Annotated in this window: 93 protein-coding genes and 3 pseudogenes (2 of these 96 running past the window's edge); 61 read left to right on the top strand and 35 right to left on the bottom strand. The window is 61.2% G+C overall.

Annotation, left to right across the window (positions count from 1 at the left end; translation table 11 throughout):
• From JNB71_RS14630 to JNB71_RS14590, 9 genes are all read left to right on the top strand, one after another.
• Window positions 1-1,507, top strand: partial view of a DUF3141 domain-containing protein gene (locus JNB71_RS14630; RefSeq protein WP_220372539.1) — the 3' portion only. The gene continues 725 nt to the left of window position 1, outside the view; only the last 1,507 of its 2,232 coding nucleotides appear in the window; its start codon lies off the left edge, out of view; the stop codon is at window positions 1,505-1,507.
• A 20-nt stretch (window positions 1,508-1,527) separates the two neighbouring features.
• Complete coding sequence (locus JNB71_RS14625) at window positions 1,528-2,484, top strand: phosphate acetyltransferase (protein WP_220372538.1); 957 nt, start codon at window positions 1,528-1,530, stop codon at window positions 2,482-2,484.
• 2 nt (window positions 2,485-2,486) lie between these two features.
• A complete protein-coding gene (locus JNB71_RS14620) occupies window positions 2,487-3,665 on the top strand; it encodes an acetate/propionate family kinase (RefSeq protein ID WP_220372537.1) in 1,179 nt (392 codons plus the stop codon).
• A 25-nt stretch (window positions 3,666-3,690) separates the two neighbouring features.
• Window positions 3,691-4,476: an enoyl-ACP reductase FabI gene (fabI, locus tag JNB71_RS14615; RefSeq protein WP_220372536.1), complete on the top strand. Its 786-nt coding sequence runs from the start codon at window positions 3,691-3,693 to the stop codon at window positions 4,474-4,476.
• 611 nt (window positions 4,477-5,087) lie between these two features.
• Window positions 5,088-5,732 (top strand): peroxiredoxin-like family protein, encoded by a 645-nt coding sequence (locus JNB71_RS14610; protein WP_220372535.1) that lies wholly within the window; start codon window positions 5,088-5,090, stop codon window positions 5,730-5,732.
• A 171-nt stretch (window positions 5,733-5,903) separates the two neighbouring features.
• On the top strand, window positions 5,904-6,212 hold the full coding sequence (locus tag JNB71_RS14605) for a hypothetical protein (protein ID WP_220372534.1): 309 nt from the start codon (window positions 5,904-5,906) through the stop codon (window positions 6,210-6,212).
• A 49-nt stretch (window positions 6,213-6,261) separates the two neighbouring features.
• Window positions 6,262-8,898, top strand: a complete 2,637-nt coding sequence (gene ligD / locus JNB71_RS14600; protein ID WP_220372533.1) for a DNA ligase D — start codon at window positions 6,262-6,264, stop codon at window positions 8,896-8,898.
• A gap of 31 nt (window positions 8,899-8,929) precedes the next feature.
• Window positions 8,930-9,826 (top strand): hypothetical protein, encoded by an 897-nt coding sequence (locus JNB71_RS14595; protein ID WP_220372532.1) that lies wholly within the window; start codon window positions 8,930-8,932, stop codon window positions 9,824-9,826.
• Window positions 9,816-10,325 carry a DUF4334 domain-containing protein gene (locus tag JNB71_RS14590; protein WP_220372932.1) on the top strand — a complete coding sequence of 170 codons (510 nt, stop codon included), beginning with the start codon at window positions 9,816-9,818 and terminating at the stop codon, window positions 10,323-10,325. Before JNB71_RS14595 ends, JNB71_RS14590 begins: the two co-directional genes overlap by 11 nt.
• Before the next feature lie 136 nt (window positions 10,326-10,461).
• Here JNB71_RS14590 and ligD (JNB71_RS14585) read toward each other — a convergent pair whose 3' ends face one another.
• The 5 genes from ligD (JNB71_RS14585) to JNB71_RS14565 form a co-directional block, all read right to left on the bottom strand.
• Entirely contained in the window at window positions 10,462-11,505 is a 1,044-nt protein-coding gene (gene ligD, locus JNB71_RS14585) for a non-homologous end-joining DNA ligase (protein ID WP_220372531.1), read from the bottom strand.
• Complete coding sequence (locus JNB71_RS14580; protein WP_220372530.1) at window positions 11,502-12,311, bottom strand: Ku protein; 810 nt, start codon at window positions 12,309-12,311, stop codon at window positions 11,502-11,504. The genes ligD (JNB71_RS14585) and JNB71_RS14580 overlap by 4 nt, the downstream gene beginning before the upstream one ends.
• Window positions 12,312-12,326: 15 nt before the next feature.
• A complete protein-coding gene (locus tag JNB71_RS14575) occupies window positions 12,327-13,223 on the bottom strand; it encodes a Ku protein (protein WP_220372529.1) in 897 nt (298 codons plus the stop codon).
• Window positions 13,224-13,728: 505 nt separating this feature from the next.
• Window positions 13,729-14,238 (bottom strand): Hsp20/alpha crystallin family protein, encoded by a 510-nt coding sequence (locus JNB71_RS14570; protein ID WP_220372528.1) that lies wholly within the window; start codon window positions 14,236-14,238, stop codon window positions 13,729-13,731.
• A 100-nt stretch (window positions 14,239-14,338) separates the two neighbouring features.
• Window positions 14,339-14,806, bottom strand: a complete 468-nt coding sequence (locus tag JNB71_RS14565; protein ID WP_220372527.1) for an Hsp20 family protein — start codon at window positions 14,804-14,806, stop codon at window positions 14,339-14,341.
• A 357-nt stretch (window positions 14,807-15,163) separates the two neighbouring features.
• Here JNB71_RS14565 and groES point away from each other — a divergent pair, with 357 nt between their 5' ends.
• The 5 genes from groES to JNB71_RS14540 all read left to right on the top strand — a co-directional run bounded on the left by groES (window position 15,164) and on the right by JNB71_RS14540 (window position 20,388).
• Window positions 15,164-15,478, top strand: coding sequence for a co-chaperone GroES (gene groES, locus JNB71_RS14560; protein WP_220372526.1), 315 nt, complete (start codon window positions 15,164-15,166; stop codon window positions 15,476-15,478).
• Between the two features lie 34 nt (window positions 15,479-15,512).
• Window positions 15,513-17,141: a chaperonin GroEL gene (gene groL / locus JNB71_RS14555; RefSeq protein WP_220372525.1), complete on the top strand. Its 1,629-nt coding sequence runs from the start codon at window positions 15,513-15,515 to the stop codon at window positions 17,139-17,141.
• Window positions 17,142-17,336: 195 nt separating this feature from the next.
• A complete protein-coding gene (locus JNB71_RS14550) occupies window positions 17,337-18,674 on the top strand; it encodes a DegQ family serine endoprotease (protein WP_220372524.1) in 1,338 nt (445 codons plus the stop codon).
• 683 nt (window positions 18,675-19,357) lie between these two features.
• Complete coding sequence (locus JNB71_RS14545; protein ID WP_220372523.1) at window positions 19,358-19,585, top strand: hypothetical protein; 228 nt, start codon at window positions 19,358-19,360, stop codon at window positions 19,583-19,585.
• Between the two features lie 515 nt (window positions 19,586-20,100).
• Window positions 20,101-20,388, top strand: coding sequence for a DUF1236 domain-containing protein (locus tag JNB71_RS14540; protein ID WP_220372522.1), 288 nt, complete (start codon window positions 20,101-20,103; stop codon window positions 20,386-20,388).
• Window positions 20,389-20,434: 46 nt separating this feature from the next.
• On the opposite strand, the gene JNB71_RS14535 is transcribed toward JNB71_RS14540, so the two are convergent.
• The 6 genes from JNB71_RS14535 to JNB71_RS14510 all read right to left on the bottom strand — a co-directional run bounded on the left by JNB71_RS14535 (window position 20,435) and on the right by JNB71_RS14510 (window position 26,887).
• The gene (locus JNB71_RS14535) at window positions 20,435-20,668 is read right to left on the bottom strand and encodes a hypothetical protein (RefSeq protein ID WP_220372521.1); all 234 of its coding nucleotides are present in this window, start codon (window positions 20,666-20,668) and stop codon (window positions 20,435-20,437) included.
• Window positions 20,665-20,949 carry a hypothetical protein gene (locus JNB71_RS14530; protein WP_220372520.1) on the bottom strand — a complete coding sequence of 95 codons (285 nt, stop codon included), beginning with the start codon at window positions 20,947-20,949 and terminating at the stop codon, window positions 20,665-20,667. The genes JNB71_RS14535 and JNB71_RS14530 overlap by 4 nt, the downstream gene beginning before the upstream one ends.
• A gap of 120 nt (window positions 20,950-21,069) precedes the next feature.
• Window positions 21,070-21,705: a Hint domain-containing protein gene (locus JNB71_RS14525; protein ID WP_220372931.1), complete on the bottom strand. Its 636-nt coding sequence runs from the start codon at window positions 21,703-21,705 to the stop codon at window positions 21,070-21,072.
• A gap of 389 nt (window positions 21,706-22,094) precedes the next feature.
• Entirely contained in the window at window positions 22,095-22,841 is a 747-nt protein-coding gene (locus JNB71_RS14520) for a Crp/Fnr family transcriptional regulator (RefSeq protein ID WP_220372519.1), read from the bottom strand.
• Between the two features lie 246 nt (window positions 22,842-23,087).
• Window positions 23,088-24,218 carry a glycoside hydrolase family 130 protein gene (locus tag JNB71_RS14515; protein ID WP_223215856.1) on the bottom strand — a complete coding sequence of 377 codons (1,131 nt, stop codon included), beginning with the start codon at window positions 24,216-24,218 and terminating at the stop codon, window positions 23,088-23,090.
• A gap of 137 nt (window positions 24,219-24,355) precedes the next feature.
• A complete protein-coding gene (locus JNB71_RS14510) occupies window positions 24,356-26,887 on the bottom strand; it encodes a glycosyltransferase family 4 protein (RefSeq protein ID WP_220372517.1) in 2,532 nt (843 codons plus the stop codon).
• Between the two features lie 202 nt (window positions 26,888-27,089).
• Here JNB71_RS14510 and JNB71_RS14505 point away from each other — a divergent pair, with 202 nt between their 5' ends.
• From JNB71_RS14505 to JNB71_RS14490, 4 genes are all read left to right on the top strand, one after another.
• Window positions 27,090-27,320, top strand: coding sequence for a hypothetical protein (locus JNB71_RS14505; protein ID WP_220372516.1), 231 nt, complete (start codon window positions 27,090-27,092; stop codon window positions 27,318-27,320).
• Between the two features lie 147 nt (window positions 27,321-27,467).
• Entirely contained in the window at window positions 27,468-28,070 is a 603-nt protein-coding gene (locus JNB71_RS14500) for a TetR family transcriptional regulator (RefSeq protein WP_220372515.1), read from the top strand.
• 49 nt (window positions 28,071-28,119) lie between these two features.
• Complete coding sequence (locus JNB71_RS14495) at window positions 28,120-29,259, top strand: efflux RND transporter periplasmic adaptor subunit (RefSeq protein WP_220372514.1); 1,140 nt, start codon at window positions 28,120-28,122, stop codon at window positions 29,257-29,259.
• Between the two features lie 32 nt (window positions 29,260-29,291).
• Window positions 29,292-32,438: an efflux RND transporter permease subunit gene (locus tag JNB71_RS14490; RefSeq protein WP_220372513.1), complete on the top strand. Its 3,147-nt coding sequence runs from the start codon at window positions 29,292-29,294 to the stop codon at window positions 32,436-32,438.
• 455 nt (window positions 32,439-32,893) lie between these two features.
• On the opposite strand, the gene JNB71_RS14485 is transcribed toward JNB71_RS14490, so the two are convergent.
• The gene (locus tag JNB71_RS14485; protein ID WP_220372512.1) at window positions 32,894-35,947 is read right to left on the bottom strand and encodes an aminotransferase class III-fold pyridoxal phosphate-dependent enzyme; all 3,054 of its coding nucleotides are present in this window, start codon (window positions 35,945-35,947) and stop codon (window positions 32,894-32,896) included.
• A 79-nt stretch (window positions 35,948-36,026) separates the two neighbouring features.
• Here JNB71_RS14485 and JNB71_RS14480 point away from each other — a divergent pair, with 79 nt between their 5' ends.
• The 3 genes from JNB71_RS14480 (at window position 36,027) to JNB71_RS14470 (ending at window position 39,024) form a co-directional block, all read left to right on the top strand.
• Window positions 36,027-36,509 carry an Lrp/AsnC family transcriptional regulator gene (locus JNB71_RS14480; RefSeq protein WP_220372511.1) on the top strand — a complete coding sequence of 161 codons (483 nt, stop codon included), beginning with the start codon at window positions 36,027-36,029 and terminating at the stop codon, window positions 36,507-36,509.
• 395 nt (window positions 36,510-36,904) lie between these two features.
• A complete protein-coding gene (locus JNB71_RS14475) occupies window positions 36,905-38,197 on the top strand; it encodes an NCS2 family permease (protein WP_220372510.1) in 1,293 nt (430 codons plus the stop codon).
• Between the two features lie 248 nt (window positions 38,198-38,445).
• Window positions 38,446-39,024: a carboxymuconolactone decarboxylase family protein gene (locus JNB71_RS14470; protein WP_220372509.1), complete on the top strand. Its 579-nt coding sequence runs from the start codon at window positions 38,446-38,448 to the stop codon at window positions 39,022-39,024.
• 148 nt (window positions 39,025-39,172) lie between these two features.
• Here the strand turns inward: JNB71_RS14470 and JNB71_RS14465 are convergent, their stop codons facing one another.
• On the bottom strand, window positions 39,173-39,658 hold the full coding sequence (locus JNB71_RS14465) for an ureidoglycolate lyase (protein ID WP_220372508.1): 486 nt from the start codon (window positions 39,656-39,658) through the stop codon (window positions 39,173-39,175).
• Window positions 39,659-39,705: 47 nt separating this feature from the next.
• Complete coding sequence (puuE, locus tag JNB71_RS14460; RefSeq protein WP_220372507.1) at window positions 39,706-41,124, bottom strand: allantoinase PuuE; 1,419 nt, start codon at window positions 41,122-41,124, stop codon at window positions 39,706-39,708.
• A gap of 163 nt (window positions 41,125-41,287) precedes the next feature.
• On the opposite strand from puuE, the gene uraH reads away from it, so the two are divergent.
• From uraH to xdhC, 4 genes are read left to right on the top strand one after another with little or no spacing between them, the layout of a single operon-like run.
• On the top strand, window positions 41,288-41,644 hold the full coding sequence (gene uraH, locus JNB71_RS14455) for a hydroxyisourate hydrolase (protein WP_220372506.1): 357 nt from the start codon (window positions 41,288-41,290) through the stop codon (window positions 41,642-41,644).
• A 3-nt stretch (window positions 41,645-41,647) separates the two neighbouring features.
• A complete protein-coding gene (gene xdhA / locus JNB71_RS14450) occupies window positions 41,648-43,129 on the top strand; it encodes a xanthine dehydrogenase small subunit (protein WP_220372505.1) in 1,482 nt (493 codons plus the stop codon).
• 12 nt (window positions 43,130-43,141) lie between these two features.
• Window positions 43,142-45,478 (top strand): xanthine dehydrogenase molybdopterin binding subunit, encoded by a 2,337-nt coding sequence (gene xdhB / locus JNB71_RS14445; RefSeq protein ID WP_220372504.1) that lies wholly within the window; start codon window positions 43,142-43,144, stop codon window positions 45,476-45,478.
• 6 nt (window positions 45,479-45,484) lie between these two features.
• Entirely contained in the window at window positions 45,485-46,327 is an 843-nt protein-coding gene (xdhC, locus tag JNB71_RS14440; RefSeq protein ID WP_220372503.1) for a xanthine dehydrogenase accessory protein XdhC, read from the top strand.
• Between the two features lie 51 nt (window positions 46,328-46,378).
• Here xdhC and JNB71_RS14435 read toward each other — a convergent pair whose 3' ends face one another.
• Entirely contained in the window at window positions 46,379-47,323 is a 945-nt protein-coding gene (locus JNB71_RS14435) for a LysR family transcriptional regulator (RefSeq protein ID WP_220372502.1), read from the bottom strand.
• A 138-nt stretch (window positions 47,324-47,461) separates the two neighbouring features.
• Between JNB71_RS14435 and JNB71_RS14430 the strand changes: the two genes are divergently transcribed.
• The 3 genes from JNB71_RS14430 (at window position 47,462) to JNB71_RS14420 (ending at window position 51,050) form a co-directional block, all read left to right on the top strand.
• A complete protein-coding gene (locus JNB71_RS14430; RefSeq protein ID WP_220372501.1) occupies window positions 47,462-48,697 on the top strand; it encodes a urate hydroxylase PuuD in 1,236 nt (411 codons plus the stop codon).
• On the top strand, window positions 48,694-50,025 hold the full coding sequence (guaD, locus tag JNB71_RS14425; protein ID WP_220372500.1) for a guanine deaminase: 1,332 nt from the start codon (window positions 48,694-48,696) through the stop codon (window positions 50,023-50,025). Before JNB71_RS14430 ends, guaD begins: the two co-directional genes overlap by 4 nt.
• Window positions 50,026-50,333: 308 nt before the next feature.
• The gene (locus tag JNB71_RS14420; protein WP_220372499.1) at window positions 50,334-51,050 is read left to right on the top strand and encodes a FadR/GntR family transcriptional regulator; all 717 of its coding nucleotides are present in this window, start codon (window positions 50,334-50,336) and stop codon (window positions 51,048-51,050) included.
• Here the strand turns inward: JNB71_RS14420 and JNB71_RS14415 are convergent.
• On the bottom strand, window positions 51,013-52,440 hold the full coding sequence (locus JNB71_RS14415) for an aspartate ammonia-lyase (RefSeq protein WP_220372498.1): 1,428 nt from the start codon (window positions 52,438-52,440) through the stop codon (window positions 51,013-51,015). The genes JNB71_RS14420 and JNB71_RS14415 overlap by 38 nt on opposite strands.
• Window positions 52,441-52,703: 263 nt before the next feature.
• On the opposite strand from JNB71_RS14415, the gene JNB71_RS14410 reads away from it, so the two are divergent.
• Window positions 52,704-54,179 (top strand): amino acid permease, encoded by a 1,476-nt coding sequence (locus JNB71_RS14410; protein WP_220372497.1) that lies wholly within the window; start codon window positions 52,704-52,706, stop codon window positions 54,177-54,179.
• Complete coding sequence (locus tag JNB71_RS14405; protein WP_220372496.1) at window positions 54,176-55,144, top strand: asparaginase; 969 nt, start codon at window positions 54,176-54,178, stop codon at window positions 55,142-55,144. The genes JNB71_RS14410 and JNB71_RS14405 overlap by 4 nt, the downstream gene beginning before the upstream one ends.
• 90 nt (window positions 55,145-55,234) lie before the next feature.
• Here the strand turns inward: JNB71_RS14405 and JNB71_RS14400 are convergent, their stop codons facing one another.
• The gene (locus JNB71_RS14400; RefSeq protein WP_220372495.1) at window positions 55,235-55,975 is read right to left on the bottom strand and encodes an SDR family oxidoreductase; all 741 of its coding nucleotides are present in this window, start codon (window positions 55,973-55,975) and stop codon (window positions 55,235-55,237) included.
• Window positions 55,976-56,097: 122 nt separating this feature from the next.
• On the opposite strand from JNB71_RS14400, the gene JNB71_RS14395 reads away from it, so the two are divergent.
• The 7 genes from JNB71_RS14395 (at window position 56,098) to JNB71_RS14365 (ending at window position 64,006) form a co-directional block, all read left to right on the top strand.
• Window positions 56,098-56,997, top strand: a complete 900-nt coding sequence (locus tag JNB71_RS14395) for a LysR family transcriptional regulator (protein ID WP_220372494.1) — start codon at window positions 56,098-56,100, stop codon at window positions 56,995-56,997.
• 187 nt (window positions 56,998-57,184) lie between these two features.
• Entirely contained in the window at window positions 57,185-58,405 is a 1,221-nt protein-coding gene (locus JNB71_RS14390) for an adenylate/guanylate cyclase domain-containing protein (RefSeq protein ID WP_220372493.1), read from the top strand.
• A 236-nt stretch (window positions 58,406-58,641) separates the two neighbouring features.
• Window positions 58,642-60,429, top strand: a complete 1,788-nt coding sequence (gene gcl, locus JNB71_RS14385; protein ID WP_220372492.1) for a glyoxylate carboligase — start codon at window positions 58,642-58,644, stop codon at window positions 60,427-60,429.
• Window positions 60,430-60,456: 27 nt separating this feature from the next.
• Window positions 60,457-61,272 carry a hydroxypyruvate isomerase gene (hyi, locus tag JNB71_RS14380; RefSeq protein ID WP_220372491.1) on the top strand — a complete coding sequence of 272 codons (816 nt, stop codon included), beginning with the start codon at window positions 60,457-60,459 and terminating at the stop codon, window positions 61,270-61,272.
• A 5-nt stretch (window positions 61,273-61,277) separates the two neighbouring features.
• A complete protein-coding gene (locus tag JNB71_RS14375; protein ID WP_220372490.1) occupies window positions 61,278-62,162 on the top strand; it encodes a 2-hydroxy-3-oxopropionate reductase in 885 nt (294 codons plus the stop codon).
• 63 nt (window positions 62,163-62,225) lie between these two features.
• A complete protein-coding gene (locus tag JNB71_RS14370) occupies window positions 62,226-63,506 on the top strand; it encodes a glycerate kinase type-2 family protein (RefSeq protein ID WP_220372489.1) in 1,281 nt (426 codons plus the stop codon).
• Window positions 63,507-63,592: 86 nt separating this feature from the next.
• Window positions 63,593-64,006 carry a DUF4174 domain-containing protein gene (locus tag JNB71_RS14365; protein ID WP_220372488.1) on the top strand — a complete coding sequence of 138 codons (414 nt, stop codon included), beginning with the start codon at window positions 63,593-63,595 and terminating at the stop codon, window positions 64,004-64,006.
• 6 nt (window positions 64,007-64,012) lie between these two features.
• On the opposite strand, the gene JNB71_RS14360 is transcribed toward JNB71_RS14365, so the two are convergent.
• Window positions 64,013-65,218 (bottom strand): TIGR03862 family flavoprotein, encoded by a 1,206-nt coding sequence (locus tag JNB71_RS14360; RefSeq protein WP_220372487.1) that lies wholly within the window; start codon window positions 65,216-65,218, stop codon window positions 64,013-64,015.
• Between the two features lie 362 nt (window positions 65,219-65,580).
• Here JNB71_RS14360 and JNB71_RS14355 point away from each other — a divergent pair, with 362 nt between their 5' ends.
• The 6 genes from JNB71_RS14355 (at window position 65,581) to JNB71_RS14330 (ending at window position 72,489) form a co-directional block, all read left to right on the top strand.
• A complete protein-coding gene (locus JNB71_RS14355; protein ID WP_220372486.1) occupies window positions 65,581-66,744 on the top strand; it encodes an isovaleryl-CoA dehydrogenase in 1,164 nt (387 codons plus the stop codon).
• 76 nt (window positions 66,745-66,820) lie between these two features.
• Complete coding sequence (locus JNB71_RS14350; RefSeq protein WP_220372485.1) at window positions 66,821-68,428, top strand: carboxyl transferase domain-containing protein; 1,608 nt, start codon at window positions 66,821-66,823, stop codon at window positions 68,426-68,428.
• A 10-nt stretch (window positions 68,429-68,438) separates the two neighbouring features.
• Window positions 68,439-68,822: a RidA family protein gene (locus JNB71_RS14345; protein ID WP_220372484.1), complete on the top strand. Its 384-nt coding sequence runs from the start codon at window positions 68,439-68,441 to the stop codon at window positions 68,820-68,822.
• Window positions 68,823-68,834: 12 nt separating this feature from the next.
• Window positions 68,835-70,820: an acetyl/propionyl/methylcrotonyl-CoA carboxylase subunit alpha gene (locus JNB71_RS14340; protein WP_220372483.1), complete on the top strand. Its 1,986-nt coding sequence runs from the start codon at window positions 68,835-68,837 to the stop codon at window positions 70,818-70,820.
• On the top strand, window positions 70,820-71,701 hold the full coding sequence (locus tag JNB71_RS14335) for a hydroxymethylglutaryl-CoA lyase (RefSeq protein ID WP_220372482.1): 882 nt from the start codon (window positions 70,820-70,822) through the stop codon (window positions 71,699-71,701). Before JNB71_RS14340 ends, JNB71_RS14335 begins: the two co-directional genes overlap by 1 nt.
• On the top strand, window positions 71,698-72,489 hold the full coding sequence (locus JNB71_RS14330) for a crotonase/enoyl-CoA hydratase family protein (protein WP_220372481.1): 792 nt from the start codon (window positions 71,698-71,700) through the stop codon (window positions 72,487-72,489). Before JNB71_RS14335 ends, JNB71_RS14330 begins: the two co-directional genes overlap by 4 nt.
• A 97-nt stretch (window positions 72,490-72,586) precedes the next feature.
• Here the strand turns inward: JNB71_RS14330 and JNB71_RS14325 are convergent.
• Window positions 72,587-72,753 (bottom strand): annotated as a pseudogene (locus tag JNB71_RS14325) (FCD domain-containing protein); the annotation flags it as partial.
• 172 nt (window positions 72,754-72,925) lie between these two features.
• Between JNB71_RS14325 and JNB71_RS14320 the strand changes: the two are divergent.
• The 10 genes and pseudogenes from JNB71_RS14320 (at window position 72,926) to JNB71_RS14280 (ending at window position 86,250) form a co-directional block, all read left to right on the top strand.
• Window positions 72,926-74,440: a malonate--CoA ligase gene (locus JNB71_RS14320; protein ID WP_220372480.1), complete on the top strand. Its 1,515-nt coding sequence runs from the start codon at window positions 72,926-72,928 to the stop codon at window positions 74,438-74,440.
• A 92-nt stretch (window positions 74,441-74,532) separates the two neighbouring features.
• Window positions 74,533-75,877: pseudogene (locus tag JNB71_RS14315) on the top strand (SLC13 family permease).
• Between the two features lie 185 nt (window positions 75,878-76,062).
• A complete protein-coding gene (locus JNB71_RS24455) occupies window positions 76,063-76,209 on the top strand; it encodes a hypothetical protein (RefSeq protein WP_223215855.1) in 147 nt (48 codons plus the stop codon).
• Window positions 76,210-76,319: 110 nt separating this feature from the next.
• A pseudogene (locus JNB71_RS24450) lies at window positions 76,320-76,450 on the top strand (IS5/IS1182 family transposase); the annotation flags it as partial.
• Window positions 76,451-76,783: 333 nt separating this feature from the next.
• Window positions 76,784-77,479, top strand: coding sequence for a glycosyltransferase (locus tag JNB71_RS14305; protein ID WP_220372479.1), 696 nt, complete (start codon window positions 76,784-76,786; stop codon window positions 77,477-77,479).
• A gap of 19 nt (window positions 77,480-77,498) precedes the next feature.
• The gene (locus JNB71_RS14300) at window positions 77,499-78,644 is read left to right on the top strand and encodes an NAD-dependent epimerase/dehydratase family protein (protein WP_220372478.1); all 1,146 of its coding nucleotides are present in this window, start codon (window positions 77,499-77,501) and stop codon (window positions 78,642-78,644) included.
• 249 nt (window positions 78,645-78,893) lie between these two features.
• A complete protein-coding gene (locus tag JNB71_RS14295; RefSeq protein ID WP_220372477.1) occupies window positions 78,894-81,353 on the top strand; it encodes a tetratricopeptide repeat protein in 2,460 nt (819 codons plus the stop codon).
• Window positions 81,350-82,864 (top strand): hypothetical protein, encoded by a 1,515-nt coding sequence (locus tag JNB71_RS14290; protein ID WP_220372476.1) that lies wholly within the window; start codon window positions 81,350-81,352, stop codon window positions 82,862-82,864. Before JNB71_RS14295 ends, JNB71_RS14290 begins: the two co-directional genes overlap by 4 nt.
• A complete protein-coding gene (locus JNB71_RS14285; protein ID WP_220372475.1) occupies window positions 82,864-85,080 on the top strand; it encodes a glycosyltransferase family protein in 2,217 nt (738 codons plus the stop codon). The genes JNB71_RS14290 and JNB71_RS14285 overlap by 1 nt, the downstream gene beginning before the upstream one ends.
• Window positions 85,081-85,224: 144 nt before the next feature.
• Window positions 85,225-86,250: a hypothetical protein gene (locus JNB71_RS14280; protein ID WP_220372474.1), complete on the top strand. Its 1,026-nt coding sequence runs from the start codon at window positions 85,225-85,227 to the stop codon at window positions 86,248-86,250.
• Here the strand turns inward: JNB71_RS14280 and JNB71_RS14275 are convergent.
• Entirely contained in the window at window positions 86,245-87,021 is a 777-nt protein-coding gene (locus JNB71_RS14275) for a polysaccharide pyruvyl transferase family protein (protein ID WP_220372473.1), read from the bottom strand. The genes JNB71_RS14280 and JNB71_RS14275 overlap by 6 nt on opposite strands.
• Window positions 87,018-88,553 carry a putative nucleotide-diphospho-sugar transferase gene (locus JNB71_RS14270; protein ID WP_220372472.1) on the bottom strand — a complete coding sequence of 512 codons (1,536 nt, stop codon included), beginning with the start codon at window positions 88,551-88,553 and terminating at the stop codon, window positions 87,018-87,020. Before JNB71_RS14270 ends, JNB71_RS14275 begins: the two co-directional genes overlap by 4 nt.
• Before the next feature lie 78 nt (window positions 88,554-88,631).
• Between JNB71_RS14270 and JNB71_RS14265 the strand changes: the two genes are divergently transcribed.
• Window positions 88,632-88,964 (top strand): hypothetical protein, encoded by a 333-nt coding sequence (locus JNB71_RS14265; RefSeq protein ID WP_220372471.1) that lies wholly within the window; start codon window positions 88,632-88,634, stop codon window positions 88,962-88,964.
• A 207-nt stretch (window positions 88,965-89,171) separates the two neighbouring features.
• Here JNB71_RS14265 and JNB71_RS14260 read toward each other — a convergent pair whose 3' ends face one another.
• The 3 genes from JNB71_RS14260 to JNB71_RS14250 form a co-directional block, all read right to left on the bottom strand.
• Window positions 89,172-89,882 (bottom strand): hypothetical protein, encoded by a 711-nt coding sequence (locus JNB71_RS14260; protein ID WP_220372470.1) that lies wholly within the window; start codon window positions 89,880-89,882, stop codon window positions 89,172-89,174.
• 117 nt (window positions 89,883-89,999) lie between these two features.
• Complete coding sequence (locus JNB71_RS14255; RefSeq protein ID WP_223215854.1) at window positions 90,000-91,082, bottom strand: GSCFA domain-containing protein; 1,083 nt, start codon at window positions 91,080-91,082, stop codon at window positions 90,000-90,002.
• Window positions 91,083-91,106: 24 nt separating this feature from the next.
• The gene (locus tag JNB71_RS14250) at window positions 91,107-91,844 is read right to left on the bottom strand and encodes a hypothetical protein (protein WP_220372469.1); all 738 of its coding nucleotides are present in this window, start codon (window positions 91,842-91,844) and stop codon (window positions 91,107-91,109) included.
• Between the two features lie 220 nt (window positions 91,845-92,064).
• Here JNB71_RS14250 and rfbC point away from each other — a divergent pair, with 220 nt between their 5' ends.
• The 5 genes from rfbC (at window position 92,065) to JNB71_RS14225 (ending at window position 101,070) form a co-directional block, all read left to right on the top strand.
• A complete protein-coding gene (gene rfbC / locus JNB71_RS14245; RefSeq protein WP_220372468.1) occupies window positions 92,065-92,634 on the top strand; it encodes a dTDP-4-dehydrorhamnose 3,5-epimerase in 570 nt (189 codons plus the stop codon).
• 54 nt (window positions 92,635-92,688) lie between these two features.
• Window positions 92,689-93,756, top strand: coding sequence for a dTDP-glucose 4,6-dehydratase (gene rfbB, locus JNB71_RS14240; RefSeq protein WP_220372467.1), 1,068 nt, complete (start codon window positions 92,689-92,691; stop codon window positions 93,754-93,756).
• Window positions 93,753-94,664, top strand: coding sequence for a dTDP-4-dehydrorhamnose reductase (gene rfbD / locus JNB71_RS14235; RefSeq protein WP_220372466.1), 912 nt, complete (start codon window positions 93,753-93,755; stop codon window positions 94,662-94,664). The genes rfbB and rfbD overlap by 4 nt, the downstream gene beginning before the upstream one ends.
• 16 nt (window positions 94,665-94,680) lie before the next feature.
• A complete protein-coding gene (rfbA, locus tag JNB71_RS14230) occupies window positions 94,681-95,565 on the top strand; it encodes a glucose-1-phosphate thymidylyltransferase RfbA (RefSeq protein WP_220372465.1) in 885 nt (294 codons plus the stop codon).
• Between the two features lie 450 nt (window positions 95,566-96,015).
• Entirely contained in the window at window positions 96,016-101,070 is a 5,055-nt protein-coding gene (locus tag JNB71_RS14225; protein ID WP_220372464.1) for a beta strand repeat-containing protein, read from the top strand.
• Window positions 101,071-101,261: 191 nt separating this feature from the next.
• Here the strand turns inward: JNB71_RS14225 and mctP are convergent, their stop codons facing one another.
• The 7 genes from mctP to JNB71_RS14190 form a co-directional block, all read right to left on the bottom strand.
• On the bottom strand, window positions 101,262-102,737 hold the full coding sequence (gene mctP, locus JNB71_RS14220; RefSeq protein WP_220372463.1) for a sodium:solute symporter family monocarboxylate transporter: 1,476 nt from the start codon (window positions 102,735-102,737) through the stop codon (window positions 101,262-101,264).
• Window positions 102,727-102,924, bottom strand: a complete 198-nt coding sequence (locus JNB71_RS14215; protein WP_220372462.1) for a DUF3311 domain-containing protein — start codon at window positions 102,922-102,924, stop codon at window positions 102,727-102,729. The genes mctP and JNB71_RS14215 overlap by 11 nt, the downstream gene beginning before the upstream one ends.
• A gap of 271 nt (window positions 102,925-103,195) precedes the next feature.
• Window positions 103,196-103,840 carry a response regulator transcription factor gene (locus JNB71_RS14210; RefSeq protein ID WP_220372461.1) on the bottom strand — a complete coding sequence of 215 codons (645 nt, stop codon included), beginning with the start codon at window positions 103,838-103,840 and terminating at the stop codon, window positions 103,196-103,198.
• Window positions 103,837-105,222: a cache domain-containing protein gene (locus tag JNB71_RS14205; RefSeq protein WP_220372460.1), complete on the bottom strand. Its 1,386-nt coding sequence runs from the start codon at window positions 105,220-105,222 to the stop codon at window positions 103,837-103,839. Before JNB71_RS14205 ends, JNB71_RS14210 begins: the two co-directional genes overlap by 4 nt.
• Window positions 105,223-105,458: 236 nt before the next feature.
• Window positions 105,459-105,695 (bottom strand): hypothetical protein, encoded by a 237-nt coding sequence (locus JNB71_RS14200; RefSeq protein WP_220372459.1) that lies wholly within the window; start codon window positions 105,693-105,695, stop codon window positions 105,459-105,461.
• Window positions 105,696-106,120: 425 nt separating this feature from the next.
• Window positions 106,121-106,795, bottom strand: coding sequence for a hypothetical protein (locus JNB71_RS14195; RefSeq protein WP_220372458.1), 675 nt, complete (start codon window positions 106,793-106,795; stop codon window positions 106,121-106,123).
• Window positions 106,796-107,635: 840 nt separating this feature from the next.
• On the bottom strand, window positions 107,636-109,015 hold the full coding sequence (locus JNB71_RS14190) for an FAD-binding oxidoreductase (RefSeq protein WP_220372457.1): 1,380 nt from the start codon (window positions 109,013-109,015) through the stop codon (window positions 107,636-107,638).
• 185 nt (window positions 109,016-109,200) lie between these two features.
• Here JNB71_RS14190 and JNB71_RS14185 point away from each other — a divergent pair, with 185 nt between their 5' ends.
• The gene (locus tag JNB71_RS14185) at window positions 109,201-109,434 is read left to right on the top strand and encodes an AbrB/MazE/SpoVT family DNA-binding domain-containing protein (RefSeq protein ID WP_220372456.1); all 234 of its coding nucleotides are present in this window, start codon (window positions 109,201-109,203) and stop codon (window positions 109,432-109,434) included.
• Window positions 109,431-109,835, top strand: a complete 405-nt coding sequence (locus JNB71_RS14180; protein ID WP_220372455.1) for a type II toxin-antitoxin system VapC family toxin — start codon at window positions 109,431-109,433, stop codon at window positions 109,833-109,835. The genes JNB71_RS14185 and JNB71_RS14180 overlap by 4 nt, the downstream gene beginning before the upstream one ends.
• Before the next feature lie 46 nt (window positions 109,836-109,881).
• Here the strand turns inward: JNB71_RS14180 and JNB71_RS14175 are convergent, their stop codons facing one another.
• From JNB71_RS14175 to JNB71_RS14160, 4 genes are all read right to left on the bottom strand, one after another.
• Window positions 109,882-113,055, bottom strand: a complete 3,174-nt coding sequence (locus JNB71_RS14175; RefSeq protein WP_220372454.1) for an efflux RND transporter permease subunit — start codon at window positions 113,053-113,055, stop codon at window positions 109,882-109,884.
• Window positions 113,052-114,203 (bottom strand): efflux RND transporter periplasmic adaptor subunit, encoded by a 1,152-nt coding sequence (locus JNB71_RS14170; RefSeq protein WP_220372453.1) that lies wholly within the window; start codon window positions 114,201-114,203, stop codon window positions 113,052-113,054. Before JNB71_RS14170 ends, JNB71_RS14175 begins: the two co-directional genes overlap by 4 nt.
• 468 nt (window positions 114,204-114,671) lie before the next feature.
• Window positions 114,672-114,881 (bottom strand): dodecin, encoded by a 210-nt coding sequence (locus JNB71_RS14165; protein WP_018329745.1) that lies wholly within the window; start codon window positions 114,879-114,881, stop codon window positions 114,672-114,674.
• Between the two features lie 302 nt (window positions 114,882-115,183).
• Window positions 115,184-115,343: the 3' portion of a DUF1127 domain-containing protein gene (locus JNB71_RS14160; protein ID WP_220372452.1), read on the bottom strand. 71 nt of this gene lie beyond the right edge of the window; only the last 160 of its 231 coding nucleotides appear in the window; its start codon lies off the right edge, out of view; it ends in the stop codon at window positions 115,184-115,186.

The raw sequence follows: 115,343 nt of genomic DNA, 5'->3' as shown, positions 1-115,343 counted from the left end.
TTTCGAGAACCAGAACCCTGCCAACACCCTGTGGACCAAGCAATACAACCTCTATTCCAAGATCGACACCGAAGCCGAGCGCTATCTTGGTTTCGAGCGCTGGTGGGGCGGGCATGTGACGTTAAATGCGGAGGAAATGCAGTTCATCGTCGATGAGCTGTTTGTCGGCAACAGGCTTGCCGCCGGCGAGATACGGACGTCCGACGGCACGGCGATTGACCTGCGCAACATCCGCTCTCCGATCGTTGTCTTCTGCTCAAAGGGCGACAACGTCACGCCGCCGCAGCAGGCACTCGACTGGATCCTCGATCTCTACGACAGCGTCGACGAGATCCGCTCTCTTGGGCAGACCATCGTTTATACGGTCCACGACAAGATCGGTCATCTCGGAATTTTCGTTTCTGCCAGTGTCGCGCGCAAGGAACATGATGAGTTCGCGTCCAATATCGATCTGATCGACGTGTTGCCGCCCGGCCTTTACGAAGCGGTTCTTGAGCCGAGGGGCGAAGCCATCGCTCATCCCGAGCTGGTCGGGGGCGAATGGATCATGCGCTGCGAAACCCGCACTCTGGACGATATTCGCGCCTTTGGCGGCAACGATATCGAAGACGAGCGCCGTTTTGCCACTGCGGCGCGCCTCTCGGAGGTCAATCTGGCAAACTACCGCCTCTTTGCCCAGCCGGCGGTCCGCGCAGCAGTGACGCCGCCGGTGGCCGAGGCGATGCGTCACCTCCACCCCTTGCGCCTCAGCTACGAACTGTTCGGGTCGAAGAATCCATGGCTGGCCTGGGTTGAAGATGCCGCGGAATTCGTGCGTATAAACCGCCTTCCGGTGGAGCCGGACAATCCTTTCCTCGCCTTGCAGGAACAGCTGTCGAACCAGATCGTCGACGGGCTCGAGCATTGGCGGCGCTTGTCCGAGAAGGTGGCGGAAGAGACATTCCTCGCCGTCTATGGCGCCGCTCCTCTGCAGGCGGCGCTTGGCGTCGATCAAGACACCAGCCGCCCGTTGCGCAAGGCACCCAAGAGCCTGCTGAGCGGTGCCTTGCTCGAAACCCGTATCGCGGCCCTGAAAGAGAAGACAGCGCAAGGTGGCACTCTCGAGGCGCTTGCGCGATCCCTGCTCTTCGTCGGCATGGTGCGCGGCAGAGCGGATGAGCGCGGCTTCGAGGCAATCCGCCGGATAAGGCGCAGCCATGCTGGTGCGGGTCAACTGACGCTTGCGGGGTTCAAGGCGCTGATGCGAGAGCAGTATTTCCTCCTGCTTATCGACGAGGCTGAGGCCCTTGAGGCAATCCCCACCCTCTTGCCGGCGGACATAGGCGAGCGCCGAAAGGCTTTCGACATCCTTCGCGGCGTGCTGGAATCGTCGGGGCCACTGGAGGACGCTGCAGCCGAGCGCCTTGAACGGGTGGCCGGGTTGTTCAACCTCGTCACGGAGGAGGTTGACAGCAACCCGACGCCTGGAGCGGCAAACAAGAGCGCTCGCGTTCGCAGCGTTTCCTGATCGAAGCAGAGGGGTTTCCGATGAACGACCTGACAACGACGACACTAGAGCCATCCAAATACGACCGGCTGATTGCCGCTGCACAAGAGGTGGCGCCTGCTGTGACGATCGTGACGCATCCCTGCGACGAGAGCTCGCTGCGCGGCGCGATCGAAGCGGCTGAGAGCAGGCTGATCGTTCCCGTTCTGGTGGGGCCTGCGGCTAAGATCCGGGCTGTCGCGGCAGAGCACGGGCTTGACCTGAAGGAGTACGAACTCGTCGATGCGCCGCACAGCCATGCAGCTGCGGCGCAGGCGGTCGCCCTGATCCGACAGGGACGGGGCGAACTGCTCATGAAGGGCAGTCTCCATACCGACGAGCTGATGCGCGAAGTCACGGCCTCGGCCACGGGACTGCGCACCGAACGCAGGATCAGCCACGTCTTCGTGATGGATGTGCCCGGCCACGCCGACACGCTGTTCATCACGGACGCGGCGATCAACATCTTTCCCGACCTCGACGTCAAACGCGATATCGTCCAGAATGCCATCGACCTCTGGACGACCATCGGGCTTGGCCAGCCCCGCGTGGCGATTGTTTCGGCTGTCGAAACCGTGACAACCAAGATACCGTCGACCATCGAGGCGGCTGCGCTGTGCAAGATGGCCGACCGCGGCCAGATCACCGGCGGCGTGCTCGACGGCCCGCTTGCCTTCGACAATGCGATCAGTCCCGAGGCCGCCCGCATCAAAGGGCTCACTTCGCCGGTTGCGGGGCGGGCACAGATCATCGTCGTTCCGGATCTCGAGGCAGGAAACATGCTCGCCAAGAACTTGACGTTCCTTTCCCATGCCGATGCCGCCGGGATTGTGCTCGGCGCGCGCGTACCGATCGTGCTGACGTCGCGGGCAGACACGGTGCGCAGCCGTCTGGCGTCATGTGCGGTTGCCACGCTCTACGCCGCCGCGCGACGGCGCGCCGCGCAAGTGGCGGCCTGAACATGGACGCGATCCTTGTCGTCAACGCAGGCTCGTCCAGCCTCAAATTCCAGATCTTCGAAATTGCCGATCTGGGACTGAGACGCTGCATCCGCGGCCAGATGGATGGTATCGGGACGAGGCCGCGCCTGGTGGCGAGTGCTGCCGATGGAGCGGTGCTGGTTGATCGTCGCTATGGGCCTGATACGGTTGGCCACCTGCCGGCGGCGATTGCCGAAACCCGCACCTGGCTGCAGACGCTGGAGGGGTTCGACCTGCGGGCGATCGGGCATCGGGTCGTGCATGGCGGCCCGGATTATGCGAGACCGATGCTGATCGACCACGAAACGCTGGACAGGCTTGCCACTTTCCAGGAGCTTGCGCCGCTGCACCAGCCGAACAACCTGGCGCCCATTCGCCTTGCGATGGAGATCAATCCGGACGTTCCGCAGGTAGCCTGTTTCGACACGGCATTCCATCGCGGCCACGCCCCGCATACGGATTGCTACGCCTTGCCTTGGGACTACTACGAGGAGGGCGTGCGGCGATACGGCTTCCACGGCCTGTCCTACGAATACATCGGCGAGCGGCTGGCCGAGGTCGCACCCGCTATCGCCGGCGGACGCGTCATTGCTGCCCACCTCGGCAGCGGCGCGTCGATGTGCGCGCTGCGAGAGGGGCGCAGCGTCGAGACGACGATGGGTTTTACCGCGCTCGACGGCCTGCCGATGGGGACACGACCGGGCCAGATGGATCCGGGCGTCGTGCTTCACCTGATCGAGCACAAGGGCATGAGCGCGAAAGAGGTGACCGACCTCCTCTACAAATCGTCCGGCCTGAAGGGTCTTTCCGGGATATCGAGCGATATGCGGGAGCTTCTCGCCAGCGACAACCCGCGTGCCGCCTTCGCCATCGATCACTTCGTCCATCGCTGTGCGCTCAGCGCCGGCATGCTTGCCGCCGCGCTCGCAGGCCTCGACGCTTTCGTGTTCACGGCTGGCGTCGGGGAGAACTCGGCCCCGATCCGCGCCCGCATCACCGAAAGGCTCGCCTGGCTCGGAGCCGAACTCGACGCTGCGGCAAATGAAGCGGGTGAGACCCTGATATCCACCCCGGCGAGCCGCGTTGCAGTCTACGTCCTGCCAACGGACGAGGAACTGATGATCGCGCGCCACACGCTGGCCCTCGTCAACATGTCTTGAAGCCAGACACAAGGAGAAGCAATCAATGTCCATTCCGGTCATCAATGCACAGCTTCTTAGGGGGCGAAGGGGATTGATCGTCGGCATCGCCAACGATCGCTCGATCGCCTGGGGTTGCGCACGCGCCTTCCGTGCCTTCGGCGCCGAGCTTGCGATTACCTTTCTCAACGAAAAGGCAAAGACCTATGTCGAGCCGCTTGCCCGCGAGGTGGAGGCGCCGATCTTCATGCCGATGGACATGGCCGTTCCCGGCCAGATCGAGGCGGTTTTCGACCGCATCGCCAGCACCTGGGGCGAGCTCGATTTCGTCGTCCATTCCATCGCCTTCTCGCCCAAGGATACACTCGGCGGGCGCGTCGTCGATGTGCCGCGCGAGGGGTTTTTAACAACGATGGACATTTCCTGCTGGTCCTTCATCCGCATGGCTCATCTTGCCGAACCCTTGATGAAGAACGGCGGCACGCTGTTCACGATGACCTATTACGGGTCGCAGGTAGTGGTCGAAAACTACAACATCATGGGCGTGGCAAAGGCTGCCCTCGAGAGCGCGGTCCGCTACCTCGCTGCGGAACTCGGACCGAAAGGCATCCGGGTCCACGCCATCTCTCCGGGCGCGCTGGCGACCCGCGCGGCCTCCGGCATTCCTGAATTCGACGATCTGCTGGAAAAGACCAGGACGAAGGCGCCGGCCCGCGAACTCATCAGCATCGAGGACGTCGGCGTTGCAACGGCCTTCTTGGCCCACGACGCCGCGCGCCTGATCACGGGACAGGTGCTCTACGTCGATGGCGGCTATCACATCATCGACTGACGAACCGTCGCCGTCGGGGAAATTCGCAGGCTCAATGACATCGAGCAGCCAGCCGCTGACAAGTAGCCCCGCAAGAACACGGCGGGGCTTCGCTGCGTAAGATGTGCCGTCACATGCAGTTATCAAGATATGACCCGTCACCTACGGCAGCGGATTGGTCTTCAAGTGAAAATAAGAATTAAGTTCCTCCTTGACTTTATTAATCCCTGCGTCAGAGATGTCATGCTTTAGTATGAACTGAATTGCGGCATATATGGAAACGAGATGTAGAGCACATTTAAGATGCCATAATATTTAATGGAAATATCCGCCAATGTGTTCTTGGCTTCCCCTCGGTTGTAGCGATAAAATCGCGAAAACGCGCGGTTGTCAACTCAACGTTGTTTCCCCTCGATCGGGTTGAGCCGGCGCGCGAGACGGCTCGCGACTGGCGGCCCGCAGAGGCCTTGTGTTATGATGGGCTTGCAACGCGCGTCATATCGACCTCGTCAATATCGTAGAGGCCGAAAGCTATTTGCCCTGGCAAGTGTCACGCCTCTCGGCGCGGGCTCAACTCCGAAATGCCGGGTGTGTGGTGCCTTTCTTGACTGATCCGGGGCGAGGAGGTGTCCATGTCAATGAGTAGTGTCGACCGCCCACTGCAGCCGGGCGACCGGGCTCCGAACGTTGTGCTCAATGCGATCTCACGCGAAGGCAAGATCGCGCTCGATGATTTTCGAGGCCGTAGCCCGCTATTGATTGGGTTGTTTCGAGGCCTGCACTGTCCGTTCTGCCGGCGCCATGTCGCTTCGATGGCGCAACTCAAGCCGGCCCTGCGCGAGAAAGGCGTCGAATGTCTGGCGGTGGTCAACACGCCGGTCGAGCGGGCTCGGCTCTATTTCCGTTACCATCCGGCACCCGACCTTCTTGCCGCATCCGACCCGGAGCGGGCCTCGCACCGTGCATTCGGCTTGCGCGAGGTCGGGAGGGACACGATCATGGCGATACGGATCGATCTCCCGGGCGAATTGCCCGAGCCCATGGACGTCATGGCAATGGACGAGTTTCTCAACAAGAAGGAAGGATACGAGATTACGGAAGCCGATCAGCAGGCGATGGCGGCTTCCAGCCAGGGGCAGCTTGTTGGCCAGTTCCTGATCGACCGAGGGGGCATCGTGCGCTGGAGCTTCACTGAAGTTCTGGAGGAGGGCCTCAATACGTTCAAGGCGCCGAACCGCGAGGAATTGCTGTCGGCAGCTTCACAAGTTGCACATTAGGAGCCTGCTGAAAAAGTCGCTCGATGCGATGGCGCACAAGACAGGCCCCGTCAGAAATTTGGCCGTCAACCTCGTCAGCGCACTCACGACAAGGGCCTCGGGGCCCGCAATTGAAACAACTAGCCGCCGGCGGCGTTCTCATCCCGTGGAAATCGATGTCAGGAGAGACCCATGGCCGACGACAGTAAGACGACGATCACAGCCACGTTTGAAACTCGAGAAGCAGCCGATCTTGCCGTTGAACATCTGGTTCAGCAGCACGGCATCTCGAGGGTCGACATCTCCATTCGGTCGGCGACCGACCGCAACACGGCCGGCGCGGCGCCGTCCGGCGGCGATGCGTCTCATGATGATGGGTTTCGTCGCGACGCACCGCTCGAAGGTGAGATCGAGGTCTTGGCCGATATAGCTTCCAGCCAGGTCGCCGCCATCCGACGCAGTCTCGAAGATGCCGGCGCGCTTCGGGTGTCGAGCCGCTGAGAAGCACGCATGCCGACGCGATCGTGCTTTGGGAGGAGATCAGAATTCCATGGCCGACAATCTTTCGAAATACCGTGCCAAGCGCGATTTCAAGAAGACCAGCGAACCGAGCGGGGCGGCGCAGGTCAAGCCGACGGACCGTCGACGGTTTGTCATTCAGAAGCATGATGCGACGCGGCTTCACTATGATCTCAGGCTCGAGCTTGATGGCGTGTTCAAGTCCTGGGCGGTGACCAAGGGCCCTTCGCTCGATCCGCATGATAAGCGCCTGGCGGTCGAGGTCGAGGATCACCCGCTCGACTACGGCGACTTCGAAGGCACGATCCCCAAGGGCCAGTATGGTGGCGGCACGGTGATGCTGTGGGATCGTGGCTATTGGGAGCCGGAAGGCAGGAAATCACCCGAGGAGGCTCTGAGGAAGGGTGACTTCAAGTTTAGGCTGGAGGGCAAGCGGCTGCATGGAAGCTTCGTCCTGGTTCGAATGCGCAACGACCGCGATGGAGGCAAGCGGACCAACTGGCTGCTGATCAAGCATCATGACGACCATTCAGTCGAAAAAAACGGCGAAGCTGTCCTGGAGGAGAATGCTACATCGGTCGCCTCCGGCCGCAGCATGGAGCAGATCGCCGAGGGCAAGGGCCGCAAGCCGCGGCCGTTCATGATGGCGAATGCGGATGTCGAGGCGGACGCGGTCTGGGACAGCAAGCATGGCCTGGCGGCCGACGAGCGCAAGAAAAGGTCTCGCAAGAACGTCGCGACCTCCGCCGTGGCCGATTTGCCGGATTTCATCGAGCCGCAGCTTTGCGGCAGGCTCGATCGGCCACCCGCCGGCGATGACTGGCTGCACGAAATCAAGTTCGACGGTTACCGCATTCAGATGCGCGTCTTCGATGGCAGGGTGACGCTGAAAACGCGCAAGGGCCTCGACTGGACCCTGAAGTTTCCTCAGATTTCAGATGCGGGATCCGAACTGCCCGATTGTATCATCGACGGCGAGGTCTGCGCGCTTGACGAGAATGGCGCGCCGGATTTCGCCGCACTTCAGGCGGCCCTGTCGGAACGCAAGACCGGTGACCTCGTCTATTTTGCGTTCGACCTGCTGTTCGATGGCGGCGACGACCTGCGGCCAATGCGATTGGTCGAGCGGAAGGAGCGGCTGCAGAACCTTCTCACTGCTGCCGGCGACGATCCCCGCATCCGCTACGTCGAACATTTCCAATCCGGTGGCGAGGCCGTGCTCCGCTCCGCCTGCAAACTGCACCTCGAGGGCATTATCTCCAAGCAGATGGACGCCCCCTATCAGTCCGGCCGCACCGACACTTGGGGCAAGTCGAAATGCCGGGCAGGCCATGAAGTGGTGATCGGCGGCTATGCCAAGACCAACGGCAAGTTCCGCTCGCTGCTGGCCGGCGTCCACCGTGGCGATCACTTTGTCTATGTCGGCCGTGTCGGAACCGGCTATGGCGCCAGGCAAGTCGAGATGCTGCTACCGAAACTGAAGCTGCTGGAGGCGGCGAGATCACCGTTCACGGGTGTTGGCGCTCCGAAGAAGCAGGCCGAAGTTGCTTGGGTGAAACCCGAGCTTGTCGCCGAAATCGAATTTGAAGGCTGGACTGCCGATGGCCTCGTCCGCCAGGCTGCCTTCAAGGGCCTGCGCGCGGACAAGCCGGCGAAGGAGGTCGAGGCAAGAAAGCCGGCGGCGCCTGCCAAAACCGACACCGCCCAGCCGACCGCGACGCCCATGTCCAAGCCCGTCCGCCGCAAAGGCGCCAAGGCTGAGGTTATGAGTGTCCTCATCTCCAATCCGGACAAGCCGCTGTGGCCGGATGCGGGTGATGGAGAGCCTGTTACGAAGGAGGAACTGGCACGCTATCACGAAGCCGTCGGCGCCTGGCTTATCGATCATATCAAGGGTCGGCCGTGCTCGATCATTCGCGCCCCGGACGGCATCGGCGGCGAACAGTTCTTCCAGCGGCATGCGATGCCCGGCACCTCCAACCTGCTCGAACTGGTGAACGTCTTCGGCGACAAGAAGCCTTACCTGCAGATCGACCGGGTCGAGGGGCTAGCGGCGATCGCCCAGATCGGCGGCATCGAGCTGCATCCTTGGAATTGCGAGCCCGGCAAGCCGGAGGTGCCGGGCCGTCTGGTCTTCGATCTCGATCCTGGTCCCGATGTGCCGTTCTCGACCGTTGTCGCGGCCGCGGGGGAAATGCGCGAGCGGCTCGGTGAACTCGGCCTCGTCAGCTTCTGCAAGACGACGGGCGGCAAGGGGTTGCATGTGGTCACGCCGCTTGCCGTCAACAAACGCAAACCGCTCACATGGGCACAAGCAAAGGGATTCGCGCACGACGTCTGCCAGAAGATGGCGCGCGACGATCCTGACCTCTACCTGACCAAGATGACCAAGAGCCTTCGGGGCGGCAGGATCTTCCTCGATTATCTCCGCAATGATCGGATGGCCACCGCCGTGGCACCGCTGTCGCCGCGCGCGCGCCCCGGCGCCACCGTGTCGATGCCGCTTACCTGGACGCAGGTGAAGTCGGATCTCGACCCCAAGCGCTATACGCTACGCACGGTACCAGCCCTTCTTGCCAGGAGCTCCGCATGGCAGGACTATTGCGATAGCGAGCGACCTCTGGAGCAGGCGATCAAGCGCCTCGGAAACTCAAGGCGCGCAGCATGATCTCGAAAGGGTTGCTTCCAGGTGAGGTCATATGGACGACACAAAGGAAACATCCAACCCGCTCCCGCGTGAGGGGGCAACGACGGATCTGCCGCACGATCACATGACGGTGCAGCGGTTCCGGGCGGCGTTTCCGCGTGCACGCTGGAGCGACAGATTGAACGCGTGGTTCGTGCCGGGGCGCACTGCCGAACAGCGCATCGGCCGCTGGCTGGCCGAAATGGAATCAGGGGCTGATACCTTCGCGGACGAAAAGGGCAGGGACGCCTTTGCCTTCGATCCGATCGAAAGCCGGTACCTTGAGGCGGCGCCAGCAACTTTCCTGATCCGGACGCCCTATTCACGGACGGTCATCAGCGAGATCAGGGAAATCCCGCACGCCCGCTGGGATTCTGACCGCTGTCTCTGGACCGTGCCCTACCGGTCGTTCGAAGAATTGCGCAGGCGGTGGCCGGCGATCGAGGAGGCCGCTGAACGAAGCGAGCCGGAGGCACGGCGGGCGCGGCGGGAGGCGATCAAGGGAACCGAGGAAGGCGAGGCTTCCCAGGCCAAGATGAGGGAGCGCCGGCGGAAGCGATATCCTGTCCCTGCCGATGATATTCCACCCTTTGGGCGCGCCGTCGGCACGCATGTCGGCGTCGCCTTCTTTGTCGGCACCGAGGGCGAGCTGGCAGACCGGGCGACAATCAGCGCGTTCTATTTCCCCGCGGCAGATAACGAAGAATATGTCTGGGCATCCTGGCGCTGGGGTTCACTGGAAGAACTGGTGAGAGCCTGGCCGGCGCGGGCGCCGCCCAAACAAAGCGAGCGAGACCGGGGCTGGTGGATGCCGACGCTGGAGGAGTTGCGCGTTGCCCGGCGCGGCGCCAAGTCCAGACGGCGGGCAAAAGAGCGCAAGCAAAAGGGTACCCCATCCAGTGAGAAATGAGCAGGCACTTCTTGAGGAGTTCCGACGTTTATCGCCGGTCCAGCCGCGCGAACTCGTCGGCCTTTGGAAAGGGCACGGTCTATCGGCGGGCCACCCGTTCGACGGCGTGCTCGAAAATCTCGGCTGGTTCGGCAAACGGTTTATGCGGGACATGCGCGCAGACGCCTTGCTGTTTTGCTCGGGCGAGCGTCGGCTGACTGCCATCGATCCGAAATGGATACCGGTTCAATTGGCGCTGCGTTTTCACGGCTTCGGCCTGACGGGCACCGCGCGAAACCTGTTTTCCCATCTTCAGCCCTGCCTGCGGGCGAGGGGACCGGTTGCTTCCGTGAAGACCATGGTGTTTGACGGCGTCGAGAGTGCGGCCATGGTCTACGACGATCAGCCGATCGTCGATTACTTCCGGCGCATCGACGAGGAGAGAGTCATGGGGGCGATGAAGATCACAGGCGACGAACGGATCTACTTTTTCGAACTCGAGCGCGTTAACGAACCTTGAAAACCGGCCGCTCACACATCATCTATGGTCCATCACCCGTATTGATGATCGCTTGCCGAGCAGCGTGTCTGCCTGCCGTGGGGTCGTCCGGGTCGGACAGGGCGCTCCCCGCAAGGGTCGAGCGCCCTTTCCATTTTCAGCCGGTCGGTTTCTCTTTCATGTCGAAGACCGCGGCGTTGTCCTGGACGTCGCGCAAGCCCTTGTAGGACGCGTGGCGAAGACTGCCGTCGTGGGTCCAGCCGCGAAACTCGATCTCCGCGATCAAGGTCGGCTGGGCGAACACGAGATTCTTGCCCTTGAGCGGCACGGCCGGCTGTCCGGTCCTGAGCTTGTCGAGCGTGCGGCGCAGATACTCGGCATCCTTGGCATTGAAGCCCGTCCCGACGGAGCCGACATAGACCCAGTCATGTCCGTTGCGGCCCGCGAGGAGCAGGCTGCCGATCCCGCCACGCGCGACTGTCGACTGCTCGTAGCCAACGATCATGAAGCTTTCGCTTTGGACGCATTTGATCTTCAGCCAGTCGCCGGTGCGGCCGGAGCGATAGGGCCGGTCCCTGTGCTTGGCAATGATGCCCTCGAGCCCCATCGAGCAGGCGTTCTCCAGAAGTTCTGCGCCGTCGCCTTGGACTTCCTCCGACAGCTGTATAGCATCGGGGGCGCCGTCGAGTAAGTCTTCCAGCAGGTGCCGGCGGACCGAAAGTTCAGTCCCCGTGAGGTCGTGGCCGTCGGAATAAAGAAGATCGAACGCGAAAAACACAGCTTCCGTCGATGAGCGCTTGCCGCCCCTTCCGCCGAGCGAACGCTGCAGCGCGCCGAAATCCGAGCGCCCATCCGTGTCGAGGACAACGGCCTCCCCATCGAGGATCGCGGTGCCGCCTCTTAGCTTTCTTGCGGCCTCTGCTATTGCAGGGAACCGATGCGTCCAGTCGTGGCCGCCGCGGGTGATGATCCGCACCCCCTCCGGCTCGATGTGGACAGCAAGGCGATAGCCGTCCCACTTCACCTCGAACGCCCAATCCGGTCCATTTGGCGGGGCCGGCTTCAGGAGGGCGAGGCACGGTTCGATCCGCTCGGGCATCGGGTCGAATGGAAGACGGGGCTGCGCCCGATCGCGCGGGCGCTCCGGCCTGGACTTGGCGACCTGATCATCCCGCAGCAGTGGTTTGGCACGACGGCTCATTTGCCTGCCCGCTGCTCGGCCGCAACCGATTTCTTCAGGGCATCCATGATATTGACGACGTTGTTCGGCGGAGCCGACGGGGCGGGTTTGCCCCTGGTCTTGGCTGGTTTCTTCAGGGACTTTTTCTTGGCGGCGATGATGTCAAGCAGCCGCTCCTGCACGGGGTCAGCGACCATCTTCGGATGCCAGTCCCTGGTCTGCTTCTTGATCAGCTGCCGAACAAGCGGCATCATCTCCGAATCAGCCTTTTCGTCGCCGATCGCCTCGAAATAGCTGTCTTCATCGCGGACTTCGTCTCCATAGCGCAGCGTCCACAAGACGATACCCTTGCCGCGTGGCTCCAACATGATGGCGCGCTCGCGGCGCGAAATCACCAGCCGGGAAATCCCCACCATGTTCTGCGCCTGCATCGCGTCTCTTATGACGGAAAACGCCTCCTGCCCGACCGGATCGTTCGGGGAGAGATAATAGGGCGTGTCGAGCCAGATCCATTCGATACTGTCGCGCGGCGTGAAGGTGGAAATATCGATCGTCTTCGTGCTTTCGAGCGCGACGTTGTCCAACTCCTCGTCCTCGAGAATGACATACTCGTTCTCACCACGCTGATAACCTTTGACCTCGTCCTCTTCCTTGACCTCCTTGCCGGTGACCGAATCCACATAGTGGCTGACGACACGGTTCCGCGTCTGGCGATTCAGGGTATGGAAACGGACCTTCTCATTCTCGGAGGTCGCCGGCATCATCTGAACCGGACACGTGACCAGCGAGAGCTTGAGATAGCCTTTCCAATACGGACGAAGTGCCATGGAAACGTCCTCCGATCAGCCGGTCCGGCGCGTCGCTGCGGCAGCGGGCTTGGATTTGGCCTTGGGCTTTGCAGCCTTCTGACGGGCCGCGCCCTTGTTGGCGTTTGCGGCGGTGCGCTTGGGTGCGGCCTCTTTTGCCCCCAGGCCGGCGCTTTCGCGCAGTGCCTGCAGAAGGTCACTGGGCTTCGAGGCGACCGGCGCCTTCTTCTTCGGCAGCGAACGGCCCTCGATCTTGGCTTTTACCAGTTCGGCAACGGCTGCCTCGTAGCGGTCCTCGAATGCGCTCGGGTCGAAGGTGCCCTTCTTGGTGCGGATGATATGTTCGGCAAGCTCGAGCATTTCGCCTTCGATCTTCAGGTCAGGCATCTCCTCAAAAGCCTTTTCCGATGAGCGGACCTCATAATCGAAGTTCAAGGTCGAGGCGACCAGGCCCCTGCTATGCGGGCGGATGAGCACAGTGCGCAGCCGCCGGAAGAGTACGGTCTTGGCGATTGCGGCGACCGCTTCCTCTTTCATTCCATCCCGCAAGAGCAGGAAGGCGTCTGTCCCCATCTTGTCGGGCGCCAGATAATAGGGCTTGTCGAAATAGATGGTATCGACCTGCGAGCACGGGATGAAGGCTTCGATCTTCAGCGTCTTGTCGCTCTCGGGCACTGCCGCGGCGACCTCTTCCGGTTCGAGCAGGACATATTGGCCGTTCTCGACCTCGTAGCCTTTGACCTGATCCTCTCGCTCGACGGGATCGCCGGTCTCGCTGTCGATGAACTCCCGTCTGACCCTGTTTCCTGTTTTGCGATTGAGGGTGTTGAAGGCGATGCGTTCCGACGAGGACGCGGCCGTATAGAGCGCCACCGGACAGGACACTTCTCCGAACTTGATGTAACCCTTCCAATTGGCTCTTGGACCCGCCATGACGTTGACACTCCGAGGCAACTCAAGCGATTCAAGCGATTGGACGGCGAATCGTTCCAGTCGAAACGAATCATTTTTCAATAGCTTGGCGCCAGCCGGCTGCGCGTTTCGCTACTCCGGCCTAGGCTCCTGTTTTCATGCATTTTCTTTGGGTCACAATCGCCGATACGTACGGTGAAATTCCATTGAGCCTTCACGGTGCCACAGATCGCTGAGCGTCGACGGCGCTGCTTTGATCGGGACGGTGCGAGCTATGTGCTGAGGAAGGACGTGAGGAAACTTTGTGTCTTCTCGGCGCACAGCGGGATGTCGCCGCGCGCTCTGCGATCGATTTGGCTGTCGCAGACTAGAAGTCTCCCGCCGCCGGTTTATCCAGCGACACCGGAATAGGACAGGTATTTTTGTACTGTCGGCAGGTCCAAGCGAAGAGGCATCAAAGCCAAGCTATGGCGGAGGAATCAATCACCCGGGTGCCGGACGGCACCCGGGTATTTACCTGTGAGGATCATTTGCGGTTGTTGATCGGGATGCGCTTTGCGTTTGCTGCAGCAGTTTCGCTTTTTGGCAAGGTTACCGTCAGCACCCCGTTCTTGAAGGTTGCCGCGACCTTGCCCTCGTCAATTTCGCGACCGAGGGCGAGACGCCGCTCAAAACGCCCGTAATAGCGTTCGCTGAACTGACGATCCTTGTCCTCGCTCTGTGAATTCTTCTCGCCGCGAAGCGTCAGGACACCGTCTTCCAGCAGGACCTCGACGTCTTTTTCCTCAAGACCGGGCAACTCAGCGGTTACCTGTATTTCCTTGTCAGTCTCGGAAAACTCGACACTGGGCCACGTACCGTTGCGAGGGGTCATGCCGCCAAACAATGAAGGCGCATCGAAACCCCGAAGGGTCTCGTCGAACAGCCGGTTGATGTTGCGATGCAGAGACAGGAACGGATCCACGTCATCCCTGCGCCCAAACGTCGGAACCTGGTTGTTGCCACGGTTCCAGGGGATCAAGTCACGTACACTCATCGTCGTTTCCTTTCTCGGTCTCTAACCTTCCTTTCTTTGCTCTCTGCGTGGCCGCAGCGACCCCGCCCTCGAGAGATTGGGTCGCGGGCCACGGTTTGCGTCAGGCCGCTACACTGCCTTCGATTTGTTTCGAAGGCTCTGTCGTCGGCGCAGCATCGATCGCGATCCGGCGCGGCTTCATCTCCTCGGGAATCTCCTTCGTCAGGTCGATGGTCAGCAGTCCGTTCTCAAGCTTCGCGCCATTGACGTTGACGTGGTCGGCGAGCTCGAAGCGCCGGACAAAGGGCCCCAGCGCCAGTGCGCGATGGAGATACTGCACTTCCTTGTTTTCGGGCTTGGCGCCGTTGATCACCAGCATATTCGGCTCGTGCGTGATCGTCAGTTCGTCGTCGCTATAGCCCGGGACAGCGATCACGATCCGGTAGCTGTCCTCGCCGAGCTTGACGATGTCATAGTGCGGCCCGTTGTCGCCGTCCTGCGGCAGTGCGGTCCGTTCCAGCAGGTCGAAAATACGATCGAAGCCGATGCTCGACCTGTAGAAGGGCGAGAAGTCCATATTCGTTCTCATAGCTACATCCTCCTTTGAGCAACATAGATACGAGGGAGAGCCAAGAAGCTCGGCGCTCCCTGACAGTGTCGGCCCATCTCAGCTGCCGACGCAAATGAGATGGGGATTCGATTGCGTCGCGTCAAGAGGGAAATCACCGCTATTCCAACGTATCAGGGCAGAAAGCCAATAATATTCAGTCAGTTAGCATTCGATGCACGCGAGTGCTAAAAAATTTTCGCCGTCCTCTTGAAACTGCAAAACAAGAAACCAGATCGATTGGGGCGCGATGCCGAAAAGATCGCTCGCCCCGCGTCGCAAACTTCGGATTCGACGCGGACAAACCTGTAAAACCTGTTTGTCCATGAGGAGAACGCCATGACGTTCCGTCCATTGCACGACCGAATCCTCGTCCGCCGCACTGAAGCCGAGGAAAAGACCGCCGGCGGCATCATCATCCCAGACACGGCGAAAGAAAAGCCCCAGCAAGGCGAGGTCATCGCCGTTGGTCCAGGCGCCCGCGATGACAGCGGCAAGCTGGTCGAACTCGATGTCAAAGTGGGCGACCGCATCCTGTTTGGTAAATGGTCCGGTACAGAAATCAAGCTCGGCGGTGAGGACTTCCTGATCATGAAGGAATCCGACGTGATGGGCGTGATCGAGACGGACGCATCGGCCAAGAAGGTTGCTTGATCAAGCTGGACTCGATCAGAGGGAGTAGAAAAAAATGGCTGCCAAGGAAGTGAGATTCCACACAGAGGCCCGCGAGAAGATGCTGCGCGGGGTCGATATTCTCGCCAACGCCGTCAAGGTCACGCTCGGCCCAAAGGGGCGCAACGTGGTTATCGACAAGTCGTATGGCGCACCCCGGGTCACCAAGGATGGTGTAACAGTCGCCAAGGAAATCGAGCTTGAGGACAAGTTCGAGAACATGGGCGCCCAGATGGTCCGCGAAGTAGCGTCGAAAACCAGTGACGTTGCCGGCGATGGTACCACCACGGCAACGGTTCTGGCTCAGGCGATTGTCAAGGAGGGCGCGAAAGCGGTCGCCTCCGGCATGAACCCGATGGACCTCAAGCGCGGCATCGACAAGGGCGTGAACGCCATTGTTCAAGAGTTGAAGACGAACGCGCGGAAGGTCACCAAAAACGACGAGATCGCCCAGGTGGGCACCATTTCGGCAAATGGCGACGTTGAGATTGGCCGTTTCCTCGCCGAAGCGATGGAAAAGGTCGGCAACGAAGGGGTTATCGCAGTCGAGGAAGCCAAGACCGCTGTGACGGAACTCGAGGTCGTCGAAGGCATGCAGTTCGACCGCGGCTATCTCTCGCCCTATTTCGTGACCAATTCCGACAAGATGCGGGTCGAGTTCGAGGATCCCTACATCCTGATCCACGAGAAGAAGCTTTCCAATCTGCAGGCGCTGCTTCCGGTGCTCGAAGCCGTCGTTCAATCTGGCAAGCCACTGCTGATCATCGCCGAGGATGTCGAGGGAGAAGCGCTCGCCACGCTCGTGGTCAACAAACTGCGCGGCGGCCTGAAGGTGGCTGCAGTGAAAGCGCCTGGATTCGGCGATCGTCGCAAGGCCATGCTCGAGGATATCGCCGTTCTCACGGGCGGTACGGCAATCTCCGAGGATCTCGGCATCAAGCTTGAAAACGTCACGCTGCCGATGCTTGGCCGTGCCAAAAAGGTCGTCGTCGAGAAGGACAACACAACGATCGTCGACGGCGCAGGTTCGAAGACGGAGATTCAGGGCCGCGTCGCCCAGATCAAGGCGCAGATCGAGGAGACCACATCGGACTATGACCGCGAAAAGCTGCAGGAGAGGCTCGCCAAGCTTGCCGGCGGCGTCGCGGTCATCCGCGTCGGCGGTTCGACCGAGGTCGAGGTGAAGGAGCGCAAGGATCGGGTCGACGACGCCATGCATGCAACGCGAGCGGCCGTCGAAGAGGGCGTGCTGCCCGGCGGTGGCGTCGCCTTGCTTCGAGCGGTCAGGGCGCTCGACGATATTCAGACTGAGAATCCCGACCAGAGACATGGCATCGAGCTCGTTCGCCGAGCAATCGAGGCGCCGGTGCGCCAGATCGCCGAGAATGCCGGCGCCGAAGGCTCGATCATTGTAGGCAAGCTGCGAGAGAATGCCGAATTCGGCTATGGCTGGAACGCCCAGACCAACGAGTTTGGTGATCTTTATGAGCAGGGCGTGATCGATCCGGTCAAGGTCGTTCGAACAGCGCTACAGGACGCGGCGTCGGTCGCCGGCCTGTTGATTACCACCGAGGCAATGGTCGCCGAGAAGCCGAAGAAGGACACAGCCGTCCCGCCGATGCCGGCAGCCGGCATGGACTTTTGACTGCAAAGAAAAGCCCGCGCCCCGATGGGCGCGGGCTTTTGGTAGACGAAGTGGAGAGATGCATTGCGCCTCAATCGGCGTGACGTTTCGATATCGCACCGGTGCGGGTGGAAGGAGCCGTAATTTTGGGCTCCGATGAGCCTGGACCCGAAGGCTCGCCCCTGCACCCGGGGAGGAAGATCGGGGACTCAAACAATGACCACGTGTTCGTCGAGATATGTTCGCCTATTCGCCGCACTTGTCCTCATGCTGGTTCCTGCCACGGCGGTGCAGCCGCAGGTCGCCGTCTCTGCAGCTACTCAACGGCCGCTCGCCGATGTTCTGGAGGGGATCACGCCGGCGGTCGTCAACATCGCCGTGAGGTCGCGTAGCGCCGCTGAAACCAATCCTCTTTACAACGATCCCTTTTTCCGCCGCTATTTCAACCTGCCGGAACAGCGGCAGCAGCGGCTGAGCGCGGGCTCTGGCGTCATCGTTGACGCCGACAAGGGCCATATCCTCACCAATCACCACGTTGTCGAAAACGCAGGTGAGATTGCGGTAACCTTGAAGGACCGTCGCCGCTTTATCGCCAAGCTGGTGGGCAGCGATAAGGCCACCGATATAGCATTGCTGAAGATCGACGCGGACAAACTGACGGCGCTGCCGTTTGGCGATTCCGGTGCCCTTCGGGTCGGCGACTCCGTTGTCGCGATCGGCAACCCGTTCGGGCTTGGCCAGACCGTCACCTCCGGCATAGTCAGCGCCCTGGGACGTGGCGGCATCAATGTCGAGGGCTACGAGGATTTCATCCAGACGGATGCGTCGATCAATCCGGGCAATTCGGGAGGCGCACTGGTCACCGCGGACGGGCTGCTGGTTGGCATCAACACTGCCATCATCGCGCCGGCCGGAGGCAATGTCGGTATCGGCTTTGCGGTTCCAATCGCAATGGCGTCGAGGGTGATGGAGCAACTGATCGAGCATGGAGAAGTCCGGCGCGGCCGCATCGGCATCTCCATCCAGGACTTGACACCCGACCTGGCCGAAGCGCTCGGCATCGAGCAAAGTTACGGCGCCGTCGTCGGCAGGGTTGAGCGCAATTCGCCGGCGGCCCACGCGGGACTTCAAGCTGGCGATGTCATCATTGCCGTCAACGATCGTAAAATCACCGGCTCGGCAGATCTGCGAAACCGTGTCGGGCTGGCGCAGGTCGGAGCTGACGTCAAGATCGAATACCTGCGCGATGGGGTGCCCAAAACGGTGACAGTTCGCATAGAGCCGGATCAAGCACTTGCCGAGCCCAGCGCCCTATCCACCCGCCTTGAGGGCGCTCAGTTCGAGGATGCGGCCGGCAACGTGGTCGTCTCCGGTGTTGAGGATGGAAGTGCCGCTGCACGATCGGGCTTGCGAGCGGGCGACGTGATCGTCGCCGTCAATCGGCGCCCCGTCTCGACCGTGGCGGAACTCGCAGCGGCGTTGAACGACGCCAGCGGTACGATCGCTCTCGATCTGTTTCGCGGTGGGTTGAAGCTCTTTTTGGTGATCCGATAGCTCGTTGTCCGACGCATGACGTAAATTGAATGTCGCGTGAATGGAGGAGAACAAGCACGATTGCTTTCGACTCCCGTCACACTCCTTGCACGATTCGGATTTCGGCTGAGGCCATGGCGTGGCCTATGCCTGGCTGTACGAGCGGCCGCCATCGAAGCGAGATCCAACGCACGCAATCTGCAGGGCAGCACTCGCGGGCGAGACTGATGTAGACACCGCCGGCGTGACGTTTGTCGACGTCACAAGACGGGCCAATCTTCTCGCACCTGGCAGCGAGGCGATCGTCGCCGGAGGCTGTGCGCTGGTGCATGCATGATCACTACATTGAGGCGACCTCAAGCGCGGAGCGTGAAGGCAGGGCACTCTGTGCGATGTCGTACAGTTGTTGTGGGCCCAGACGCCAGTGGGAAGCAACTTCGCGGCATCCAACGCAGGTTTTATCTCCGTTTGGGAGATATTGCTCTGCACAATAAGTCTTACTTTACATGCTCGGCGGTGCAATAATATTACTTTTCTTTTAAGTCTATTGTCGTTTGTTTTGGATTGACAAGCTAGGCTTATACTGTACTTTCAAGGCTCGTTGGTCAGATCAGATCTCAAATAACTTGTCTCTACATTTTAATCAGACGCAAGCCGCGTCCCTTATCCGTGCCAATTGTGTCGCGTCTTGAACGGAGAATTCAATGATGAAGCAGGTTGTCGAGTACCAGGGTATTCCGGTTGGCGTTCTCATGCCGCGTGACGGCTGCCTTTCCTTCATGGCGGTGAAATACGATGTCATGGAGCTTGATGGCGAACGCTTTTCGTCGGCTGCCGAAGCGCGCGAGGCCATTCGGATCCATGTGAGAGGACGCGACCCAGGTATGCGGGGTGGCACTGACGCATTTCCCGTTGGTGGATCATCCCGATAGAGAACTGCAGCCACAAGTCTTGACCAGACACGATTGACCGAACGCTCGAGTGGTCCCCGGTGGATCCTCGGGCCAGACAGTTACGCGATCGGCAAAGTGCGCACTCTGCGGTCCACCATAGATTGCGAGACTGGGCATGCGAGGCAGGGCCGCCGCACATGGCTGGGTGGCGGCTCAACTGCCACGGGTCCTTGGCGGGTATATTGATCATCCTTTCGGTCGCGCCACTCACGAAAGCAAGCCTCCGAGACACACACACGCAATTGCTGGGGACGTCGGGATGCTCGGGGTAACAGCGATGTTTCCTTTTTCATCGATTGTGATTCGTTGGCCTCGGAACCAATGCGAATTTTTGAGGTTGTTGTTGATCATTGTGATCCAGGAATTTCATGACGTAAGCCTTTGGGCCCGCTGTCTCCGACCGCGGGCCCGTTTGTGAGGCGCCACGCGAGACTCCCCGGAACCATGTCCTTGCCCGCGTCGTTGTATCGGCATTGACAACCAAGGAGGAAGTTATGAAGAAACTGATCATGTCCGCCGTATCGCTGTTCCTCGCGCTCGGCGGCGCCGCCAATGCACAGACAACGACGGTTACCGTTCCCGGAGAGGTACGGACATACGTTCTTGAGCAAAAGACACCATCGGCCACGTTCGAAGGCGATCTTGCCGTCGGCACGGCGCTTCCCGAGACGGTCGAGATCCACACGATCCCGGATCAGCCCGACTATGGGTATGTGATCGTCAACGACAAACGCGTGCTGGTCAATCCGAAGACCCGCACGGTGGTCGAAATCATCCAGTGAGGTGAGATGTTATTGCGGGCCCGGTTTCCTGGCCCGCAATCGGCCCCTACCAGTCTACCTTGGTCCAGATCAACGACCATTCATGCTTGCCGCCTTCGTCATGGGTGTATTGTCCGTGCGCTGGGATAGTGTCGCGCCATATGTTGGCGACGATCCAATCGGTGGGAGCGACACCCGGTAGGCCCACTGTCCTCAGAGTTTCCTGCAACTCCGCCAGCGTCGTCACCCTCTGAATGTCCTGCCGGCCACGCGCCCGGAGCGTCCAGGCGTAGTGCGTCATCGGATGCCGTGACCTTGCCGCCGAGCCCCAGTTGCGTGGGTCGGCGGTGGCTGGGCGGAGCCCGATTGCCGTCTCCTGGATGTGGGTTGTTGTTCCTCTTGATAGGCTAGGGCATGGTCGCATACGACCTTGGTCAGCGCCTTCAGCGTTTCCCACTTGTCCCATCCAGCGGCGGTGAATTCATCGATCAGGTCGACGATCGAGTAGTTCAGGGCCTTTTGCAGCTCAGTGCGGTAGCCGGGATCGCCGATCGGAAGGCGTTTCGAATGGGGCGTTTCCATGGTGATCTCCTTTATAAGGAAAACATAAAATAGGCGCCTTTGTTCCAAGCGTCAGCAAGGAACAAACGCGCCAAAACTCTTTTTTGGCTCTGGCGATCTCGGCCGCCTTCGAACTTCGTCCTAACCGACCAGTTCAATGGCGCGAGCGGCGATCCGCCCGTAGATGTCGTGAACCGGCTCACGCAACTGAAAAGCGCGGCGGACCCCACGGGGCAGAAGCGCCTTCAGGTGCTCGCGACCCGAATCCATGCCCACAATGGGTGCGTACGGCGCCATCGCACGGTGTTGATCGCCGGGATAAAGGCGCGCGAATTCACCGAAGTTCGCGAAGCCTTCGATGTTGTTGGCCGTGAGAAGGAACGTCTCGGCCGAGACGCCCTCGGCCAGGATCACGTCATGGCTGTCGAGCACGATCTGGTAATACTCGATTGTCTCGCGGTGCGGAGCAGGTGCAATCGAAGTCCCGTTGACCAGGTCCTTCACCCTTATCAGTACGCCATCCATCAACAGCGCGTGGCCGGGAGAGAGATAGAGATCCCGACGAGGCGTGCTGTGGCCAAGGGCGTGGCGGCAGATGCGGATCGGCACGACGGCATCGTTCCAGGATGAACCGTTCCGCTGGTAGGCGTGGCGCCCGATAAATTTGACCGCCCGGGCTTTGCCTCCCACCGTTTCGACGCGATCGCCTATGTGAAGATCCTCGATGAAGACCTCGCCTGTCGGGGTCATGATGGAGGTGCCTCGCAGAAAGCACATCGGGCTGCCGCCGGACTGGCCGTGCCCTCCCGACTGGCCATGCCCCCCGGAGGGCCCATGGCCCTGGCCAGGGGAACCGCCGCCGGTTTTCCACCACGCCTTTCCCTTGGCATGTGCAGTCGAAGGAGACAAAGCCGCTGCGACGAGAGCGATTTTTGCTGTCGCCGCAGTCGCGAGTCCGAGGAAGTGGCGCCGCGCGCGATTAGGCTGCACATTCGGTTCGTTGTCTGACATGAACTCTCCCTTTCGGAGTTGCGCCGCTTTTAACATCCTTGGATTGTGCGCCAAGTCGTGCTGCTTGAATATCGCCCTAAACGGGTGATAGCCGTACTTCAAAGAGGGTATTTCGGCAGCAGCAGTCCCAGAGCTACTGACGCGGACGCATTCGATCAGCCAAGCTGGCCGCTTGTCTCTGCCGCGCCGTCCGGGGTTTCGATGAGGCGCCTATATTCCGCCTCTGGCAGACCGTAGGAACCGCCGGCGATGTCTTCGAGTTTTGCCCGGTTAACAATGCGAATATTTCCCCGTGTCGCCCTGATGGCATGCAAGCCCTCAAGTATATGAAGCTGGTCCGTCACGCCTGACCGCCGCACGCCGAGCATCAGCGAGAGAAATTCGTGGGTTAGCGGCAGGTCATCGCCATCGAGGCGATCGTGGCACATCAACAGCCAGCGGGCGAGCCGTTCGTGCATGCTGTATCGGGCGTTCGCCAGCGCCAAATGCGCAAGCTGCGTCTCGCAGCATTGAACATAGCGCAAGAGCATGTCCCGGACGGCCGGATGCTCGGCAAACACGGCGCGCAGAGCATGGACAGGCACTTTGATGCCGCTGCCGGCCGTCTGCATGAACGTGCGATGCATGCTCGTCTCCGTCATCAGCAGCACATGGTAGCCTGTCATTCCTTCGCGGCCGACATGACCTACCTCGACGGTCTCGGCGTCGGACGATTCAGCGATGACGGACGCCAGTCCGCTTTCGATGAAGCAGACGTGCGACGTCATTTGATTGGCTTCGACCAGCACATCCTTGAGGGCGAGGTCGATCCGTTCCATCTTGCGGCTCAAGACCATGAACGCCGTGGGGCGCATCCTCCTGAGCAGCCTGTTTTTCACCTCGGATTGCGGAATCATGAACATCGGACGCTCCGATCAAGTCGAGCCCGGCTGCATACCAAACGCCGTTGGAAAGAATAAGGGCGGGTTTCTCTCGCGCATGGGCCCGCGGCGATAACCGACCATCTTCTAGCGTCCAGTTGCGGGATACTGAGGCTCTGCTCCATCTGTCGATTTTCTCCTCTCACGCGCCGTGTACTGATTGCCCTGCGGGTATCGCGCTCCGGCGCTCTATCCCCGGGTACCTCGCTGGTCGAGATCGGCGCCCTCCTAGTCAAACGAGTCCAACAACTCGTCGAGGTTCACTGTAGCGAACGCCACTGTGCTATCCGCGACGCCGTACGGCAGAAACAGCAGGCCCGAATGGACAAGTGCGCCGCAGCTGTAGACTACATTGGGAACATAGCCTTCCCGCTCGGCGTCCGGCGGGGACAGAAGCGGCACCCGAGAGCGTCCGAGCACTCGGGCCGGATCGCTTTTGTCGAGAAGCATTGCACCGAGCGCGTATTTTCGCATCGCCCCGACGCCGTGCGTCAATACCAACCACCCCTGCTCGGTTTCGATCGCAGCGCCACAGTTGCCGATCTGGACTAATTCCCAGGGATACACGGGGCCCGCTAGATGCGTGCCGTCTTCCCAGTGCAAAAGATTATCCGAACGCAGCAGATAGAGATTTTCGTGGTCCTGGCGTCCGATCATCGCGTACGCGCCATCGATGCGCCGCGGAAAGAGCGCCATGCCCTTGCCGCCTGCGGCAGGTCCTGAAATCGGGTGCATTTCGAAGCGTTGGAAATCGCGGGTGACCAGCAGCTCGGAGGCAATGGCCGTGCCGCTGAAAGCGGTGTAGGTGCCATAATAGACCGGCGGCTCGCCGTCTTCTTCAAAGCGCACCAGCCGCAGATCTTCGAGCCCGTTGCGTTGTGCCGCAGTCACTGGAAACAGCACTGTTTCATGCATTGCCGAGGTCGGATGACGGGTCAGGCATACAGTGCCATCAGGCGTCGTCTCAGGATGGGCGGTAACCGCAAAATGGCTGCCCTCGGAGAGGCTGATGTCTCCTTCGGCTGTCAATATGCCTTCCCTGAACGTGATGGAGGAGATGTGGCCTTCGCCGACTGTCCGCAGCGACATAAGAAACCGCAGCTCTCCCTCATTCAGGCCGCACTGGTCGGGATGCGGTATGACGCTTGGGTTCAACACCGCCGCTGACTCGAAAGAGTATTCGTTGCAGAAATACGCGCCAATCAAGGCTCGCTCGGCCTCCCGTAAGGGACCAGGAAGATCCAACTCTCGCGCTATACTTTCGTAGCGTTGTTCGAAGACCAGGCGCACCTCGCGGTGGCGGTTTTCGAAATCAGCAAGCACCAGTGAAAGTTCCGCCTGCACCGTGCGATTGTCCATGGATTGCACCTGTTCGACTATCCGTCGAACCCTGGACTTTGCGTTGGGCGAGCGGGGCTCCGCTACCTGGAAATCCCGTATGACCACGCGTGCAGGATTCGGCCGGATGCGAAGCGGATGGGGCTTGACGAGTGACATCAGCTGGTCCTGGCGAGATCGGGTGCGGAAACCGTGCGAGTGGCGCGCTGCAATTTTCGCATGGCAGCGACGGAGAACTGGAACGACAGGATCGATTCCGCCCCTTGGTTGAGGTTGACGCGGTCGACCTCAAGGCCGTCATAGCAGCTGCCGCCGACGAGAGCGAGGCGCGAGGCAAGGTCATTCTCGCCCAGATACCAGGCAAAGGCGGCTTCAGCATGCTCGATCCAGTCCTGGTTTGCTTTGGCTTCATGCGCGCCGAGACAGGCTTCGATAGTCGCCCACGCCTCCACTGGCTGCTGGTCGAAAGCGCGTGGCGCACTGTAGGCTTTCCCGAAGCTTTCCGTGCCGACAGGCCGGAATTGCCCGCTGGCGGCTGTTTGCTGTGCGATCAGCCAGCGGAGGGCCGCAAGGCCGTCCGAGGTCATCGGATTCCGGCCGAGGAGGTGGCCGGCCCGGATTAACGCCTCGGGCAGACGGGCGTTGTCATAAGCCAACGTTGGTTCGAACCAGGTCCATCGCTCTCGGCGTCCCTGTCGGAACAGGTGGTGCAATGTGGTTGCAAACCGCTCGAGAAGTCGCCGGGCGGGACGGTGCCCTGGATAAATTTTCAGGTAGCGGCAGGTGCCAAGCACAGAAAATGCCATTGCCCTGGGACTTTGCAGATGATCGCTTGCGGATATTACCCTGTCGGCGAGTGCGGTGGCCCAGAGTTTCACTCCATCGTCATTCGTCGCTGCCGCGGCACGTCCGAGCGCCCAGAGGGCGCGGCCGTGGCTGTCTTCGGAGCCTTGCTCCTCCAGCCAGTTGCGGCGATAGTCCATGAAGTTGCGGAACCGCGATGTTTCCTCATTCCAGGCGGAATCGACGAAGGAAGCGCAGACGCCGGCAATGCGTCCGGCACGCTCCGGTTCAATGCCTTCCGCGCCAAGTTCCACCGCCAGCATAAGAGCGCGCGCGTTGTCATCGAGACAATAACCATGACGCCGGTCGGGAGTGCTCCACCGGCTATGCTGAAGCATGCCGCAGCCATCGGTCATTCGGTCTATGGCGGCGAGGGTTGAGACCGGTGGGGCACTGCCCGTCGGGCGCAAGCTCAAGATCCGGCCAGGCACCGGGTTTCTCGTTCTCGCCTCGCCAAACAAGGTCAGGTAGGACTGGCCGATCACAGGCCAGACCATTTGTCGGCTGGCGCGATAGGCCTTGCTGCGCAACCGGTCGCGTTTCCCGTGGTTTGTCAACAAATCCCCGATCGTCTCCGCGAGGGCGCCGGGGTTGGCGAAAGGCACCAACGCGCCCGTTCCGTTCGCAAGCAGTTCGCGAGCGTGCCAATAGGGCGTGGAAACCACGGCTTTGCCCATGCCAACCGCGTAAGACAGCGTACCGCTCGTGATCTGCGTCTCATTCAGGTAGGGGGTGACATAAATATCGGCAGCAGAGAGCCAGGCCTGCAGTGTTGCGGTGTCGACATATTCATTGACGAAACGCAAATGACCGGCAACGGCGAGCTCTTCGGCCCGGGCGCGGAGTTTATCCCGGTAAGCTTCCCCCTCCGAGGCGAGAAGGTGTGGGTGGGTAGCCCCCAGGACAACATAAATCAGATCCGGATGGGCGGCGACCAGTGACGGAAGCGCCTCGATCATGATTTCAATTCCCTTGTTTTCCGACAGAAGCCCGAAGGTCAGTACGACCTGGCATCCCTCCAGACCAAACCGGTCCTTATGGATGGCCGGATCGAGGAACGGCAGATCGGGAATGCCGTGTGGAATAACGGCAATCTTTTGGCGCGGCACGCCCCAGCTCCTGATCAGTATCTCCTGGCCCATTGCCGTCATGACGACAAGCCGTGAAGAATGATGGGCGAGCGCTTGCATCACCCGTCGCTGCTCCTCGGTCGGTGAACTCACCACGGTATGCAACGTGGTGACCACCGGCGCACGCATGGGCTCGACCAGCTTCAGCAGGTACTCGCCCGCTGCGCCACCGAATATCCCGTATTCATGCTGGATCGAGACAATGTCGGGGTTGAGGGCGTTGATATGCTCGGCCGCGGCGAGATAGCTTTCCGGCTGGTTCTGGCTTATCTCGTAGCCGACCGTGGGTGGGTAGGCATGCTGCTGACCAGGATCGTTCATCGCTATCAAACTGAGCCGGAGCGATGGTTTTGCTCCCGTCAGTGCCGATTTCAGATCGGCGCTAAAGGTTGCGATCCCGCATCGGCGTGGGGGAAAGTTGCCGATCAGGGCGACGTGCCGGATCGAGGGCATGGCGATCGACGGAGTCACGGTGTTATCCTCCGGGCATACGCGCTGGCAGGGGCCACATTCACGCGGCTGCTCCTCTGCTGCGTATGATGTGCACAAACTGCTTTCGCGGATCAAAGTTCCCCATTGACCAATTCGGCGCCGAGACTCTTGACCAGCTCCTCGCAACTGCACCGCCGCCGAGGTGCTTCTGAATGGCAATTGTCCCGACACCGCCGGAGCACGGCTCCCGAAGCCGCTGATGCGGATAGCGTCGGCGAAGCTCATGCCGGCGTCCGCAGCGCGGCGCCGATCGCCTCTAAGCAGAGTTCTGCCTGTGCCTGCGCGTCGACTGGCGATCGGATCCGAGGCTGGGTGGCTAGCACCGGGGCGCTTCGATGGTTCGAGCCTCTTGGAAAATTTCTCCGGTAACTTTGGTCGTTTCACCGAGTTGCGCGTTTAGCATGGAGAGGACGAACAGGAGACCATCATGAGCAAGATCTATGACCTTTCCGACTTTTCCGAAGAGGAACTGAATACGCTCATCGAAGAAGCAACGACGCTGCAAAACGCCAGGCGTGAGAGCCGTGAACGGGAGCGTCCTACGGATACGGATGGTTCGAAAGGGCAGGATGTGAAAGACCCGGACCACGGCGCGATCCCGACGCCGACGCCGCGCGACGTCAAGGACGCTGGCCCTGAGCATGGAGTGCCCGAATAAAGCGGGCGGGTGGGGCGCACACGTTTATCGCGAAATTCTCCGCATTGCGCTGCTATACCCTGGCCGCCGGGCCCTTGACTCCAGCAAGCTTTCGTTTTACGACTGACGAAAATCAAAATTCGTCAGTCGTAAATCGAAAGCTGGCACATGGACGATATCGCGGACACCCTGGAAGCCACCCGGCAGGAAAACGTCACCCGCATCCTCGACGCCGCGGAGCGCCTCTTTCGCCACTACGGCTACTCCAAGACCACGGTAGCCGATGTGGCGCGCGATCTCGGCATGTCGCCGGCCAACATCTACCGCTTCTTTGCCTCCAAAACGGAAATCCATCAGGCCGTGTGCGGTCGCATGCTCGCGGGCAGCTATCAGCAGGCCCTTGAGATTTCGCTGTTGCCGATCAGCGCCGCCGATCGCCTGCGCAAGTATCTCCACACTCAGCATCAGCTTGTTCTGGCGACGATGCTTGATGAGGAAAAGGTGCATGAAATGGTCGTCGTCGCCATGGAGCGCGACTGGCATGTCATCGAAAAGCATATCGACCGCATGCATGAGGTGGTCGAGAAAATCATCCGGGAGGGTATCCAGGCCGGTGAATTTGCCGAGCAGGATGCCGCCGTCGCGTCCCGCTGTTTCGGGGCGGCGACGCTCAATCTGTGCCATCCGCAAATGGTGGCGCAATGTCTCGCCAAGCAGAACCGGGCAATGCCCGATGAACTCGTCGAATTTGTCATCAAGGCGTTGCGATGAACGCAAGCCCAGCGGCGCCGTTTCAATTTGTTTGTTTTAGGAATACGAAATGTTCTCGACCAGCCATAGCCGTGCCCGCATGCTGCCAGCCACCCTTCTTGCGGCCGTGCTCCTTACGCTTACCGCCTGCTCGCAGGAGAAGACCGAGGCGGGGACGATTATCCGCCCGGTCAAAGTGGTCGAGATCGCGCAGGCGAGTGACGCTCGCACGCTCAACTACTCCGGAGCGGTGCGCGCCCGCGTCGAAATGAACCTCGGCTTCCGCATCAACGGCAAGATCAGCGAGCGCCTCGTCGATATAGGCGACAGGGTAAAGGCCGGTGAACTGCTCGCCCGAATGGATCCCGCCGATTACGGGCTTGCGGTGCAAAGCGCCAGGGCAAGCCTCGATGCGGCCGAGCGGCAGGTCGAGACCACAGCGTTGGCACGCAACCGCGCCGAACGGCTCTTCGCCAAGAACGTCTCGTCGAAGGCGCAACTGGAACAGGCGACACTCAGCTACGACCAGGCGGTTGCCTCTCGCGATTCAGCCCGGTCGGCGCTCGACCAGGCGAAGAACCAGGTCAATTACACCGATTTGAAGTCCGATCAGAACGGCATCGTCACCGCGGTCAATGCCGATGTCGGTCAGGTCGTCGGTTCGGGAACGCCAGTTGTCACCGTCGCGGTCGATGGTGAAAAGGAAGTACTGATCGCAATCCCGGAGGTGGACATCGCCCAGTTCAAGCCGGGGAAAACGGTGAAGGCAAGCTTCTGGTCCGATACGTCCCTGACGCTGCAGGGTCAGGTGCGGGAGGTCGCAGGCAGCGCCGACCCGCAGTCGCGTACGTTCGCCGTCCGTGTCAGCCTGCCGAACGATCCCAAGGTTCTGCTTGGCATGACTGCCAATATCGAAGCCTCCGCCGACAGCGCACGCCAGCTTATCGCCATCCCGTTGACCGCTCTGGCCAAGAAGGATGATCAGCCGATTGTCTGGACGGTCGATCGCGCAACCGAAACGGTGCATTCCCGCGTGGTTACCGTCACCGATTTCACCGGCGATGGGGTGCGCGTCGCCGAAGGGCTGAAGCCGGGCGACGTCGTTGTTTCCGCCGGCACGCAGTTCATGATCGAAGGCCTCAAGGTGAAGCTCGAAGGTATGGCCGGCAAGCAATCGGCGGCAGCCGACGCTGCCACTCTGACGCGTTGAACCCCGGTTTGAACGAGAACGGAACGAAGCCGATGGCCATCTCCACCGATCAGAAGCAGTCCTCCTTCAACCTGTCTCGCTGGGCGATCGAACACCCGAGCATTGCGCGGTTTCTGTTCGGCCTGATCCTGATCACCGGCGTTCTCGGCCTGATGCGAATGGGCCAAAAGGAAGATCCGGATTTCACCTTCCGAGTGATGGTCGTGCAAGCGATCTGGCCGGGCGCCTCGATCCAGGAAATGCAAGACCAGGTCGTCAACAAAATCGAGCGCAAACTGCAGGAGACGCCGCATCTCGATTTCGTCCGCTCCTACACCCGCGCCGGCAGCGCCATCATCACGCTGCAGATCGAGGGTGACACCGATGCCGAGCAGGTAGCCGATGCCTTCTACCAGGTTCGCAAGAAGGTCGGCGATATTGAGAACGAACTGCCACAAGGTCTGCTAGGGCCCTATTTCAACGACGAGTTCGGCGATACCTTCATTACGCTTCATTCGCTGAGTGGCTCCGGCTACAGCTATCCCGAACTGAAGAAATTCGCCATCCAGGCGCGAGACATGCTTTTGTCGACGCCCGGCGTCGAGAAGGCCGTTATCATCGGCGACCAGCCGGAGAAGATATACATCGACATTTCCTCCAAGGTGCTCGCCCAGCGCGGGCTGACGCTAACGGACGTGCAGAACGCCATCAGGGGGCAGAACAATGTCGATCCGGCGGGCTCCGTCGATACCGGCACCCGCTCCGTCCGCATTGCCGTCGATGGTGGCGTCACACGGATATCCGACATTCGTGAGCTTCGGCTGAGAGCCGGCAACCAGATCACGCGGCTCGGCGATATTGCGACCGTAACCTCCGGCCTCGAAGATCCCTATCAGCGCAAATACCGGTTCAACGGCGAGGACAGCGTTCAGCTCGGCGTCGTCATGGCAAAAGGCTACAAGGTCACCGACGTCGGCGCCGCAGTTGAGGAAGCCTACAAGCGCTTCGAGACTGCGCTGCCCTATGGCGTCAAGGTCGAGCAGATCTCCAATCAGCCGGAAGTCGTGACGGAGGCGGTGAGCGAATTTATGCATGCTCTCGGCGAGGCGCTGGTGATCGTGCTCGTCGTATCATTCCTGTCGATCGGCTGGCGCTCTGGCCTGGTGATCGCGATCGCCATTCCGCTGGTGCTCGCAGCCACCTTCGCCATCATGTACGAACTCGGCATCGACCTGCAGCGCATCTCGCTCGGCGCCCTGATCATTGCGCTCGGTCTGCTTGTCGACGACGCGATGATCGTCGTCGAGATGATGGAGCGCAAGCTCGAGGAGGGGCTGCACAAGGTCGATGCGGCAAGTTTCGCCTATACCTCGACGGCTTTCCCGATGCTAACCGGCACGCTGATCACCACGGCCGGTTTCATCCCCGTCGGTTTTGCCGCCTCCACCGCAGGCGAATATGTGCGCTCGCTGTTTTATGTCGTTGGCATCGCGCTTGTCGTGTCGTGGTTCGTGGCGGTCTACTTCACGCCTTGGCTTGGCTATTTGATCCTCAAGCAGCGAAAGCACGCCGGCGAGCATCACGACGTCTTCGATACGCGCTTTTACCGCCGGCTGCGTGCCACCGTCGGCTGGGCCGTACGCCATCGCATCGTCGTGCTTACCCTAACGATGATTAGCTTCGCGACCAGTCTCTGGGCTTTCCAGTTCATTCCGAAGAACTTCTTCCCGCAGTCGTCGCGCCCCGAAATCCTCGTCGATCTATGGCTGCCGGAAGGCACGAGCATCGGCCAAGTCGAGGCGCAGGCCAAGGCGCTGGAAGCGAAGATGATGGACGATCCGGACAAGAAGTTCATCGCCACGTATATCGGTGAGGGCGCACCGCGCTTCTTCCTGCCGCTCGACCAGCAGCTGCGCAATCCCAACTTCGCCCAGCTTCTCGTCATGGCCAACGACGAACCGGCACGCGAGCGGCTGATCGTCAAGCTGCGGACCGTCCTTGCCGAGGAGTTCCCTTCAATCCGCAGCAAGGTCGATCGCCTGTTCCTCGGGCCGCCGACCGGCTGGCCGGTTCAGATGCGCGTCATGGGTCCGGATCGCGCCGAAGTCCGCCGGATCGCCGATCAGGTCAAGGCAAAGTTTGCCGAAAACGTTGAGCTGGGTGCGATCCATGACGATTGGCTGGAGCCGGTGTCCGCGATGAAACTGGTGATCGACCAGGATCGCGCTCGCGCCCTTGGCGTCACATCGCAGCGCATTCGCCAGATGCTACAGGCTGCGACGGCAGGCGCTCCCCTCGATAACCTGCGCGATGGTGAGGAAACTGTGTCCATCGTCGCCCGTGAACCAGAGACGAGCCGTCACCTGCTTTCGGCGGTGGATTCGGTCTATATCCCGACGGATTTCGGCGGTTTCGTACCCCTGTCGCAAGTCGCCAAGGTCGTCCCGGTGCTCGAGCAGGGCATCGAATGGCGCCGCAATCGCCTGCCGACGATCACCGTGCGCGGCACGCTGCCGGACGGGGTGCAGCCGAACGACGTGGCGATGAAGTTGTATGCCGATCTCAAGCCGCTGCGCGACGGTCTGGCGCCGGGCTATACGGTCGAAATCCAGGGAGGCGCCGAGGATTCGGCCAAGAGCCAACAGTCGATCGCCGACAAGGCGCCGATCATGCTTGCCGTCATCGTCGTGCTCTTGATGATCCAGCTGCAGCATTTCGGCAAGGCAATGCTGGTGCTTGCAACCGGTCCGCTCGGCATCATCGGTGCGGCCGCAGCCCTCCTGATCAGCGGCGCGCCTTTCGGCTTCGTCGCCATCCTCGGCGTCATCGCGCTGCTCGGCATCATCATGCGCAACTCGATCATCCTCGTCGACCAGATCGACCAGGACATCGCCGCCGGCATGGAGCGGTCGGAAGCGATCATCGGTTCGGCCGTGCGCCGCTTCCGGCCGATCGTGCTGACGGCAATGACGGCTGTGCTCGCTCTCATCCCGATTTCGCGCGGCGTTTTCTGGGGACCGCTCGCCTTCGCCATGATGGGTGGCATCCTTGTCGCTACCGTGCTGACGATCCTCGTCCTGCCTGCCGGCTACGCCCTGTTCTTCGGTAAGGAACAGAAGAAACAGGCCTCCGAACCCGAGCAGACGAACAAGGAACCGGAGGATGATGCGATCTATCCGGCATCCCTGGCCGCCGAATAGCAGCCGAATCGGCATTGAGCACCACAAGCGTGTTATTCGTTTTCGGCGGTACTCAATCGATTTATGGGTTTAGGAGACCCCCGCTACGCGCATAGCGCATGGCTGCTCTGCAAAATTCTGCCTACTATTTGAGCGGAAACCTTGTATAGTCAAATCATCGAAGCGATGCACCTCCTCCCGCAAAGCTTCGATTGTAAGTGTCCTTACTCCTCCTCCCAGAGGGCACTTGCGGAATGGCGGCACTCCTCCTCCCAGCCGCCGTTCGGTTCTTTTTGAAAGCCTGCCGCACCTCCTCCCGCGGCAGGCTTTTTCGTTTCTGGGTTCTCGCCCGTTCCCTTCCAGCCGCCTGCCACGAAGCGCTGCGGCGCGGGGGCCGCGTCCGTGCCAGGGACGTACGCCACGCGGCGGCCCAAAACGCGACCGGGAATTCGTTTCCACGTTCGTCTGCATTTGGCTCATGCCCTTGCGGTGACCGCCGCCAATGTTTCCTCAAGCACCGCGAGCAAATGGTCGGCGTCCCGCCGCGAGAAGATCATAGGCGGCCGCATCTTCAGCACGTTGTCATGCGGCCCTTCCGTGCCGATCAGCACGCCGCGCTGCCGTGCACCGTTGGAGACGGCCCGGGCGAAGTCTGTGGCGGGCGGCTTGGTCTTGCGATCCTTTACCAGTTCGATGCCAAGGAATAGCCCCATGCCGCGCACATCGCCGATGGCTTCGTAGCGTTGCTGCATCGCACGGAAACCGGCCATCAGGTAGTTGCCCACCTCGAGCGCCTGGCGGCGCAGGTTGTCGCCTTCGATGATATCGAGCACGGCAAGGCCGACGGCGCAGGACACCGGGTTGCCGCCGAACGTGTTGAAATATTCCATGCCGTTGTTGAAACTGTCGGCGATATCGCGCGTCGTGACGACGGCTGCCAGCGGATGACCGTCGCCGATCGGCTTGCCCATGGTGACGATGTCGGGCACGACCCCTTGCGTCTCGAAGGCCCACCAATGGCTGCCGACCCGGCCAAAACCGACCTGCACTTCGTCGGCGATGCAGACGCCGCCCGCCTCGCGCACCATGCGGTAGACTTGCTCAAGGTATCCGTCGGGCAGGAACACCTGGCCGGCGATGCTCGGAATGGATTCAGCCATGAAGAAGGCGGGCGTTTCACCCTTTGCCCGCATCATCGCGATCAGCTCGCCAACGCTCTCGGCGAAACGCGTGCCGTGTTCCTCGACCGGCCAATCTGCCGGCGCATGATAGCTATCGGGAACCGGCGCGACATGGACATGCGGCCTCTGACCCTTGCCGCCCTTGCGCTGGAACTTGTAGGGACTGATATCGATCAGTTCCTGCGTCGTGCCGTGATAGGCCCAGTCGAGCACGATCGCGTTCTCGCCGCCGGTATGGGCGCGCATCAGGCGCAGTGCCAGGCTGTTTGCCTCCGAACCGCTGTTGACGAAGCCGGCAACCGACAAATCCCCCGGCATGGTCGCCGTCAGCCGCTCGGCATAGGCGACGATGTTGTCATGCAGATAGCGGGTATTGGTATTGAGGGTCGCGGCCTGCCTTGCCATGGCCTCGACCACAGCCGGATGTGCATGGCCGATGTGGCAGACATTGTTGAAGCAGTCGAGATAAGCCCGGCCGCGATCGTCGATCAGCCAGACGCCTTCGCCACGCACGAACTTGATCGGCTCGTCATAGGAGATCGACAGGTTCGGCAATAGCAATTCCCGGCGGCGCCTGACGATTTCTTCGCGAGACCGGCCTTTTTGTTCGTAAAACTCCGGCGCAATGCCGGCGAAGGCATTGGCGTCGGGAAAAAGTTCTGCCCAGACATCGAGATAGCGCTCCTCGCCAACGCCGAGAATTTCGGTTGCGGAGAGGCTGGTGTCGGTGGAAATCTGCAGGTGCAGGTGCGGCGCCCAGCCGCCGTTTTCGTCTGGAGCGCCCATTTTTCCCACCAAAGCTCCGGCTTCCAGGCGGTCACCGGATTTCAACCGGTCGACGGCTTCGTGGGCAAGGTGCCCCCACAGCGTGACGAAGGCCGGGCAACCCGCCGGCTCGTGGCGGAGCGCGATCAGGCAGCCGTATCCGAGCGGCTCCTGTTCGACCTCGACGCTGACGACGGTGGCGGCCATCGGCGTGTAGACTCCGGTGCCGGCCGGCATGAAGAGGTCGAGACCGAGATGTCGGGTGCGGCGGGTGTTGTCGATCAGCCTTGATACGAACATCTCGCCGGAATAGACCGTCCGTGCCTCGCCCCAAGGACCGATGCCGAGGTCGACACCGTGTTCGCGGCAAGAGGCCTCCCAGATCGACTGTGCCTCATACGGCTGCTCGGCGGCCGATTTCACCGTCATCGGATGTGCCGGATCGCCATAGGGCACGAGAGCGGCGGGATAGGTTGCGGCCGGCCTATCGAGCACCGGCTGCAGTTCCTTGCGGTTCTCGGCAATCCATGTCGTCACGGTCCGCGCGCCCGGCACGGTCTCGAAACCGCAGGCATGGCGCAGGATCGCAATCGCAAAGCGCGGGTTCATGGCGTCGAGCTTGCGCAGCAGTGTCCATGCCGGTTTCTCGCTGATGGCGAGATACGGATTTCCGTCGGTGTGGGCGCGGCGCGACGCCGAGATCGTCACCGAGGTCACCAGCCGCATCGCGATCAGGTCGAAGAGCGGAGCGATTTCTTCCTCAAGCAGCGGATATTCCGCATGAAAACCGCGCGCAATGGCGGCGGCAGCGCCGATCGGGTCGGCATGGTCGAGACCGGCATAGGCGGCGGCGATCGCGATCTCGGCAATCACAGGCGCATAGAGCGCATCGCCGAAATCGATCACGCCGGCGATGCGATCGTGATTGGCGTCGTCGACGAGCACGTTCCAGTCATTGGCGTCATTATGGATGACCGCTGAGCGCAGCTTCGGCAGCATCGGCACGACCTTGGTTTCGAAGCGGGCCAGAAACCGTTCGAGCAGCGCGCGGTCGTCCGCATCGGCGATATGGTGGAGCCTTTGGGCCGAACGGCCAGCATTGCAGAGATTCCAGTCGAGATCGCGCAGCGCGCCGGGATGCATGAACCCTTTCAGCGCCGCATCGAAGCGACCAAGGAGGCGCCCGAGCGATTCCAGCGCCGCATCGCTTCGGGACGCTTGGGCAAGCGGAACGCCGTGCACCCAGCCGACGAGCCGCAGCAGGTGGCGAACGCCATGCCCGCTCGTGGTCTCTGCGAGGCTGGCGCCTGACACGGTCTTGCGGATATGCGGTACCGGAAGATCCGGCGCATGCACACCGAGATGTCCGAGAAGTGCCGTCTGGAATTCGCTCTCAACCAACGGTTCGGCGGCATTGACGATCTTCAGGATATAGATCTTGCCGTCACTGGCGACGACCTTGAAATTCTGGTCGCGCTCGCTGTCGAGCGGCGACAGCGAGCCCTCGAGACCGTAGTGCTCGGCCAGCAAAAGCCTTGCCTGCTCGATCGAAAAATCCGGTGTGGTCTGAAGCATGTCGTTCATGGGAATCCCTCTTCTGTCGATCAGAGTTGCACGAGGGGCTGCCGCATGCATCCGGCATTATGCCGGTTGCGGCGGCACAATGTTTATAATAACCGTCATCTTGTCGGCGGCAGCGATGAGCGGAAACATGCAGGACACAGACGAGATCGATCGGGCCATCCTCAGCATCCTGTCGCGGGAGGGCCGCGTTCCGATGAAATCGTTGGCCGGGCGGATCGGGCTCTCGAGAAGCACCACGACGGAGCGCGTCAGCAGACTCGAAAGGAAAGGCATCATCCGCGGCTATCGGGCCGATATCGGCCAGCTGGACGAGGGGCAGATCCACGCCTTTCTGCTTCTGACGCTGAAGCGCACGCCGTCGATCGGCGTGCTCGATCGCCTGGCCGGTTTCTCCGCAGTGCGGAAGGTATCGTCCGTAAGCGGCCAGCTCGATCTCGTCGTCGAGGTCGAAGTCGGGTCGATCAATGCGCTCAACGAATTGAGAAACGAAGTGGCCACACTCGACAACGTCGAAGATCTGACGACCGCAATCGTGCTTCGGCGCGACATCGAACGAAGCTGACGCCCCGCTTGACTTTGCTGCGCGTGCTAACAAGATAGGGTGTCAGGCAAAACGCAGGAAGATTCTGCGCTTTCAAGCGGATCGCGCTGTTGCTCTGGTCATTCGGCACGTGTTCTTCCTGCAAAACCGGGCTCATTCCTCCCGATACTGTCCTTGAAAATTTTGAAAGTCTTTCGCTTTCGCCGTCGAAATGGACGTCTAGCGATCCGCATCACGAACCCGCACAATTGAAAAACCGTAAATGAGGCATCCTGGCGGAAGCGAGAGCCTGATCGGGCAGGGGCCCTGACAAGTCGTGACGATTTGAAGATCGGTAAGGCGAGGCGCTCGCCGGAGGAGAAGGCGGCGCGCCAGTGACATTCGCCGGGCTGGATTGCCCGGGCAAGGGAGGAAATATGTTTGAACGGCTCTTCAAGCTGAGTGAGCACAACACGTCGGTCCGCACCGAACTGGTCGCCGGCCTCACGACATTTCTCACAATGTCGTACATCATCTTCGTCAATCCCGACATCCTTTCGACGACCGGCATGGATCGTGACGCGATCTTTGTCGCCACCTGCATCGCCGCAGCACTCGGCTCTGCCGTCATGGCGCTCGTGGCCAACTGGCCGATCGGCATGGCGCCTGGCATGGGGCTCAATGCCTTCTTCGCTTTCACCGTGGTTGCCGCCCTCGGCTTCACCTGGCAGCAGGCTTTGGGCGCCGTCTTCATCTCGGGCCTGATCTTCGTCTTCCTGACGGTGACCGGCGTTCGCAGCTGGCTGATCGAAGGCATTCCGCATTCGCTGCGCAGCGCCATCGCAACCGGCATCGGCCTCTTCCTCGGCATCATCGCGCTGAAGAACGCCGGCATCGTCGTCGACAATCCGGCAACGCTGGTGGGGCTCGGCGATCTCAAGGCCACTGGCCCGCTGCTTGCCATCTTCGGATTCTTCGTCATCGCGGTGCTTGATGCGCTAAAGGTGCGCGGCGCCATCCTGATCGGCATTCTCGCGGCGACCGTACTGTCCTGGATCACCGGTGTCAGCGAATTCCGCGGCATCGTCTCGACGCCGCCGAGCATCGCCCCGACCTTCCTGCAGCTCGACATCGTCGGTGCCCTGCATGGTGGCCTGATCCATGTCATTCTCGTCTTCGTTCTCGTCGAAGTTTTCGATGCGACCGGCACGCTGATCGGTGTCGCCAAGCGCGCCAACCTCATCCAGGAAGGCAAACGGAGCCGTCTCGGCCGGGCACTTCTGGCCGACAGCACGGCCATCGTCGCCGGTTCGCTGATCGGCACGAGCAGCACCACCGCCTATGTCGAAAGCGCGTCGGGCGTCCAGGCCGGCGGGCGCACCGGCCTGACGGCGCTCGTCATCGCCATCCTGTTCCTCGCTTCGCTGTTCATCTCGCCACTCGCCGGCTCGGTGCCGACCTATGCGACGGCCCCGGCACTGCTCTACGTCGCGGGCCTGATGATGCGCGAACTGACGGAAGTCGATTGGGACGACCTGACGGAGGCCGCGCCGGCCGCGATCACGGCGCTCGCCATGCCGTTCACCTATTCTATCGCCAACGGTCTGGCTTTCGGCTTCATCAGCTACGTCGTGCTGAAAGTCTTCACCGGCAAGTGGAGCGTCATCCACCCGGCAACGCAGATCGTCGCCACGCTTTTCGTCGTCCGCTTCGCCTTTTTCGCGGAGTGACGGAATCCGCGAGGCGGTGAACAGCCGTCTTCACAGCCAAGACGAGAAATCCTGGGCCGGGCCGCATTCATCGCGGCTCGGTTTTCGTGGCGAATCCGCATCTTCCGCTCTTGGCCGGAAGCGGCCAGCCGATCCACCGCCCGATGCGGGGTTGGTGGCCGAGCTGAGGGCCCTACCCATAGAAAAGATTCGCTTTGCTGCCGGTGCTTGCTATCCTCGCGGGCCTACAGCCGCATTGGAGGGCCGTCATGTACATCAAAACGATCGAACCCGACCAGGCAACGGGCGAAATCGCATCGCTTTACGATGCCGAGAAAAAATCAATGGGCCGTGTGATGCAGGCGACGCAATGCTGGTCCGCCCGCCCCGATGTGATTGTTCCAATTGAGAACTTGCTGCATCAAATACGAGACGGCTTTTCACTCGGTCTCTTGAACTTTCGGCTGATCACCTTCATTGCGGCTCAGCATGTCCCTTCAAGCTACTGCTCTCACGTATACTTCCGCAGCCTTTCTGGCATGCTCGGCAGGGAGCAGGCGCTGGCGGTTCGAAGGGATTATCGGAACGCCGGGCTGGACGATCAGCAGGTCGAGATGCTCGCCTATGCGGAGCAGATTACCCGCAATGCATCGCAGATAACCGAAGCCAATATTCAGCGGCTGCGGGGCGTCGGTTTCACCGATGTCAACATTGCGGACATCGCATTGGCTGCCGCGTTCCGCGGTTTCATGAGCCGCTATTTCGATGCGGTGGGCGCCACGGTCGAGCCCGAGTTTCTCGATGACGATCCAGCGGTCAGAGAAGAGATGGCAACCGGCCGAAAGTAGTGCGCAAATGGGATGGCCCGGCATTGGCCCGCGGTTGGTGCTGGCTGGCCGAAGCAGAAGCACTTACGCAAAAAATAACCTAGCGAAGGTCGTCAGTTCAGGTTTTTGATCGAATTACCGTCGCATAAAGTTGCCGGAGGGGCTTTGATCAGCGGATCAAAAAAGGCTGTTCGTAAAAATGCTCTTCCAGATTGACGCCATCACCGCCGCGATCCACCACGGCGAAATCGGAGATGCCCTCAAGCGGCGTGAGGATGCCGTGCCATACGTTGCGACCGATATTGACGCCCTGTCCAGGCGCCGTCCTGAAAGCGATCGGCTCGCCGGGACCGTCACCCGTTTCCTCGGCCACGACGACGAGGAACGGATTCTCGCTCAGTGGAATGAAGGCTTGGCTGCCCAGCGGGTGGCGCTCGACCATCGTGAGTTCCAGCGGCAGCGGATAGGGCTCGCCGCGCAACAGGCTGATCATCGGTCGCGCCTTTTCGCCGGTTGTCTCGATCCTGGCGAGATCGTGATAGCGCACGCATTTGCCCGCATTGATCGGGAAGTTCGGCGCTCCTTCGGTTTCCAGGACCTCGCCGAAGGGCGCAAAGGCCGCGCGCGTCAGCGGCCTGATCTCGATCGTTTTCATCTGTTCCTCCTTCTCTCCAACCAGCGCGGCCAGGGCCGCGGCGTGTGTCAGCCTGGCAGCATGTCGGCAAGGCGAAGCAGCGCGATGCGCTCCACCTCACGGCAGGCGGTATCGAATTCGGTCTGCCGGTCATTGCCGATGCGCCGTTCGAATGCAGCCAGAATGTCGTTCTTGGCGAGACCCCTGACCGCGATAATGAAGGGGAAGCCGAAGGTCTTGACGTAGCGACTGTTGAGATCGGTGAACCGAGCGCGCTCGGCATCCGTCAGCGCATCGAGACCGGCGGAAGTCTGCTCGCTGGTCGAACTTTCCGTCAGCCGTTTCGCTTGCGCCAGCTTGCCGGCGAGATCGGGGTGCGCGTTGAGCACGCCGAGCCGCTTTGCTTCGCTTGCGGTCCGGAAGGCGGCCGTCAGCGCGGCGTGAAGGCCGATTGCAGTATCGTTCGCTGGCCCGAGTTCTTCGGCGAATGCGCGCCGGGCGATCCAGTCAGAATGCTCGAAGACGCCGCCGAAGCGGGCCACGAATTCGTCCGCCGTCAGGCGCGATGGGCTGTCCTTCTTGGGCCGAAAGGGATGCGCGCTTGCCCAGTGCTCGGCAATGTCGATGCGGCGGGCGATCCAGACCTTATCGTGACTCTTCACGTAGTCGATGAACCGGGCGAGCGCCGTGGCTCGTCCCGGACGGCCGGCCAGCCGGCAGTGCAGGCCGATATTCATCATCTTCGGCGCACCGGCCGCACCCTCGGCGTAGAGCACGTCGAACGTGTCCTTCAGGTAGCTGAAGAACTGATCGCCGCTGTTGAAGCCCTGCACAGTCGCAAAGCGCATATCGTTGGCGTCAAGCGTGTAGGGAATGACGAGTTGGTGTCGGCCCGCATGCTCGTGCCAATAGGGTAGATCATCCGCATAACTGTCTGAGACATAGGCAAAACCGCCCTCCTCAGTCACGAGGTCGACGGTGTTTTCAGAGCAGCGGCCGGTGTACCAACCGCGCGGCCGCTCGCCGGTGACGATCTCGTGGAGCCGAATTGCCTCCGCGATCTGCCTGCGCTCTTCGTCCGGGTCCATGCCCTTGTGCTCGACCCATTTCAACCCGTGCGAGGCGATTTCCCAGCCGGCTTTCCGCATGGCATCAACCTGTGCCGGCGAACGCTTCAGCGCCGTCGCCACGCCATAAACGGTGACGGGAACCTGCCGCTCCGTCAGCAGTCGGAGCAGCCGCCAGAAACCGGCGCGGGCGCCGTATTCGTAGATCGACTCCATGTTCCAGTGGCGCTGCCCTGGCCAGGCCTGCGTACCGACGATCTCCGACAGGAAGGCTTCCGACGCGCTGTCACCATGCAGCACGCAATTTTCGCCGCCCTCTTCGTAGTTGACGACGAATTGCACGGCGATGCGGGCGCTATCCGGCCAGACGGCAGCCGGCGTGGTCGCGCCGTAGCCTTGCAGATCACGCGGATATCTCATGAAGCCCTCCTCCCAAAACAACGATTGGCCGATTTGTAACGAGAAAACGCGCGCGCCATTCCCCCCGAAAGTTTTGAAAGTCTCGAAGGATCAGCCCGCTACCGAAGCAAAGTGGGTTGAAGGATAGTGGCCGAATGAATGCAGTCTTCGGAGGGTGAAACGCATGCAATCCCACATTGGTCGGCTGACCACCCATGTGCTCGACACGGCGCTCGGCAAACCGGCCGAAGGCCTGCGCATCGACCTTTTCCGCGTCGAGGGCGACAAGGCCGAGCAGATCGGCTCGACCCGGACCAATGCCGATGGGCGCTGCGATGCGCCGCTTCTCTCCGGCGAGCAGATGACGGCCGGTGTCTACGAACTGCGCTTCCACGCCGGCGATTATCTCGGCAACAATGTCGGTGAGGTCTCGTTCCTCGATATCATCCCGATTCGCTTCGGTATTGCCGAGGAGGCCGCGCATTATCACGTGCCGCTGCTTCTGTCGCCCTACAGCTATTCAACCTATCGCGGGAGCTGAGGGATGACCGTGCAGATCCGCAATTCGATCCGTTTCCTGCTCAACCACCGCCCTGTCGAGCTCTCCACCGTCTCGCCGGTGCAGACGTTGCTCGATTTCCTGAGGCTCGAGCGCAGTCTGCGCGGCACCAAGGAAGGCTGTGCCGAAGGTGACTGCGGTGCCTGCACCGTGCTTGTCGGGCGCCTCCTGGATGGCCGGCTGAAATATGAGAGCGTCAACGCCTGCATCCGCTTCGTCGGCTCGCTCGACGGCTGTCATGTCGTGACGGTGGATTGTCTCGCCGCGCCCGGCGGTCCCTTGCATCCGGTGCAACAGGCGATGGTTGATACCCACGCCTCGCAATGCGGCTTCTGCACGCCGGGCTTCGTCATGTCGCTCTATGGCCTGTGGATGGAAAACGCGAAGCCCTCGGTCGAGGAGATCGAAAAGGCGCTGCAGGGCAATCTGTGCCGCTGTACCGGCTATGCTGCCATCATCCGCGCGGCCGAGGCAATCTCGACCATCGGCGATCTCGGCCGCGATCCTCTGGTGCTGGAACGGGAGACGATTGGCCAGAAGCTGGCGGCGTTGAAGGACGGCAAGCGCGTCGTCATCGGTGAAGGCGTCGAACGCTTTGTCCTGCCTGCCTCCGTTAGCGACCTTGCGGACATTTACGAGGCCGAGCCCGAGGCCCGCATCGTTGCCGGTTCGACCGATGTAGGCCTGTGGGTCACGAAATTCATGCGCGATATTTCGCCCGTCGTACATCTCAGCCATCTCGACGAGCTTCGGCGAATAACTGTGGACGAAAGCGGCGTTACCCTCGGGGCCGGCGTGAGCTACACGGACTCCTTTCCGGTCATCACCGAGCATTTTCCGCAACTCACCGAACTCTGGAACCGGATCGGCGGTCAGCAGGTCCGCAACATGGGCACCATCGGCGGCAATATCGCCAACGGTTCGCCGATCGGCGACACGCCGCCTGCGCTGATCGCACTCGGTGCATCGGTCGTCCTGCGCAAGGGCAGGCAGAACCGCAGGGTGCCGCTTGAGCGCTTCTTTATCGAATATGGCAAGCAGGACCGTGAGCCCGGCGAATTCGTCGAAGCTGTTCGCATTCCATTCCTCGACGAGAATGCGCGCTATGCGGTCTACAAGGTCACCAAGCGGCTGGACGAGGACATCTCCGCCGTTTGCGGCGCCTTCCATGTGACGTTCGACGACGGCGGCAAAGTTGCGGACACGGTCATCGCCTATGGCGGCATGGCCGGCACGCCGAAGCGAGCGGAGAACGCCGAAGCCGTTCTGAGAGGCGCCGCCTGGAACGAAGCCTCGATCGACGCCGCCATGGATGCGCTAGGCTCCGATTATACGCCGCTAACGGACTGGCGCGCCTCGGCCGACTATCGACTGCTGGTCGCGAAGAACCTGCTGCGCCGTTTCTATCTGGAAACGGAAGGTGCTGAACCTGTTCGGCTCGATCGCAAGACCTCGTTGGCCGTGTGAGGAGATGAAGCCATGAACGTGATGCAACCCATCGATCGCATCCGCGGCGGCGTACACGAAAAGCAACGGCACGAGTCCAGCCACAAGCATGTGACGGGAACGGCCGAATATATCGACGACATTCCGGAACCGTTAGGCACGCTGCACGCCTATCTCGGCCTGTCTGAGCGCGCCCATGCCGAGATCCTGTCGATCGATTTCGAGGCGGTGAAGTCCGCCCCCGGCGTGATCGGCGTCCTGACGGCGGCGGATATTCCCGGCGAGAACGACATCAGCCCGGCGCACAGGCACGACGACCCGGTCTTCGCGACGACAAAAGTCGAATTCCACGGCCAGCCGATCTTCGCTGTTATCGCCGGGACTCGCGACGCAGCCCGGCGGGCAGCGGCAAAGGTGAAGATCGAATACAAAGACCTGCCGCACGTGACCGATGTGATGGAAGCGCGGGCGGCTGGCTACCCACTGGTCATCGATCCCTTGAAGCTGAAGCGTGGCGATATCGCTGTGGGCTTTGCAAAGTCGAAGAACATCGTCGAAGGCGAGATGCGCATCGGCGGCCAGGACCATTTCTACCTCGAAGGCCATATCTCCTTTGCCATTCCCGGTGAGGACGACGAAATCACCGTCTACTCCTCGACTCAGCATCCGAGCGAAACCCAGCACATGGTCGGCCAGGTGCTCGGCGTCCCCTCCAACGCGGTAACCGTCAACGTGCGGCGCATGGGCGGGGCTTTCGGCGGCAAGGAAACGCAGGCAAACCTGTTTGCCGCCGTCGCAGCGCTTGCGGCAAAGACATACGGCCGCGCGGTGAAGATCCGTCCGGACCGCGACGACGATATGACCGCGACCGGCAAGCGTCATGACTTTCACGTCGGCTACAAGATCGGCTTCGACGACGCGGGCCGCATCGAGGCAGTCGACGCCGTCTTTTCCGCCCGCTGCGGCTTTTCGGCCGACCTTTCCGGGCCGGTGACCGACCGCGCGCTCTTCCATGCGGATAATTGCTACTTCTATCCGCATGTGCGCCTCAGGTCGCGACCGTTGAAGACCAATACCGTCTCCAACACCGCGTTCCGCGGCTTTGGTGGCCCGCAGGGCATGGTCGGCGGCGAACGCATGATCGAGGAGGTCGCCTATGCCCTTGGCAAGGACCCTCTCGATATCCGCAAGCTGAATTTCTACGGGGGGGAAGGGCGCAATCTCACGCCTTACCACCAGACAGTCGAAGACAACATCATCGGCCGCATCATCGAGGAGTTGGAGACTTCGTCCAATTATGCCGCGCGACGGGAGGAGGTCCTCGCCTTTAACCGCAAGAGCCGGATCATCAAGCGCGGCATCGCGCTGACGCCCGTCAAATTCGGCATCTCCTTCACCAAGACGGAGTACAACCAGGCAGGTGCGCTCGTGCATGTCTATTCGGACGGCTCGATCCATCTGAACCACGGCGGCACCGAGATGGGGCAGGGGCTCTACACCAAGGTGGCGCAGGTGGTGGCCGACGAATTCCAGGTGGATCTCGATAGTATCAAGGTGACGGCGACGACCACGGGCAAGGTGCCGAACACGTCGGCGACCGCCGCCTCGTCCGGCTCGGACCTGAACGGCATGGCCGCCGCCAACGCGGCCCAGCAGATCAAGGCGCGGCTTGTGGCGTTCGCGGCCGAACGCTGGGGTGTTAGCGAGAACGATGTCGCCTTCGAGCCGAACACGATCCGCGTCGGCATTGAACGCGTACCCTTCGCCGAATTCATCAAACTCGTCTATGGATCGCGCGTCCAGCTTTCGGCGGCCGGTTTCTACAAGACGCCGAAGATTCACTGGAACCGCTCCGAGGGCCGGGGACGTCCGTTCTTTTACTATGCCTATGGCGCGTCCTGCTCCGAGGTTAGCGTCGATACGCTGACGGGCGAATATCAGGTCGACCGAACCGACGTGCTCCACGATGTCGGCAAGTCGCTCAACCCGGCGCTCGACATCGGCCAGGTGGAGGGCGCCTTCGTGCAGGGCATGGGATGGCTGACTACGGAAGAACTCTGGTGGGACGACAAGGGTCGCCTGCGCACCCATGCGCCGTCGACCTACAAGATCCCGCTCGCCTCCGATCGACCGCGCATTTTCAACGTGAAGCTTGCAGAATGGTCGGTAAACCGCGAGGAAACGATCCGTCGCTCCAAGGCGGTTGGCGAGCCACCCTTCATGCTGCCGATCTCGGTGCTCGAAGCGATCTCCATGGCGGCGGCGAGCGTTGCGGAGTATCGTATACCACCGCGCATCGATGCGCCGGCGACTCCGGAACGGGTTCTGCTCGCTGTCGAGCGCTTGCGGCGGGCCGCAAAGAACGGGTGAATTGGCATGGATGCCGGACGCGAAGACATCAGGGACTTTCTGCGCCGTGAGGCAGATTGCGTGCTGGTCACGGTGACGGGTGCTGCCGGCTCGACGCCGCGCGACACCGATGCCTGGATGCTGGTGTCGACTGAAAGCCTGTTCGGCACCGTCGGCGGTGGTCAGCTTGAATATATGGCGATCGATCACGCCCGTCGCGCTTTACGCCAGGGCGTATCGGCGGAGCCCATGAACATCCCGCTCGGCCCGGAAATTGGCCAATGCTGCGGCGGCCGCGTCGGCCTTTCGTTCACGCCGGTCACGGCCGATGTCGCGGCTTCTCTCATTGCACGGAGCGACCGCGAAATGGCAGAGCGCCCGCATGTCTATGTCTTCGGAGCCGGCCATGTCGGGGATGCGCTGGCCAGCGCGCTTTCGCTGGTGCCGGTGCGTACCGTTTTGGTCGATACGCGCGAACAGGAATTGGCGGCATCCAAAGCCCAGGGTATCGAAACCTGCCTCACCCCCATGCCCGAAGCGGTCGTACGCGACGCTCCCGCCGGCAGCTCCTTCGTCATCCTCACGCACGACCATGCGCTTGACTTCCTGATCGCGGCCGAGGCGCTCCGTCGCGACGATGCGGCCTATGTCGGCATGATCGGCTCCAAAACCAAGCGGGGCACCTTCAAGAACTGGCTCGCCCGCGAGATCGGCCGCCCTGAGCTTTTCGGCCAACTGATCTGCCCGATCGGCGGCACGGCCGTGAGGGACAAGCGCCCCGCGGTGATTGCGGCGCTGGCCGCGGCGGAAATCATAACGGCGGCACTCAATCATGCGCCGGTCAAACCCGCCGTGCGCAAAGATGCCTGAGCAGGACGAACCAAATCCTTAGACTTCGCGGCCTTCGAAAGAATCCCGTTCCTAGTTGAAGTCGCGTAAATTAGACGCCGGCTCGGCGAGTATCTTGCCGATCAGCCGCTGACAGCGTTCCGCCATGAAATCGATCATCAGCCGGACTTTTGGATCCTGGAAGCGCTTGTGCGGATAGATCGCGGCGAGCTGGACGCTGGCGGGCGGCGTGTCTTTCAGGATTTCGACCAGCGTGCCTTCGTTGAGGTAGCTCTTCACCTCGAAAAGCGGCTTGTTGATGATGCCGCGGCCTTCGAGAGCCCATTGCGTCAGCACGTCGCCGTCATCGGAATCATAGGGCCCGCCGATCTCGAATTTGCGGATGCCCTCAGGTGTCTGCAGGTTCCAGTAATATTCCTTGGAGCCCGGATAGCGCAGCAGGAGACAGTCGTGGTTGTCGTCGATCAGCGCGTCCGGCGTCGCCGGCGTACCGCGCTTTTCCAGATAGGCCGGGGCGGCGCAGACGACGCGCTGACAGTTCAAGATGCCGCGCATGCGCAGGTTGGAATCCTCAAGCACGCCGAGCTTGAAAGCGACGTCGACGCCTTCGCTCAGGATGTCGACATTATGGTCGGAGAGGCGCAGGCGCACCTCGATATCCGGGTATTTATCGTGGAACTCCGGAATGCCCGATGCGATCAAGCGCCGGCCGATACCGAGCGGGGCGGTGATCCGCAGCGAACCCTTGGGGTTGTGCGAGAGATCGGCGATGGCGCTTTCCGCCTCGTTCACCGCTTCGATGATCTTGACTGCGCCCTGGTAGAAGACGCGTCCGTGTTCGGTCGGCGACAGCTTGCGCGTTGTGCGGTTGAACAGCCGCACGCCGAGATGCCGTTCCAGCTCCTTGATGCGGTTGCTGGCGACAGCCGGGGTCACCCGCTGGTCGCGGCCGGCGGAGGAAAGAGTGCCGAGTTCGACGACCCGGACGAAGACGCGTACATTATCGAGATAAGACATGACGCATTTCTATCATATTGCCTTTCATACCACAGCGGGGGTGATCTTATACATTTTTTTGAAAGTGTTGGCGATTAACCGGCATTTCGGCGAAAGTCGCACGATGGCAAAACTCTCCCGAACGAGGGGAGAACCCACATGTATGAATATGCCATTGCCTGGGACTGGCTGACCTTCGCGGTCCGCTGGCTTCACGTCATCACTGCGATCGCCTGGATCGGATCGTCCTTTTATTTCGTCGCACTCGACCTCGGCCTGCGCAAGCGCCCGGATCTTCCGGCCGGCGCCCATGGCGAGGAATGGCAGGTCCATGGCGGCGGGTTCTATCACATCCAGAAATATCTGGTGGCGCCGGCCAACATGCCCGAGCACCTGATCTGGTTCAAATGGGAAAGTTACGTCACCTGGCTGTCGGGCTTCGGCATGTTGTGCCTGGTCTACTATGCGGGCGCCGACCTCTACCTCATCGACCCGAACGTGCTCGACGTTTCCAAGCCGGTTGCGATCGGCATCTCGCTTGCGTCGATCGCCTTCGGCTGGCTGATCTACGACCTGATCTGCAAGTCGCCGTTCGGCAACGACAATACGCGGCTGATGGTGCTGCTCTACTTCATTCTCGTCGGGATGGCCTGGGGCTATACGCAGCTCTTCACCGGCCGCGCCGCCTTTCTGCATCTCGGCGCTTTCACCGCTACGATCATGTCGGCCAATGTCTTCTTCATCATCATTCCGAACCAGAAGATCGTCGTCGCCGACCTGATCGGCGGGCGCACGCCGGATGCGAAATACGGCAAGATCGCCAAGCAGCGCTCGACGCACAACAACTACCTGACGCTGCCGGTGCTGTTCCTGATGCTGTCGAACCACTATCCGCTGGCGTTCGGCACCGCATACAACTGGATCATTGCTTCGCTCGTCTTCCTGATGGGTGTCACCATCCGGCACTATTTCAACACGCGCCACGCCAATGCCGGCAACCCGACCTGGACCTGGCTGGCGACCGCGCTGCTGTTCATCACCATAATGTGGCTGTCGAGCATTCCGAAAATCGTGAGCGGCGAACCGGAAAAGATGTCTGCGGCGCAACAGCCGTTCATCACGGCGCAGGCCTTTCCGAGGGTGCGCGACACGATTCTTGGCCGCTGTTCGATGTGCCATGCCAGAGAGCCGGGTTGGGAAGGCATGATCGTGCCGCCCAAAGGCGTGATACTGGAGAATGACGCCGAGATTGCCGGCCATGCCCGCGAAATCTATCTGCAGGCGGGGCGGTCGCACGCCATGCCGCCCGCCAATGTGACCGGCATTTCCGACGACGAGCGCAAGCTGCTGGTCGCCTGGTACGAAGCGGTTGTAAACGGAGAGAACACCCAATGAAGGACCTTTTGATCCGCGGACGCGTGCTCACCTTCATCGAGGAACCGCAGGGTATCGATGATACCCAATCCTATCTGACCGTCGAGGATGGCGCGGTCCTGGTTCGCGACGGCAAGATCGCGGCCGTGGGCGACTATGCCGAGATCCGCAGGACTGCTGGCGCCGACGTGACGATCGCCGACCACCGGCCGCATCTCGTGCTGCCCGGGTTGATCGACACCCATCTGCATTTTCCGCAGACGCAGGCAATCGCATCCTATGGGGCACAGCTGCTCGAATGGCTGAACACCTATATCTTCGTGGAGGAGCAGAAATTCGCCGCGCCGGAGCATGCGGGCTTCGTCGCCGGTCGTTTCATGGACGAACTGATTGCGAACGGTACGACCACGGCGGTCGCCTATTGTTCGGTCCATCCCCAAAGCGTCGACGCCTATTTCGCCGCTGCGGCTGAGCGCGGCATGCTGATGATCGGCGGCAAGGTGATGATGGACCGTAATGCTCCCGAAGCGCTGAGGGACACGCCGCAACAGGGTTATGACGAGACCAGGCGACTGATCGACAAATGGCATGGCCGGGGCAGGGCGCAGTATGCGATCAGCCCGCGCTTTGCCATCACCTCGACGCCCGCGCAGATGGAAATGAGCCGGGCGCTCGTTGCCGAGCATCCGGATTGCTACGTGCAGACGCATCTGTCGGAAAATAGAGACGAGATTGCCTTTGCCACCTCGCTCTTTACTGCCGCCAAGGACTATACCGACATCTATGCACACTACGGGCTGCTGACAGAGAGGACGCTGCTCGGGCACTGCATCTATCTGAGCGATCGGGAGATTTCGGTACTGGCAGAGACCGGCGCGGTCGGGGTGTTCTGCCCGACCTCCAATCTTTTCCTAGGCTCTGGCCTGTTCGACCGCGACCGTTTCGACCGGCTCGGCGCCCGCTGGTCGGTAGCGACCGACGTGGGGGCGGGCACCAGCTTCTCGATGCTGGAGACGATGGCCGAGGCCTACAAGGTGCTTCACCTCAACGGCCAGCGCCTGTCGCCGCTCAATTCGTTTTACCGGATGACGCTCGGCAATGCCCGGGTGCTTGGCCTGCAGGACAAGATCGGCTCGCTGCACGCAGGGGCGGATGCCGATATCGTCATCCTGGATTCCAGTGCCAAGCCGGCGATGGAACTGCGGATGCGCACGGCAACCTCGCTCGCCGAGGAACTCTTCATCCTGCAGACCATGGGCGATGACCGTTGCGTGGCTGAGACTTATGTGGCCGGCAAGGCGATGAAGGGCCGCAGGATCGCGGCCCGGAGGGAGCTGGAAACAGCATGAGTCGCGGCAGTGTTAGCGCCCGAATGAAAGGATGCGAGTTCCCGATCCTGGTCCGCAGACGGCCGACTGCTATGACCTCGCTATCGGGAGGGTATAGCGCGCGAATATGCAGGTGACGATGCTCGGATGCCGATGGTGACCGGTAGCCTGCATGCATTGTGGCGGCGCTCTGTTTCTCTCGTCACAATGTGATATGGATCGGATCCGGCGAAGGACACCGGGCCAAGGTCGTCGCATGCCGAACACCACGCAGCGACATTGAATACGGCCTGCGTTGCAAATCCGCTATGGATATAGAGGGTAGGAACATGAGCGAGTTGCCTGATTGGCTGTCCGACGCAAAGCCGATCAGTCGGAAAAACGCTGCTGAGGCGGTGTTCGAGGACATTCGCTCGGCAATCACATCCGGTCAGCTCGCGGTTGGCACGCGGTTTCCATCCGAGGCACAGCTGGCCGAAAGGTACGGCGTCAGTCGTCCTATCGTGCGCGAGGCGCTGCGCTCGCTTCAAACGCTCGGACTGACGCAGACGCGTACCGGTAGCGGCACTTATGTTGTCACGGCGACGCCGAGCCCCGAGCTCATCTATGGTGGCTATTCCGCTCGCGATCTCATAGAGGCCCGACCGTTCATCGAGGTGCCGGCTGCCGGGTGGGCAGCACGGCGTCGTACGGATCGCCAGCTCGAGATTTTGCTGGAATTGTGCAACAAAATGGACGAGCAGGAAGAGCCGCAACTGTGGGTGCTGCTCGATTCGCAATTTCACGGCATGATCGCCGAAGCCTCGGGGAATGCTCTCTTCGCAAAAATCGTCGCCGATGCCAGTGAAGCACTGTCTCGACAGTCGGAGATGGTGAACCTGATGGCAGGCCGGCGCTCGGCATCCAACCTTGAGCACCGCCGGATCGTGGAGGCGATCAAGGCGGGCTCGGCACAAGAAGCGCGTGAGGCAATGCAAACGCATCTGGGTGAGGTGGAACAGGTCGTGTCTACGTTGATTGGCGAGGATCAGGCTCACCGTTCATGACCGCGACCATGTTGGCGAGGTGCTCGGGGCTAAGCGCCTGATCAAGCTGTGCGGCAGAAAGATGTCCGCGCTCAAGGACGACTTCGGGTACTGTGCGGCCGCTGGCGAGCGCTTCCTGCGCCACTTCAGTCGCGGCGTGGTAGCCGATCAGCGGATTGAGGGCGGTGGCAAGCCCGATGGACTCCTCCACGCGCTTGGACATGATGGCGGGATTTGCCTCAATGCCGTCGATGCAGCGCTCCGCCAGGATACGGCAGGCTGCACTCAACTGGCTGATGCTTTGCGAAAGGGCGCGCACGATGATGGGCTCGAAAGCATTGAGCTGCAACTGGCCTGCTTCGGCGGCCATGGTGATGGTAACGTCGTTACCGATCACCGCGTAGGCGACCTGGTTGACCATCTCCGGGATGACCGGGTTGATCTTGCCAGGCATGATACTTGATCCGGCCTGCACGGCCGGCAGTGTGATCTCGCCGATGCCCGCCCGCGGACCCGATGAAAGCAGCCGAAGGTCATTGCATGTTTTCGACAGTTTAACCGCAACGCGTTTGAGCACACCGGACAGGTGAACGAACGCTCCGGGATCCTGCGTCGCCTCGATGAGATCGGTCGCCGTGACCAGCGGCCGTCCGGTCAGGCGTGCGAGGTGGTCGCAGACGCGAGCCGCATATCCCAAAGGGGCATTCAGCCCGGTGCCGATGGCGGTGGCCCCGAGATTGATCTCATGAAGCAGCGAAGCTGCTTCGAGAAGACGGGCCTGGTCCTCACCGAGCATCACGACGAAGGTCCGGAATTCCTGGCCCAGCGTCATGGGGACAGCATCTTGCAGTTGCGTCCGCCCGAGCTTGATGAGCGCGGCAAACTCACGCGCCTTTCGGTCAAAGGCGGTCTTCAGAATGGTCATGGAAGCCGCAAGGTCGTCGACCGCCTCGATCAGCGCGATGTTGATCGCCGTCGGATAGGCATCGTTGGTCGACTGGCTGAGATTGACATGGTCGTTCGGGTGCAGGTGGGCATAGTCGCCTTTGCGCTGGCCGAGCAGCTCAAGGGCGCGATTGGCGATGACCTCGTTCGCGTTCATGTTGGTCGACGTTCCGGCCCCGCCCTGGATGTCGTCCACGACGAACTGGTCGTGAAGGGCACCGGCGCGGATTTCGCGGCAGGCCTCGACGATAGCCTCCATCCGCGCTTGATCCAAAAGGCCAAGCTCGTGGTTTGTGAGTGCCGCAGCCTCTTTCACGCAAGCCAGGCCGCGGACAAGATAGGGATTGCGCCCGATCGTCATGCCCGTGACCTGGAAATTTTCCACCGCGCGCGCGGTGTGCACCCCCCAATAGACGTCTGCCGGGATTTCCTTTGTCCCCAGCAGATCATGTTCCGTGCGCGTCATGACCACTTCCTCTCCTCGGTTCGATTATCTGTCTAGCTGTCTGACAGATCGTGTTAGGACTAGTAGATGCGTAACCTGCCGTCAATACACGTCTCTGCTCTTGACGATCGAACGCATCTCCGACTATCAGCTGTGTAAATCTGTCAGGCAGCTTTACAGAAGGTTTGTTTCGCACCCTGTGATAGCCGCCGAGCAGGAGCCGTCTCGGCACCGGACGCCGAGGCTTGAGCATGAACAGCGAATTCTAGGGAGGAGTGCTGTCAATGGAACCAACGAGAACCACACGGGCCGAACGCGAGGTATTCGTCGAGGAGGATCTTGGATACCATAAGGCGCTCAAGCCAAGGCAGATCCAGATGATCGCCATCGGCGGGGCGATTGGTACCGGGCTCTTCCTGGGCGCGGGCGGACGGCTGGCACAAGCCGGTCCCGCACTCGTATTTGTCTATGCGCTCTGCGGCTTTTTCGCATTCCTGGTGCTGCGTGCGCTCGGCGAACTGATCATGCATCGCCCCAGTTCAGGCTCCTTCGTTTCCTATGCGCGCGAGTTCTACGGCGAGAAAATGGCCTTCGCCGCGGGATGGATGTATTGGCTCAACTGGGCGATGACCTCAGTGGCAGACGTGACGGCCGTTGCCCTCTACATGAACTTCTTCAAGCATTATGTTCCCTGGCTGGCAGGGGTCGATCAATGGGTGTTCGCTTTGACGGCGCTGATGATCGTCCTGGCCATGAACCTGCTATCGGTCAAGGTATTCGGAGAACTGGAATTCTGGTTCAGCTTGATCAAGGTCCTGTCTCTTGTGACCTTCCTCGGTGTCGGCATCTATTTTGTCATGTTCGGCGCTCCCATCGACGGGCAGTCCGCAGGATTTAGCATCATCGCCAATAATGGGGGGCTGTTCCCGAACGGGGTTCTGCCTGCGTTTGTCATTATCCAGGGTGTCGTGTTTGCCTATGCCTCGATCGAATTGATCGGAACGGCAGCCGGTGAAACGGCCGACCCACGCACGGTCATGCCCCGCGCGATCCGCACGGTCGTTACCCGCCTCGTCGTCTTCTACGTCGGCTCGGTGCTGCTGTTCTCGCTCCTCTTGCCCTATACGGCGTACAAGTCCGGCGAAAGCCCTTTCGTAACGTTCTTCGGTTCCATCGGTGTCGAGGGCGCCGACGTCATCATGAACCTGGTGGTGCTGACCGCCGTGCTCTCCTCGCTCAATGCCGGCCTCTATTCCACCGGACGCATTCTCCATTCCATGGCCGTGTCCGGATCTGCTCCTGCAGCGCTGGCGAAGATGAACAAGGCGGGCGTCCCTTATGGAGGCATTGCTGTGACCGCCGTCGTCACTGTTCTCGGCGTAGCGATGAATGCGGTCGTGCCTGCCTCGGCCTTCGAGATTGCGCTCAATCTCTCTGCCCTGGGTATCATCAGCGCGTGGGGTGTCATCGTGCTTTGCCAGCTCAAGCTGTGGCATCTGTCCCGCCTGGGCGAACTCAAGCGGCCCGATTTCCGTATGTTCGGCGCGCCCTATACCGGCATCCTCACGCTTGCATTCCTCTTCGGCGTCTTGGTGCTTATGGCCTTCGACTACCCGATCGGCACCTGGACTATCGCCTCGCTTGCGATCATCGGTCCGGCGCTGATCCTCGGATGGTATTTGCTGCGCGCACGCATCCATGGCCTGTCCATCGAACGTGCCGACGGAACGGAAGCCTTGAGCGAAGGCGGGCGCTCTTGAACACCAGGCAAACCTATCCGCTGGTGGCTGCAATTGCCACCGGCGGCACTATTGCGAGCAGACGCAACGCCGAGGGCGCGAGCATGCCTGCCCTTGCGGGAGAGGATTTGCTTGCCCTGGTTCCCAACGCCGGTGCCCGGCTGCAATCCATCGACCTGATGGCGAAAGACTCCGCAAGTCTGACGCTTGCCGATATGCAACTCATCAGCGATACCGTGGGACTGCAGATGAACGACCCGAGCGTGGCCGGAATTGTTGTTCTGCATGGGACCGACGCCATGGAAGAGACGGCGCTGCTCGTGCACTTGCAGCACGCCAGCATAAAGCCAGTCATCTTCACCGGCGCGCAATTTACCGCTGATCATCCCCAGGCGGACGGGCCCGCAAATCTCGCCCTTGCGATCGAAGCGGCTACAGATCGTCGCCTTGCTGGTCGAGGCGTTCTCGTGTCGTTCGCAGGCAGGCTCCTGCCGGCGTGGGGAGTATACAAGCGCCGCGCCGACGATCCGGATGCGTTTCACTCGGCAAGGCCGACGGCGTACGTTGCGAGCCCGCGCCTGTCCAAGCCGGTATCCGATGTCCGGGTGGATATCGTTGCGGTCTATCCCGGTTGTGACGCCGCGCACATCCATGCAAGCCTCGATGCGGGTGCCAATGGCATCGTGCTCGCCGCCCTTGGCTCCGGCAATGCCAACCCCGCCGTCATTGAAGCCGTCAGGTGCTGCACGCAAAAGGGGATCCCGGTCGTTGTTTCGAGCCGGGTTCCCGACGGGCTATTGATGCCGAGCTACGGCGGCGGTGGCGGCGGGCACGATCTTGCCAAGGCTGGAGCGATCCACTCGTCGACGCTGCGACCCGGCCAGGCGCGCATCCTGCTTGCGGCGCTTGTCGCCGCCGAGAGCTCATTTCCTTCAATCGTCCGCGCATTCGGCGACTGGCCCGAGGATTCTCCGCGCGCCGCCTGAAATGAGCGGAAAAAGCCGCTTGCGACACATCTGCGTTCAACGCCAGTCCGGTGCGGCGAGAATCCGTTCCGCCGACACGGGTGGCGAGGTTCAGATCATGCCGCCATTGGCGCGCAGGACCTGGCCGTTGATCCATGCGCCGTCCGGGCCGACGAGGAAGGCGACCGCAGCGGCGATGTCTTCCGGTGTCCCGAGGCGTTCCAGCGGGTTCATTTTCGCCATGCGGGCGATCAGTTCCTCCGACTTGCCGTTGAGGAAGAGGTCGGTGGCCGTCGGACCGGGGGCGACCGCGTTGACGGTGATCGACCGGCCGCGCAGTTCCTTCGAGAGGATGGCGGTCAGCGTTTCGACGGCGCCTTTCGTTGCAGCGTAGACGCCATAGGTTTCGAGCTTCAGACCGACGACGCTGGTCGACAAATTGACGATCCGTCCGCCCTCGCGTAGCCGCTTTGCGGCCTCCCGCAGCGTGTTGAACGTGCCTTTGAGATTGATCGCGACCTGGCGGTCGAACACAGCGTCCGAGCTTTCGGCGATCGGCGAGAGTGTCATGATACCGGCGTTGTTTACGAGGACGTCGACTCCGCCGAAGGCGGCGGCCGCTGCGTCGAACAGGCGCCGGACGGCCTCGGTATCGCTGACGTCGGCTTTCGCGGTGAGCGCCCGACCGCCCTCGTCTTCGATCTTTTTGGCCAATGACTCGGCTGGAGCGGCATCGCCGGAGTAGTTGATTACGACGGTGAAGCCGTCCTTGGCGAGGCGTTCGGCAATGGCGGCGCCGATGCCGCGGGAGGCCCCGGTGACGATCGCTACCTTGGTGTTGCCATCGGACATTATTATACTCCTTACGTGTTCTGCGCCGCGGCGCGGTTCGATGAGGAGAGAATGAGCCTTTCCTTGCTGCGGATAATCAGCCATTCTCCCGCATCACTATTCGGAAATGGCGAACAATCACCATGGACAGATTTGAGGCAATGCGGGTTTTTACCCGCGTGGTGGACCGGCGCAGCTTCACCCTGGCTGCCGAGGACACAGGGCTTCCGCGCTCCACGGTGACCGACGCCGTTAAGCAGTTGGAGGCGCGGCTCGGCGTGCGCCTGCTGCAACGGACGACCCGCCATGTGAGCCCGACACTGGACGGAGAAGCCTATTACCGACGGTGCCTGACGATTCTTTCCGATATTGAGGATGCGGAGGGAGCCTTTGCCAGTGCGAAACCGAAGGGCCTGCTGCGCGTAGATGTGCATGGTCGACTGGCGCGGCATTTCCTGCTGCCGGGTTTGCCGGGGTTCTTCCGCGAGTACCCGGATATTCAGCTCTATATGAGCGAGGGCGACAGACTGGTCGACCTTGTCCGCGAAGGAATCGATTGCGTGCTGCGCGTTGGCGACCTGCAGGACAGCGATATGATCGCACGGCGCGTCGCGCTGTTGGACGAGGTGACCTGCGTCTCGCCGGCATACATCGCCCGCTTCGGCGTGCCTCAGAGTCTGGACGATCTTTCCGGCCACCAGATGATCGGTTTCTGGTCTACGGCAATCGGCGGGCTGCTGCCACTGGAATTCACGGTGGGCGACGGGATCCGCCACGTCTCCCTTCCGGCCACCGTGTCGGTCAACGGCGCCGATATGCTGGCCGCAGCGGCGCGGCTGGGGCTCGGGATCATGCAGGCGCCGCGCTATGCACTGGAGGACGACCTGAAAAGCGGCGCGCTCGTTGCCATCCTGCCGGACCACCCGCCAAGCCGCACGCCTGTTTCGCTGCTCTATCCGCGCAGCCGCCAGTTGTCGCCGCGCGTGCGTGTTTTCATCGACTGGCTTTCCCGCGAGTTCATCGCCCGGCAGGACGGAAGCTGAAAATAATCCGGATCGAGGCTTGCCTTTCGGGCTGCCGCTACCCACATCCGCGCCTCCAGCCGCATCGTCCAGATTTCTGGACGCGTCCCACGTATGTCTTTCGACCTCGCTGCTTGCCTCATTCCGTTTCGGATTGCGGGCCTGTGCGTTAGAGGTGCAAAATGCGTGAGTTTTCAGGATTACCGACATGAACGCACACGATATCGCCGAGATTTCCGCCTGGTTGACGACGCAGGGGATCAAGGGCACCGACGAGATGGATATCGTCAATGGCTTCTGTCAGCGCGCCCGCGCCGCCGGCATGCGGCTCGACCGCGGTCTCGCGCTGATCGACACGCTGCACCCGGTCTATGAAGGGCGAGCCTTTCAGTGGGACAGCCAGGAGCCTGTGAATACCGCTTTCGAATATGGTCCGACCAATGAGGGCGTTTCGGCGGAAAACTGGGAGCGCTCGGCGTTCCACTATCTGCGCGAAAACAACAAGAGCGAAGTCCGCCGCCGCCTCGGTTTTGGCGATCCGCTCGATTTCTTCACGCTGGATACGCTCCTGGCCGCCGGCCACAAGGACTATATCGCAATGATCCATCGGTTCGCCAAGGACAGCCATATCGGCGACATGGACTGTTTCTACTCGCACTGGACGACGATGGATGAGGGCGGATTTCGCGACGAGGACCTTTCTGTACTGCGGCAGTTGGTGCCGGTGCTCGCGCTGGCGATCAAGTCCGGCTCGCTGACCCGCATCTCGCGCACCATTGCCGAGGTCTATCTCGGCGAAGACGCCGCCAGGCAGGTGCTTGAAGGCCGCATCTCGCGCGGCAAGGCCGAGCGGATTTCGGCGGTGCTGTGGTTCTCCGACCTGCAGAACTACACCCGTATTTCCGACAACCTGCCGCCCGACGAGATCATTCCCTTCCTCAACGACTATGCCGACGTGGTCATTTCCTCGATCCACGAGGCGGGCGGTAATGTGCTTAAGCTTATCGGCGACGGCACGCTGGCTATCTTCAAAGCGGAGGAACGCGAGGATGCCTGTACGCGTGCCCTGCTTGCCGAGCAGCTTCTGCGGGAAAAACTGAAAGGCTTGAACGAGGAGCGGCGGCAGGAGAACCGGCCGGTCACCGAGGTCTACCTCGGGCTTCACATCGGCGACGTCTTTTACGGCAATATCGGTTCCAGCGACCGCTTGGACTTCACCGTCATCGGCCCGGCCGTCAACGAAGTCAGCCGCATCGCATCGATGTGCCGCTTCGTCGATCGCAGCGTCATCATGTCCTCGCAGTTCGTCGCCGCCGCGCCGCCGCCGCGCAATGCCGAGGTGGTCTCGATCGGCCGTTACGCGCTGCGCGGCGTCAAGCGGGCGCAGGAACTGTTTACGCTGATGCCGCTGGAGAACATCGAGGCATAGCGGCCGGCCCGGGCCGATTGACTGTGCCCCGGCAGCGCAACTCCGCGGACCGGTGCGGCGGTCAACGTCCGGCGTTAGCGCCCCTTCTCGTCGCCCGGGAAAGGAACGGCGCGCGCCCATTGCCCTATTATTCCTTGAAAATGTTTATTTCCATTCTGTGGGAATGATTTCCATTATCTAATTGCGACCTCAATAAAAAGGACTACCCTTCCTCTCAGATGATGGAGGATCTAGTCATGGCGAAAATGCGCGCGGTCGATGCGGCGGTTCTGGTTCTGGAGCAGGAAGGCGTCGATTGCGCCTTCGGGGTTCCGGGTGCGGCGATCAATCCCTTTTATTCGGCGTTGAAGGCGCGTGGCTCGGTGCGCCACATCCTGGCGCGGCATGTCGAGGGCGCCTCGCATATGGCGGAGGGCTATACCCGCGCCAAGCACGGCAATATCGGCGTGTGCATCGGCACCTCGGGGCCGGCCGGCACCGACATGATCACCGGCCTTTATTCGGCCCAGGCAGATTCGATACCGATCCTCTGCATCACCGGCCAGGCGCCGCGCGCCCGGCTCGACAAGGAGGACTTTCAGTCCGTCGACATCGCCAGGATCGCCGGGCCGCTGACCAAATGGGCAGTCACCGTCATGGAGCCGGCGCTGGTACCCTTCGTCTTCCAGAAGGCGTTCCACCTGATGCGCTCTGGCCGCCCCGGGCCGGTGCTGATCGACCTGCCGGTCGACGTGCAGCTCGCCGAGATCGAGTTCGACATCGACGCCTATGCCTCGCTTCAGCCCTACAAGCCAACGGCGACGCGGGCGCAGGCCGAAAAGGCGATCGCCATGCTGAATGCGGCCGAGCGGCCGCTGATCGTCGCCGGCGGTGGCATCGTCAATGCGGACGCCTCTGATCTCCTCACTGAATTCGCCGAAATCACCGGCATACCCGTCATCCCGACGCTGATGGGTTGGGGCACGATCCCGGACGATCATCCGCTGATGGCCGGCATGTGCGGACTGCAGACCTCGCACCGCTACGGTAATGCCACCCTGCTCGCCTCCGATTTCGTGCTCGGCGTCGGCAACCGCTGGGCGAACCGCCACACCGGCAACGTGCCGACCTATACGGAGGGGCGAAAATTCATCCATGTCGATATCGAGCCGACCCAGATCGGCCGCGTCTTCGCGCCGGATTTCGGCATCGTTTCGGATGCGGGTGCAGCCCTGAAGCTGTTCCTCGACGTTGCCACCGAATGGAGGACGGCGGGCAAGTTGCGCGACTGGTCGGGCTGGGCGGAGGAATGCCGCGAGCGCAAGCGGACCATGCTGCGCAAGACGCATTTCGACCAGACCCCGTTGAAGCCGCAGCGCGTCTACGAGGAGATGAACAAGGCCTTCGGCCGCGACACCTGCTACGTCTCGACCATCGGCCTCAGTCAGATCGCCGGCGCGCAGTTCCTGCATGTCTACAAGCCGCGCAACTGGATCAATTGCGGACAGGCGGGGCCGCTCGGCTGGACCCTGCCGGCGGCACTCGGCGTGCGCGCCGCCGATCCCGACCGGCCGATCGTGGCGCTGTCGGGCGACTATGATTTCCAGTTCATGATCGAGGAACTGGCGGTCGGCGCGCAGCACAGGCTGCCCTATCTGCACGTGGTCGTGAACAATTCCTATCTCGGCCTCATCCGCCAGGCTCAGCGCGGCTTCAACATGGATTTCGAGGTGAGCCTCGCCTTCGACAACATCAACGCCTCGGGTGATGCCGAGAAAGGCTACGGCGTCGATCACGTTGCCGTCGCAGAAGGCCTCGGCTGCAAGGCGATAAGGGTGAGGAGCCCGAACGAGTTCCAGGAGGCCTTCGCGAAGGCAAAGGCATTGATGGACGAATATCAGGTACCAGTCGTCATCGAGTTCATCCTCGAGCGCGTGACCAACATTTCCATGGGCGCGGACATCAATGCGGTCGTCGAGTTCGAGGAACTGGCCGAACGCGGCGAGGATGCGCCGACGGCGATTATGGCTGCCCTGCTCGACTGACCGATGACAAGAAACGGAGGATTGTTCATGCCGAAATTCGCGGCAAACCTGACGATGCTTTTCAACGAGGCGCCGTTCCCCGATCGCTTCGCGCTCGCCGCCAAGGCCGGGTTCGAGGCGGTGGAATACCTCTTTCCCTACGACTTCGACGCCGACGCGCTGAAGACTGCCCTCGATGCCAATGGCCTGACCCAGGTGCTGCACAACCTGCCGGCCGGCGACTGGGCCGGCGGCGAGCGCGGCATCGCCATCCTGCCCGACCGGGTGGACGAGTTCCGCCGCGGCATGGCTTCGGCCGTCGACTATGCGACGGCGCTCGGTTGCACGATGGTCAATTGCCTCGCGGGCATCGCACCGGCCGGAACTTCGCACGAGGTGCTGCGGGCAACCTTCGTCGCCAATCTCAGGCTGGCCGCAACCGAACTCGGCAGGCACGGTATCCGGCTTTTGATCGAACCGATCAACCGCTTCGACATTCCCGGCTTCTACCTCAACACCGTCGAACAGGCAGCGTCGATCATCGCGGAGGTCGGCAGCGACAACTTGTTCATCCAGTACGACCTTTATCACCAGCAGCGGACCGAGGGCGAACTGATCGGCACGTTCCGCAGATACCAGGATCGCATCGCCCATATCCAGCTTGCCGACAATCCGGGCCGCAACGAGCCGGGTACCGGCGAGATCAACTATCCCTTTGTATTCGAGGCTCTCGAAGCCGCCGGATATGACGGCTTCATCGGCTGCGAATACAAGCCGCGCACGACGACCATTGAAGGGCTCGGCTGGTTCGCGCAGACGAGCCGGAAGCCGCACAGCGCAGACATCATCAAGATCAGGAGCTAAGCATCATGGCCACAATCGGCTTTATCGGACTGGGTATCATGGGCACGCCGATGGCGCGCCATCTGCAGGATGCCGGCCACACTGTCGTCACCTCGAAATTCTTCGTGCCCCCGAAGCAGGAGCTGGTCGACAAGGGCTTGATGTTTGCGGAAAACCCGAAGGCGCTGGCTGAGGAGGTCGACGTCATCATACTAATGCTCCCGGACACGCCGGAAGTGAAGGACGTGCTGTTCGGCGAAAACGGTGTCGTCTATGGCCTGTCGAAGGGCAAGCTTGTCATCGATATGAGCTCGATCTCGCCGATCGAGACCAAGGAATTCGCCAGGAAGATCCGCGAGACGGGCGCCGAATATATGGACGCGCCGGTTTCGGGCGGCGAGGTTGGCGCCAGGCAGGCGTCGCTGTCGATCATGGCGGGCGGCACGCAGGAAAGTTTCGAGCGGGCGCTGCCGCTGTTCAAGCTGATGGGCAAGAACATCACGCTGGTCGGCGATTGCGGTGACGGACAGGTGACCAAGGTCGCCAACCAGATCATCGTCGCCTTGACCATCGAGGCCGTGTCCGAAGCCCTCGTCTTCGCCTCCAAGGCCGGCGCCGACCCGGCGCGGGTGCGCGAAGCGCTGATGGGAGGGTTTGCCTCCTCGCGCATCCTGGAAGTGCATGGAGACCGCATGATCAAGCGCACCTTCGATCCGGGTTTCCGCATTTCGCTGCACCAGAAGGATCTGAACCTTGCGCTGCAGGGGGCAAAGTCGCTCGGCATCTCGCTGCCCAATACGGCGGCAACGCAGGAACTGTTCAACAACTGCGCCGCCAATGGCGACAGTGGCCTCGATCACTCGAGCCTCGTCAAGGCTCTTGAACGCATGGCAAACCACGCAGTCGCCTGACGAACCGGCCGGGCGGCAAGGAGGACTGCCGCCCGGTCTTTCTGATCTGTGAGGATATGAAGAATGCCTGCGATCGAAAACCCCAGGACCTTTCTGGAAACACTCTTTCATGCGGCGGTCGCGGCAGCCGATCCGGCCAAGGTAGTGGCGGCGAACCTGCCGGAACGACCGAAGGGCAGGACCGTCGTGATCGGTGCCGGCAAGGGGGCCGCCCAGATGGCGCAGGCATTCGAACGGCTGTGGGACGGCCCGCTTTCAGGTGCAGTCGTGACGCGCTACGGCTACGCCGCCCCCTGCGAGCGGATCGACGTGCTGGAGGCATCGCATCCGCTGCCGGATGAAAATGGATTAAGGGCATCGCGAAGGCTACTGCAAGAGGTAGGTGCGCTTGGCGAAGACGATCTCGTTGTCGCGCTGATTTGCGGCGGCGGGTCAGCGCTGCTGCCGATGCCGGCGGATGGGCTCACGCTGGAGGACGAGATTGCCGTCAACCGTGCACTTTTGGCCTCAGGCGCCCCCATCAGTGCGATGAATGCGGTGCGCAAGTACGTTTCCGGGATCAAGGGCGGCCGGCTGGCGGCTGCGGCTTATCCCGCAAGGGTCGTGTCATTGGTCGTGTCGGACATTCCTGGCGACGATCCCGCGCTCGTTGCTTCCGGGCCGACGATTGCCGACACCAGTACGCGCGAGGACGCGCTGAAATATATCGAGCGCTACCGGCTGGACCTGCCGCAGAGGATCATGGATGTCATCCGCGGCGGCGGCTCCGCCGCACCGCGACCGTCCGATATGCGCTTTGCGAGAAATACCGTCCGGCTCGTCGCTTCGGCTGCGGTTTCCTTGGAGGCGGCGGCAGCGGCGGCGCGTGCAGCGGGTGTCGCAACCGTCATCCTTTCCGATGCCATGGAAGGGGAGGCGAGCGAGGTCGGACGCGTTCATGCCGCGATCGCGCGGGAAATAGCCGTGCGCAACCGGCCGTTTCGCAAGCCAGTCGTCATCCTCTCGGGTGGCGAAACGACCGTAACAATGAAGGACAAGGACATGCGCGCGGGCAAGGGCGGACGCAACAGCGAGTTTCTTTTGTCGCTGGCGCTCGGCGTCGATGGCCTCCACGGGGTGTCGGCACTTGCAGCGGACACGGATGGCATCGACGGGTCCGAAGACAATGCGGGGGCGTTTGCGAACGGCGCGTCCATCGCCCGGCTCGCCGCACTCGATATCGATGCGGCGGCGCTTCTTGACGGCCATGACAGCTGGTCCGCCTTTGCTGCCATTGGCGATTTATTCACGCCAGGCCCGACCGGCACTAACGTCAACGACTTTCGTGCTATCCTCGTTCAATAACTCCATGCCGGGTCGAAAATCCGGAACCAAAAAGCGGTTTGCCGGTTTGTCTCCTCATGGAATTCAATGATACGAGGATCAAGGCAATGCTGAAATCTCTGACCGCCGCTATGCTCGGCACGGGGATCGATCCGCAGCATGGCGGAGAAAGCCTTGTCGATTTCGAATGGCGCCACCGGGTTCTCATCATCTTTCCCGGCGATCATCCCGACGAAGCGAAGCGCCAGGCAGACAGGCTGCTGGCTGAAACGGAAGGACTGCGCGAGCGCGACCTGATAGTGCTGGAGGTCGGCCACGACGACGTGAAGGTTCTGTTCGGACCGCATTATGATCTCAACCCCCATGCCATCCGCTATGATCTCGATGTCGCCGATGGCGACTTTGCCCTGGTGCTTGTCGGGATGGATGGGTCGGTCAAGCTTCGGGCGAACCAGGTGGTGCCCGTCTCGACCATCTTCGAACTGATCGACCAGGGACCCGCACTGGAAACCCCCGGCTGAAGCTCGTCACCTGGCATGCAGCCACGCGAGGATGCCGCGCGCGGCGGTGCGACCGGTGGCAAAGCAGGCCGTCAGCAGATACCCACCGGTGGGCGCCTCCCAATCCAGCATCTCTCCGGCAGCGAAGACGCCGGGAAGCGCCTTGAGCATATATCGCTCGTCGAGATCGTCGAGACGGACACCGCCGGCCGATGAAATCGCTTCGGCGAGCGGGCGCGGCCCGAGCAGCGGTATCGGCAGCGCCTTGATCGATCGCGCCAGTCGTTCCGGATCGGTGGCGTCGGGCGCGAGTTCCCGCAGCAAGGCGGATTTGACGCCCTCCAGCCCGGCGCCCTTGCGCAGGCGGTTGGAAAGGCTGGCCTTTGCCTCCTGCCGCGCGAGGTCTTTCGCCAGGCGTTCGATACTTCTTCCCGGTGCGAGATCGATGACGAGCATCGCCCGGCCGTCCCGGCTCAGCCGGTCGCGCAAGGCAGCCGCATGCGCGTAGACAAGGCTGCCTTCGATGCCATGGGAGGTGATGACGAATTCGCCGGGAAAGGTGCCGGCGTCGGAGGTCGTGGCGACCGCTTTCAGCGGCGCACCGGCGAAACGGTCCTTGAAGACGTCGCTCCAGGCCACGTCGAAGCCGCAATTGGCGGGCTGAAGGTCGGCTATTTCAACGCCCTTGTCGCGCAACAGCGTGGTCCAGGAACCATCGGAGCCCAGCCGCGGCCAGCTGGCGCCGCCGAGGGCAAGCAGTGTGGCGTCGCTGCGGACAATTGTTCTTCCATCTGGCGTTTCAAAGACGAGACCATCGTCCGCAAAACCCGTCCAGCGATGGCGCGTGAAGAGCGTCACGCCTTGCGCCTCCAGCCGCCCGAGCCAGGCACGCAGAAGCGGCGATGCCTTCATCACTTTCGGGAAAACGCGGCCCGACGTGCCGACGAAGGTTTCCGTGCCGAGCCCGGACGCCCATGCCCGCACGTCCGCGGGAGTAAAGGCATCGAGCGCGGGGCGCAGTCGCTCGCACGCGACGCCGAAACGGCTGGCGAAGCGCTCGTAATCCTCGGAATGCGTGATGTTCAGTCCGGACTTTCCGGCGAGCAGGAATTTGCGGCCAAAGGTCGGCATGGCTTCATAGACCGTGACCGCATGCCCGGACAGTGACAGCACCTCCGCTGCCGCCAGCCCTGCCGGCCCGCCGCCAATGATCGCGATCTGCTTTGCCGTCATGTGTTTGTCCAGTGTCGAATCCTGCCGTCTCGTCTTGGAGCCTATGGCGGTCTCGCGCAAGGGCAATGGCAGGCCCAATGGGACGGCATTGCAATCCTAACAACGATTCCGCACCACGATTTTTGCAAAACGTGCGTCCAAGCCCCTGTCTTGGTTCGGAAATTGTCGGGCGGGTGTGATAGTGTCGAAATCGGTACCGGCGAAATCGAAGAGGAGTCCATTGGCCGGCCCAATTCGATCGCTGCGGCCCGGGAGGAGTGCAGGTGTTCGCCAAGTGCGCCGGCGACGCCGCGGTGGGTGTCGTCTGCGTCTCACCCGTGGGGACCGCGAAGACGGCGTGACGTGATAGGGGAGGAGACCCGATGTATTCAGGCGGTTTGAGCTTTGCTCTGGGCGAAGAGATCGAGATCCTGCGCGACACCGTGCGCCGATTCGCCGGCGAGCGCATCGCGCCGCGGGCGGCCGACATCGACCGGGACAACAGCTTTCCGGCGCCGCTGTGGCGGGAAATGGGTGATCTCGGGTTGCTCGGCATCACCGCGGATGAGGCCTATGGCGGCAGCGGGCTTGGCTATCTTGCCCATTGCGTCGCCATGGAGGAAATCAGCCGCGCCTCGGCGTCGGTCGGTTTAAGCTACGGCGCGCATTCCAATCTCTGCGTCAATCAGATCAACCGCAACGGCTCGGATGCGCAGAAAGCCCGTTATCTGCCGAAGCTCATTTCCGGCGAGCATGTGGGCGCGCTGGCGATGTCGGAACCCGGCGCCGGCTCCGATGTCGTTTCCATGAAGCTCAGGGCTGACAGGCGCGGCGACCGCTATGTGCTCAACGGCAACAAGATGTGGATCACCAACGGCCCGGATGCCGATGTGCTCGTGGTCTATGCCAAGACCGATCCGCAAGCCGGCGCGCGCGGCATCACTGCGTTTCTCATTGAAAAGACATTTGCCGGTTTCTCGACCGGCCAGAAGCTCGACAAGCTTGGGATGCGCGGCTCCAACACCTGCGAACTGATCTTTGCGGATTGCGAAGTGCCGGAGGACAACGTGCTGGGAGCCGTCGGCGGTGGCGTGCGGATCCTGATGTCGGGGCTGGACTATGAGCGCGTCGTGCTTTCGGCGGGGCCGCTCGGGATCATGGCCGCTTGCCTCGACGCGGCACTCCCCTATCTGCATGAAAGAAAGCAGTTCGGTCAGCCGATCGGAGAATTCCAACTGATGCAAGGCAAGATCGCCGACATGTATGTGACGCTGAACGCGGCGCGCGCCTATGTCTATGCCGTGGCGGCAGCCTGCGACCGGGGCGAGACGACACGCAAGGATGCTGCCGGCTGTATCCTCTACGCCGCTGAGCGGGCAACGGCGCTGGCGCTCGAAACCATCCAGGTGCTGGGCGGCAACGGCTATACGAATGATTATCCGGCGGGCCGGTTGCTGAGGGACGCGAAACTCTACGAGATCGGCGCGGGAACCTCAGAGATACGACGCATGCTGATCGGCAGGGAGCTGTTCGGCGAGACGGCATAGCACCAGAGGCACGGATCGGGCCGTTGCTTCAGATATAGGGGGACCACTACCGGATGTTGGGTCGATCGGGGGATGAATGGCTGTTCTGAAATCGCAGATTTCAACGTCTACGGAGGCATTCCGCGCCAACAGCGCGGCGATGGCCGAAGCGATGCGCGTGGTGGAAGAGGCGGCGCTTTTGGCAGCTGGCGGCGGCGGCGAGGTGGCGCGCGACCGTCATGTCAGCCGCGGCAAGTTGCTGCCGCGCGAGCGCGTGGCCCAGCTGCTCGATCCGGCAACACCGTTCCTTGAAACGGGCATGACCGCCGCCCACGGGCTCTACAATGGCGATGCGCCGGCAGCCGGCCTGATCACCGGCATTGGCCGCGTTTCCGGCCGCGACTGCATGATCGTCTGCAATGATGCGACGGTCAAAGGCGGCACCTATTATCCGATGACGGTGAAGAAGCATCTGCGGGCACAGGAGATCGCCGCCGAAAACAACCTGCCCTGCATCTATCTTGTCGATTCCGGCGGTGCCAATCTGCCGAACCAGGATGAGGTCTTTCCCGACCGCGACCATTTCGGCCGTATTTTCTACAATCAGGCCAATATGTCGGCCGCCGGCATTCCGCAGATCGCCGTCGTGATGGGTTCGTGTACGGCGGGCGGCGCCTATGTGCCGGCGATGTCGGACGAGGCGATCATCGTCGAGGGGCAGGGCACCATTTTTCTGGCCGGCCCACCGCTGGTGCGCGCGGCGACCGGCGAGATCGTCTCGTCGGAGGATCTCGGTGGCGGAGACGTGCATACGCGACTTTCCGGCGTCGCCGACCACCTGGCGCGCGATGATGCGCATGCGCTCGCTTTGGCGCGCCGCGCCGTCGCCAACCTCAATCGGCCGGTGATTACGACCGTGGAGCGGCAGGCGCCGGAGAATCCGATCTACGATCCCGACGACATAGCCGGCATCGTGCCGTTCGACCTGCGCACGCCCTATGACATTCGCGAGGTGATCGCCCGCATGGTCGACGGCTCGCGGCTTGACGAGTTCAAGGCGCGCTACGGCACGACGCTGGTCTGCGGCTTTGCCCATGTGCACGGCATTCCCGTCGGCATCATCGCCAATAACGGCGTGCTGTTTTCGGAATCGGCGCTAAAGGGCACGCATTTCGTCGAATTGTGTTCCCAGCGCAAGATTCCGCTCGTTTTCCTGCAGAACATCACCGGCTTCATGGTCGGGCGGAAATACGAGACGGAAGGCATCGCCAAGCACGGCGCCAAATTGGTGACGGCAGTGGCGACGACGAAGGTGCCGAAGATCACCATGCTGGTCGGCGGCTCCTTCGGTGCCGGCAACTACGGCATGGGCGGCCGGGCGTTTTCGCCGCGCTTCCTCTGGACCTGGCCGAACAGCCGGATTTCGGTGATGGGCGGCGAGCAGGCGGCGGGCGTGCTCGCCACCGTGCGCGGCGATGCGCTGAAGCGGGCAGGCACCCCCTGGAGCGAAGAAGACGAGGCGAAATTCAAGCAGCCGGTGCTCAACCTGTTCGAGACCCAAAGCCATCCTCTCTATGCTTCGGCACGGCTTTGGGACGATGGCATCATCGATCCGCGAAAGAGCCGCGACGTGCTGGCGCTCTCCCTATCGGTGACCTTGAATGCACCGATCGACGATACCCGTTTTGGCCTGTTCAGGATGTGAGGAGACGACAATGAAACGCGAAGCTTTCAATGCCAAGAATGCCCCTCAACCCCGGGGCGGCTATTCGCAGGCCGTCCGGCTCGAGGATTTCCAGCGGTTGCTGCTCGTCAGCGGCCAGATCCCGGCGTCGTCCGACGACGTCGTGCCGGCGGGCTTCGAGGCGCAGGCCCGCCAGGTCTGGCTCAACGTCGATGCGCAGCTGAAGGCCGCGGGGATGACGAAGGCGGATATCGTCAAAGTGACGACCTATCTTGCCGACAGGCATCACACCTCGGCCAATCGCGAGATCCGCAGCGAGTATCTCGGCAGCCTGGCGCCGGCGATGACGGTGGTGATCGCCGGTATTTTTGACGGGGCCTGGCTTCTCGAGGTCGAAGTCGTGGCCGCGCAGTAACCGGGATACACCATGTTTTCGAAGATACTCATTGCCAACCGCGGTGAAATCGCCTGCCGCATCATCCGCACGGCCAAACGCCTCGGCATCCGAACGGCAGCGGTCTATTCCGATGCCGACGCCGGTGCGCTTCACGTGGAAATGGCCGATGAGGCCTTCCGCATCGGCGGCGCCGTTGCCGCCGAGAGCTATCTTTCGATCGAGCGCATCATCGGTGTCGCGCAACGGTGTGGTGCCCAGGCGATCCACCCGGGCTATGGGTTCCTCTCGGAAAATGCGGATTTCGCCGAGGCGGTCGAGGCGGCGGGAATGGCCTTCATCGGGCCTTCCCCAGCGGCCATCCGGGCCATGGGTTTGAAGGATGCGGCCAAGGCGCTGATGGAGCAATCCGGCGTACCTGTCGTTCCAGGATATCATGGGGACAATCAGGACACTGCCTTCCTGACCGAAAAAGCCACCGACATTGGCTTCCCCGTTCTGATCAAGGCGCGGGCTGGCGGAGGCGGCAAAGGCATGCGACGGGTCGACCGGCCGGAAGATTTCGGTGCGGCGCTCGACGCGGCGCGGCGGGAGGCGGAAGCGGCCTTCGGTGACGGCGCCGTGCTGATCGAGAAATATCTGCAGCGGCCCCGCCACATCGAAATCCAGGTCTTCGGCGACCGCGATGGCAATGTCGTGCACCTGTTCGAGCGCGACTGCTCCTTGCAGCGACGGCACCAGAAGGTGATCGAGGAGGCACCGGCACCGGGCATGACGGCCGAGATGCGCATGGCCATGGGCGGGGCGGCCGTTCGGGCGGCGCAGGCAATCGGTTATCAGGGAGCAGGCACGGTCGAATTCATCGTCGACGTCTCCGATGGGCTGCAGCCGGACAGGTTCTTTTTCATGGAAATGAACACGCGGCTGCAGGTGGAACATCCGGTGACGGAAGCGATCACCGGCCTCGACCTGGTCGAATGGCAGCTGCGGGTGGCAAATGGCGAGCCTTTGCCGAAGCGGCAGTCCGAGCTTGCGATCGACGGCTGGGCCTTTGAGGCACGCGTCTACGCCGAGGATCCGACGCGCGGATTCATGCCGTCGACCGGCACGCTGTGGCATCTGAGCTTCCCGGAAGACGACGTGCGGATCGACGCGGGCGTCCGCCAGGGCGATCGCATCAGTCCCTATTACGATCCGCTGATTGCAAAACTCACAGTGCACGGCGCGACCCGGGCCGCCGCGCTCGCCCGGCTGACGGAGTGCCTGAGACAGAGCCATATCGGCGGCGTCGCCAACAATCTCGAATTCCTTCGCCGCCTGAGCCAGCAGCAGGACTTTGCAGCCGGCCATCCCGACACCGGCCTGATCGACCGGGAGGTCGAGACCCTGGCGGTGACTGAAGCGCCCGATGCGGCAGCGGTGGCGCTGGCGGCGGTTCTGTCACTTGGCATCCTGCGGAAACGGGCCGCCGACGATCCCTGGCTGTCGCTGGGCCACTGGCAGATCTGGGGGCAGGCGACGCGCACGGTGACGCTTGATCATGGTGGGGAGCGGCATGACTTGCGTGTGGCAGCGCGAGGGCTCGATCTGTTTGCGGTTCATATCGGCGGCCGCGTCCTGCCCGTGCGCATTTTTGGCCGCTTCGACGGGGGCTGTCATGCCGAGGTCGACGGCAGGCAGCTCCGCTTGCTGCTGCTGGAGACCCCGCACGGTCTGACTCTGCTGCTTGACGGCCAGGCCCATGATTTCCACCTGCCTGATCCCCTGGATGGCGAAGCCGAAAATGCTGCCGGAACCGACCGTGTCGTTGCGCCCATGCCGGGACTGGTCAAGCTGGTGCGCGTCCAGGCGGGAGACGCTGTTTCCAAAGGTGACGCGTTGGTCGTCATGGAGGCGATGAAGATGGAACTGACGCTGAAGGCAAGCCGCGACGGCGTCGTCGACAGCCTGAATGTCGCCGAGGGCGACCAGACGGCCGAGGGCACGGTCCTGTTGTCGCTGAAGCCCGAGGCCGCGTGATGTCACGAACGGATACAGGCGGCGCGTCGAACCGCGTCTCGATCGTCGAGATGGCGCCGCGCGACGGGCTACAGAACGAGAAGGTGCCGATCGATACTGCAGACAAGATCAGGTTCGTCGACCTCTTGTCGGCTTGCGGGTTCGAGCGAATCGAGGTGACGAGTTTCGTCAGCCCGAAATGGGTGCCGCAGCTGGCCGATGCAGCCGATGTCATGGCCGGGATCTCACGCCGACCGGGGGTGCGCTACACGGTTCTGACCCCCAACATGAAGGGGTTCGAGGCAGCGCTTGCAGCCGGCGCGGACGAGATAGCGATCTTTGCCTCGGCGTCAGAGGGGTTTTCGCGGCACAATATCAATTGCTCCATAGCGGAGAGCATCGAGCGGTTTGTGCCGGTGGCAAAGGCCGCACGGAAGCACGGCATTGCGATGCGCGGCTATGTCAGTTGCGTGGTAGAATGCCCATATGAAGGCGCAATTGCCCCGGCGAGCACTGCCGATGTCGCGGCACAGCTCATGGAGCTCGGCTGTTACGAGATCAGTCTCGGCGATACGATCGGCCGAGGGACGCCGGAGGCGGTCGACCGCATGTTGACGGCGGTGCTGGCGACGATCCCCGCGGCCAGGCTGGCAGGACATTTTCACGATACGTCGGGACGGGCGCTCGACAATATCGGCGTCGCGCTGGATCACGGCATCCGCGTGTTCGACGCTTCGGTGGGCGGCTTGGGCGGCTGCCCATACGCACCGGGCGCCAAGGGCAACGTCGATACGCTGGTGGTCGATCGCTATTTGAAAGGCCGCGGGTTCGAGACGGGTCTCAGCGAAGGCGCGCTCGCAACGGCTGCGGAATTCGCGCGCGCGTTGAGGAGTTTCACATGACGTTCAAGACGATTCACCTGTTTGTCGATGACCGGGGCGTGGCGCGCCTGACGCTTGGCCGCCCGGAGAAACACAATGCGCTCTCGGCCGCGATGATCGACGAGTTGACGGATGTGGCAGGGCAACTGCAGATCGACCGGTTCGTGCGCGTCGTCGAGGTGACCGGTGAGGGCACAAGCTTCTGCGCCGGTGGCGATCTCGGCTGGATGAAGGCGCAGGTCGAGGCCGACCGGGCGACACGGATGGCGGAGGCGCGGCGGCTGGCGCAGATGTTCAAGGCGTTGAACGATCTGGAAAAGCCAGTCATCGCCCGCGTCCACGGCAATGCCTTTGGCGGCGGCATCGGCCTGCTTGCCGTTGCCGACGTTGCGATTGCAGCGGACACGGCGAAATTCGGGCTGACGGAAACCCGGCTCGGGCTGATCCCGGCGACCATCAGCCCCTATGTGGTGGCCCGCATTGGCGAAGGCCACGCGCGGCCGCTGTTCATGTCCGGCAAGATCATCGGCGCGCATGAGGCGCATGCGGCCGGGTTGGTAACGCGCGTGGTGCCGATGGCCGTGCTCGACAAGGCGATGGAGGCGGAGATACAGCCTTATCTGCAGGTGGCTCCCGGCGCCGTCGGACGCGCTAAGGCCCTGGCACGATCGCTGGGCATGCGGATCACCGACGCCGTCATCGAAGCGACGATCGAACGTCTGGCAGACAGCTGGGAGACGGCTGAGGCGAAGGAGGGCATTTCGGCCTTTCTGGAGAAGCGGGAGCCGAGCTGGCGGACAAGCGGCTGAAGGTCGCCAAGTGGAAAGAGGGCTCACTCAAGGGACGCCGATGCCGACTGGCTGACCAGTCAGCGGTTCAAAGCCGCTATGTTTCGTGCGTTCGACATCATCTAGCCGCCATGCTTGCGACCAGATCGCTGAACCTCTCGCCCTGGATGCCGACATGTCCCCGCAGCAGGCGGCGGGCTTCCTCTCCGTCTCCGGCAAAGATCCATCGACGATGGCGCAATGTTCCGAGAAGGATGTCGACAGGCGGTTTCGTACACGCACCTTCGGGAGCCCCGAAACGCGTCGCGAGCACCATTTCGTCGAGCCGCTCACCGGGGCGGAACTCGTTGGCGGACATTCGTTTCGCTTCCCACATGCAAAAATGCAGTTCTTGTATACACAATGGTTGACGTCCGTTCGTGCACATCATGAACTCAACGCTTGGAGGAGGGCGAAAGTGAGCAACCATCTGTTCGACGCGATAAGGGCTGCCGCGCCCGCAGACGCACCGTTCATCCTGATCCCCGGCGCGCGCATATGGACCTACAACGACGCGCTCGCACTTTCCGGCCGCGTCGCCAGCGCCATGGACACGCTCGGCATTCGCCCCGGCGACCGGGTGGCGGTGCAGGTTGAGAAAAGTGCCGAAGCCTTGATCCTCTATCTTGCCTGCCTTCGAAGCGGCGCGGTCTACCTGCCGCTCAACACGGCCTATACGCTGGCAGAACTCGATTATTTTATCGGTGATGCGGAGCCGCGCCTGGTGGTCGCAGCACCCTCCGCCAGGGCTGGAATCGAGGAAATGGCGAAGGCGCATGGCGCAATCGTCGAAACGCTGGACGCCGATGGCAGCGGCTCGCTGCTTGATCTCGCCCGCGACGAGACGACCGACTTTGTCGATGCCTCGCACTCCGCGGATGACCTGGCTGCCATCCTCTATACGTCCGGAACGACGGGACGCTCCAAGGGGGCGATGCTCACGCATGGGAACCTGCTCTCGAATGCCCTGACCTTGCGCGACTACTGGCGCGTCACCGCCGGTGATCGGTTGATCCATGCCTTGCCGATCTTCCATACGCACGGGCTGTTCGTTGCCACCAATGTCACGCTGCTTGCCGGCGCCTCGATGTTCCTCATGTCGAAATTCGACGCCGACGAGGTGGTGTCATTGATGCCGCGGGCGACGATGCTGATGGGCGTGCCGACCTTCTACGTGCGTCTCCTGCAAAGTCAGCGCCTCGACAAAGAGGCGGCTGCCAGCATCCGCCTGTTCATTTCCGGATCGGCGCCGCTGCTGGCCGAAACCCATACCGAATTCCAGGCACGCACGGGTCATGCGATCCTCGAGCGCTACGGCATGACGGAAACCAACATGAATACGTCGAACCCCTATGAGGGGAAACGGATTGCTGGAACCGTCGGCTTCCCCTTGCCGGGCATAACCGTGCGGGTCACCGATCCCGCCACCGGCCGCAAGCTCGGTGCTGAGGAAATCGGGATGATAGAGATCAAGGGCCCGAACGTCTTCAAGGGCTACTGGCGCATGCCGGAGAAGACCGCGGCCGAATTCACCGCCGACGGTTTCTTCATCAGCGGCGATCTCGGCAAGATCGATCGGGATGGTTATGTCCATATTGTCGGTCGCGGGAAGGATCTGGTGATTTCGGGCGGTTACAACATCTATCCGAAAGAGGTCGAGGGTGAGATCGACCAGATCGACGGGGTGGTCGAGAGCGCTGTCATCGGCGTGCCGCATCCTGACTTCGGCGAAGGCGTGACGGCCATCGTCGTGCGCAAGCCCGGCGCGAGCGTCGATGAAAGGACCATCGTCGGAGCACTTCAGAACCGTCTTGCGCGCTACAAGCAGCCAAAGCGCATCATTTTCGCTGACGACCTGCCGCGCAACACGATGGGCAAGGTCCAGAAGAACGTCCTGCGGCAGCAATACGCCGATCTATACGCAAGGGCGTAAGGCGAACGCGTCCTCTGGGAGGAGCGGCGTGAGATTCCGGAGCAATCTCGAAACAACAACTACGGCGCGGGAGCGTCGGAGGCAGGGGAATGGTGAATATCGAACTACTGTCCATAGGCTTTCTCGTCGCTATGTTCATTATCGCGACGATCCAGCCGATCAACATGGGGGCTCTGGCATTTGCCGGCGCATTCGTGCTCGGCTCCCTGATCATCGGGATGAAACCAGCGATATATTTCGCCGGCTTCCCGAGTGATCTTTTTCTGACGCTGGTCGCCGTCACCTACCTGTTTGCCATCGCGCAGATCAACGGCACGATCGACCGGTTCGTCGAATGTGCGGTTCGCCTGGTGCGTGGGCGGATCGGCCTCATTCCCTGGGTGATGTTCCTCGTCGCCGCTGTAATCACCGGTTTCGGTGCTCTTGGGCCTGCCGCGGTCGCTATCCTTGCACCGGTGGCATTAAGCTTTGCTGTGCGGTACCGCATTCACCCGGTGATGATGAGCCTGATGGTGATCCACGGCGCGCAGGCGGGCGGTTTTTCGCCGATCAGCATTTATGGCGGCATCACAACCAGATCGTCGAGAAGGCCGGCCTGCCTTTCGCTCCGACGTCGCTGTTCCTGTCCAGCTTCTTCTTCAACCTGGCGATCGCCGTCCTGGTCTTCTTCGTCTCCGGTGGCGCGCGGGTGATGAAAAAGCAAACCGCATCGCCCGGCCCCTTGCCGGAGCTGCACCCAGAGGGCGTATCGGCGTCGATCAGGGGCCATGGCGGCACCCGCGCCAAACCGATCCGGGAGCATGCCTACGGGACGGCGGCGGATACGGCCAAGAAGTTGCGCCTGAACAACCAGAGAATGATCACCTTGGTCGGCCTGACGGCGCTCGGCATCGGCGCGCTGGTGTTCAAGTTCAACGTCGGCCTCGTCGCCATGACCGTAGCCGTCGCGCTTGCGCTGCTGTCGCCGACGACGCAGAAGGCTGCAATCGACAAGGTCAGCTGGTCGACCGTGCTGCTGATCGCCGGCATCCTCACTTATGTCGCGTCATGGAGAAGGCCGGGACGGTCGACTATGTGGCGGGTGCCATCTCCAGCCTCGGCATGTCGCTGTTGGTGGCGCTCCTGCTTTGCTTCACGGGCGCCATCGTCTCCGCCTTTGCATCCTCGACCGCGCTGCTTGGCGCCATCATCCCGCTTGCCGTTCCCTTTCTCCTGCAGGGCCACGTCAGCGCCATCGGCGTGGTGGCGGCGATCGCGATCTCGACGACGATTGTCGATACAAGCCCATTCCCCACTAACGGCGCCCATGTCGTCGCCAATGCGCCGGATGACCGGCGAGAGCAAGTGCTGCGGCAGTTGCTGATCTACAGCGCCCTGATCGCCATCATCGGCCCGATCGTCGCCTGGCTGGTGTTCGTGGTGTCAGGTCTGGTCTGACAGCGGGCCCGTTGCCAACCAAAATGCGTGCCGAGTCCTCTTCGGCACGCTTGCGACCAGCTTGCCATCAAGTCGGCCAAAGTAAACTTCGCCTTCGCCCAATACGATCGGCTAAACGGGCTACGCGATCGGCGACGCGCTCATTCCGTCTGGAAAAGCTCAAGCAGCCGACCCGCGAGGAGCTGATGCAAGTCGCCTCCAACATGGACGGCTGGAAAAACCCGCTGTTCTTCGACGGCATCAGCACGAACACCAAGGAAGGATCCGACGTCTATTCGGTCAAAGCCCTTCAGCTTACCAGTTCGACGGCCGGAAATACAAAATTCCAATAGGCGGCGTTTTGGAATTTGAAGGAACGACACACGAGTAAACTGCGAACTTCGTTAAGGGCGCCGTTTAACCTCGGCGCCCTCTCTGCTCAGCTTTCGCCCCTTGCCGATACTATCCCGATCTCGCTATCGAGACCGCCTGGATGCTGAACATGGTGTTCCGCCGGCGCCTGCGCCAGGTCGAGGGTCTCCTCGCTGCAAATAGATCGACGTTCCCGATCACACGACCCTGAGTCTGCGGGCGGGAGTTGGCAATCGAGTGCTGGGTGCGGACCTGATAAAACATCATCTGGACGAGAAGCGTGACGCCCAGATCACCTCGCGGCGTGACCCCAGAGCGACACGCGCAATGCAGCGGTGCGATAACTTGAGTTTTTCACGCGTTTTTATCTTGACAACCATGACGGGCTGCCTCCACGGATGCTGAGTTGCAATGCAGAGGCGGCCCTGCTTGCAATGCAGCACAGAGACGTTTAAATCCGCTTCGATAGATACCACTGACCGTGCGCATTCAGGAGCGCGCTTCGAAGAGAAGCCAAGTTATCGGTGGAACGAAATGCAAAAGGAATAGTTTTTCATGAGTGATCATCTGAAAATTTTTGTCGGATATGACAGCCGCGAAGACATTGCTTGGCAGGTTTGCCGCCATTCCGTGCTGCGCCACAGCGGTCCCGACACCGAAATCTACCCGCTCAAGCTGACGACACTGCGCGAACTGGGGCTTTACACCCGCGGCGCTGACGCCGCTTCAACTGAATTCTCCATCACGCGGTTCCTCACTCCCTATCTGGGAGCGCATGATGGATGGACGATCTTCGTCGATTGCGATTTTCTGTTCACGCGTGACGTCCGCGACGTTTTGAAGCATGCCAGCCGTGATAAGGCGGTCTACGTGGTTCAGCACGACTACACGCCGGCAAATACGGTCAAGATGGATGGCAAGCAACAGAGCGTCTACCCACGCAAGAACTGGTCGTCCTTCATTCTGTTCAACAACGCCCATCCCGAAGTGAAGGCGTTGACACCTGAAGTTGTAAACAACGCAGCCCCGGCGTTCCTGCATCGTTTCCAATGGCTTTCGGATGACAACCTGATCGGTGCTCTCCCGCTCGAATGGAATTTCCTCGAGGGCGAGTATCCTCGTCGCGACGAAACGCCTGCCGCAATCCACTATACCAATGGCGGTCCTTGGTTCGAGAACTGGCAGAACGTCGATTACGCAGACCTGTGGACGGCGGAACGCGATATGTACTCGGCTTCGGCGGATCGGTAAGAGCAGGGCCTGGTCGCAAATGCAAACCGTGCTCGTTACCGGTGGCGCTGGGTTTATCGGTTCCCATCTTGTTCCGCAGCTTGCTGCAGCAGGCAACCGCGTGCGTGTCCTGGACACGCTGGCACCACAGATACATGGGATGTTGACGGGACCTGCGCTTGACTGGCTTGCGAGCACTCCAGGGGTCGAGTTCGTGCGAGGCTCCGTCACGAGCGAAGCCGAGCTGAAGGCAGCTCTTGAGGGGATCACCGCCGTCGTGCACCTTTCCGCGGAGACCGGAACGGGGCAGTCGATGTACGAAATCGACCGCTACTGCCGGGAAAACGTGCAGGGTACAGCGCTTCTCATGCACCTTATTGCAAACGGCGCCGCACCCGATGTCGGGCGTGTCATCCTGGCGTCTTCGCGATCCGTCTATGGCGAGGGAGCCTACGTCTCGGCGGGTGCGAATGATGGTCCGCGCATTACGCCGTCTTCCAGGACGGCGGACGCGTTGCGGGCGGGTCGGTGGGAGCCGGTATGTCCGACAACGGGAACCGCTCTAAGTGTGGTCCCAACGCGGGAAGATGACCGCACCGCGCCGGCCTCGATCTACGCGGCCACCAAACTAATGCAGGAGGACCTCGTCAGGATTGCGTCCGAAAGTGCCGGAATCGGCCACACCATACTCCGGCTTCAAAACGTGTATGGCGAGGGACAATCGCTGAACAACCCTTACACCGGCATACTGTCCATTTTCTCCACACGCATTCGCCGCGGCCTGGAGTTGCCGATCTTCGAGGATGGCCTGGAAAGTCGTGACTTTGTTCACGTATCGGATGTCGCCGCGGCCTTCCTTGCAGCCGTCGAGGCGAAGACGCCCGCGAACTGTGTGATCAATGTTGGTTCCGGTGTAGCCACGCCGGTGATCGATATCGCACGCGCGCTCTGCCATGCGTTTGAGACGCCAGAGAATATTCGGGTAACAGGGCAGTTCCGACTGGGGGATATAAGGCATAATGTGGCTGATATACGCCGTCTGGGTGAACGACTCGGTCGCGTGCCGGCTGTTACCCTTGCGGACGGTTTGAGGCGTTTTGCAGCATGGGTCAGCAAGCAACCATTGCCGGAAGATCAGCTTGGGCGAGCAAACGAAGAGCTGGCAAGGCGAAAGATGATGGGTTAGAACCACCGGCCGATAGGTGTCATGCCGGTCTTGGTTAAAAACTTGCCGCTCGTACCGTTTTAATTTTTCACCGCTGACGCTCATTTAAGAAATTTTTTGGGAACTGCATGGCTGCTCTGTCGAAAACGGACAGATATGATCGATCTTGCTGTTGCCATAGATTTGCAAAATGACTGTTTATTTGAGCTTTATTGAAATAGCCGTTTGCGTCTGAATGGCTGACGTGGTTCGTCTGGAAGGTTCGAAAACGTGACTTTAAACCGTATAAGGCGGCAACTTACAAAGCGGATACGTTCCTGGCGCCTCGACAAAGGGAACCCGCGCGATCCCGTTACGTTCCACGTTTCCCAAGGGGACGCCCACAATGCCCGCAAGGCTTGGCCCGAAGCCATCGGGCACTACCAGAAAGCGCTTGCCCTCTCGCCGAACCTAGCGCCCATTTGGATCCAGCTTGGGCACGGCCTTCGTGAAACCGGCCAGCTTGAGCAGGCAGAGCGGTCCTATCTGCGTGCCCTGGAGATCGAACCCGACAATGCGGATGCCACATTTTTCCTGGGTGTTACGCGCTCGGAGCTGGCAAAGAGAGAAAACGGGGAAGAACAAGCGCGTCCTTCGTCGACCGTGCCGAGCGAAGCGCCCTGCGAAGCCGATGAGCCGCTTGAGTTTCGTTTCCATGCGAGGGATCTTCCCTCATCCTGGTTGCGGCCCGAAGAGCGTTCCGGGCTGGCCGGCACGTCGATATTGCGTCTTTCAGGTCACGCCGTCGGTTCAATATCTTCAGAGGTCATGCACGCGGCAGCTATTGTTCGGGCCATGCGGGCATTTCATGCAATCAGCCACCCGAATACCGCCGACGATGTTGTCTCTGTGGACAATGAGGCAGCCTTTCCAGAACTCCTTTCCGCCCCGCCGGGGCAGCGGGAAACGGGCGTGCCGTTGATTTTCGGCAATGATTCAGGCGCCGATCTGGCTGATATCTGGTTCGTCAACAGCCGGACTCTTCGGTTACGCTTCAACCGTGCAAGTCATAGTGCGTTTGTCGTACTGCGCTGCTTTCAATATGATCCCGCCGATCTTCAGCGGTTGCGGCTGCTGGCGGAACAACCGATACCTGCCGATATTGCGACTTTCGTGGATGTAACGACGGCCAATCCGTATTTTCCTCTCGGATTTGCCGTTTGCACGGAAGATGCCGAGCTCATTTCTTTCGCGCTCCTCCCATATCCTTCGCTTTGCCGGGGCGGTTTGCATTTCGGCGAGTTGCTGAGTACCGGAGGTGGCACCCCTTATCTTGGGTCACTGGAGGACGTCAGCAGCCGCTTGTTGCAAGCGGCTTTGAAGCCTGGGGGACGTCCAAGTACACGGCGCATTGAAGTCGATCTGGAGGCTGCAACCGGGACGGAACGCATTTTCGAGAGGTCTCTGCAGTTTTGGCTCCGTCAAGTGCTGGGCTTCTCGATCGTTATTGGCCAGGTCCCTCAGGCCATGGACAGAGAGGTGGTGCACTATCTGACTTCAGCAATAGGCTGCGAGCCCTTGGCGGCCCCAGGAGGCCGGAATGTCCGTTTGCGACTGTCAGCCGATGCAGTGCCATCCTTGCACTCCCTCCTAGCCGGTTGGCAAGGAAGGGCAGGGTCGTACGCCGCCCCCTTTGTCCTGGCATCGGTCGTCGACGGTCTGCCAAAGTACGTACTGTCTCCACCCTCGATTGCCGCAGGTGGGCAAACTCAGGGTGTCCAGAAGTTCCCGATTCTTGAGCTTGGAGAAGACTCGGATGGATCTTTCGCTGGGGTCGTCGACGTCACTCCACCCGTGGCCGCTATTCGCTTTTGTCGTCTTGGAAGCCCGGATGATGCGCAGCTTTTGGCCCCCCTGCCCCTTGGCGTCACGGCCAGTCGACAGGCGGGTGTTCCCGAACGGATTTTCACATCAACCGTTTCTGTCGTACATAATTTCTCCGGCGACGAAAAAGCCCTGGCTGCAATGCTCGAGGCTCTGAGCCTGCAGCAAGGTACAGATGGTCTTCAGGTCTTGGTAGCCGGCGGCGAGCGTCATGCCAGCGGTGTACGGGTGCTTCTTCAACGCTTCTTTCCTTCGCGCGGTCATTTTATCGACTGCCCGGAAGACGAGAATGAAGGAGCGTGCCTCAATCGGGCCGCTGCGCACGCTGATGGCGAGCTGATCCTCGTTATTGGCGAGACTGTCCTGCTGCACGATCCCGTCGCCATACACGCACTGGCGTCCCTTATGACGATTCCGGGGGTCTCTTCGGCGAGCTGTATTCTTATTGGACCGCAGAACATCAACAAGACAACCAGGCTTGGTTTGGTGTCATCAGGCTATTTTCCGTTTGCGGCGGCTGCTGGTACTGAAGCCATGTTCGGGAGCGGCGATATCCTCTTGAGTTTGCCGCATGCGGTCTGGCCGGCGGCTTTCAATTCCAGTCGCCTCTTTATGGTCGACAAGCAAGAATGGCAGCGCATAGGAGGGTTCGTCGGGCAACGCGCGGGTCAGGAGGAACTTGCTACCCCCTTCTGGACGAGGTCGATGGCCGAGGGACGGTCTCATGTGATCACAACGGCGGTTTCGGCAAGCCTGCTTCCCTCGGCAGAAGACGTCGTGGTTCGCGTTCAACCAGCTTCGCAGTTCCTTCCCACCATCGACGAGGCCAGTCGGCTTTCGCTCAAGATAGAGAGGCTTCTGGCGTGAAGATCTGCGTCATTGTTCCGAGCGAAAACTACCTCAGTCAGGCAGGAGCCAGGATTCGTTATACACGGATGACGGCCGCTCTTGCGGCGGCCGGCCACAGCTTGACGCTGCTGCCCATCGAAAATTTCAAAAAGATTGAGCATGAGGTCTATCTGCTGAGCAAATGCTTTGATGCCGCAGCGCTGGTTGTCGCACAGACGGTCGCGACAAGCGGCAAGATTATTGGCGTCGATCTATTCGACGACTATTTCAGTGAGCAGAAAGATAGTCGTTTTCAGCGGTTGCGTGGTTGGCTGATCGGTTGCCTGGCATGCGCGGATTTCGTCCTCTGTTCAACGCCCGTTATGCAGCGCGTCGCCGCACAATATGCCCCAGGTCTGCCGGTCCATGTGATGAATGACCCGTTTGGCCGCTATGACATCAGGACCCAGCGCCAGCATCTGGCAAGGAAGCACGCGGCTCTGTGGGCAAACGGTGTGCTGAACGTCGCTTGGTACGGGATGGGTGATAATCCCTATTTCCCTGTAGGTCTCGCCGATCTTGCGGCGTTTGCCGATGAATTGGCAGACCTGCAGGGGAGGGGCTTTGATGTCCATCTCAACATTCTGACCAATCGCCGCGCCATGACGGGTGACGCTCTGGCTGCGTTGCGCGCAATACCAGTGCCGTATGAGATCCACGAGTGGGATGAAGCCGAAGAGCAAAAGCTGCTTGCCCAGACACATGTCGTTTTCCTGCCCGTCTCTGCCCAGAATTTCAGCGTCGCGAAATCGTTGAACCGGGCCGTCACGGCGCTTTGTTCCGGCAATCAGGTGCTGTCGGCCGGCTTTCCCCTCTATAAGCCGTTTGCCGACTTCATTTATCGCGATGCCGCAAAACTCGTGAGCGATCTGAAAGCCGGCCGGCCGCGGGTGCGGGCCGAAACGCTCATGCCTCTAGATCTCCTCTTGCGCACTCACGCGGATCCCGCCGTGGAGGCGCGGGGGCTGGGATCCTTCCTGGAGACCATCGTCCACGGAAAAATAGCTCCAAGTGTGCTGTCGCCCGGGCCGTCGATTGCTCTCATTCATGGTGTCGAAAGTTCATCGTCGGCACATAAATTTGCCAAGCGAATGGGAGCGCTGTCCATCGCCAGCCCTCTGACGCCCCTCAAGGTAAATTTTGATCTGCGCTTTGACTGGAACGAGCAGCGCACCGGCCTTGATCTTCTAGTGTCGGAGGATGCCGGCAAACTGCTTGCCCCAACAACGGCCGCCAAAGCTGTGCCATACGGCAAGGTCGTGGACTTTGAGTACCGGAAAATCGGACAGGAAGACTTTCCCTTCCTGGTCTGCAGGGGAAGGGAACTCGTCGATAGCGGATCGTCGGCGGGAAAGCTGGCGGCGTATTCGTCCGTGATGTCAACAATCCGACAGGCCATGGAGGAATTGTTTCCGGACGTTTCCTGTGTCTTTTCCGAAAACTGGCGGCTGCCCTGGCCGATTTCATCCGCGCGTCTTGGAGCCCATTGATGTCCAATCCTTGTGTCGTTCTGCTCGTCAACCTGCTTCAAGACGTCAATATTTTGCGGCCTCTTGCCTTTATCGCCGCGCGGGATCTCGGCCTTGATACGCGTTTTCTCCTCACGCGCGATTTTGCCAAGCGGGACAAAGATAGTCGCTGGCAGGCGGAAATTGGCGAAATAGCCGAAATGGTCGGCGCCACCATCGACTTCGTCGAGACCGAGGGCCATGCCCTGCAGATCTTGCAGGGTCTCGCCGGTGTGATCGTAGCCGCCAGCGAATCCAATCTTTCCGGCCATCGCATCGTTCATAACATCTTCCGCCTGAAACCGCCGTCGTTCGTGGCAATCACGTTGCAGCATGGTTTCGAATGCGTCGGTTTCCTGCAAAGCCGCGACCACGATCTCGCCCATGGCCGGGAAATAACGTTTGCGGCGGATATCGTTTGCGGTTGGTCCGAACCGGAGCGCCTGACGGCGCTGGCCCCCTCGCAGCGCAACAAGCTTTGCGTGACGGGGCCGACGGCCGTGCTGCAGCAGCCTGCCCGGCAGGGGCGCGAGGCAAGAGGGATAGTCTGCGAAAACCTGCATTCGGTCAGGCTTAATATCGCGGGCAATTTCAAGGCCGATTTTGTCGATCTATTCGGGCAGTTCTGCGAAACCCTTCAGCAAGACGACAAACAGGTGGTCTTGAGGCCGCATCCTGGTGGCCAGTATGTGGTCAAAAACGATGTCTTCCTGCCGCAGAACGTTATTCTCAACAATAACCCCATCTACAAGGTGAATTTGTCCCGCTACGCGTATGGCCTATCGGCGCCGTCCTCCGTACTGATCGATATGGTGCTGGCCGGTATTCCGACCGCCGTCTGGCGCGAGGGAACAGGCATCATGGATGCGGACAACTATCAGGGATTGACAACCGTCAGCGATCTTTCGGACTGGCTTGAATTTGAAAGGGAGGCCCTGGCTCATCCCGAGCGCTTCATCGAACGGCAGGCTGGATTTCTGGAACAGCAAAAGATGCTGACCAACCGCGGCGAAGTGTACAGACGTTTTGCCGCGCTTCTCTGGTCGGCGGCCCGCCGGGTGGCGCCCACTCTGCGTCGGCCACCAGCGCCGCCCGCCGCTGAACGCCGTATCCTTTTCGTTGCCAATGCCTTCATCCCGACGCTTCAGCTCAGTTTCGTGAAACCGCTATTGCCCTTGGTTGAGGCTGAAACGATAGAGACCGAGATTCTGACCGAGGCGCAGATAAAGGATCACTTCGGATCCAACGTGAATGGCAACGCGGTTCAGCAGTGGTTAGACGAGCGGTTGGCGGCCTTCAAACCGACATTGATGGTGTTCTGCCGCTATAGCGGTCCTCATGCCGACTATCTGACGGCCCGGGCGCGCGAGAATGGCATTCCCGTTATCTTCCATATCGACGACGATCTGCTGAATATCCCGATTGAACTTGGAGAGGCCAAGCACGCTTATCACAATGATCCCAAGCGTCTGGCAGCGGTTCGGCATCTGCTTGATACCTCGGATCTCGTTTATTGCTCTAACCCGAATCTACGGAAGAGGCTGGTGGAGCAGGGGGCACGGGCTCCTCTGAATGCCGGGAAAATATACGCGTCGGGCAGCGTCATCGTGCCAGCCAAGAAGAAACCGGTCCTTAAAATGGGCTACATGGCTTCAGCTGACCATGCTCATAATCTTGAGATGATCACGCCGGCCATCGTTCAATTCCTCCGTGAGAATCCCGCAGTGAATTTCGAACTGTTCGGTTCTATTCCGAAACTGAGTGCGTTTGACGAATTCGGCGATCGTGTTACGAAATGCGCGCCCATCAGCGACTACGGAAAATTCATGGAATCTTTCGCGGAACTCGAATGGGACATCGGGATCTGCCCGCTCGTTCGTACGCCGTTCAACGTTGTGAAATCGAACACCAAATGGGTTGAATATACGTCTGTAGGGATTGCTGTGGTTGCGAGCCGTAACACTGTGTACGACGAATGTTCCGCGGATGGGTGTGGGCTGCTTGCCGATACGCATGAGGAATGGCTGGCAGCGCTCAATCTTTTGACGAGCGACCCGGATTTGCGCTATAGACAAGTCCACAAGGCGCAACTCAGATTGACGAATGAGTATTCCACCGATGCTCTGCGCGAGCAGGTGCTGTCCTTCTTCGCTGAAGCGGAAGCACTGAAAAAGGTCGGATTTGGCAAAGTTGCATAGCCGAGAGTAGACCTTCACGTCTGTGAAATGTTGCGCGTCTCTTCCCTCCCGAGGGCCGGAGAAGGCTCCAAATGGATCCCTTCCACGGAATACCGTCACTGACGTTTGGAAAGACCCTCATCGGTGGGCGGAAGGACCTAAAAGATGGCGCGAGTACTGGTGGCACGGCCCAGATTGGATTGCTCATTCAAGCGTGGGACAGTCCCTGCTGAAGAAGGCGCCCCTTTAAACAACGTGTTGTCATTGTTTGGGACTTTTATCGACAACCTCGAAAATCACTTCAAAGCATGTGGCTGGGAAGTCAGTTCGGACAAAAGGCCCCTTTGGCAATTCGAACTCGAACAGCTGCAAAAAGCCGCCAAATCGTTCGATCTGGTCTTTTTTCCCCACAAGTTGGCTAGTCAATTCCCCATAGGGCCCAATACTCTTTACTATAAAACTACCCCTATTCCGGAATTTCTGACCGTAGATCATTCGGGATGGGGTGCCTCACTTTCCTTCCTGCCGGTGGAGCCGGAATTCACACGGGAAACTCTGTCGTTCTATCGTGAGTTACAGAAACGAATCGATGCCAATCAATCCGTCTTCTCGCAGCCACCGTCGAGCCAGCATCTGTCGGCCGCTGATTATCTTCTCTTTGTCTGCCAGGTGCCGCACGACGAGACAATTCAATACCATTCCAAGGTGACCGTGGAAGAAGCCTTGGCCGCCGTCATAGCTTATGCCGAGAGGAGAGGACGCAAACTTTTGGTTAAAGGTCATCCGGCAAATCGGAAGGCGATGGCTTTGTTCAAGGCGATGACCGAAGACAGCAAGGCTGCGACCTGGGTCGATGATACCTCCATACACACCTGCCTTGCCGGCGCAGAGCGGGTCTTTATGGTCAACTCCGGTGTTGGTTTCGAAGCCATGCTCCATGGCAAGACGGTCGTGCATTTCGGGAATGCGGAATACTCCAACGTTCACTTGCGGTCTGCACCCGATGCCGATGCCATTCAGGCACTTGAGAACGAGCGTGTAAGCACGGAAACGATGGCGGCGTTCCTCCACACGTTTTTCAAAAACGCGATTCGTTACGACGATCCCGATACCTACGGCAAAGTGCTTGGCAAATACATGCGCAACCAACAGGCGACTGAACACCTTCCGCCGCCCGTAACGGGGCTATGATCGGGCGGATTGCAACGCTGCGACGTCTTTGAAAAATTGGCGATTGGCGTTGCGGCACTCATCGAGCGCGGCCGGATAGGACTGCGCGAGATCTACGAATTTTTTCCAGCTTTCCAGGCGGCAGATGACGGGGGGATGTGCGAACCTGTAGACTTTCGACATGGCCGGGATGACGACGACCCGCCGCCCGAGGAGGGTGGCCCAATAGGCGCCGTGATAGGAGTTCGTGATGACGATCTCCGCTGAGCCGAGGAAGCGGACGACCGCACCCAGATCGTCTCCCGCATTGGTCAGGCGCGGAAAGTCGCCTATCGGCAGTGGAATTCTCTTGTGCTCATAGACGCAGATCTCGGTATTCACGGGATACTCCGCATCGAAAATGTCGGACATGCAGCTTACGCACGGTACCCAGCGATGGCGTGTGCCAAAATCGCGTACACCGACGAGATCGAAGGCATCGAGATAAGCTGGAAAGTCGCCATCGTAGGGCTGCACGAAACCACCACTGCGATCGACATTCTCCGACTCGCCTATGCCCCATGCGACGAGTGTGCGCGCCTCGGCTCTCCGAGCCGCGAGTCTTTCCATATGGGGGTGAAACGTCTTTGCGATCAAGCCACCGCCGCCGACGACGACATGGGGAGCGAGCGTCAACTTTTCACTGTCCAGAATGTCGGCCTCGCCCGCCGGCAGCGAAAAATAGCGGACTGGCGCGCAGTGCCAGTCGCCAACGTTGGTCGCATCGCGGCGGAAAATATTGGAAGCCGTCATGGCGCGGTCCGGCGAGCGTCGAAGACATAGACGCGCTCTCGCCTATCTGTGCTTGGTAAGATAGCCGTCAGGTCGAAGCCGGCTGCGACGGCGGTCGATACGAGCGCCGCCGACGTCAGGGCGTTGAGCCAGCCATGAGCGGCACGATCGCGCCCCGCGTCAAGATCTGCTGGACAATAGGTTGCGATAAGACGGGACCACCGCGCCGCAAGCTTCTCCAGCAGTTTTGCCGGCTCATAGATGTATTCCAGAACACCGAGCATGGTCACGACGTTTGCATCAATGTCTGGTATCTCACCATTGTTCAGATCACATACGATTGTCCGTTCGTCTCGCGCGACGATGTCTGAGGGCTGATAGGTGATGCCGCTTTCCAGGAATTTCTCCAAATCCATCTTGCCGCAGCCGAGATCCAGGACGCCGCTCGGCGGACTGACAAGAGCGGCCACAATCTTTGCGCGCTCGGACCATGATGCCAGAAGATTGTTCCTGTTGGACCATCTCTCGAAATCGCTCGTGCGGCCGCGCACCAGGTTCTCGGTTCGTGCCCTGCGCTCGGCAGGCGCCAGGTCGCGAAACGCGCGGTTCTCCGCGTCATCGTCATCGGATCGGCCGAGACCGAGCGCCTCATCGATCTCCGAAATGCGGGCGCGGCGGCGTTGCAACAGCGTCAACGCCTGTTCGGTGCCGCTGGCGACGCTTGTCTCCCGGCTCGCCTGAAGATGCTCTATGACCGGGATGACGGGTGGCGAATAGGTCCGGTCGAACACGCGGCACATTTCAGGCGGCAGGAAATCGACTGCGAAGCCGGGAGCAGCGCCCTGCAGGTTGGCCAACACGACGTCATGCAGGCTGTGCTGGTCCCAGGCTTCGGGCTTAGTATCCTGATCGGCACACCAACGGTCCAGAAAAGCCTGCGCGCCGTCCGTATCATTGATGAGAATGGTTCCACTGATGAAATTCACACCGTGATGTCCGGCTACAGCGCAATCCCCATCATAGCCTCTGAGGTAGGGCCAGGGGTCGGCGTGAACGACGGCATCGACGTCGAGATAAAGCAGCGGTCCAGTGAGTTCGCGTCGCCGGGCAGCGAGAAAATGCGGCTTGCGACGTACATTGCCGAGCCAGTCCCCGGTGTCGTCGACCGCGGACAAGGCCACCGGCAGCCCGAGATTGGCAAGCGAGCTCATCAACCTCGTCGCTTCTCGTTCGTATCGCGTGCCGCGGGTATAGTAGGCGACAATCGTCCCCGGCCTGTCGTCAAACGCGCGCGGCGTCCTGGCTGCGAGCTGATCGAACCACGAACGCTCCGCGCCGTAGCCCCAGCCTTGAACGACATCAAACAGTTCCGGCGTCAGACGAAACTGTCGGACGAGCCGTTCCGCAGACGCTTGCGGCAGATCAGCGAAAGAGGGTGGATCGACCGCCGCCGTATTGAGTTTGGTTACCTCAGCGCCACAAATGAAGGAGCGCAGATCGTCGATCACCTTATCGGGCGACCGCAGAAGTTCGCTATGCCTGACAATAAGCATTGACGGGTTACGCTTCGCGATTCCGCGTAGTAGCGCTGCGATATGTAGAAGCCCTGGCTCGCTTAGGGTGGCGACACCGTGGTCGGCGATGTGGAGGCAATGATCAAACGAATAGCGGTAATTGCTATGCGTTCGGCCGACCTTGCTCACAAGCAGGGTTCGAGGGTCCTCGAGCAGAACGATTACGCGCACATCCTGCCTGACATCGATCACCTTGCCAACGCTCGACATGTTTCCGGGGAAGGACGAAAGGGCACCGGACTGCTGGAGTTCCGGTCGTTGGACCATGCGAGAGAGCGGCTGATCGTCGAAGAATGGAAGATTTTCCGGGATGGCTCTTCGGATCAGATCATTGAACTTCGGCATAGCTTCGAAAGGAAGCCCGAAAACCGCGATCCAAGGGGGAGATGACGTATTTTGCAATGCCGCGTCCTGTAAGTCCTGGACACTTTCGGGGCGCCCTTTTTATGCTGGCACTCCTTAACACAGCGCAATTTGGTGTCAATCTCAGCGCAGCTATTGCGCCAAGAGAGCCGTTGCCGACAGTCTCGCAGTGAGCATGCCCAAACAGTTGGTTTGCGCCCGAGAACGCGTGGCATTGCGCTGTTTTAAGCCGGCTTAAGTGCGTTGATCCCGTAGCTGGCACAGTTGATTGATAACCATCGCTCCGTAATCCGCATTGGCGTGTGTGGCATCGCCACCATAAAGGTCAGCGCGCAAAAAACCGTCGATTGTAATAGCCTCTTTCGGCGCAGGGATAAATTCCAGTCTGCTCTTGGCGCAATGCGCGGCGAGGCAAAGCATTTCCAGACGCCAGAGCTTTGCGCGTATTGCAGCCGGTGTTACGCCAGATTCCTCAACGTTGTGGCCCCGATAGTTTTTCAATTTCGAACGAATGAAATCATTGTCTCCTTTTACAGGGGGCGTTGCCAGCACCACGACCTTGGCCGTCGTTGCTTGTGTGATTTTGCGAGTGAACGTGTCGGTGCTAACGGTGGCCGCGAATTGTTGGTGGAGGGTGGAGTAAGGGACTATCTCTCGCGTCAAATCCGGTTCCACGCGGTTGCCGGGTTCGAAAAAATCAAAGGGCTGCTCATGTTGGATCAGGCCAAAGATATTGTGATAGGTTCCCATCCAGGTGATCGCGATAATATCGGATGGTCCTGTTGCTGCCGCATTTTCGATTGCTTGGGGAACGGTGATATCTCCGGGACCATCATCGCGTTTGGGATTTTTAACCCAAGCCGCGCGGAAATCGTCCAAGTCAGTCGCAGCCTTGGCTATCGCCGCAGTGTGGCTGGAACCGAGTACCAGTATCTTTCGTTCCATTGTGCTCCCCTAAACCCGGATGCAGGTAGCAGTTGGCGGGTTGAACCGCAACTGCTTGTCAAAGCGTGGCGGCCGAAGCCGCCCAGTTGTGGCATATCGCCGACTCTGATGCGGGTGTTATCCCCGGTCCAGCGCGGCCTCGTCGCATTCGACTTCGACGAAGCGGGCGGCCGCCAGTTCGAACGCAGAACGATTGGGTTCGGCGGTCTCCACCTGACGCGGTATTTCGCCCTCAAGGCTGGCAGCATGTTTTAGGAACAGACGCATCACATGCGATACACCTTCCTCCGTCACGTTGCGGAGATCCTCGGCGTAGTAGCGCCCGCGATTATATGCGCCCGTAATGATCTCGAAGGACGGGAAATAGTGAACGTTCCGATGTCCATTCGTTAGTTCCTGCGCTGCCACGCGAAGCACGGATTTGGAGTAGGTGGTTGCCGTCAACACATGTTCGTCGGCAGCAGCCGTCGCCATCAGCGGCACCGGCGAGACGGTCAACACGATTTGCGCCTGCGGGTTGATCCGAGCGATATACGCGATCACGCTTTCCATGTCGGCGATGACGTCGCCGACCGTTTGATTGTAGAACTCGTACCGGTCCGGATCGAAGGTTCCGCCCTCGACCCCGGGGCAGAGAGGAAATACAGCTCCGTCTTCGCGGGAGCGCCAGCATTCCGTCAGCCCGAGGGTGAAGACGAAAACGTCCAGGGTCTCGAACATCCGCTTTACGGCCTTGAGATGCATCCTCCGGTCCGCTTCCATTTCGGCCGCCGAGGCGAAATTGCCCGGCTGGACTGCGGGCCGAAACGGGTCGCGCACGGTGCCGTCCGCATCGATCCATGGCACTTCGACCGGGCTGAATTGCCCTTCGGCGCGCTCGATCAACTGCTTCAATTGTCTGGCTGTATAAATATTTCCATAGCGCCCGGAGAACGTGCCGTAATTGTGCGCAGTCCTGATTTCCTCTGAGATCAGCGGGTGACCCGCTTCCGCTACGTAGTAGTTGAAACCTGAAGCCTTGAGGTGACGCGCAATGTGCTGGGCGAAACAGCTTCCCGCGGTAGCGACTCGAGTTTGCGGCCCGATTTTGAGCGCAAACCTGCTCACGGGGTCCACATTCCCCATGTCCGGAGCAGCCACGGCTCGTCGCCAAAAGGCGTTATCTGGAAGCTGACGGTAGGGATGTTCCAATTTGGTCATTACTGATCTTTCTGCAACTTGTGGTCAGTTCGTCAGCATTGCTGCGATTTGATCCAGAACGAGGGCGCCATAGGCGGCATTGGCGTGGGTGGCATCGCCCGCATAGTAGGCGCGATCAAGATAACCGCCGGCGTCGCGCGTGCCCGGCGGATTAGATAGCAAGGTTACTCTCGCCTCGGAGCAAAACTTTGCCAGGGCCCTGTCTTGCAATTCCCAAAGCTTCAGGCGCAAGGGGGCGGGTGACACGCCAATATCCGCGATTCCGGCTTTTCGGAAATATGTGTCCGCACCTCCCAGGATATGCGCTTCATCTTCCTTGGGCGCTGGCGCCGAAAGACAAAACATCGGAGCAGCAGATGCCTTTGCAATACGGCAAAGCTGTCTGCCATGGCCTCGCTTAAGGTTGCCAAACATGAACGAATAAGCGGTCGCATAGGGGATCAGCTCCTCGTAGGTATCCTCCGGCAAATCGGCGAAACCCGGGATCATGATATCGAACGGCCGCGGATGGCGCATGAGCCCCATGATGTTGTATTCGTTGCCGCGGAGCGTTGTGACCAAGGCATCATCGCCGCGCAGGTCAGCAGCTGCAATCAGCAGGTCGGGCAGATCGATGTCACCGATCTTTGTACTGTTTTTTTCCGTGCTCAGCCGCAGCGCAACAAATTCGAACTCTCCCGTATGACCGGCAATTGCATCCGCGGCGGCCTTGATCGCATAGACATGACTGTCCCCAACGATCAACACCTTACGCTTCGTCATTTCCCACTCCCAAAGGCGCTCGACTGACCTTAGGCCGCGCCGACAAAGGTCGGCAAGCGAAACATGGGTCAGCATACAAGACTTCAAAGGCCTCGTTACAGCATTTTGCCAGCGGGGTCCAAGCCTTCGGTGTATCCAATTTTGGCTAAGTTTTAATTGCCATGCACAATGACTGGCTGTAACAGACGGTGCATCGTTCGTCCTCTGAAAGGCGCCACTCTTGATATTTGAACGTTTCGACATTCCCGACGTGCTTCTCGTCAAGCCCAGGAAATTTGGCGATGCGCGCGGATATTTCATGGAAACGTTCCGCCAATCGCTGTTCGAAGAACAGGCAGGCCCAGTTCGCTTCGTCCAGGATAATCAGTCGCTTTCGGCCGACGTCGGCACCGTTCGCGGTCTTCATTTCCAGCTGTTGCCACACGCGCAGGGAAAGCTTGTCAGCTGTATTGCCGGCGCAATTCTTGATGTCGCTGTCGATATTCGTGTCGGCTCACCGACGTATGGCAAGCATGTTTCTGCCGAACTGACGGCCGAGAATGGTCACCAGCTATGGGTTCCCGTCGGATTTGCCCACGGCTTTTGCACATTGGAGCCGATGACGAAAGTCAGCTATAAGGTTACGGACTATTATAGCGCCGAGCATGACCGCGGATTGCGCTGGGACGACCCGGAATTGGGTATTGACTGGCCTGTGACTGCCGGAAAAGCGGTCCTTTCCGCCAAGGATAAAAACCAGCCGGGGTTTCTCGGGCTGGATGCATATTTTACATATCAGAAGCCAATCTAACCCTCTTGGGCTGCAGAAGCCGGTAGATCTTTCAATTTCCAGATAGGCAATCAAATGCGTGTGCTTGTTACCGGAGGGGCTGGCTTCATAGGTTCAGCCGTCGTTCGCCATCTCGTCCTGAACAAGGGCTACGAAGTCCTGACGGTCGACAAGCTGACTTACGCGGGCACGTTGACGTCCCTTTCCAGCCTGGACAACCAATCCAACCATCGCTTCCTGCAGGCCGACATTTGCGACCGGCAGGCGATCGCCGAGGCGTTTGACAGCTTCCGCCCCGACCGCGTGATGCATCTGGCCGCGGAAAGCCATGTCGATCGGTCGATCACGGGAGCCGGCGACTTCGTGCAAACCAATGTGGTTGGCACGTTTACGATGCTGGATTGCGCCCGTCTCTACTGGCAATCGCTGGAGGGGTCACGGCGCGACGCCTTCCGCTTCCTTCACGTATCCACCGACGAGGTGTACGGTTCGCTCGGCGACGAAGGTCTGTTCACCGAGACCACGCCTTACGATCCAAGCTCGCCCTATTCGGCCTCCAAGGCCGCGTCCGACCATCTTGCCAAGGCGTGGGCGCGCACCTATGGCCTGCCGGTCGTGGTATCAAACTGTTCGAACAATTACGGGCCGCATCACTTCCCGGAAAAGCTCATTCCGCTCGTTATTCTCAATGCGCTCGAAGGCAAGCCGCTTCCTGTCTACGGCAACGGCGCCAATATTCGCGATTGGCTCTATGTCGAGGATCATGCAAGGGCGCTGGACCTGATCGCCGAACGCGGCGCGATCGGTGAGACCTACAATGTCGGCGGCCGCAACGAGCGGCGCAATATCGATGTTGTCACCCGCATCTGCGAACTGATGGATATCCATCATCCGCAAGGTGCGCCGCACGCGCGTCTGATCACCTATGTTACCGACCGCCCCGGGCACGATGCGCGCTACGCCATCGACGCGACCCGACTCGAGAACGAACTTGGGTGGAAGGCCGAGGAAGATTTCGACAGCGGCATCGAAAAGACGGTCAAATGGTATCTGGAGAACCGGTGGTGGTGGGAGCCGTTGCGCCACGGCTATGACGGTTCACGTCTCGGATTGCTGGATCCCGCACAAAAGAGCTCGCTATGACGGCGCGAAAACGGCTTCTGGTCACGGGGCGCGAGGGGCAGGTGGTGCGTTCGCTTCTGGAACGGACCGCCCTTCACAACGACATTGACATCCTGGTCGCCGGCCGGCCGGAATTTGATCTGAGCGCTCCCGCATCGCTTGCAACCGTGATCAAGAGCGCCCGGCCTGATCTCATTGTCTCGGCCGCGGCCTACACGGCCGTCGACCAGGCAGAGGCCGAGGAGGAATTGGCAAGGATCATCAACGCGCAGGCCGCAGGTGTGATCGCCGAGGCCGCACAGGCATTGCAGATCCCGGTCATCCACCTTTCCACAGATTATGTCTTCGACGGTAGCAAGATGTCCGCCTATGTCGAGACCGATCCTGTCGCTCCCGTCAGCGCCTATGGACGCACCAAGCTGGCTGGCGAGGAATCTGTTGCAGCGGCAACCGATAATCACGTGATTTTGCGCACTGCCTGGGTGCACAGCCCGTTCGGGAAAAATTTTCTGAAGACCATGCTCCGGCTGGGCGAAAGCCGCGACAGCGTGAATGTCGTTGCCGACCAGTTTGGTACGCCGACCTCGGCGCTCGACATCGCCGATGCGGTGATTGCGATCGCCCGAAATCTCCTGGCAAGCGGGTCGCCCGAACTCAGAGGCGTCTTCCATTTGACAAATTCTGGGCGAGCCAGCTGGGCCGATTTCGCGGAAGAGATTTTTCGGATCTCTGCGGACCTCGGTGGGCCGGTTGCAGCGGTTGGACGCATCCCGGCAAGTGAATATCCCACTCCCGCCCGGCGCCCCGCCAACTCGCAGCTCGATTGCACCAAGCTCGCTGCGGTTCACGGCGTACGGATGCCCGACTGGGCGCATTCGACCAAGACTGTAGTGACCCGCGTCGTACAGCCGCTCGCAGCTTCAATTTGACCGGAGACGTAAAGTCATGAAGGGTATTATCCTCGCAGGCGGCAGTGGCACCAGACTACATCCGATGACACTGGTGACATCCAAGCAGCTTATGCCTGTCTATGACAAGCCAATGATCTACTATCCGCTGTCGACGCTGATGCTGGCAGGGATCAGACAGATCCTGATAATTTCGACACCGCACGACCTGCCGCACTTCCAGAGGCTTCTGGGCGACGGGACACAATGGGGTATCGAGCTATCCTACGCCGAACAGCCCTCGCCGGACGGCCTGGCGCAGGCCTATATCATCGGTGCCGATTTCGTCGGCTCGGACCCTTCATGTTTGATTCTGGGCGATAACATCTTCTACGGACACGGCATTACCGAGCTGTTTGAGAGCGCCGTCCGCCGCGCGCAGGGCGCAACCGTCTTCGCCTATCACGTCAACGATCCGGAGCGGTATGGCGTGGTCGACTTCGACAAGGACATGAAGGCGGTTTCGATAGAGGAAAAGCCCGCTGTACCGAAGTCGAACTGGGCGGTGACGGGCCTTTATTTCTACGATTCCGACGTTGTCGAGATTGCGGCCAACTTGAAGCCGTCGGCGCGCGGCGAACTTGAGATCACTGACGTTAACCGCACCTATCTGGAGCGGGGAAAACTCAGCGTCGAACTCATGGGCCGCGGTTACGCATGGCTCGATACGGGCACCCCCGACAGCCTGCTGGAGGCGGGAAACTTCGTTGCGACTCTCGAGCGCCGCCAAGGGTTCAAAATCTCCTGCCCAGAGGAGATCGCGTTCATTCGGGGCTTCATATCCCGGGAAGAGCTGCTGCAAATCGCCAAGAAGCACGGCAAAAGCACCTATGGCCAGTACCTGATGCAGAAGGTGTACACGCAGACCCCAAAACTTCGATGACCTCGCGACGCGTTCACTGCCAGACCACCACATCGCGAGGGACCGAGCGGATGCCGGTTTGGAGTTCTTCGCAGGCGTAAAAGCCTTTGCGCGGGGGGGGTATCTCGCGTTGATATTGTTTGCTCCTTTCGGCTTCCGAAGTGCATCTCGATTACATGTCGGCAGAACGGTCGTTGCGCACGACTGTGACGCTCTCGCGCGTCAGTTGTTTCGCCCTCTAGCCAATCATTACATGCAGTAGTCGAACTTCGCCGACCGAGCTTCAGGTTCGGGCAAGCCTGTTCACTCATAAATTGTTCTGATGAGCGGCGACGCTTGATTTTCGATGTCTGCCTGCGCTTCGGGGCACGCCCACCGGTGAGCGGTTGTCGAGAATCTGGCTGATATTTTCCCGTGGCTGGCAGCAGGGAAAATGATCCAGGCGGTGGAATAGTATAAAGGGCTTCATGCATGACTTCGACGATTCCTTCGCTCAGCGCCAGCCAGATCCGGTCACTCACGACGACGGCCATCGCAGCCTGGACCACCGAAGACATTGCTGCGCTGTCTACGACGCAGATCAGGGCCCTTTCATCGACCCAGGTCGCAGCCCTCGAGACGGAGGACCTTGCGGCCTTTTCGACGACGCAGATCCGCGCGATATCAGCGGCGGCTATCATCAGCCTAAGCCTGGACCAACTGGCCGTTCTGACGACGGACAAGATCGAAAGCCTGATCACGACGCAGGTCGCCGCCCTCAGCACCAAGCAGGTCGGTGGGCTGGATTCGGCACAGGTCGAGGCCTTGACCTCCTTGCAGGTTGCCGCCTTGAGCTCGGCGCAACTGCAGACTTTGACCACCGATGAAATAGTGACGCTGTCGACGGCCGACATCGCGGCGATCACCTCGACTGCGATAACGGGGCTTTCCACCGACAATATTGCGGCGCTCAGTACCGCCCAGGCGGCAGCTCTGAAGACGAGTCAGGTTGCGGCGTTGAAGACAGCCCAGGTCGCAGCCCTGACATCCGGGCAGCTCGCGGCGCTGACCACCTCGCAAATCGGCGCCTTGAGTTCGGGACAAATCAGGGCTCTGTCCAGTGAGGATATCGCCGCTCTCTCCACCAGCCAGATTGCCGCGCTGAACGCGAAGACGGTCGCAGGACTGACCTCCATGCAGATCGTCGCCTTGTCAACCGATCAGGTGGAGGCCTTGACGTCGTCGCAGGTGGCGGCCCTGAGTGCGACGCAACTTGCCGCACTGGGCGCGGACGACGTGGTGACGTTTTCGACCGCTGATATTGCGGCGATCACCTCGGCAGCCATAACGGGACTGTCCACCGGTAGCATCGCGGCACTGAGCTCGGCCCAGGCCGCGGCCATGAAGACCAGCCAAATCGCCGCGTTGAAGACGAGCCATATCGCGGCGCTGACGTCAGGGCAGGTAGCAGCGCTGACAACGGCGCAGATCGGCGCCCTGAGTTCGGCGCAAGTCACGGCGCTGTCCACCGACCGAGTTGCCGCTCTCTCGACGGACCAGATTGCCGCTCTCAGCGCCAAGGCGATTCCGGGACTGACCTCTGCGCAGCTCGATGCCTTATCGACCGATCAGGCAGCGGCCCTGACGACTTCCCTTGTCGCCGCCATGAGCTCGGCCCAGATCGCTGCACTGGACGCGGATGACATTGCAGCCTTCTCGACTGCCGATATCGCGGCGATCAGCTCGTCTGCCATAACAGCGCTTTCCACCGACAGTGTCGCTGCACTCAGCACCGCCCAGGCAGCAGCGCTGAAGACGAGCCAGGTTGCGGTGTTGAAGACGAGCCAGATAGGCGCCCTGACGTCCGATCAGATCGCCGCGCTGACCACTTCACAGTTCAGCGCCCTTACTGCTGCGCAAGTCAAGGTTCTCTCGAACGACACCATTGCGGCTCTCTCCACCGGCCAGGTCGCCGCCTTGAGCACGAAGGCGGTCACCGGTCTGATACCGGCGCAGGTCGATGCCTTGTCGATCGAACAGGTCGAGGCTCTGACATCATCCCAGGTTGCGAGCCTCGGCTCGACGCAGATTTCTGCTTTGAGCGCGGCAGATCTGGCAACCTTCTCGACGGCCGACATCGCGGCGATCAGCTCGTCTGCCATAACCGCACTTTCCACCGGGATAATCGCAGCGCTCAGCCCCGAGCAGACGTTGGCCCTGAAGACGAGCCAGATCGCGGCGTTGAAGACAAGCCAGATCGCGGCGTTGACGTCCCAGCAGATTGCAGCCCTGACCACGTCGCAGGTCAGCGCCCTGAGTTCGCTGCAGGTCACGGCCCTGTCGAGCGACAGCATCGCCTTGCTGGACACTGACCAGGTTGCCGCCCTGAGCACCAAGGCGATTGCGGGGCTTTCCTCCACGCAGATCGATGCCTTGTCCACCGCGCAGGTCGAGGCTTTGAGCTCGTCTCAGATTGCGCACCTCAGCGCGACGCAGATTGGCGCCTTGAGTGCGGCAGACCTGGCGACCTTCTCGACATCCGAGGTGGCGGCGATCTCACCGGTCGCCCTGTCCGGGCTATCCAGCGATGATATCGCGGCTCTCGGCACCGAGCAGGCTGCGGCCCTGAAGACGAGCCAGATCGCGGCACTGAAGACAGCCCAGGTCGCGGCGCTGACGTCCGAGCAGATCGCGGCGCTGACCACTTCGCAGATCGCCGCCCTCAGTTCGGCCCAGATAGCGGTCCTGCCCAACGACAGCATCGGTGCTCTCGCCACAGACCAGATCGCCGCCCTGAGCACCAGGGCGATCGCCGGTTTGACCGCATCGCAGATCAATGCCTTTTCCACCGCCCAGGCTGCGGCTCTCACCTCCGCGCTTGTCGGTGCCATGAGCTCGAGCCAGATACAGGCACTCTCTTCCGATGACATTGCGACCTTCTCGACGGCCGATGTCGCGGCTATCAGCGCTGCGGCCCTGTCCGCACTTTCGACTGGCAACATCGCGAGCCTCAGTGCCGACCAGGCGGCGGCTCTGACGGCAAGCCAGGTGGCGGCACTGTCTTCCAGCCAGATCGCCGCGCTGACCACCGACCAGATCGCCGCGCTGACCACGGCACAGGTTGGCGCCCTCAGTTCGGCACAGGTCGCGGCTTTGTCCGACGAGAGCATCGCCGCGCTCGACACGGCGCAGATTGCCGCCCTGAGCACCAAGGCACTGGCGGGCCTGAGCTCAACCCAGATAGGCGCCTTGTCCACCGAGCAGGTCGAGGCATTGACGTCGACCCAGGTTGCAAGCCTGAGCGCGACGCAAATTGCCGCTCTGGACACGCAGGACCTCGCAACCTTCTCGACGGCCGACATCGCGGCGATCGGCTCGTCGGCACTGTCAGGGCTGTCCACCGGAACGATCGCCGCGCTCAGCGCTGAGCAGGCGGCGGCCTTGACGACAACCCAGATGGCAGCGCTGTCTTCCAGTCAGCTCGCCTCGCTGACGTCGGGGCAGCTAGCCGCGCTGACCACGTTGCAGATCAGTGCATTGAACCCGACCGCCATATCGGGACTGTCGAACACCAACGTGGCAGCGCTTTCCGCAGATCAGATCGCCGCCTTGAGCACGCTGGCGGTCGCAGGCTTGACGACCACGCAAATCGAAGCGCTGAATACCGACCAGCTGGACGTCTTGTCTTCTGCGCAGATCGGAGCGCTCGGCACGGCGCAGATTGCCGTTCTGAGCGCCGAGGATCTGGCAACCTTTTCAAATGACGATATCGCGGCGATCAACTCTTCTGCCATACCCGGCCTTTCAGCCGGCAATATTGCGGCTCTCAGCCCCGGCCAGGCTGCGGCCCTGACGACCGGCCAGGTGGCGGCGCTCTCCTCCGCCCAGATCGCGGCGCTCGATTCCAGCCAGGTCTCCGGCTTGACCCCGGTGCAGATCGGCGCCTTGACGTCCGCGCAGGTCGCGGCCCTATCGCCTGACGGCGTCGGCGCGCTCTCCACCGCCCAAATTGCCGCCTTGAGCGCCACGGCGATCGGTGGTTTGACCTCCTTGCAGATCAACGCGCTCTCCACCACGCAGGTCGAAGCCCTGTCGTCGTCTCAGGTGGCAGGCCTCAGCTCGACCCAAATGGCCGCTTTGAGCGCGGCGGACCTGGCCACCTTCTCGACCGCCGAGATCGCGGCGATCAGCTCGTCTGCCCTGTCCGGCCTTTCCACCGCCAACATCGCAGCCCTCAGCTCCGGGCAGACCGCAGCCCTGACGACCGGCCAGGTGGCGGCGCTGTCGACCAGCCAGGTCGCGGCGCTGGGTTCGACCCAGCTCGGCAACTTGACGACGGCGCAGATCGAGGCGCTGAGTTCGGCGCATGTCGCGGCATTGTCGACCGACGGCATCGGCGCGCTCTCCACGGCCCAGATTGCCGCGCTCAGCACCAAAGCGCTCACGGGGTTGACCTCCAGGCAGATCGACGCCTTGTCGACAGCGCAGGTCGAAGCTCTGACCTCCCCCCAGATCGCAAGCCTCAACTCGAACCAGATTGGCGCTCTGACGGCGGCGGACCTCGCTGCCCTTTCGACTGCTGAGATTGCGGCGATCGGCTCGTCGGCCATTTCCGGGCTTTCAACCGGCAATATCGCGGCCCTCAGCTCAGAGCAGATCGCCGCCCTGACGACAAGCCAGGTGGCAGCGTTGTCATCCGGCCAGATCGAGGCCGCCCAGCTCGGCAACCTGACGACCGTGCAGATCGGTGCGCTGAGCCCGACCGCCCTGTCGGGGCTGTCGACGTCCACCATCGCCGCACTCTCCACCGACCAGGTTGCCGCCCTGAGCACCAAGGCAATCGCGGGGCTTACCTCGGCACAGATCTCCGCATTCTCAACCGGCCAGATCGACGCGTTGTCTTCCACCCAGGTCGCCTCATTGGGATCGGCGCAGTTGGCGGCCCTGTCGAGCGAGGACATCGCGGCTTTCTCGACCGCCGATATCGCGGCGATCAGCTCGTCCGCCATATCGGGATTGTCCACCAGCAATATTGCGTCCCTCAGCCCCGATCAGGCGGCAGCCCTGACGACAAGCCAGATACCGGGGCTGACCTTCAATCAGATCAAGGCCCTGAGTTCCAGCCAGATCGGCGGCCTCGCCAGCGGACAGATCGGAGCCCTGAACGCAATACAGCTCGCGGCGCTGAGTACGGACACGATTGCCGCATTTTCCACGAGCCAGATTGCTGCCCTGAACTCCAAAGCGATCGTCGGGCTTACCACCGCGCAGATCGGCGCATTGACCACCGAACAGGTGGAAGCACTGACGGCGGCCCAGGTTGGAGGACTGAGCTCGGCGCAAATCGCGGCACTGACCACCGAGGACCTCGCGACCTTCTCGACCAGCGATATCGCGTCGATCAGCACGTCTGCCCTTTTCGGACTGTCGACGCAGGATATCGCCAGCCTGTCGAGCAACCAAATATACGCCATAACCACGACCCAGATCGAGGCAATGGATGCCGAGCGGATTGCTGCGGTGGTTTCGGCCTACCAGTCATTCTGACGGTGGACTGCGGGGCGGTGACCGGATGACATAGGGCGATGAGGGCCTGGCACTGTCCGGGGTGGACAGCGATCCATTGCCGGTGCGCTCACCGCCGCCGGCTGTCCAGATTTGACGTGAGCGGAGGCCAGTCGGCCTCCCTTCGTTCGTCCGGAGGACCGCATCGCTGCGGTCCTCCGCCGGGTTCGGTTTCAAGCTCGCGCCGGGGTCCTTGCCGGCACGACGGCATTGACCGCAACCGCGACGGCGATATTTGCGGCAAGGGCAAGCAGGCCGGTGTAGATGGAGAACGGTTCTCCACCCAGGCTGATCAGGTGCAGCGGCTTCCAGCCGGCATCCCAGACGAGGAAGGTGCCGCCGATGAAGCCGACGAACCAGCCGGCGAGCAGGCTCGGTGCACGGAACCAGTTGGTGTAGAGGCCGAAAACCAGGGCCGGAAGCGTCTGCAGGATCCAGATTCCGCCAAGCAATTGCAGGTCGAGGGCGAACTGTGTCGGCAGGAAGATGATGACCAGCAGCGCGCCCACCTTGACGACGAGCGAGGTCAGTTTGGCGACTTTGGCTTCGCCGGCATCGCTGACATTCGGATCGACGTAAGCCTTCCAGAAATTGCGGGTGAAGAGGTTCGCCGCGCCGATGCTCATTACCGCAGCCGGCACGAGGGCGCCGATGGCGATCGCGGCGAAGGCGAAGCCGGAGAACCAGCCCGAGAACAGTGTCCTGAACAAGGCCGGCACGACATCATTGGCGCTGTCGAGCTTCAGGCCGGCGGCATGGCCCATATAACCGAGCAGCGCGAGAAGGCCGAGCAGCAGCGTGTAGGCCGGCAGCAGGACGGCATTCTTGCGGATCGTCTTGCCGCTGTTCGAGGCGAAGATGCCCGTCAGCGTATGCGGATACATGAAGGCGGCGAGTGCCGAGCCGAAGGCGAGCGTCGCATAGGCGACATACTGGTTGCCGGCGAGCAGGAGATCACCCTTTCCCTTGGCCTGGAAAGCCGCGTCGGCCGAGGCAAAGACATTGGCATAACCGCCGAGCTTCGAGGGAATGAGCGCCACGGCTGCGATCACCACGATATAGATCATGATGTCCTTGACGAAGGCGATCAGCGCCGGGGCCCGAAGACCGGCCGAATAGGTATAGAGCGCAAGCACGATGAAGGCGATCGCCAGCGGCAGTTCGCCGTGCAGGCCAAGCGCCTTGAGCACAGCCGTCATGCCGACGAGCTGGAGAGCGATATAGGGCATGGTGGCGATCACGCCGGTTGCCGCCACCGCGAGTTCGAGGCCGCGCGAACCATATTGGCCGTGCACGACGTCACCGGCCGTCACATAGCCGAAATCCCTTGCCCGTTTCCACAGGATAGGCATGACCATGAAGACGAAGGGATAGACGACAATGGTATAGGGCAGGGCGAAGAAGCCGTAGGCTCCGACCGTATAGACGAGTGCCGGAACGGCGATCACCGTATAGGCCGTGTAGAAGTCGCCGCCGACCAGGAACCAGGTAATCCATGTGCCGAAGCTGCGACCGCCAAGGCCCCACTCGTCGATATGAGCTAGCGTCTCGGGCTTGCGCCAGCGGGAGGCGACGAATCCGAGAACGGTTACGAGGGCAAAGAAGAAGAGGAAGACGGCAAGCGCCGTGCCGTCGATATCAGTCGTCATGGCGCGTGCTCCGATAGGCGATAAAGGTCAGCGTGGCGGTGATCGGTACCCAGAGAAGCTGGTACCAATAGAAGAAGGGAAAGCCGAAGAGCGCCGGCTCGCGGACATTGTAGAGGGGTGGCCAAAGCAGGCCGATATAGGGAATGACGAGCAGCCAGAGCGCCGCCTTTTTCCGTGATTTTTCCATGTCGGATACCTCTCGGGCGCCAAATGTGGCGCCAGGTTGCAGTTGTCGGCGTGGAAGGTGGGGCTTGTCAGTCGCTCGCCGGGGCGAACTTGGTTCGGGCCGTCGCAACGGGTTTTCCGACTGAGCGGAAGCAGACGTAATGCATTTTGAAATCCTCCCAACGGCTCGCCTTGAGCCAGCCGTGGTGGAGTCCTATGGCGAGGGTTTTCGTCCGGCAAGATGGCGGGAATGGTGAAATAGCCGGGTCTACCCAGAAGTGGGTAGAGCCGATTTATCCCGCTTTGACGCCGATGCCGTGATCCAGCGCATAGCGGATCAAACCGGCGGTCGTTGCAATGCCGAGCTTCCTCTTGAGGTTCTTGCGATGGGTTTCGGCGGTTGCGGGCGTTATTCCGAGCGCCTCGGCCATCTCCTTGTTGCTCCGGCCGGAACCGATGAGGCCGAGGATGTCACGTTCTCTCGGTGTCAGGGAATGCGTGTCACCGCCGTTCTCGCGTTCCATGAGCACGTCGACGACGCCCGACGAGAAGTATGTGCCACCGTCAGCCACCGTCTCGATGGCGGAAACGATCTCGTCGCTGGAAACGTCCTTGAGGATATAGCCGGTGGCGCCACGCATCACCGACGACGAGATGTATTCCCGACTGTCATGCATGGAGAGCATGACGATTCGCGCGTCGGGTAGTTCCTTGCGGAAGAGCTCGATGGCGTCGATGCCGTTCAGCTTCGGCATGTTGATGTCCATAAGAACGACATGCGGCCGGACTTCACGACCAATATCGAGGCCGGTTTGCGCAAGGCCCGCCGTTCCTGCAACCTCGATATGATCGAAGGTTTCGAGCACCGCCTTGAGCCCGTCGAGCACCAGCAGATGATTGTCGATCAGCAAGACCTTGATTTTCGGACGCGCTGTCATGCGGCTTCGACCTCATCGTGCGGCTGCATATTGGCCGATTTCGGCATCATCGCCGTCAGTGTCGTGCCTGCCGCGTTGCTGTCGATCAGAAGCAGCCCGCGGAAATGCGCCATCCTTTCCTGCATGTTGCGCAGGCCAAGACCGTGCCCGCCGGGACTTGCCCCATTGCCGTCGCCGAAGCCCGCGCCGTTGTCGGACACCGTCATGCGTGCCCGTCCGTCCTCGCTCCAGAGTTTCACCGCAAGGCGGTCCGCGCCGGAATGCCGCTCGACATTGTTGAACGCCTCCTGAGCAACGCGATAAAGCGCCGTGCTGGCTCCGGGCTTGAGCCGGTCGATAAAACCGGAAGCCTCGATCTGCGTCGATATTCCCGTTCGTTCCTGAAAATTAAAACACAGTGCCTGAAGCGCTGCCGTCAGCCCCATATCGTCGAGCACGCGAGGGCGAAGATCATGGGACAGCCGACGGATCTCCTTGATCGCGCCGTTCAGCGCCTCGACGCCGCGGTCTATGGTCCGGGCGGCATCGTTGACATCGGTCCTGACCTTTCGGCCGGCGAGGTCCATCGCATAGCGCACGCCGACGAGATTTTGTGAAATGCCGTCGTGCAGTTCTCGGGCCAGGCGGGCGCGTTCCTCCTCCTGCGTGTCGATCACCCGCTGGGTCAGCGCCTTCAACTTGCCGTCGGCCATGCGACGCTCGTGAAAGGTAAGCAGCATGCAGGTGGTGAAAACGACGATGACTGCGGGAACGGCGATCAGCGCCACGATCACGAAGGTGCTTCTGATGCTGGCGCGCATGCTTGCATTCGCTGCCGCCGTCTGCGCGAACACGTCGTCGAGATATACGCCGGTTCCCACGACCCAGCGCCATTTGTCGAGGCTGACGACGAAGGACAGCTTGTCGGCCATCTGGCCGCTGGACGGTTTCTGCCATTTATACTGGTGCAGGCCGCCGCCTGCCTTTGCCGTGGCGATCAGCTCCGCGATTACCTTGTCGCCGTCGGGATCGGTCAGGTCGAGCCAGTTGCGCCCATGCCGAAAGCTCTGGCGCGGATGGACGATATTGTTGCCATCATAGTCGTAGGCGAAGAAATACCCATCCTTGCCGTAATCGAGCGACGTCAGGATCGCTGCGACCCTATCCTTTGCGGCCTGATCGTCGGCATCGGCGTCGCGGTATGTCGTCTGGATGGCCGAGAGGGCAAGGTGAATGAGGTTGAGGATTTCCGTTTCCTTCGCCTTCAGCATGTTCTGTTCGAACGTCGCGATATTCTCCTTTGTGAGATTTGCCGACTGCCAGGTGATGAAGGCCGTGATCGCCAGGATCGCAATCACGAGCGGCAAGATCGCCAGTGCTATGATCTGATGCCTTAGCGTCAAGAGACGTCCTCCCCATGGTTCCCGGCCGATTTCGCGCGGGGTCTCTCCGCGTCACGGACCGCCGAAATATCGGTCAGTAAGGCGTCAAGGAGCGGGCGGGGTCAAGTATGGCATGTGCCTCTTGTGGTATATCGTTTTCGTGAGATGAAACGTGCTCGGCGACAGCCGGCTGTGTCGCGCCAGCTCGACATGGTGCGAGGGGGCAGGCCAGCGCCGCGAGGACGCCGTCGGCGCACTTATCCGTAGGCTCCCGAAATCAGCAGAATGGCGCCCATCGCCATCATACCCAAACCAGGCCAGTTCCGGCTGACCCCGAGGAAGCCGAGCCCTTGTCTGGGCGGCTCCAGGGTGGGACTCGAGGCACCCTGAGCGGCCTTGTTCGGGTCACTCAGCCGCCGGCGAGTGATCGCTTCGCGGAACAACAACAGCAAGCCGCAGATAAACAGCGCGGCACCCGCAAAAATTGCCAGCATGGCAGCATCCTCCCGGTCACGCAGTATAGCGCATGCGCGCAGCGGGCGACACTGCGGCTGGCCGAGGCAATGTATTTCACCTCATGTTGATGCCGAATGCGTCCCGGTTTCCCGGCACCATTCCCTTAAGCCACGGTGCGATGCCACCAGTAGTCCATCGGCAAGATACATCCAATGCGATTTTTCGTTACAGGGAAGAGCTGATCTGATAGGTTGTATATGGACGAGCTCGTGTGGAGCAAGCCAGCCCCGGTATTGCCCCTTGCCATGCGGCAAGGGGCTTTTTGCAAATTCGGCGGTATCCGGGTCTTCGCTTCCGGGGCGCCGGCAATGCCTCTCCTTTGCCCGTTTGACGGGTATTGCCGCCGCGGTTTGAGTCGGGAAGCCGGTTCTTCCTCGGCAGCCGCAAGCGCGCGCCACGCGCCTCAGAGCACGCAGCCGCACCTCGCGGATCGGGCATAGGAAGCGAGCGCGGCCCGCTTGCTGCGACCGTCGCCGAGGAACGCGTCGATCACGGCGGCGACATCGCCGGATCGGTACCGCGCCCAATGGCCGAGGCCATGAAGGGCTGCCTCCTGACAAGCGATCGAGTCGAGGTCCAGAGTCCGGCGCATGACATCGATGGCGGTCGTGTGCAGCAGGTCGCAAGCCGGATCGTCCGGGAGCGCCAGGCAGGGGAACTCGTCCCACCACATGTAGCACACGCTGTTCAACGCCGCCGCGCCCGGTTCGTCGATGTGACAGAGGACGGCGGCGCAGCGCGGGGCAAACAGGTCGGCGAAGACGTCGGCGATCGCCTCGATGCAGCGCCGGCGCGCTGCCGTCGGCACGGAGGTACTGTAGAACCAGCCGTTGTCGCCCGACGCACTCGTGCTCAAGAGATAGGTGAAGCCCTGCGCGATCTGCGCGTCGGAAAACCCTTCGAGCGACGGTCCGGTCGACGAAAACAGCCGCGTAAAATAATCGATGGCGACGGATGGCTGCGGATCCCACCAGGGCGGGTCGTCGTCGAAGAACCATTGGTTGCCGTGCGGCCGGATCGCGGGGCCGAACGCGTGCTCGAGCCAGTCGTCGTAGTTCAGGTCTGATACAAAAGGCATGCCAGCCTCCCAGGCAGCCGCGATTCCAGCCAGGTATTTCTCTCACAACCTCGTCGCGAACGCCAGTGAGTTCCCGAAAGTCGCTTTCCACGGCGCGCAAGCACCCGCCGTTTGAGGGAGCTCCCGCTCGAGGGGGAGTTTTCCCTCCCCTCGCTGGGCAGGCCTGACGAGCGCAAGCGAGGCGATGAGGGCGGCAGGCTGAGCGTTTGTGGCTCGCCCCCATCCGGCGCGGAGCTTGTTCTCGGGCTTGCCAAAGGCAAGACCCGGGGGCGCCACCTTTCTCCCCGCGGGGGAGAAGAGGGAGCGTGTCGCGGCGTATGCTTTCTGTCGCATCATCTCAAACACCTTTGTCCACGCCCGGAAAATCCGCCGTGGTTTGCTTTAAGTCTCACTTGGCCGGGGCGCTGGAAAGTGCCGAGACTAAGGAATTTATATGACGCCTTCCAGCGCCCCGTTCGCGTGTTCGTCGACTGGCAACTCCGGTTTCTCTGCGGGGATGGCGGCACCTTTTTCCGGTACAGGGTGGCGCTCGACCGATGCCGGATTGCTCCGGTTCTGCGGCGCCACGAAAGGGAATTGCTTATCGCAAGCCCAGTCGCCGCTCCTCATGTGTGCCTCACAGGCACGCCCCGCCCTGTTTCAGGCGGGAGGGAAACCATTTTCTGCCAGTCCACCGGGTAAAGGCGCACGTCCTTCCTCCGCCCGGCACCGGTTCCGTCTCGCCGCGACGCCTCGCAGGGTAGCCGATGACGGAACGCAACGATCATGGCACAGGTTTCTGGGGTGGGGATGAGCGGGGAAACTGCGGGGGGATTTTGACGGTGCGTGCGCCGCAAGGGCTCAGGCTTCCGGCGGAATGACCTTTGCAGGGTTGAGGATGGCGTTCGGATCGAGGGCCGCCTTGATGCGGCGCATGACGTTGATTTCGGCTTCGCTGCGCGAATGATCAAGGAAATCGCGTTTCAGGGTACCGATGCCATGCTCGGCGGAAATCGAACCCTGGTAATTTTTAACGAGGGCGTAGGCGATCGCATCGATCTCGTGCAGCTCATGCTCGCCGGCAGCGTCGACCCAGACGGCCACGTGCAGGTTGCTGTCGCCGATATGGCCGAAGAAGGACACATGGGCGGCGGGAAAGCGGGCCCGTAATGCCGTGTCGCAGTCGGCGGCGAAATCGCCGAGCTGGCCGGTCGGCATGCTCACGTCGAGATTGACGAGGCCTGGCAGCAACTGGCCCATCAGATGGCCTTCGCGCACCGACCAGAAGGCGCGTGCCTCCTTCTCCGACTGGGCAATCAGCGCGTCGGCGAGCAAGCCGTCCTCGAACGCCTTGCCGAGGAAGGCTTCGAAGCGTTCCCTGTCCACGTCGCTGCCGGCGACGTCCTCTTCGATGATGACCGTGAAGGGAGGCGTCCTGTCGAAGAAAGCGAGCTTCAGGGCCTCGGCGTTGAAGCGGAAATAACGTTCCCACATGGCCTCGAACGCTGAAAGGCCGGGAAGATCGCGCTTGGCGGAGTTGAGCAGGGAAACGACATCGCCATAGGTTTCGAGCGCGCAGAGCGCGGTGAGACGCGCGGCCGGCAGGGGACGCAGGCGCAGGACGACGCGGGTGATGATGCCGAGCGTGCCCTCCGATCCAATGAAGAGCTGGCGCAGGTCATAGCCTGTGTTGTTCTTGGTCATTCGGTTGAGCGAGGAGAGCACCGTGCCATCAGCCAGGACGGCTTCGAGACCCAGAACATTGTCACGGGTGACGCCATGGCGGATGACACGGATGCCGCCGGCATTGGTGGCGAGGTTGCCGCCGATCTGACAGCTGCCGCGGGCACCGAGATCGATCGGCACCAGGAAGCCCCGGTCTTCCGCGGCGCGCTGGGCGACTTCCAGCGGCGTCCCGGCAAGCACCGTCATGGTCGCCGCGGCGGTGTCGATCTGCTCTATGCCCGACAGGCGTTCCAGCGACAGGGCGATGTCGCCGCTGCGCGCGTTGGCGCCGCCGGCAAGGCCGGTGAGGCCGCCCTGGGGCACGACCGGCTGGCGGTGGCGGTCGCAGATCCTGAGGGCTGTCGACACGTCTTCGACGCTCGAGGGGCGCAGGACGGCCAGCGGAAGGAACCTGCCGGTCATGCTGGCATCGCTGCGGTAGCGGTCGCCGATGCTTTCGCCGGTGAGCACCTTGTCTGCGCCGAGTGCGGCAATGAGATCCTCGATGATGGTCATGGTTCTAGTCCCCCTTCAAGCACGAAACGCGGCATGCGACGCTCCACGGTGCCACCACATCGGCTTCGATTCGCTTGGACCTTAGCGCTTATGGCTGGGTGTCCGAAAGCCTCGCCGTGGTCTCTCCTTGAAGTCGAGCGCTCGATGTAATACCTTAGTTCCCACAATCCTTACCCAGGTGAACGATGAGCGCGACAGTGACGACGAAGGGCCAGGTGACCATTCCGAAACCGGTGCGGGATTTCCTTGGGATCGTGCCGGGAACGCGGGTGGATTTCCAGCGGGCTGCGAACGGGACCGTGGTTTTGACGCGGGCTGACGAAGTACGGCCGGCAAGCCGCTTCAGCAAGTTGCGCGGCCACGCGGGCGAGGGGCTGAGCACCGACGCCATCATGGCGCTGACGCGCGGTGACGCGTGACGCTCATCGACACGAACGTGCTGCTCGACGTGGCGACCGACGATCCGGACTGGGCGGACTGGTCTATCGAGCAACTCGAAGCGGCTGCATTGCGCGGTCCACTGCTGATCAACGATGTCGTCTATGCCGAGCTTGCGGTGCGGTATGAGCGCATCGAACGGCTCGAGGCCTTCCTCGCCGAAGCCGGCCTCGACATGGCGGCTATGCCGCGTTCATCGCTGTTCCTGGCCGGCAAGGTGTTTCAGAAATACCGCAAGGCGGGCGGCTCGCGCGCCGGCGTCCTGCCGGATTTATTCATCGGCGCCCATGCCGCCGTCGATCAGTTGGACCTTTTGACCCGCGATACGGCGCGCTATCGAACCTATTTTCCAACGGTAAGATTGATCACACCCGATCGGTAGCTCGGCCGGGTGGCGATGGCCGGGCGTGGCCGCCCGGCCTCGCTGCTCAGATCATGCCGGCTTCCGGTGCGACGGGCTTCTCTTTCGGCTTGTAGCGGAAAGACCGCAGTGCGACGTAGAAGACGGGCGTCAGGAACAGGCCGAGGATGGTGACGCCGAGCATGCCGGAGAACACGGCGGTGCCGAGCGACTGGCGCATTTCCGCACCCGGGCCGGTGGCGATCATCAAAGGCACGACTCCGAGGATGAAGGCGAAGGCCGTCATCAGGATCGGGCGCAGCCTGAGCCGGCTCGCCTCGATCGCGGCGTTGACCGGGTTCATTCCGTCGTCCTGCGCCTGCCGCGCGAACTCGACGATCAGGATGGCGTTCTTCGCCGCAAGGCCGATCAGGACGATCAGCCCGATCTGCGTCAGGATGTTGTTGTCCAGGCCCCTGAGATGCACGCCGACCAGAGCGGCGAGGACCGCCATCGGCACGACGAGGATGATCGCCAGCGGCAGGATCCAGCTTTCATACTGGGCAGACAGCGCCAGGAACACGAAGATGACCGAAAGCGCGAAGATGAAGATCGCCGTATTGCCGGTGTTGCGCTCCTGGAAGGCGAGATCGGTCCATTCGAAGGCGGTGCCCTGCGGCAGGATCTGGGCCGCCAGTGCCTCCATCTTGTCGAGCGCGGTGCCGGTCGAGACGCCGGGCGCAGGATTGCCCTGGAGGGGTACGGACACATACATGTTGTAGCGTTGGACGAGAGCCGGCCCGGTCGTATCCCGGATATCGACCAGCGTTCCAAGTGGCACGAGGGCGCCGGTGGCCGAGCGGACCTTGAGGTCGAGGATGTCCTCGCGCTCCAGCCGGTACTGCTGGTCTGCCTGGGCACGCACCTGGTAGACGCGGCCGAAGGCATTGAAATCGTTGACGTAGGATGTGCCGAGGTTGATCGACAGCGTCTCGAAGATGTTGGGGATCGGTACGTTCAGCGCCCGCGCCTTGTCACGGTCGACCGCCAGGAAATATTGCGGGCTGGAGGCCGAGAAGGTGGTGAAGACGCCCGTCAGCCCTTCCGTCTGGTTGGCGGCGCCCATCATCTGAAAGGCAAGCCCGAGCGCGCGACGCATGTCGGAGCTCTCGCGGTCGACGATCTGCATCTTGAACCCGCCGGAATTGCCGATGCCGCGGATCGACGGGGGCGGCACGGCAATGATGAAGGCCTCCTGGATCGCCTGCATCGTGCCGTAGAGCTGGCCGATGATCTGGTTGGCGCTCTGCCCGTGTTTCAGACGCTCCTCGAAGCTTTCGAAGGGCGTGAAGATAACGCCGGAATTCGAGGCATTGGTGAAGGTCGCGCCGTTGAAACCGGCGAAGGCGACGGCATCCTTGATGCCCGGCACCTCGCGGATCATTTCCGTTGCCCTCTTTACCACCGCATCGGTGCGGGCAAGCGAGGCGCCGTCCGGCAGTTGCACGACGACGATCGCATACCCCTGGTCCATGGTCGGGACGAAGCCGCGCGGCACGATCTGCGCCATGTACCAGGTGCCCGCCAGCAGTGCGAAAAAGACAAGCAGGCTGGCGCCAAGCGCGATCTTCGTCGTAACGAGGTGGCGGACGACCCAGGAGTATCCGTGGGTCATCCGGTCGAAACCATTGTTGAAACCGTTGGCAAGGCCGCGGCCGATCCGCGTGAACGGGTTGCGCGTTTCGTGGTGTTCCCGATGCGGACGCAGGATAAGTGCCGCAAGCGCCGGTGAAAGCGTCAGCGAGTTGAGCGCCGAGATTGCCGTTGCCACCGAGATGGTGACGGCGAACTGCAGGTAGAACTGCCCTGAAATGCCGGGAATGAAGGCCGTCGGAACGAAGACGGCAATCAGCACGATCGAGATGGCGATGACGGCTGTGCCGACCTCGTCCATCGTCACATGCGCGGCAAGTTTCGGCGTCATGCCCTTGGCAAGATTGCGCTCGACATTTTCGACGACGACGATCGCATCGTCGACGACGATGCCGATCGCCAACACCAGGCCGAACAGCGTCAGCATGTTGAGCGAGAAGCCGAAGGCCAAGAGCAGCGCGAAGGTGCCGATCAGCGAGACGGGGATGGCGATGATCGGGATTAGTGCCGTGCGCCAGGACTGTAGAAAGACCAGCACGACGATGGCAACGAGAATGGCGGCCTCGAGGATGGTCTTGTAGACCTCGTTGATCGATTCCGAAATGAACTCGGTGGGATTGTAGACGATGGTATATTCGAGGCCCGGCGGGAAATCCCTGGACAGTTTTTCCATCGTCGCCTTGATCTGATCGGCCGCTTCGAGCGCATTTGTGCCGGGGCGCGAGAAGATGCCCATGGCGACGGCGGCCTTGCCGTTCAGATAGCTGTTGGTGACGTAATCCTTGGCGCCGAGCTCGATGCGGGCAACATCCTGCAATTGCACGAGGCGGCCGCTTTCAGTTGCCTTGACGATGACGTAGCGGAACTGGCGGGCATCGCTGAAGCGACCTTCGGTCGTCACCGTATATTGGAAAGCATTGGTGCCGGCAGTCGGCGGTCCGCCGATGGACCCGCCGGAGACCTGGACGTTCTGGTCGCGGAGCGCCTGCACGACGTCGCCGGAGGTCATGCCGTAGGAGGCGAGCTTTTCCGGATCGAGCCAGATGCGCAGGGCAAATTCGCGCTCGCCGAACAGGATGACGTCGCCGACACCATCGAGGCGCACCAGAAGGTCGCGGGCGCGGGTACGGGCATAGTTGGAGACATAGAGCTGGTCATAGCGATCGTTCGGCGACAGGAGATGCACGACCATCATCAGATCGGGCGAGCTTTTTGCAGTGGTGACGCCGATGCGGCGGACCTCTTCCGGCAGCCGGGGCTCAGCGATCGAGACGCGGTTCTGGACCAGCACCTGCGCCTTGTCGAGGTCGGTGCCGAGCTTGAACGTCACCGTCAGCGCCATCGAGCCATCGGCGGTCGAATAGGAGGACATGTAAAGCATGTCCTCGACACCATTGATTTCCTGCTCGAGCGGGGTCGAGACGGTGTTGGCAATCGTCTCGGCGTCCGCACCCGGATAGGCCGTGCGGATGACGATGGTCGGTGGTGCGATTTCCGGATATTGGGCGACCGGCAACTGGAAATAGGCGATGCCGCCGACGATCAAGAGGACGATCGACAGGACCGACGCGAAAATCGGCCGGTCAACGAAAAAATGGGCAAATTTCATTGGCCATTCTCCGTCGATGCGGCTTCCGGCGGCAGCGTGATCATCTTCGCGTCGACGACGACGCCGGGCCTCAGCCGCGTCAGGCCGTTGACGACGATGGTCTCGTCACCGGTCATGCCCTCGCGAATAACGCGGTAGCCGTAGAGCCTGGGCCCAAGCCGCACCGGTTTCGTGGTAAAGCTGCCGTCCTCGGCAACGACATAGACGACGCGCTGGTCCTGGTCGGAGCCGATCGCATCGTCCGGGACGAGGATGCCTGTGTAGGTGTTGGACGCGCTGACCTCGACGCGCCCGAAAAGGCCCGGCTGCAGCACGAAATCCGGGTTGTCGAAACGCGCCCGCACCCGCATCGTGCCGGTTTCCTGGTCGACGCGGTTTTCGGCGAAGTCCAGCTTGCCCTTGAATGGTTTTTCGCTGGAATCAGCGATGGTCACATAGACGTCGAGCGACCCGCCTCCCTCCTGCAGGTTGCTGCCCTGCTCGCGGGCCTGGCGGGCATAGCTGAGCAAGCGGCGTTCGTCGACGTCGAAATAGAAATCGATCGGATCAAGCGAGACGATCGTCGTCAGCGCGGTCTGGTCGGCCTGCACGAGATTGCCGACCGAAACCAGCCGGCGGTCGATACGGCCGGCCAGCGGAGCAATGATCTTGGTATATTCGAGGTCGAGCTCGGCCCTGGCGAGGCTTGCCTCCGCGCCGCGCAGGTTTGCCTGTGCCGACCGCAGCTCGCGGCGGCGGTCGTCGAGCGTCGAGATCGGGAGCGTGCCCTTCTGCACCAGCGATTCAGTGCGCGTGAATTCCGCTTCGGCAAAGACCAGCGTGGATTTCGCAACCTCAAGCGATGACGTGGCGACGTCGAGCGCGGTCTTGAAGGGACGCTGGTCAATGACGAAGAGCTGGTCGCCCTTCTTCACCATGGCACCGTCGGTGAAATGCACCTGGTCGAGATAACCGCCGATCCGCGAGCGGACGGTCACCTCGTCGACGGCCTCGAAGCGGCCGATGAATTCATCGACATCGACCACGTCGCGGACAACCGGCTTGGCGACCGTGACAACCGGCTTCTGTTGTTGTTGCGCTAACGGAGAGGTTGCGGGCAGAGCCGTCGAAAAAAGCAGTATCGCCGGAATGAGCCAGTGTCGTGCCATCTGTAAGTTCCCTTGGAGCGGATCAATCCCGTGGGGCGCACGGGGCGGTTCCTGAGAGCGCAGGTGGCCAAGCCTTGCCGGACGTCAAACTACTACAGGCAGTCGGGCACGGGTTTGGCCAAGCCGCGGTGGTCTGAAGATGCAATTGTTTCAAATCATTAGGCGCGTCGCCCGTGGAATTGGGACGACTTCGTTGCAGGGGCAGATTACAGCATTCGGTTATCGTGTCACCCCGAAAAAAACAGGCCAGGTGGCAGTCGAGCGCAAGCGCACGATAGCCCACGCACTTGCGCCGTTGATCGGACGCGCGCGTGGCAGTTTCGCAACGGTCGGCAGGAGGAGAGGCCTGATATAACGTCACCGCATTGACCGGCGGGATGCGGCCTGCCCAAGGGCGTGCTTCCGCCGGCTGGCCTGTCGGGGCAGCGAACTCTCCAGGGGGTGACGGGGAGGCGGCGCCTCAGCGCATCAATCGTCGATCCGAAATCCAACCTTGACGACCACCTGGTAGTGCGCAACCGCTCCATCCTTTATGTGGCCCCGAATCTGGTCGACTTCGAACCACTCGAGGTTTCTCATGGTTTTGGAGGCTCGCGAAATCGCCGTCTCGATCGCCTCGGTCAGCGAGACCTTCGAGCTGCCGATAAGTTCCACCTTCTTGTAGACATGGTCGCTCACGTTACCCTCCCGGTTTGCTCAATTGTGCATGGCTTCTGGGGCACTCTACGAGACTGCCGATGGACGTCATCGCGGGGACAATGCCGCAACCAAGGCGCTACCGGCATGAGCCTTCACAGCTCACTCCCACGATCCGGCAAGTGTTTGCCGTTGTCAAACGATCTGAGACGGGCGGGCCTTGGCCGGACGCAGTCCGAGCGCTTTCACGCTACGGACCGCGGCCGAATTTTATACTCATAGCGGCCTTCCGCCCTTCCGAAGAAGGGACCTCCACGGACGCCTCGATCCATGACCCTCCGGTTCTAAAAGCGGATATCCCATATCGAAAATCTGGCATCCAGCGACAGATCCTCCGGAAGGCCGATGTCGCGGCGCATCCGATTCGATAGGTTGGAGGTCTGGTTTATCGTTTGACGATGCCTCCAGACGGCCCGCAGCACGGCGCGCGCGGTCTTCCAGGCG

The sequence above is a fragment of the Rhizobium herbae genome (assembly GCF_019511375.1).
GTDB lineage: Bacteria > Pseudomonadota > Alphaproteobacteria > Rhizobiales > Rhizobiaceae > Pararhizobium > Pararhizobium herbae_A.
The sequence above is the reverse complement of the archived record's forward strand: the minus strand, read 5'-3'. Positions and strand labels throughout refer to the sequence as shown.

Excerpts from the sequence above, each read along its gene's own strand:
- JNB71_RS14355 (WP_220372486.1), top strand. The coding sequence starts at position 65,581 with ATGTATTCAGGCGGTTTGAGCTTTGCTCTGGGCGAAGAGATCGAGATC.
- rfbB (WP_220372467.1), top strand. The coding sequence starts at position 92,689 with ATGCGTGTGCTTGTTACCGGAGGGGCTGGCTTCATAGGTTCAGCCGTC.
- ligD (WP_220372531.1), bottom strand. The coding sequence starts at position 11,505 with ATGAGCCGTCGTGCCAAACCACTGCTGCGGGATGATCAGGTCGCCAAG.
- JNB71_RS14330 (WP_220372481.1), top strand. The coding sequence starts at position 71,698 with ATGACGTTCAAGACGATTCACCTGTTTGTCGATGACCGGGGCGTGGCG.
- JNB71_RS14195 (WP_220372458.1), bottom strand. The coding sequence starts at position 106,795 with ATGCCTTTTGTATCAGACCTGAACTACGACGACTGGCTCGAGCACGCG.
- JNB71_RS14250 (WP_220372469.1), bottom strand. The coding sequence starts at position 91,844 with ATGACGAAGCGTAAGGTGTTGATCGTTGGGGACAGTCATGTCTATGCG.
- mctP (WP_220372463.1), bottom strand. The coding sequence starts at position 102,737 with ATGACGACTGATATCGACGGCACGGCGCTTGCCGTCTTCCTCTTCTTC.
- JNB71_RS14200 (WP_220372459.1), bottom strand. The coding sequence starts at position 105,695 with ATGCTGGCAATTTTTGCGGGTGCCGCGCTGTTTATCTGCGGCTTGCTG.
- xdhB (WP_220372504.1), top strand. The coding sequence starts at position 43,142 with ATGAACGTGATGCAACCCATCGATCGCATCCGCGGCGGCGTACACGAA.
- JNB71_RS14390 (WP_220372493.1), top strand. The coding sequence starts at position 57,185 with ATGAACGCACACGATATCGCCGAGATTTCCGCCTGGTTGACGACGCAG.
- JNB71_RS14610 (WP_220372535.1), top strand. The coding sequence starts at position 5,088 with ATGTCAATGAGTAGTGTCGACCGCCCACTGCAGCCGGGCGACCGGGCT.
- JNB71_RS14375 (WP_220372490.1), top strand. The coding sequence starts at position 61,278 with ATGGCCACAATCGGCTTTATCGGACTGGGTATCATGGGCACGCCGATG.
- JNB71_RS14545 (WP_220372523.1), top strand. The coding sequence starts at position 19,358 with ATGATGAAGCAGGTTGTCGAGTACCAGGGTATTCCGGTTGGCGTTCTC.
- JNB71_RS14370 (WP_220372489.1), top strand. The coding sequence starts at position 62,226 with ATGCCTGCGATCGAAAACCCCAGGACCTTTCTGGAAACACTCTTTCAT.
- JNB71_RS14525 (WP_220372931.1), bottom strand. The coding sequence starts at position 21,705 with ATGTGCTTTCTGCGAGGCACCTCCATCATGACCCCGACAGGCGAGGTC.
- JNB71_RS14420 (WP_220372499.1), top strand. The coding sequence starts at position 50,334 with ATGAGCGAGTTGCCTGATTGGCTGTCCGACGCAAAGCCGATCAGTCGG.
- rfbD (WP_220372466.1), top strand. The coding sequence starts at position 93,753 with ATGACGGCGCGAAAACGGCTTCTGGTCACGGGGCGCGAGGGGCAGGTG.
- JNB71_RS14430 (WP_220372501.1), top strand. The coding sequence starts at position 47,462 with ATGTATGAATATGCCATTGCCTGGGACTGGCTGACCTTCGCGGTCCGC.
- JNB71_RS14395 (WP_220372494.1), top strand. The coding sequence starts at position 56,098 with ATGGACAGATTTGAGGCAATGCGGGTTTTTACCCGCGTGGTGGACCGG.
- JNB71_RS14570 (WP_220372528.1), bottom strand. The coding sequence starts at position 14,238 with ATGAGTGTACGTGACTTGATCCCCTGGAACCGTGGCAACAACCAGGTT.
- xdhC (WP_220372503.1), top strand. The coding sequence starts at position 45,485 with ATGGATGCCGGACGCGAAGACATCAGGGACTTTCTGCGCCGTGAGGCA.
- JNB71_RS14170 (WP_220372453.1), bottom strand. The coding sequence starts at position 114,203 with ATGGCACGACACTGGCTCATTCCGGCGATACTGCTTTTTTCGACGGCT.
- JNB71_RS14190 (WP_220372457.1), bottom strand. The coding sequence starts at position 109,015 with ATGACCATCATCGAGGATCTCATTGCCGCACTCGGCGCAGACAAGGTG.
- JNB71_RS14625 (WP_220372538.1), top strand. The coding sequence starts at position 1,528 with ATGAACGACCTGACAACGACGACACTAGAGCCATCCAAATACGACCGG.
- JNB71_RS14495 (WP_220372514.1), top strand. The coding sequence starts at position 28,120 with ATGTTCTCGACCAGCCATAGCCGTGCCCGCATGCTGCCAGCCACCCTT.
- JNB71_RS14340 (WP_220372483.1), top strand. The coding sequence starts at position 68,835 with ATGTTTTCGAAGATACTCATTGCCAACCGCGGTGAAATCGCCTGCCGC.
- JNB71_RS14400 (WP_220372495.1), bottom strand. The coding sequence starts at position 55,975 with ATGTCCGATGGCAACACCAAGGTAGCGATCGTCACCGGGGCCTCCCGC.
- JNB71_RS14605 (WP_220372534.1), top strand. The coding sequence starts at position 5,904 with ATGGCCGACGACAGTAAGACGACGATCACAGCCACGTTTGAAACTCGA.
- JNB71_RS14345 (WP_220372484.1), top strand. The coding sequence starts at position 68,439 with ATGAAACGCGAAGCTTTCAATGCCAAGAATGCCCCTCAACCCCGGGGC.
- gcl (WP_220372492.1), top strand. The coding sequence starts at position 58,642 with ATGGCGAAAATGCGCGCGGTCGATGCGGCGGTTCTGGTTCTGGAGCAG.
- xdhA (WP_220372505.1), top strand. The coding sequence starts at position 41,648 with ATGACCGTGCAGATCCGCAATTCGATCCGTTTCCTGCTCAACCACCGC.
- uraH (WP_220372506.1), top strand. The coding sequence starts at position 41,288 with ATGCAATCCCACATTGGTCGGCTGACCACCCATGTGCTCGACACGGCG.
- JNB71_RS14480 (WP_220372511.1), top strand. The coding sequence starts at position 36,027 with ATGTTTATAATAACCGTCATCTTGTCGGCGGCAGCGATGAGCGGAAAC.
- JNB71_RS14515 (WP_223215856.1), bottom strand. The coding sequence starts at position 24,218 with ATGGACAATCGCACGGTGCAGGCGGAACTTTCACTGGTGCTTGCTGAT.
- JNB71_RS14275 (WP_220372473.1), bottom strand. The coding sequence starts at position 87,021 with ATGACGGCTTCCAATATTTTCCGCCGCGATGCGACCAACGTTGGCGAC.
- groL (WP_220372525.1), top strand. The coding sequence starts at position 15,513 with ATGGCTGCCAAGGAAGTGAGATTCCACACAGAGGCCCGCGAGAAGATG.
- JNB71_RS14535 (WP_220372521.1), bottom strand. The coding sequence starts at position 20,668 with ATGACGCACTACGCCTGGACGCTCCGGGCGCGTGGCCGGCAGGACATT.
- JNB71_RS14510 (WP_220372517.1), bottom strand. The coding sequence starts at position 26,887 with ATGAGCTTCGCCGACGCTATCCGCATCAGCGGCTTCGGGAGCCGTGCT.
- JNB71_RS14215 (WP_220372462.1), bottom strand. The coding sequence starts at position 102,924 with ATGGAAAAATCACGGAAAAAGGCGGCGCTCTGGCTGCTCGTCATTCCC.
- JNB71_RS14255 (WP_223215854.1), bottom strand. The coding sequence starts at position 91,082 with ATGACCAAATTGGAACATCCCTACCGTCAGCTTCCAGATAACGCCTTT.
- JNB71_RS14410 (WP_220372497.1), top strand. The coding sequence starts at position 52,704 with ATGGAACCAACGAGAACCACACGGGCCGAACGCGAGGTATTCGTCGAG.
- JNB71_RS14415 (WP_220372498.1), bottom strand. The coding sequence starts at position 52,440 with ATGACGCGCACGGAACATGATCTGCTGGGGACAAAGGAAATCCCGGCA.
- guaD (WP_220372500.1), top strand. The coding sequence starts at position 48,694 with ATGAAGGACCTTTTGATCCGCGGACGCGTGCTCACCTTCATCGAGGAA.
- JNB71_RS14540 (WP_220372522.1), top strand. The coding sequence starts at position 20,101 with ATGAAGAAACTGATCATGTCCGCCGTATCGCTGTTCCTCGCGCTCGGC.
- JNB71_RS14285 (WP_220372475.1), top strand. The coding sequence starts at position 82,864 with ATGTCCAATCCTTGTGTCGTTCTGCTCGTCAACCTGCTTCAAGACGTC.
- JNB71_RS14185 (WP_220372456.1), top strand. The coding sequence starts at position 109,201 with ATGAGCGCGACAGTGACGACGAAGGGCCAGGTGACCATTCCGAAACCG.
- JNB71_RS14580 (WP_220372530.1), bottom strand. The coding sequence starts at position 12,311 with ATGGCACTTCGTCCGTATTGGAAAGGCTATCTCAAGCTCTCGCTGGTC.
- rfbA (WP_220372465.1), top strand. The coding sequence starts at position 94,681 with ATGAAGGGTATTATCCTCGCAGGCGGCAGTGGCACCAGACTACATCCG.
- JNB71_RS14485 (WP_220372512.1), bottom strand. The coding sequence starts at position 35,947 with ATGAACGACATGCTTCAGACCACACCGGATTTTTCGATCGAGCAGGCA.
- JNB71_RS14550 (WP_220372524.1), top strand. The coding sequence starts at position 17,337 with ATGACCACGTGTTCGTCGAGATATGTTCGCCTATTCGCCGCACTTGTC.
- JNB71_RS14350 (WP_220372485.1), top strand. The coding sequence starts at position 66,821 with ATGGCTGTTCTGAAATCGCAGATTTCAACGTCTACGGAGGCATTCCGC.
- JNB71_RS14595 (WP_220372532.1), top strand. The coding sequence starts at position 8,930 with ATGGACGACACAAAGGAAACATCCAACCCGCTCCCGCGTGAGGGGGCA.
- JNB71_RS14575 (WP_220372529.1), bottom strand. The coding sequence starts at position 13,223 with ATGGCGGGTCCAAGAGCCAATTGGAAGGGTTACATCAAGTTCGGAGAA.
- JNB71_RS14335 (WP_220372482.1), top strand. The coding sequence starts at position 70,820 with ATGTCACGAACGGATACAGGCGGCGCGTCGAACCGCGTCTCGATCGTC.
- puuE (WP_220372507.1), bottom strand. The coding sequence starts at position 41,124 with ATGAGATATCCGCGTGATCTGCAAGGCTACGGCGCGACCACGCCGGCT.
- JNB71_RS14365 (WP_220372488.1), top strand. The coding sequence starts at position 63,593 with ATGCTGAAATCTCTGACCGCCGCTATGCTCGGCACGGGGATCGATCCG.
- JNB71_RS14260 (WP_220372470.1), bottom strand. The coding sequence starts at position 89,882 with ATGGAACGAAAGATACTGGTACTCGGTTCCAGCCACACTGCGGCGATA.
- JNB71_RS14505 (WP_220372516.1), top strand. The coding sequence starts at position 27,090 with ATGAGCAAGATCTATGACCTTTCCGACTTTTCCGAAGAGGAACTGAAT.
- JNB71_RS14280 (WP_220372474.1), top strand. The coding sequence starts at position 85,225 with ATGGCGCGAGTACTGGTGGCACGGCCCAGATTGGATTGCTCATTCAAG.
- JNB71_RS14520 (WP_220372519.1), bottom strand. The coding sequence starts at position 22,841 with ATGTTCATGATTCCGCAATCCGAGGTGAAAAACAGGCTGCTCAGGAGG.
- JNB71_RS14225 (WP_220372464.1), top strand. The coding sequence starts at position 96,016 with ATGACTTCGACGATTCCTTCGCTCAGCGCCAGCCAGATCCGGTCACTC.
- hyi (WP_220372491.1), top strand. The coding sequence starts at position 60,457 with ATGCCGAAATTCGCGGCAAACCTGACGATGCTTTTCAACGAGGCGCCG.
- JNB71_RS14565 (WP_220372527.1), bottom strand. The coding sequence starts at position 14,806 with ATGAGAACGAATATGGACTTCTCGCCCTTCTACAGGTCGAGCATCGGC.
- JNB71_RS14175 (WP_220372454.1), bottom strand. The coding sequence starts at position 113,055 with ATGAAATTTGCCCATTTTTTCGTTGACCGGCCGATTTTCGCGTCGGTC.
- JNB71_RS14465 (WP_220372508.1), bottom strand. The coding sequence starts at position 39,658 with ATGAAAACGATCGAGATCAGGCCGCTGACGCGCGCGGCCTTTGCGCCC.
- JNB71_RS14305 (WP_220372479.1), top strand. The coding sequence starts at position 76,784 with ATGAGTGATCATCTGAAAATTTTTGTCGGATATGACAGCCGCGAAGAC.
- JNB71_RS14435 (WP_220372502.1), bottom strand. The coding sequence starts at position 47,323 with ATGTCTTATCTCGATAATGTACGCGTCTTCGTCCGGGTCGTCGAACTC.
- JNB71_RS14210 (WP_220372461.1), bottom strand. The coding sequence starts at position 103,840 with ATGACAGCGCGTCCGAAAATCAAGGTCTTGCTGATCGACAATCATCTG.
- groES (WP_220372526.1), top strand. The coding sequence starts at position 15,164 with ATGACGTTCCGTCCATTGCACGACCGAATCCTCGTCCGCCGCACTGAA.
- JNB71_RS14270 (WP_220372472.1), bottom strand. The coding sequence starts at position 88,553 with ATGCTTATTGTCAGGCATAGCGAACTTCTGCGGTCGCCCGATAAGGTG.
- JNB71_RS14500 (WP_220372515.1), top strand. The coding sequence starts at position 27,468 with ATGGACGATATCGCGGACACCCTGGAAGCCACCCGGCAGGAAAACGTC.
- JNB71_RS14300 (WP_220372478.1), top strand. The coding sequence starts at position 77,499 with ATGCAAACCGTGCTCGTTACCGGTGGCGCTGGGTTTATCGGTTCCCAT.
- JNB71_RS14470 (WP_220372509.1), top strand. The coding sequence starts at position 38,446 with ATGTACATCAAAACGATCGAACCCGACCAGGCAACGGGCGAAATCGCA.
- ligD (WP_220372533.1), top strand. The coding sequence starts at position 6,262 with ATGGCCGACAATCTTTCGAAATACCGTGCCAAGCGCGATTTCAAGAAG.
- JNB71_RS14620 (WP_220372537.1), top strand. The coding sequence starts at position 2,487 with ATGGACGCGATCCTTGTCGTCAACGCAGGCTCGTCCAGCCTCAAATTC.
- JNB71_RS24455 (WP_223215855.1), top strand. The coding sequence starts at position 76,063 with ATGCAAGTCGCCTCCAACATGGACGGCTGGAAAAACCCGCTGTTCTTC.
- JNB71_RS14475 (WP_220372510.1), top strand. The coding sequence starts at position 36,905 with ATGTTTGAACGGCTCTTCAAGCTGAGTGAGCACAACACGTCGGTCCGC.
- JNB71_RS14360 (WP_220372487.1), bottom strand. The coding sequence starts at position 65,218 with ATGACGGCAAAGCAGATCGCGATCATTGGCGGCGGGCCGGCAGGGCTG.
- JNB71_RS14530 (WP_220372520.1), bottom strand. The coding sequence starts at position 20,949 with ATGGAAACGCCCCATTCGAAACGCCTTCCGATCGGCGATCCCGGCTAC.
- fabI (WP_220372536.1), top strand. The coding sequence starts at position 3,691 with ATGTCCATTCCGGTCATCAATGCACAGCTTCTTAGGGGGCGAAGGGGA.
- JNB71_RS14490 (WP_220372513.1), top strand. The coding sequence starts at position 29,292 with ATGGCCATCTCCACCGATCAGAAGCAGTCCTCCTTCAACCTGTCTCGC.